We start from the raw sequence: 113,685 nt of genomic DNA, 5'->3' as shown, positions 1-113,685 counted from the left end.
CCGCAGCAAGGATAGGGAAGGAGCAAGACGATGCTCAATCAGATCAAGGGCCTGCATCACGTTACCTCGATGGCAAGCGATGCGCGCCGCAACAATGAGTTCTTTACCAAGAAGCTCGGCCTGCGCCGGGTGAAGAAGACCGTCAATTTCGACGCACCGGACGTCTATCACCTCTACTATGCCGACGAGTTCGGCACGCCGGGCTCGGTGATGACCTATTTCCCGTTCCCCGACATCGGCAAGGGCCGGCATGGGGTGGGTGAGGTCGGCACCACCGTCTTCTCAGTGCCGGAAGGCACGCTCGGCTATTGGGAAAAGCGCTTCGCCGACGAGGGCGTCAGCGGTGTTGGCCGCAGCGAAAGCTTCGGCGAGAAGCGGCTTGCCTTCACGGGCCCCGACGGCGACAGTTTTGCGCTGGTCGAAGACAAGGCCGACGGCAGAGCGCCCTGGGTGAAGGGCGGCGTCCCCGTCGATGAGGCGATTCGCGGCTTCCACTCGGTCGCGCTGAGACTGAAGGACGGCGGCGCCACCGAGGAGCTGCTGAAGTTCATGGGCTATGAAGAGGTCGACAAGTCCGGCAACGTCCGCCGGATGGCGATCAAGAACGGCAACGGCGCCGACGTCGTCGACATCGAATCGCTGCCGGGCGCCGGCTTTGCCAATCTCGGCGCCGGCTCGGTGCACCATGTCGCCTTCGCGGTCGAGAATCGCGCGCGGCAGCTCGAAGTGCGCAAGGCACTTGTCGACACGGGTTACGGCGTGACGCCGGTCATCGATCGCGACTATTTCTGGGCGATCTATTTCCGCACGCCGGGCGGCGTGCTGTTTGAGGTGTCGACCAACGAGCCGGGCTTCAACCGCGACGAGGACACCGCGCATCTCGGCGAGGCGCTGAAGCTGCCGACGCAGCATCAGCATCTGAGACCCTATCTCGAACAGCATCTGCAGAAGCTGGAAGACTGACGCCATGAGCAAGAACGCCTACATCCACAAAGTGCTGCCCGGTTCGCCGGGCAGCGCGCTGCTGTTCGTCTTCCACGGCACCGGAGCCGACGAGAACCAGCTTCTGTCCTTCGGTCGCGAGCTCGCGCCTTCGGCGACGATAGTCTCGCCGCGCGGCGATGTGTCGGAGCAAGGTGCCGCCCGTTTCTTCCGCCGCACCGGCGAAGGCGTCTACGACATGGACGACCTCGCGCGGGCGACGGCCAAGATGGCCGGCTTCGTCAAGGCGCATGTCGAGGCGGCAAAGCCCTCGGCGGTGTTCGGCCTCGGCTATTCCAACGGCGCCAACATCCTGGCCTCGGCGGTGTTCGCCGAGCCAGGACTGTTCGATGCCGCGGCGCTGATGCATCCGCTGATCCCGTTCGAGCCGCAGGTGCAGGGCAGCCTTGCCGGGCGCCGCATCCTGATCACGGCCGGCAGGCGCGACCCGATCTGCCCGCCGAACCTGACAACGCGGCTGGAGGCCTATTTGCGCGCCGACGGGGCCGATGTCACAGTGGAATGGCACGACGGCGGGCACGAGGTGCGGCCGAATGAAATCGAAGCCGCGCGGCGGCTGTTCGCCCTCACGCCCGCCAGCGAAGGAGGCGCAAAAAATGGCTGACCAGCTGCCTGAGATCGAACTGGAAGATCGCGGCTCCAAGGGTCGCTACCTGCTGCGCGGACCAGGCGGCGCCGAGGCCGAAATGACCTTCACCAAGGTCGGCGAGCACCAGCTCATCATCGATCACACCGAGGTGCCGGATGTCTTTCGCGGCCAGGGCGCCGGGCTTCGCCTGGTAGCCCGCGCCGTCGAGGACGCGCGCGCGGCGGGCAAGAAGATAATCCCGCTCTGCCCCTTCGCCAACGCCCAGTTCCGCCGCCATCCGGAATGGGCCGACGTGCTGAAATAGTAGCACTTGTCTTCCCCTTCTCCCCCGGGGAGAAGGGCCGCGAAGCGGCCGGCTGAGGGAGTTCCAGGGAAAACCGACGTCTCACTCCGCTGCAGCGCCCCGAACCGTCTCGGCGCTGCGCGCCGATCCATCGCCGCCGGGGGCGAGCGACGCGTCTCGTCCAGCCATAAATGCGAACACGCGTCTGGCATTTGCGCAGTTCGGCCATCTTGCCTAATTAGACAGATCACCTGGGATTCTCCCGCCCCGATCCGCCACCTCAAAAAAGCGAATGGCCTGATGACCGAATCCGACCTCATTCCCGTTTTCGACGGCCACAACGACACGCTGCTGAGGCTCTACCAGTCGAACGAAGCGGATGTCGAAAAGCTGTTCATCGAGGGCACGCCGGGCGGTCACATCGACATGCCGCGCGCCAAAAAGGGCGGTTTTGCCGGCGGCATGTTCGCCATCTTTCCGCCGCCGATCGAAAAGACCAAGCGCAGCGCCGTGCCGCCGGCGCCGAGCGACAACGAACCACTGCCGCCGGAACTGCCGCGCGCCGAGGCGGTCACGTCGACCATCGGCATGGCCTCGATCCTGTTCAGGCTCGAGCGCGCCGGCGCGCTCACCGTCTGCCGCAGCGCCGGTGATGTGCGCGAGGCGATGGCGAATGGCTCGATCGCCGCGGTGTTCCATATCGAAGGCGTCGAGGCGATCGATCCCGAACTTGCCATGCTCGACGTGCTCCATGCCGCCGGGCTCCGCTCGCTGGGAATCGTCTGGAGCCGGCCGAACGCCTTCGGCAACGGCGTCCCGTTCCGCTTTCCCTCGTCGCCCGATACCGGGCCGGGCCTGACCGACGCCGGCAAGGCGCTGGTCAAGGCATGCAACCAGCTCAGGATCATGATCGACCTCTCGCATCTCAACGAGAAGGGTTTTCGCGATGTCGCCGCGCTCAGCGATGCGCCGCTGGTCGCGACCCACTCCAACGTGCATGCGATCTGCGGCCATTCGCGCAACCTCACCGACTGGCAGCTCGGCGCGATCCGCGAAACGGGCGGCATGGTGGGCCTGAACTTCGCCACCGGCTTCCTGCGCGAGGACGGCCGCATGAATGCCGACACCAGCCTCGACATCATGCTGCGCCACATCGAGTCGCTGTTGCAGGCGCTGGGCGAGGACGGTGTCGGTCTCGGATCCGATTTCGACGGTGCCATGATCCCGGCGGTGATCGGCGACGTGGCAGGCCTGCCGAAGCTCCTCGATGCGCTCGCCGCTCGCGGCTTCGGGCGCGCGCTGATCGAGAAGATCGCTTATCGGAATTGGCTGCGTGTCCTTGAAAGGACGATCGGATAAAGTGACAATCTTGGACGTTCGGAATTGGGCCAGAACGCTCCCCCAATGTCGTCATCCTAGGGCGAAGCAGGAGCGCAGCTCCGTCGCGCTGCGGGCTTACGCACCCAAGCGCTTAAGCCATTCCTTGCCGACACCGCGGTCGCGGATGATCGGCAAGGGGTCTTCATGGTCGAGCCGAGCGCAGATGCGGTAGACCTCCAGCGTGTCGGCATCCATCTCGCCGCGCTTGAAGAAGAACATCGCCGCCGCATAGCGGGTGCGGCCGGACCACATCTCGCCGAGCGGCGTGTTGACCAACTGCCACTGCTCGGCCGCTTCCGCCTCCGCGTCCAGCCTGTCCGCATCCCCTTCCACGTCAAAAATCCGCCGGCGGGTTGGCGGTGCGGCGGTCGAGCTTGATGAACGGTCGCGGCACCACTTTCGCCCGCTTCATCAGCTTCTGGTACCGCAGCTCGCGCAAGGCGTAGATCTCGACCCAGAGGTCGTCGACGACCCTATCGCCGTAAGGCCGTTGCAAGGAGGCGATGGCGATGTTGCGCTTGGGCATGGGCGACCACATCGCCGCGCTGACGAGCCCGACCTCCCGGCTCTTCTTCCAGTAGACGATGGCGTGCTCGGCCGGGATGTTGCCTTCGATCTCCAGCCCGACCAGCACATGGCGCAGCTGCTTCTTCGCCCGCGCTTCGAAGATGGGGCGGCGGCCGTTGAAGTGGCCTTTGTCCGGATCGACCATGAAGCCGAGGCCGATCTCGTCCGGCATGCGCAGGCGGTCGGCACGGATGGCGTGCTCGGCAGTGGTGAAGTCGGCATTGGCGACGATCAGCCCGGCTTCTAGCCGGGCGCGATTGAGCGCCGTGTAGCCGATGGCGCGGATGCCGCGCAGCCCGCCCGCCGCCATCAGCCGGTCCCATAGGCTCAACGCCTTGTCCGCCGGCACGAACAGCTCGTAGCCGAGATCGCCGGTGAAGCCGGTGCGCGAGATGGTGATGGCAGCGCCGTCATGCGCGAAGTCGGCGAGGTCGAAAACCTTCAGCCGCTCGATGCCGGCAAAGCCGGCGTCGCGCAGGATGGCGAAGGAGGTTGGGCCTTGCAGCGCGAGCCCGGCGATCGCTTCGGTTTCTTCCTCGACGCTGACCTCGTAGCCGATGGCGCTGTCAAGCAGCCAGGGCAGATGCCGCTCCTGCGAGCACAGCCGAAAGCGCGTCGGCGACAGCCGGAACAGCGTGCCGTCATCGAGGACGAAACCTTCGTCGTCGCACCAGGCGGTGTAGTGGACGCGGCCCGGCTTCAGCCTAGTCACGTCGCGCAGCGTGACACGGTCGAGATAGGCTTCAGCGTCCGGACCCTCGATCCGGTATTTCGTCATCGGCGAGATGTCGAGGAGTGCCGCCTGGCTGCGAATGGCAAAATATTCCAGCTCCTCGTCCCAGAGCGAATGCGGCGCGCGGTAGCCGGCCCAATTGTACCAGTCGTTTGTCAGCGCCAGCGCGTCGATGCGCGGCTGGAAAGGTGTGCCAAGCCGAAGCGTGCGGAAGTGGGATTGCGCAAGGGTGCGAGCGGAATTGATTTTCACATGACGGTTCATGTCGGCATCGTAGAGCGCTGCGTTTGTGAATGGCGAAATCATCTCATGCCCTTATCGCGATGATGCGGCGTGCGGCGTTGAGGCCGGGGGCGCCGGAGATGCCGCCGCCGGGATGCGAGCCGGCGCCGGCAAGGAATAGCCCTTCGAGCGGCGTGTCGTAGCCCGACCAGCCGGAGATGGGCCGCGACATCAGCATCTGGTCGGCCTGCAACTCGCCGTGGTGCCAGTGGCCGCCAGGCATTCGGTAGCGTGCCTCGATGTCGGCCGGAGTCAGCAACTCGGCATGACGCACCGTGGCGCCGATGCCAGGCGCATAGGCTTCGAGCTGCGCCATGATCGCCTTGAGGAATTGCGGCTTGCCGGCGGTCCAGCCCTGTTTCAATGCATAAGGTGCGTATTGCACCACCGCGGAGAGCACGCAGGCGCCGGAGGGTGCCAGCGAAGGATCGACCAGGCTGGGCAGCGTGATCTCCATCACCGGCTCGGGCGAGAACTCGCCATATTTCGACGGGTTGAAGGCGCCCTCGACATGGTCCGGCGAAGGCGCGATGACGAGTCGGCCCTTGTGGCCAGCGGCGTCGACGCCGGCAAATTGCGGCGGCCGGTCGAGCGCGAGATGAAGCTTCGCCGCATCGCCCTTCATGCGGATGTTCTTCATCTTGCGCACGAAACCGGTGTCGACCTCGCGCGGCCCGGCCAGATCGAGGATCGTGGTTGCGGGATTGATTGCCGAGACGACCGCTTTTGCGCGCAGCGCTTCGCCGCCCTGCGTGACGACACCGACGGCGCGGCCCTTCTCGACGACGACCTTGGCGACCGGCGAAGCCAGACGGATCGAAACCCCCGCTTGCTCGGCCGCCGAGCGGATGGCGGCAACGACCGCGCCCATGCCACCCTTGGGCTGTATCTGCGCGCCGGCGAGCCCGCCGATCTCGCCAGCGAGCCGATAGTAGAGGCCGAGCAGCGATGTCGGCGAGCGCGGACCGAGATGGCTGCCCAGTGTCGCGTCGAAAGCGAGCAGGCCTTTCAGCCTGTCGTCGGAAAGCTGCTCGTCGAGCAAGTCGTAGACGTTCATCAAGAGCACGCGCAGGAAGTCGCGCATGTCCTCCTTGCCGAGCTTCTTCAGCGCCAGCGCCGTCTGGCCGAGCCCGGTCATTTCGGCGAGCGACATGCCGGCAAGGTCCGGCGGACGGCGCGACAGGAAGGGTTTCAGCACGCCGGCGTAGCGCAACAGCTGCGCGCGCAGGTCGCGCCAAGCCGACTGCTCCGACGGGCTGGCGCCCGTCAGCGCCTCGCCATAGGCGCCGTGCAGCACCAGCGGGCCGTCTTTCGACAATGCAATCGACGGCACCAAATCGCCGCGCTCGATCTTCAGCCCGTGGCGCTCGAGCTCCAGCGTCTTCACCACATCGGGATGCAGGCGGTTGAGCAGATGAGCGACCGAGGAGACGCGAAACCCCGGCGCGAATTCCTCGGTGCGCGCCGCGCCGCCGACCTCCTTGCCGGCCTCGAGCAGCAGCACCTTGCGTCCCGATTTCGCCAGCGTGGCGGCGGCGACCAGGCCGTTGTGCCCGCCGCCGATGACGATCGCGTCCCAATTCGTTTCAGATGACGTCATGGGCCGGGCTCATATGCAGGGTTGGTTTGGCGAGATCGCGCAGGATCTCGGCGGCGGCGTTGCGTCCGGGCGCGCCCATGACGCCGCCGCCCGGATGCGCGGAGGAACCGCACATATAGAGCCCGCCGACCGGCGAACGGTATTGCGCGTAGCCCGGCACCGGGCGATTGAACAGCAGCTGGTCGAAGGTCAGTTCGCCTTGGAAGATGTTGCCTTCGGTGAGCCCGACCTCGGCCTCGATCTCGCGCGGCGTGCGCACCTCCATATGGACGATGCGGTCGCGGAAGCCGGGCGAATATTCGGCGATCTGCGCAACCACGCTCTCGGCGAAGCCGTCGCGGTCGGCGTCCGTCCAGTCTCGGCCGCCAATTTTGGGCGGCGCGTATTGCACGAAGCAGCTCATGAAATGTTTTCCCGGCGGCGCCATGGTCGGGTCGAGTGTGGTCGGGATCACCATGTCGAGGAAGGGATCGGCCGACCAGCGCCCGGCCTTCCAGTCGTCATAGGCGCGCTCCATGCGCTCGATTGAATCGGTGAAGTGCATGTCGGCGCGATAGACCGGCGAATCCTTCGGCAGAGCCGGGAATTGGGGAAGTGAATCCAGCGCGATGTTGACCTTGCCGGACGAGCCGCGGATCTTGAAGTTCCTGACCCGCCGAAGGAAGATGTCGGGCAGCTCCTTCTCCTCGACCAGCTTCAGGAAGGTGCGCTTCACGTCGGCGTTTGAGACGACGAGCTTGCCGTGGACCTCTTCGCCGCCGGCCAGTACGACGCCCTTGGCCCTGCCGTTCCTAATCAGCACGCGCTCGACCTCGGCGCCGGTGCGGATCGTGCCGCCGGAGGCCTTGAATGAGGCGGCGAGCGCCTTGGTTACGGCACCCATACCGCCACGCGCATAGCCCCATGCGCCCACCGAGCCATCGACCTCACCCATATAGTGGTGGAGCAGGACATAGGCCGTGCCGGGCGACATGGGCCCAAGCGCCGTGCCGATGATGCCGGAAAGCGCAAAGTTCGCCTTGATGACGTCGGTCTCGAAATACTCGTCGAGGAAGTCGGAGATCGACATCGTCCAGAAGCGCAAGGTCAGCGCCATTTCCTCAGCGGTGAGACCGGCGAATTTCTTGCCGAGATAGAGCAGCTCGCCAAGATCGCGCGGCTTGAAGCTGGTGGGATCGGGCGCGGTGCGCATCAACAGCGGCTGGATGAAGCGGCACTGCCTTGTGACGTCGCGCGAATAGCGGTCGTAGGCCTCGGCGTCGCGCTTGGAGAAGCGGGCGAATTCGCGGCGATGCGCATCGTGGTCGCGGTAGTTGGCGAGATAGTCGCCGTCGCGCGTGAACACCGCGCCGCCTTCATAGGAGATCACCTGCAGGCCGAAGCGCGGCAGCTCCAGATCGCGCATGATCTCGGGCCGGAACAGCGAGCAGACATAGGAGCAGTTGGAGTAGAGAAAGCCCGGCGTCAGCTCGCGGCTGGTGGCCGCACCGCCGACCCAGTCGTTCTTCTCGACCACCAGCACGTCGAGCCCGGCGCGCTGCAGATAGCCGGCGTTGACCAGCCCGTTGTGGCCGCCGCCGATGACGATCGCGTCCCATGCCTTCATGTGCGCTCAACCTCCGGCCGCCCGTTTTTGGGTGCGATTTGTTCCCCGATCAGCCGAATTTGGCACGGGTCACGGTTTTTTGTCCAGCCATTTTGAATGAATGTTCAACAAATGGTGTTGCGTTTCTGCGTTGATGCGCTAGGCTTTGCCCCGCATTTCTGGTGTTCCGCTAGCGCGAAGGTGACTTCCGCATTTGAGGCTCAGTCCGATGATCGAAACGGCTAACGCCGAGCCGGAATATGACGACGCGGCCATTCGCTTCCTCGAGGCGCTCTGGGGCGATGGCTACCTGTCGCCGGGCGGCCCGGACGAAGTGGACCGCGTGGTCGAAGGCCTCTCGCTCAAGGGCAAGACGATCCTCGATCTCGGCTGCGGCGCCGGCGGCGTCACGCTGGATCTGGTCGCGCGCCATGGTGCGGCGCATGCGACCGGTTTCGATGTCGAGAGGCCGGTGATCGAGACGGCAAAGCGAAACGCGGCTGCGCAGGGTCTCCAAGACCGCGTGAGCTTCCTCCAGGCGCCGCCGGGACTGCTGCCTTTCACCGATGCTTCCTTCGACGTCGTCTTCTCGAAGGACGCACTGTTGCATGTCCGGGACAAGGATGCCCTGTTCGCCGAGATCTTCCGCGTGCTGAAGCCCGGCGGCGTCTTCGCCGCGTCGAACTGGATGATCTCGCACGACGGCGAGCCGTCTGCGGACATGAAGGCCTATCTCGCGGCGGAAGGCTTGTCCTTTGCCATGGCTTCGCCGGCGCGCTACGCCGAGGCGATGCGTCGTGCTGGCTTCCGCGACATCAGCGTCCGCGACCGCAACGCATGGTACCGGGAGGTGGCGCGGGAGGAACTGGCGCGCCTGAAGGGGCCACTCTATCAAGCGCTCGCCGCCGCGGTCGGCGGGGGCTATGTCGACAAGAACATCCGGACCTGGGAGGCGATGCAGAAGGTGCTTGACAGTGGTGAGCACCGCCCCACTCATCTGCGCGGTTGGAAGCCGGTCGGATAGCCGGCAATGCTGGAGACCGTCACGGTCATGAAGAATGCAGAGGTCAGGGATGCCTTGCCCGAACCGGCACGGAAAGGAGACGCCGAGAAGCGCGGCCGCAAGGCTTCGAAAGAAGTCAGGCAACTCCAGTTGATCGAGGCGACGATCGATTCACTGGCCAAGCGCGGCTATGCGGAAACGACGATGGCCGATGTGGCCGACGGCGCGGGCCTGTCCCGCGGCATCGTCAACTTCCATTTCGAAAGCAAGGAGAAGCTGCTCGTCGCCACGCTGCAATATATGTATGACGAGTATTCGGCGCATTGGCGCGCGGCCTTGCAGAAGGCAGGCGACGATCCGGCGCGGCAGCTGCAGGCGCTGGTGTGGGCCGACTTCGATCGCTCGATCTGCAACAAGCGCAAGCTCGCCGCCTGGTGCGCCTTCTGGGGCGAGGCCAAATCGCGGCCGACCTACCAGGCGCTGAGCAGCTCGCGCGACGCCTACTACCAACAGGTGTTCATCGACCTCTGCGCGACGCTCAAGCAAAGCGGCGGCTATGCCTATGAGCCGCAGGTCATGGCGCTGGCGCTATCGGCCATGCTCGAGGGCCTGTGGCTGCGGTTGATGATGGGCACCCAGGACACCACGCGCGAGACCGCGCTGCAGGCCGCCAACGCGTTCCTGGCCGCGGCCTTTCCGAAACACTACGGTTAACGACGGCCCGGGGTTAGCAACAGCCGGCCAGCAAGACCGGCAGGACCAAAAGAGGATGGAACAGCATGAAGAAACTCAGCCGACGCTTGACACTTACTTTGGCGCTCGCCGGCGCGCTGGCGTCTTCGGCGGCAGCGTTCGCCGTTGCCGCCGACAAGGACCTCATCGTGTTCGACTGGTCCGGCTATGAGGACCCCAGCTTCCACGGCAAATATGTCGAGAAGGACGGCGACTCGCCGACCTTCGCCTTCTTCGGCGATGAGGACGAGGCATTCGAGAAGATCCGCTCCGGCTTCAAGGCCGACCTCGGCCATCCGTGTTCGCAAAGCGTGGTGAAGTGGCGCGAGGCGGGGCTGTTGCAGCCGCTCGACACCTCCAAGATCGCCGGCTGGAAGGATCTCAACCCCGGCATCATGGCGATGAAGGACCTTGCCACCACCCCCGACGGCAAAGCCTGGTTCATGCCTTGGGACTGGGGTGACACGCAGCTCACCTTCAACTCCGACAAGATCGCCGAGAAGGACGTGCAGTCGCTGAAGGCCTTCGCCGATCCCAAGTATAAGGGACGCGTCTCGATCGGCGACAATGTCGACGACGCCTATGCGCTGGCCAGCCTCGCCATCGGGCTGAAGGACTGGACAAAGATGACGGACGAGCAGTTCAAGCAGGCGTCCGATTTCCTGCGCCAAGTGCACAAGAACGTGCGCTCCTACTGGACCGACACCACCGACATCGTGCAGCTGCTCTCAGGCGGCGAGGTCGATCTCGCCTGGGCCTGGAACGACGCGGCGGTGCAATCACAGGCCGCCGGCGTGCCGATCAAGTCCAAGAAGGATACCGAGGAGGGCATCTCGACCTGGGTGTGCGGCTATGTGCTGTTCAAGGACGCGCCCGGCAACATTGACAAGGCCTATGACTATCTCAATGCCGTCAACGATCCGGAAGTCGCCAAGGTGCTGGTCAAGGACTGGGGCTACGGCCAAGCCAACGCCAAGGGCATGGCCGGTGTCGCCCAGGCGGTGCTCAAGGAAAAGGGCTACGACAACGTGGAAAAATGGGTCGACAAGACGCTGTTCCAGCAGCCGCTGCCTTCCGAGCTCAAGCTGAAGATGATCGCCGAGTTCGAGAAGATCAAGGCCGGCTATTGAACAGCAAGACCGAAAGCACCGACGTTGCAATCGTCGGCGCCGGCTTCACCGGCCTGTCGGCCGCGCTCGAGTTGAAGCGCGCCGGCATCGATTTCCTTGTCCTGGAAGCGCGCGGCCGCGTCGGCGGTCGTGTGGAAGGTGTGCGAAACGGGCTCGGCGAGCTGATCGACAGCGGCGGCCAGTTCCTGTGCGAAGACATGCCGGAGCTGATGGCGCTGGCCAGGGCGCGCGGCAAGACCTTCGTCAAAACCTTTGTCGATGGCGATTTCATCACCCATCCACCGATGTCGGTCGACCAAGCCGGACAGACCTATGTGACCGCGATGGCGATCCGCGACCGCATGAACTGGACCGAGCCTGACGATCCCGCGATCGCCGGGCTGACCGTCGCCTCCTGGCTCGAACGCCAGACCGATCCGGTAGATGCCAAAGCCGCCTTCCGCTCGATGATCGAAGGACTGTGGTGCCTGGCGCTGGAAAAGGTGCCGCTCTGGTACCTGATCGACAATGATCGCCGCATCACCAACGACGTCCCGGAACTGCAATATTCTCTGCGCGAGACCATGCAGTCGCTGGCCGCGGACCTGGCGGGCGATCTCGGTGACCGGCTGCGGCTGAACGAGCCGGTCATTCGCGTCGAGCGCGGGCCGTCCGGCGTTCGTGTCGTCGTCGGCAGCGGCGCCGTCGAGGCGCGCGAGGTCCTGCTCGCCCTGCCGCCTGCGACGGCCAACAGGCTCGACTTTCGGCCTGCCTTGTCAACGGCCTTGAAGAAGGCGCTTGGCGTCTGGGAAAGCGGCGCGGTGGTCAAGATCCTCGTCCGCTATGCCAGGCCGTTCTGGCGCGAGCGCGATCTGAGCGGAATGGTTATGTGGCGCGACATGCCGGGCCTGTTTGCCTGCGATGCCAGCAGGGACGCCGAGCATGCAGCGCTCGTCGTCTTCATCGGTGGACCGCTGGCGCTGCGCTGCCGCAAGCTGGGTGCTGCGGCGTTGCGCGCCGAGGTCATTGCGAAGCTCGCGGATGCGCTCGGTCCGGACGCGGCCGATATTCTCGATTTCAGCCAGCGCGACTGGACGCATGACCGCTGGAGCGGCGGCGCCTATAGCGATCTCATCGTCGACGTGACGGCAAGAGATGCCGAGCGCACGATCCTTGCCGGCGCGCCGCCGATCCATTTTGCGTCGTCGGAAGTGTCGCCGTCCTTCCCCGCCTATGTCGAGGGCGCGATCGTGGCCGGACGCATCGCCGCCGGGAAGATTTTGGCGCGGCTTCAGTCCGCCATCGCCACCAGGGCCTCTGGGTCGTAGGCGAGACGGATCGGCGCGCCGACCGGAATGTCGTCGGCGCCGAAATCATTGGTCTCGGTCACTGAGAGCGGCTTTTCCAGCCCCGGGATTTCGACGATCAGATGCGTGATCTCGCCGAAATAGTGGCGCTCGACCACCGTGCCGGCGACCTCGAACTTGGCCGTCGCATTGTCCCAGAGCACGCGCAGCCGCTCCGGCCGGATGCCGAGCGTCGCCGCGCCGCCGTTGCGCACGAAGGCCTTCGGCTTGTCGGTCCTCACACGCCCGAAGCCAAGCGTGTCGACAACCAAGGACACGCCGTTCTCCTCGACGATCTCGGCCTTGACGAAATTCATGCCGCCGAGGAAGTCGGCGACCTGGCGGTTGACCGGGCGCTGGTAGATTTCCTTGGGCGAGGCGACCTGCGCGATACGGCCGCCGAACATGACGGCGATGCGGTCCGACATGGCCAAAGCCTCATACTGATCGTGCGTGACCAGCACGAAGGTGATGCCTACCGCCTGCTGCAGCCGGCGCAACTCGACCTGCATCTGCTCGCGCAGCTTCTTGTCGAGAGCCGATAGCGGCTCGTCGAGCAGCAGCACCTTGGGACGCATGACCAGCGCGCGGGCCAGCGCCACGCGCTGACGCTGGCCGCCGGAGAGTTCGGTGGCGCGGCGCTTGCCTAGGCCGGTCAGCGACACCTGCGCCAGCGCCTCCTCGACGCGGCGCTTTTCTTCGCCGCCCTGCAGTTTCAGCCGCTTCAGCCCGTAGGCGACGTTCTGCTCGACATTGAGATGCGGGAAGATCGCGTAGCTCTGGAAGACCATGTTGGTCGGACGCCGGTTGGCGGGAATGCCGTCCATCGGCTGGCCGTCGACCGCGATCGAGCCGCTGGTCGGCGTGTCGAAGCCGGCGATCATGCGCAAAAGCGTGGTCTTGCCGCAGCCGGACGGCCCGAGCAGCGAGAAGAACTCGCCCTCCCTGATCGCGAGCGATGCATTATCCAACGCCTTGAACGCGCCGTAGCTGCGCGTGACGTCGCGGATCTCGATCATGGTGCGATCGGACATCGTTCGCTCGGACTGGACCCGCTCAAGCATAGAGGCCTCCCTCGTTCTGGGTGCGTCTCGCCGCGCGGCGGCGCAGGATCTCGGCAACGGTCATCAGCACGAAGGACGCCGCCAACAGCAAGGTGCCGAGCGCCAGCACGCCGGGGAGCTTGGCCGCGAAGCGCAGCTGTCCCCAGATGTAGATCGGCAGCGTCGCCTCGGTGCCGGTGAGGAAGAAGGCGATGATGAACTCGTCGAGCGAGATGGTGAAGCAGACCAGCAGGCTGGAGATGATCGCCGGCGCCACCATTGGCAGCGTCACCCGCCGGAAGGTGCCGAAGGCGCTTTCGCCGAGATCGGCGGAGGCTTCCTCGAGGCTGCGGTCGAAACCTTCGAAGCCGGAGGTCAGCACCGTCATCGAATAGGGAATGCAGACCAGCACATGCCCAAGCACGACCGTGAACAGCGACAGGCTCAAGCCCAGTTGCAGCATCACCAGGAGCATCGAGATGGCAACGATGACCTCGGGCAGCACCAGCGGGGCCATGATCAGCCCGTTGACGGTGCGGCGGCCCGGATAGCGGTAGCGGGTGATCGAACGGGCGGCGAGAATGCCGAACACGGTCGACAGGATAGCCGCCGAGACGCCGACAACCAAGCTGTTCCAGGTGGCGTCGATCAGCGCCGGCGTGCGCGGCAGGTCCTGGTACCAATGCAGCGTGACGCCTGAGAGCGGGAATTTCGGCGTCGCCGCGGTGTTGATCGAGAAGATCGGCAGGAAGATCACCGGCAGATAAAGGAAGAGGATGTAGAGCGCGGCGTAGCTCGACAGCCAGCTTGGCAGGTAACGTCTGATCGCCGTCATCGCGCCAGCCTCTGCAACGCGCGGATGACCAGCACCGCGGCGCCGGCCATCAGCGAGACGATGACCATGGTGGTGACGGAGAGTGCTGCGCCGAGCGGCCAGTTCGACGCCTTGCCGAATTGCGCCTGGATCGCGTTGGCGATCATGACGCCGTCTTTGCCGCCGACTAGCTTCGGCGTGACGTAGTCGCCGACGGTCGGGATCATGACGATCAGCGCCGCTGAGATGACGCCTGGCGTCGACAGCGGCAAGGTCACGCGCAGAAAGGAGCGCAGCGGCCCGTCGCCGAGATCGGTCGCCGCTTCGACCAGGGTGCGGTCGACCTTCTCCAGCGAAACGAAGATGGGCAGGATGGCGAAGGTCGCCCAGGCGTGGGTCAGCGTGATGATGACCGCGTTGGAATTGTAGAGCAGCGCAGTCGACGGCTCGTCGATGAGACCGAGGCCCATCAGGCCGGAATTGAGCACGCCGTTGTAGCCGAGGATCACCTTCCACGACATCACGCGCAGCAGGTAGCTGGTCCAGAACGGGATGGTGATGAGGAACAGCCAGAGGCTCTTCTGGCGGCCGCCATGGAAGGAAATGAAATAGGCGATCGGATAGGCGAGCAGCACGGTGAACAGGCTGACCGTCAGCGAGATGTAGAGCGAGCGCCAGAGCAGGTCGCGGTAGATCGGCTCGGTCAGCGCGATCCGATAATTCTCCAGCGTGAATGTGTGGTCGATGGTCAGGTAGTCCTGCGTCCAGAAGGAATGGGCTATAACAACCAGGATCGGCAGGACGAGAAGGATGAGCGCGTAAAGGAAAGTCGGGCTGATCAGCGCAATGCCCTGGACGGCTTCCGACTGCAGAAGGGCACCTCGTCTGGCTCTCGCCATGCGCAGCGGGGGCGACCCTTCCGCGGCGGCCGTCATTGCAGCGCTCCGGGCGTGATTGCAGTTGCCGGCTCGGACTGTCCCGCCATACGGCTTCCCATTGATCGGCGCCGACTGCCTGTTCCCAATTTATGTGCCCGGAGCGATCACTCCAGACTTGCCGGCTTTCTTTCATCATGAGCGCATCCGCCGATTGAAATCAAGCGCTATTTCTGCAATATTGATTGAATGAACATTCAAAATGAAGTGACGAAAAGCCGAATTTCCATGGCTTTCCGCTTCGTTTCATGTCTCTGGAAATCACCGCAACGGACCATGCGAGGCTAAGATGGCGGCTGCACGAGAGATCAAGGCGAGGGAAGTTGTCGAGCCCGGGGGCGACGATGCGGTCGAGCTGGCCAAGCGCCATCTGGTCCAGCCCTGGCCCTATGCCGGTTCGGTCGGCGCCGAGGCACGGGCGCTGATCGGCGAAGGCGAGGACATCTACATCACCGACGCATCCGGCAAGCGGCTGATCGACGGTCCGGCCGGCATGTGGTGCATCAATGTCGGGCACCGCCGCGAGGAACTGGCAAGGGTGATGTACGACCAGGCGATGGCGCTGTCCTACAACACGCCTTGGTATACAATGAATGCGCCCTCAGCCGAGCTTGCGAGACGCATCGCCGATGCCGCTCCCGGCGATCTCAGTCACACCTTCTTCACCACCGGCGGCTCGTCGGCGGTGGAGACGGCGCTGCGCTTCATGCAATTCTACAACAATGTGCGCGGCAGGCCGGAGAAGAAGCTGATCATCAGCCGCGGCGGCGCCTATCACGGCTCGACCTACCTGTCGGCCTCGCTCAACGGCCGCCCGCGCGACCGGCACTGGATGGATGGTGCCGACGAGCTGGTAATCAAGCTCTCCTCGCCCGATCCGTTCCGACGGCCGAAGGAGATGAGCATCGACGCCTTCACCGATTTCCTCGTCGACCAGTTCCGCGACACGGTCGCGCGCGTCGGCGCCGGTCGCATCGGCGCCTTTGTCGGCGAACCGGTGCAAGCTTCGGGCGGCGTCGTCGTGCCGCCGGACGGATACCTGAAGCGCATCCGTGAGATCTGCCGCGAGAACGAGATACTCTATGTCTCGGACGAGGTGGTGACCGGCTTCGGACGGCTCGGCCATCTTTTTGCCTCAGGCGACGTGTTCGGCCTCGATCCGGACATGATCACCTTCGCCAAGGGGGTGACCTCGGGCTATTTCCCGCTTGGCGGCGTGATCATCTCGGAGCGGCTGCTGGAGGAACTGCGCCGCTCCAACCATCCCGATGCGCTGTTTGGCCATGGCCTCACCTACACCAGCCATCCGATCGGCTGCGCCGTCGCGCTGAAGAACCTCGATCTTTTGGAAGAGGGCGTGCTTCAGCATGCGCGCGAGATCGCGCCCTATTTCCAGGCGCGCCTGAAAACGCTCGAGGAACTGCCGCTGGTCGGCGAGGTACGCGGCGCCGGCCTGATGGCTTGCGTCGAATGCGTCGCCGACCGCGAGAGCAAGGATCCGCTGCAGCTCGACAAGGATGTGGGAAAGCGTATCGACGCGCATTGCCATGAGCTCGGTCTCTTGGTGCGGCCGCTGATCAACATGTGCGTGATGTCGCCGCCGCTCATCATCAGCCGCGAGCAGATCGACGACATGGTCGCGATCCTGCGCGAAGGCATCTCGCGCACGATGGATGATCTGAGGAAGGAAGGCGTCTGGCGGGGGTGAGAGAGCGCCCCTCTCCCCGTTCTACGGGGAGTGTAGCCGGCGGGTGAGGGGCAGCGCCAGCTTGCGAGATTTAGTTCAGACGCTCCCTGAGGTTCGGGAGCCAGAGCCAATTGTGAGGCGCTTGCACTGCCCCGCCCTTCGGGCACCTTCTCCCCGTGTAGCAGGGAGAAGGGAAGACGCTCACCCCTTCGACCGCAGCGCGTCGTTCAATCCCCACATGTCCTTTTCCTCCGGTGCGGTCTCCAAGTTCAGCACCGGCACCTGCCTGCGCAGATGGTCGTGGTGGGTGCGCACGCCATATTCGAGGTCGGAGAGGTAGAAGCCCCCGAACGCCTCGGAGAGCATGGATTCGTTCGACCAGACGGAGAGCTGGACATCCTCGTTCATGGTGTCGCGGTCGATGCGGTAGGCAAGGTAGCGCGCCGCCGCCTGCTCCCGCGTCTCGTCCTTGTAGCGATAGATCGCGCCGCGCAGCAGCGTCTCGCCGGTGGACAGCGGGAACTCCTGATAGAACTGCACCGATTCCGGCATGATCGACAGCGCGTTGTTGGGGAAGATGCCGTAATAGATCCAGGCTTTGCGCAGATGCTCCGGCAGGTGCGTCGGCTCGGGCGCTATTTTGATGTACTGGTTGACGCTCCAGCGCCGCCCGGCATGCGGGTTGTAGGTGGCGAAGGACCGCGACACGCCGTTGACGAAGGGTTCGTCGAAATAGGTCGCGCCGTAGAGGTCCTGCAGCGCCGGATGCGCCATGGCGACGTGATAGCCCTCATTGTCGACGTCGCGCACCGATTTCCAGTTGACCGGTGATTTCTGGGTCCAGATGCCCAAGCACGGCACCATGTCGGCAACATTGTAATGGGCGATCTCCGCCTCGATCGGCTTCAAGAGTTCAGCCACGGAAGGCTGCGGGCCACCGTTGCGGAAGCGGATGAAGATGAAGCCCATCCAGACTTCGAGATCGAGCGGCATCAGCCCGAACTCGGTCTTGTCGAGTTCCGGGAAGGAGCGCGGACGGGCAGCCCCCCGCAGCGTGCCGTCGAGATTGTAGACCCAGCCGTGGAACGGGCAGATCAGCGCGTTCTTGCAGGTGCCCTGGCTGTCGGCGACGACGCGGCTGCCCCGATGACGGCACATGTTGTTGAAGGCACGCACGACGCCGTCCTTGCCGCGCACGATCAGCGCCCGCTCGCCGATGACGTCCATCGTCAGATAGTCGCCCGGATTTGGCACGTCGGAGACATGGCCGGCGATCTGCCAGTGATTGCGGAAGACGTATTCCTTCTCAAGCTCGAGAAGGGCGTTGGAGTGGTAACTCCACCCCGGCAAACCCCGCCGGTCCCAATCGTTGGGGATCGCCACGTCACGCAGGTGCGGGTTCATGAAAATGCTCTCGTTTTGTTGAATGCTCGTTCAATAAAAACACATTTTCCGTTAAAATGCAATGGCTTGTGAAAGTATGGAAATTTCATGCCGACCGGCTTGCAGTCATCCGAGCCGAGAAAATCCCGGAAAATCCGAGCCTTAACCAGGAGTGCAAAACGGCGGTTCCAGCTTCGGATCCGCAGTTTGTGAGGGCACCGTTTCGACGCGCTTCGCGCATCGGACGATCGCGACAGCCATGCCAATTCTGCGCCTGTGTGAGGTCGCTTACAGTCCGCCGCATCCGACAGGAGCAAAAGGAACAGAAGCGATCCCCGTTTCAGTCCTGTTACATGGGCCATCCCGCCCTATCATCCGGCTGTTACGTGGTGCGGTTAAGTTCGTTTCAAGGAAAAAAGAAAGATAACGAAGGGAACAGCCGATGTTTGCCAAAGTCCGGATCGCCGATGCCAGCCGCCGCTCTTACGGTCCCGAGCGCAATGATCGCCGTCCGAAGCTGGCGTTGCGCCAGCGCGCCAGCGACCATCCGATGACGATGTTCATGCTGCTGAGCGTTGCCGCCTTCGCCAGCATGGTGCTTGCGCCAGCCGCGGGTCCCGCTTTCGCCTCGATCAATCCTCCGGCCAATGTCGTGGAGGGGGCGCCGACGACGCTCAAAACCGCGCGCCTGCCGCAGTCGCAAGTCGAATTCGCCTGCAAAGGGCAGAGCTGGGGCGCCGAGAACGCCGAATGCCTGCGTGCCATTGCCGAGCAGTCCGGTCAGCACCGGGCCCGAGCTGTGCGTATGATCGCCAATGCCGCGCCGCTGACCGACACCCCGAACGTGTTTTAGGCTCCCCTGAGCGCACCCTCCGCGCTCCAGTCAGGCTCCCGCCGCAAAGTCGGTCGGGAGCCTCTTTTTGCGAATCCGACGATATCCAGGTGAAGCCGCAGAGGGAGCAATTTCAGATGTCGGCGCCGTTGTCGGCCGCCGCGACATCGGCAACGGTCGCAAGGGTGCCGCGGACGTCGAGCGTCGAGAAGGGCTTCTCCAGGATCTGCGGCCGCTGCTGCGGCGGCAGTGCCTCAATCTCGGCCTTGGCGCCGATGAGGTCGCCGGTGACCAGCACGAAACGCTGCGCCAGCCCCGGCCGTTCGGCCAGCAATTCACGGTAGATCGAGATGCCGCTGGTGCCCGGCATGCGCAGGTCGGAAAACACGATGTCCGGCGGCATGTGCCCGCTCAGAACCTCGCCGGCGGACGTCCAGCTTGGCACGAGACGCGACTTGAGCCCCATGAGCTCCAATATGTCGGACAGCGAAGCGGCGACGTCGGGCTCGTCGTCGATGATCAGCGCATGGCGCAACCCGCTCGACCGCGCCGGACCCTCGCCGGCCTTTGCCGCATTGCCGGCAATCGCCGGCAACTGGACGACGAAGCGCGCGCCGTGCGGCTGCACCTCTTCGAACCAGATGTTGCCGTTGTGGCGCTCGACGATCGATTTCGAGATCGACAGGCCGATGCCGGTACCGACGCCGACCGGCTTGGTGGTGAAGTAGGATTCGAAGATGCGTGAGCGGATCGCATCGGGAATGCCGGGTCCGTTGTCTTCGACCGAGAAGCCCGGATTGCCGCGCTCGCTGCGAAAGGTCCGCACCTTGATGCGCCGCTCGCCGGTGAAGCCGGCAAGCGCATGCTGGCTGTTGATGAGGAAGTTGGCCGCGACCTGCGTGACATGGTCGGCGTCGGCCATGGCGAGCAGCGGGCCGTTGGCGAAGTCGGTGTCGATGATGATGCCGCTGGAGCGCGCACCATAGGCGGTCACTTCGAGCGCCGAGCGCATCACCTGGTTGAGGTCGGTTTCGGCCTGCTCGGTCGGATGCAGGCGCACCATCGACAGGAAGCTCTTGACGATGCGCCCGCAGCGTTCGGCGGCCGCGCGCACCTTTTCGGCGCGCACCTTGGTCTGCGGGTCGGCCGCGAATTCATGCAGCAGGGTCGATTGCGCGACCACAACCGCCAGCGGGTTGTTGAGCTCATGCGAGACGCCGGCGAGCAGCGAGCCCATTGCCGCCATCTTTTCATTCTGGTGCAGCTTCTCGCGCTGGCGGTTGATCTCTTCTTCGGCGTGCAGCTTCTCGCGCAGGTCGCGGATCGAGCCGAAGATGAGCCGGCGGTCGGCAACCCTCATCTCCGTCGCGGTCAGCTCGATCGGAAAGATCTCGCCGGCCGCGTTCTGGGTCACTGTCTCAAGCCGCTGGCCAACCATCGGCGCGCCCCGTCCGGCCATGTACTCGGCGCCCGACGAATAACCCTTGCGGTAATAATGCGGCACGATCGTGTCGATCAGATCCTTGCCGAGGATGTCGCTGCGCTTGAAGCCGAACATCTTCTCGGCGGCCGGATTGAATTCGATGATGGAGCCGGCCTCGTCGATGACGATGATGGCGTCGAGCGAAGCCTGCAGCATGGTGCGGCGGATAACCTCGCTGGCATGCGCCTCTGAGGGCGAGCGCTCGATGGCGTCGCCGATGGCGAGCGCGATGATGTGAAGCGTCGCCTCCTCTTCATCCGTCCATTCGCGTTCGGCCGCGCAGTCATTGACCGCCAGAGTGCCCCAGAGATGGCCGTGGGCGAAGACCGACACCGAAATGAAGGATTTTATGTTCTGCTTCTCGAAGTCGGCCCGCAGGAAACCATCGAGGTCGCGCGTGTGGCCGGCGAAGACCTTGCCCTGGCGCTCATCCTCCTGCAACTGCTCCAGGAGCGGATCGGAGTTGATGATCGACTGCATGATCACGGTAGGCGATGCGAGCTCGCCGCCAAAAGCAGGGTCGATCCAATAGGAGGCCACGGACTGGGCGAAGCCCTCGCCCGGCAACTCGCGCAAACGGAAGAGAATGCCGCGCTGGCAGTCCAACGAACGGCACAGTGCCTCCAGTATGCTGTCCATCTCGCGCTGCCAGTCGCCTGCTTCGCGCAAGCGGCGAACGACATGGACGGCCGCCATCGCGGCGCCCTGGCGGGAGCCGTGCATTTCTGTCCGTGCGGCCTCAGCTGTCATCGTCGAACGTCATCTCCGGGGCCATATCGGTAAACCATGAAATCCAGCACACAAGCCCGAAAATCGACAACGGTTTTCTGGGGGCATGCCGCCGGACCGGAATGCTACAGCGTCGATTGCGTATCCGGAAGGTGCGCGGCGCCGGAGTCAGTTGCCGTCGCCAGCCGGCAGCGAGAAGATGTAGCCTTCGCCGCGCACCGTGCGCAGGAATTTCGGATTGGCGGGGTCCGCCTCGATCTTCTTTCTCAGACGCATGATGCGGATGTCGACAGCGCGCGACGATTCCGGGTCTTCCACGAAGCCGATCGCCTCCGAGATCGCCGCCCGCGTCAGAAGCCGGTTGGCGCGGGTGAGGAAAACTTCCAGCACGTCGAACTCGCTCTTGGCCATCTCGATGACCGCGCCATTGGCGCCGGTCACCAGCCTGCCGTCGAAATCGGCCTGGAAGCTGCCGAAATTCATGAAGCGGCGCGTGCCGGCCTCGGTCTTCGCGGCCTGGGGGGCAACCGGCTGCGGCACGCGGCGCAGCACACTGCGGACCCTCGCCAGCACTTCGCGCAACTCATAGGGCTTGACGATGTAGTCGTCGGCGCCGAGCTCCAGGCCGACGATGCGGTCGAGCGCGGTGCCGGCGGCGGTGGCGTAGATGATGCCGATCTGCGTCTTGGAACGCAGCCAGCGGCCGAGCGACAGGCCGTCCTCGCCGGGCATGGCGATGTCGAGGATGGCGAGGTGGAAGGGTTGCGCCTCGAGCAGGCTGCGCGCCGCCGCGGCATTCTCGGCCGTGGCAACGTCATAGCCGCTGGCGCCGAGATACTCGGCAACCGCTTCCCTCAGATCCGGCTCGTCCTCGACGACAATGATGCGCGCCTTCACAATGGTCTCGCTCCCGCTTTCAGCGGAAAGTAGATTGGGTATAAACATGATGTCCAGCGCTCATCTCGAGTTGTCCGTGGCGGAGTGGAGAAAATGGCAGCACGATCCGTCGTCGCGCTTGTGTCCGTTGCCGAAGTGGTGGCCGGCGACCTGGCCGACCATCTCGAGCGTCGGGGGCACGACGTGCGTCAGGCGCGCCAGCCCTGGGAGGCGGAGTCGCTGCTTTCGGCAGGCGGCATCGACGTCGTGGTCGTCGGTGACGACGTGACCCAGGCGGAGGGGCGCGAACTGCTCAAGCGCTATAGTAGCCAAGGCGGGGGCGGCGAGGGTGGCTGCGACTTCATCCTGATCTGCCGGCCCGCCGATCTCGTCGACAAGGTGCTGGCGCTGGAGCTCGGCGCTGCCGACGTGATCGAAAGCCCGCTCAATGTGCGCGAGCTGGCGGCGCGCATCGGCCGCCTGCTGACGCGGCGCGGCCGCAACCCCCAGGAACTGATCGTGCTCGAGAATGCGACCGTCGACTTGAGGTCGGCCATGGTCATGCATCGTTCCGGCGCCGAGGATCAGCTGTCGCCGGGGCAGGTGGCGCTGTTGAGATTGTTTCTGGCGAGCCCGCGAAAGGTGCTGACGCGCGACGACATCATTGCCGCCGCGCCCGCCGAGAATGCCGACGCTTTCGACCGCTCGATCGATTCGCGCATCGTGAGGCTGCGCCGTAAGCTCGATACGGAGACCATCACCACGATCAGGGGTGCCGGTTACCGGTTCGATCCGCCGACGCCGCGCACCGACTGAGGCGAGGGCCACCAGGTCTTTTCCTCGATCTTGCATCGGATTTCCAAAACCGCTTCGCACTTTTGGATCCGACGCCGGCGCCTAGCGCACCACGAGGATCGAGGGGCCGGACGGCAATTCGGCGCTGGCGGCGATCTCGGCGTGGGCGCGCTCCTTGAGCAGCACCGTTGCAAGCGCGGCAAAGCCAAGCAGCCCCTGGGCATAAAGCAGTGCGGACAGCACCGAAGCGGCAAATTTCGTCTTCATAACTCAATCCCCAATTCGATAGTCGTCGATGCTTCAGGAAACTCCCGAAGCGCCCGCGCCGCCTACGGAGCCCCCCGCTGCGGCGCGGGCCTTCGGTCCTCTCGGCAGCAAGTAGCCGGAGGGGCCGCGCATCCCTATCAGCCGAAGACCGACCCGCCAGAGGGCCCTCAGCCGGTTGACGCGCAGGCTGGAGATGATCCAGACCGTGGCGATGAACAGTGCAGTGTGCAGTGTCGAAACCTCGCCGGAATTCATGGCGCCAAGCGCCGTCACAGGGTTGCCGGCGACAGAGCCGACAGCACCGAGGATGACTGCCGAGACGCCGATCCTGAGAAACCAGGTGCGAACTTTCGATTTCCTGCCCATTTTCGTTTGCTGATGTCTGTTCCCGTGACTCGACATTGCTGCGGGCCTGTATCCGCATCATGCCGCGCAAGTCGCGCTTTGTTGCAATTCGGTTTCGAGATTCGGAGAAAGGCTTTCATATCAAAGCGATATACGCTTTGCCCGCCGGCTTCGGCCTGCTTGATATTGCCGGCAGCCGGTCTAGGGGGGAGCGTGTTCTCTGGAATTAGGCCGTCAACTTAGAGAAACGAATTCGAAACATTAACGCATATTAAGCGAAATAGACCTGAAACAGGTGATCCCGATAAGACGATCCATCGAAATTGCAGCCGGCCCGACCGGCATAAGAGAGAGAGGGATCGTCATGCATACCGCCATTTCAGCCAAGCTCATCCACGTCACCGCCGCCGCGCTCACCGGCGCGGCTCTGCTCTTCGGCAGCAACGCCGCTCATGCCAACCAGCTCGTCGCCCGGGTTTCGCTGTCGCAGCAGATCATGGAAGTCACGGTCGACGGCCGGCCGACGTTCACCTGGAAAGTGTCGACGGGCGACAGGGGGCACATCACGCCGACAGGGTCATTCAAGCCGACCCGCATGCATGAGATGTGGTATTCGAAGAAATACGACAATGCGCCGATGCCGCATTCGGTCTTCTTCAGCGGCGGCTATGCGGTGCATGCGACCTATGCCATCAAGCATCTTGGCCGGCCAGCTTCGCATGGCTGCGTGCGCCTGCATCCCGATGCCGCGGCCGACTTCTATCAGCTCGTCGAGGCCTTCGGCCCGGGCAACACCAGCATCCTCATCGTAAAGTAACGGGTCAAGTAGCGGGCGGATTGCCGCCTTCAAGCCAGGTTCGACGCAATTCCGGACGGAAGGCCACGGCGAAGTCGCCGAGCAACCGTTCCACACTTTTCCTGGAATTGCTCTGGCGCCGAAGCCGTGGGGTGACCGCCTAAAAAAGAGGCCGGGATTTTCCGGCCTCTTTTTGTTTTTGGAGCAGTCCTGGATTGCTTCAGGTGGGCAGCGCCGGCATCAGCTTCGGATCGGGCTTCTCGGCGAGATGCGGCAGATCCTTGCTGGCGATGAAGGTGTAGAACATAGGCACGACGAACAGCGTGAACATCGTGCCGACCAGAATGCCGGTGAAGATGACGAGGCCCATCGAGTAGCGCGCCGCGGCGCCGGCGCCGCTGGAGATGATCAGCGGCACGACGCCGAGCGCCATCGCGGCCGTCGTCATCAGGATCGGCCGCAGGCGCACCTTGGCCGAGGCGATGATGGCATCGCGGCGCCGCATGCCATGGATTTCGCGCTGCTGGTTGGCGAATTCCACCAAAAGGATGCCGTGCTTGGTGATGAGGCCGATCAGGGTGATCAGTCCGACCTGCGTGTAGATGTTGAGCGTTCCGAGGCCGATATTGAGCGGCACGATGGCACCGAAGATCGAAAGCGGCACCGCCATCATGATGATCAGCGGATCGCGGAAGCTCTCGAACTGAGCGGCCAGAACCAAGTAGATCACGATCACGGCGGCCGCGAAGGCGATCAGGATGGTGTTGCCCTGCTCCTTTTCCTGCCGCGATTGGCCGGAATAGTCGATGAAGAAGGTGTCGGGCAGCGTTTCCCTGGCCAGATCCTCCAGCACTTTCAATCCGTCGCCGGTGGTCACGCCGGGCAAGGGCAGGGCGGAGATGGTGGCCGAGTTCAGCTGGTTGAACTGCTCGATCGCTGCCGGCGAGGCGTTGGTGGAGATATGCACCACCGCCGACAGCGGCACCATCTTGCCGTCGACGCTGCGCACGAAATACTCGCCGAGCTTCGCCGGATTGTCGCGGAACTCCTGCGGCACCTGCGGGATGATGTCATAGCTGTTGGAGTCGCGATCGAACTGCGCCACTTCGGCGCCGCCGACCAGCAGCGTCAGCGTGTTGCCGATATCGGCGATGGGCAGGTTCAGCGCCGCCGCGCGCTCGCGGTCGATGGTGACGGTCACCTGCGGGGCGTCATAGGACATCGAGTTCTGCACGACGATGAAGCGGCCGGAAGCCTGCGCCTTGTTCTTGATCTTCTCGGCCTGGTCGAAGACTTCCGAGGGATCGCCGGTCGAGCGAACCACCATCGAGATCGGCAGGCCGCCGCCCGAGCCGGGCAGCGTCGGCGGCGCGAAGACGAAAGCCTCGACGCCAGCGACCTTGGCCAAGCGACCGGTGATGTCGGCCTGGATCTCCTTCGAACTGCGCTGGCGTTCGGCCCAGTCCTTGAAGGCAAAGCCGACAAAGGCGCCGTTGGTGGCGCCGCCGAAGGCGACCGCCGAGAACTGCGCCCGCGTTTCCGGAATGTCCTTAACAAGACCGAGGATCTGGTTGACGTAGGTCTCGGTGTAGTCCGAAGTTGCGTAGCGCGGGGCGGTTACGATCGAGAGCAGGAAGCCTTGGTCTTCTTCCGGCGCCAGTTCGGTCGAGGTCTTGGTGAACATGAAGCCGGTGAGCGCGACCAGCGCGACGACGATGATAAAGGTAACCGGCCTGTTTCTGAGCGAAGCCGTCACCGCCCGCTCGTAGACGCGCTCGACACGGCTGAAGGTGCCGTCGACGATGCGCTGGAAGCGGCCGTGCGCGCCGGCCTTCAAGAGGCGAGCCGACATCATCGGCGTGATGGTCACCGCAATCAGGCCGGACAGCACCACGGAGCCGGCCAACGTGACCGCGAACTCGCGGAACAGCGCGCCGGTCAGGCCGCCGGTGAAGGCAAGCGGCGCAAACACGGCGGCCAGCGTGATGGTCATGGCGACGATTGCCGAGAAGATCTCGCGCATGCCGTTGAAGGCCGCCTGCATCGGCGACATGCCGTCTTCCTCCATATGGCGGTGGATGTTCTCCACCACCACAATGGCGTCGTCGACGACAAGACCGATCGCCAGCACCATGGCAAGCAGCGACAGAAGGTTGATCGAATAGCCTACCGCAAACAGAATGAAACAGACGCCGATCAGCGACAGAGGGATGGTCACGATCGGCATCATCACCGAGCGGAAGGATCCGAGGAAGAGCAGGATGACGAGAATGACGATGGCGACAGCCTCACCGATGGTCTTGAACACCTCCTCGATCGAGGCGCTGATCTGCTCGGTGGAATCGTAGACGATCTCGATCGTCATGCCCTTCGGCAACGTATCCTGGATCACCGGCACGATCTTGTGGATCGCCTCGGCAGTCGTCAGCGGATTGGCGGCAGGCGTCGGGAAGATGGCCAGGAAGGTGCCCGGCTTGCCGTTGAAGCTCACCCTCGTGTCGGTGCTGGCGGCGCCAAGCTCGACCCGAGCCACATCGCGCAGCCGCACCACCTGGCCGTCGGTCGAGCGGATGGGGAGCTGCGCGAAGGCTTCCGGCGTCTGCAGGGTCGAGTGAACCGCGATCGAGGAAACCACATACTCGTTCTGTGTGTTGCCGGGCGCGGACAGGAAATTGGAATTGTTGATCGCAGTCAGCACGTCGGCGGCCGTGGCGCCGCGGGCGGCGAGCCTGACCGGGTCGATCCAGACCCGCATCGAATATTCCTCGGCGCCGAAGATCTGGACGTCGGCGACGCCTTCCACCGTCGAGATGCGCGGCCGCACGACGCGCTCGATGTACTCGGTCAACTGCTCCTTCGTCATGTTCGGATTCTGCATCGAGATATACATCATCGCGAACTGCTGGCCGGTGCCCTTGACGATCACCGGATCCTTGGCGGCATCCGGCAAGGTGCCGCGCACGCCTTGAACCTTGGACAGCACCTCGGTCAACGCAACATCGGGGTTGGAGCCGAGCTTCATCTGCACGGTCACCGTGCTCGAAGACGGGCGGCTCGACGAGGTGACGTAGTCGATGTTTTCCGTCGAGGCGACGGCGCGCGCGATCGGCGCAGAGATGAAGCCCTGAATCAGGTCGGCGCTGGCTCCGGGATAGGCCGTGGTGATGGTGATCGCCGTCTCGTCAACCTTCGGATACTGGCGGATCGACAGGTTGAAGATGGCCTGGAAACCCAGGAGCAGGATCATGCAGGCCAGCACTGTCGAGAGGACGGGGCGGCGAATGAAGATATCGGAAAAGCTCATTGCTGAACCTGCTTGTTTGCCGATTTGCTGGGATCAACGGTGTTGTCGACCGCAACGGACATGCCGTTGAAGAGCCGGTTCTGACCGGCGGTCACGACCTGGTCGCCGGCCTTCAGGCCTTCGACGATCTCGACCATGCCGTTGTTGCGGCGGCCGAGCTTGACGAAGACCTGCGATAGAACGAGCGCCGGTTGCTGCCCGGTTTCGGCCGACTTTTGAGCGTTCTCAGCCGGCTTCGCGGCGCTGTCGGCGGCGTTTGCCGTATCGGAGGCCGGCTTCGAGGCATCGGCTTGCGGCTTGGCTGCATCGCCGGCAGGCTTCTCCGCCCCGGCCTTCTGGTCTTCCGGTTTTGCTGGCGCGGCAGCGCCGGCCTCAGCGGGCTTGGGCGGCACTACCACGAAGACATAGTCGCCGTAGAGGCTCGAGGTCACCGCCGTCTGCGGCACCGAGATGACGTTGCTTTCCTCCGGCAACTCGACGCGGATCTGCACGAACTGGCCCGGGGTCAGCTTGCCCTCCGGGTTGGCGACCTCGCCGCGGATCGACACCAGCCGGCTTGCCGGGTCGATCTTGGGATCGATGCCGCGGATCGAGCCGGCAAAGGACATGTCGGCAGCATTGCTGCCGATCCGCACCGTCTGGCCGATCTTCAGCAGCGGCAGCTGCTGTTCGGGCACGGTGAAGTCGACCCGCATCGTGTCCAGATCCTGGATCGTGACGACTGAGTTGCCGGGCGCCAGATACTGGCCAATGTCGATCTTTGGAATGCCGACCGTCCCGGTGAAGGGAGCTGCGAGTTGCTTTTGGTCGAGCACGGCTTGCAGCTTGTTCACTTGCGCGGCCGATGCGGTCGCCGCCGCGCGCGCAGCATCAAGCGTAGCGTCGGTGCCGACGCCACGCCGCTGCAATTCCAGCGCGCGGGTCAGCGCTGCCTGGTCGGATGCGGCCTGAGCCTTCTGCGCCACCAGATCGGCCTTCTCGACGGCATCGTCGAGCTGCAGAAGCACAGCGTCGGCCGCGACCTTCTGGTTGGCGTGGAAGAGGATGTCCTTGACGATGCCGGCCGTCTCGACGGTCAGGTCGACACCGCGCACGGCGTTGACGGTGCCGATCGCCTCGACGCCGGGCGTCCAGTTCGAAGGCTTCGCCACGATGGTCGACACTGTCGCCGCCGGCGGTTTCATGGTGGCGAAAAACTGCTTGATCGCATTGTCGCGAAACAGGTTGAAGCCGACGATGCCGGCGCACACCACGGCGAGCAGCAGCAGAATTCCGGTGATGATGAAGAAGCGCTTCACGGATAGTTCCCCTCGAGCCGGCAACCGGCAACGTCAATTGCCGGGACACATATCGACGATAAATCCCGATTTCAAATTGCGGGCGTCTTACTGTACCGTCTGGACGGTCTTGTCAATTCCACACGGCCTAATGTAAGGGAAGGCGTGATGAAAGCTCGCAGGGCAAACTCGCGCGACAGGATACTTGCAGCGGCAGCCGACGTGGCGCGCGAGGCGGGCCCGGGAAGCCTGTCGCTCGACGCCATCGCGAATCGGGCCGGCGTGTCGAAGGGCGGTCTGCTCTACAATTTCCCGACCAAGGCCAAGCTGATGCAGGGGCTGGTCGAGAATTACCTCAATGCTTTCGAGCAGGCGCTCGAAGAACGCACGGCCGAGGCAAGCGATGAAAGCGCGCTCGCGGCCTACATACGGCTCTCGGCCGATGATTGCGAGAAGCCGAAACCTTCGGCCTCCTGGATGTTCTCCGCGATCGCCGAGGATCCGGAATTCCTGACGCCGATCAAAGCCTTCAAGCGGCAGCTGTTCGAACGGCTGAAGGAGGAAACGGACGACCTCGGCTCGCTGCTGGTTTGTTTCCTCGCCATCGAGGGGCTGCGCAGCATGAATCTTTTCGATTCAGACGTGCTGTCGCAGCAGGAGCACAGGCTCCTGGTTTCCTCGCTGCTCAAGATAGCCGGATAGGTCGCAGGCCTCACATCAGCGGCGGCAAAGACCGCCCTAGGACCGCCCGCTTCCTATCGCTCGAACTGCATCACAACATTGTAATCGCACCGAAATACGGGCATGGCATTGTTATGTTGCGACGCACAAACTATCTGCTTCAACAGTCCCTCCCTCCACGTGCGAGATCTGCCATGGGTTCCCTGTCCTCAAAGAATGCGCTCGTCACTGGCTCGACCAGCGGCATCGGCCTTGCAACCGCCCGCGCCTTTGCCGCCGAGGGCGCCAACGTCACCATCAACGGCCTGGGCGATGCCGCGGCGATCGAAAAGGAGCGCGCCGGCATCGAGAGGGATTTCGGCGTCAAGTGCCGCTATTCCGGCGCCAACATGATGGACGGCGGGGCGGTCACCGCCATGATCCGCGAGGCCGAGGAGGCGTTCGGCAGCCTCGACATCCTGGTCAACAATGCCGGCATCCAGCATGTCGCGCCGATCGACGAATTCCCCGACGACAAGTGGGAAGCAATCATCCGCATCAACCTGCTTGCCGCCTTCTATGCCATCAAGGCGGCGCTGCCGGGCATGAAGAGCCGCAAATGGGGCCGCATCATCAACACGGCTTCGGCCCATGCGTTGGTCGCCTCGCCGTTCAAGTCGGCCTATGTCTCTGCCAAGCACGGCATCGCAGGTCTGACCAAGACGGTGGCGCTGGAAGTCGCGCAGGATGGCATCACCGTCAATGCGATCGCGCCCGGTTATGTCTGGACGCCGCTGGTCGAGAAGCAGATCCCCGACACGATGAAGGCGCGCGGCATGACCGAGGAACAGGTCAAGCACGAGGTGCTGCTTGCCGCGCAGCCGACCAAAGAGTTCGTCAGCGTTGAGGAATTGGCGGCACTGGCGCTGTTCCTGTGCTCGGATGCGGCCAAGCAGATGACCGGCACGACCCTGCCGATGGATGGCGGTTGGACGGCGCAGTAAGTGCAGCTTCCAAAGAAGGTGCGGGGCCGCGCCTCCCTCGACAAGAATTCTTGACAATCGCAGGGGAGCGTTCCAGCATCCTGGCTAAGGGGTTCCCCGCGACGACCCCGTGAGGCGTCAGCCCAACGATCGCGTCCAAACTCTCTTCGTTCAGGAGGTGGACGCCATGCCGTCAACAACTCAGATCACAGTGCCGCAGCTTGCCCGACTGGTCGGCCTGCCGGATGCACCTCGTCTCGTCGACGTACGCATCGACGACGACTTTCAAGCCGATCCGCGGCTGCTGCCGGCTTCTTGCCGGCGCGACTTCAGAACCGTCTCGACCTGGGCGGCCGACTTCTCCGGATCCAGGGTCGTGGTCATCTGCCAGCGCGGAGAGAAGCTCTCGCAGGGCGTTGCCGCGTGGCTGCGCCACGAGGGCATTCCGGCGGAATCGTTGGAAGGCGGTTTCGCGGCCTGGGCCGCCGCCAAGGCGCCGCTGGTCGCGGCCGACGCCATTCCGCCCCGCGACGGGAAGGGTCGCACCGTATGGGTCACGCGTTCCCGGCCGAAGGTCGATCGCATCGCCTGCCCCTGGCTGATCCGGCGATTTGTCGATCCTGGCGCCGTGTTCCTGTTCGTCGACCCGGCCGAGGTGCCCCTGGTCGCGGACCGCTTCGCCGCGGTGCCCTTCGACATCGAAGGCGTTTTCTGGAGCCATCGCGGCGATCATTGCACCTTCGACACGATGATCGAGGAGTTCGGCCTGCGCACCGAGGCGCTCGATCGTCTGGCGCTGATCGTGCGCGGCGCGGATACAGCGCGTCTCGACCTGGTGCCGCAGGCTGCCGGGTTCCTCGCAGCGTCGCTCGGCCTGTCGCGCATGTTCCGCGACGACCTGGAACAGCTCGAAGCCGGCATGCTGCTCTATGACGCTTTCTTCCGCTGGTGCCGCGACGCCACGGACGAGACGCATAACTGGCCGGCCGGGGGTAAGCAACAATGACCGTGCTTGCCAAGGACAGCGCCGCGCAGCCGGCCGATGTCCCGGCTGTGCCGACTTTCGATGAAGCGACGCGGCTATGGGCTAAAATCGGCCTGCTCTCTTTCGGCGGGCCGGCCGGGCAGATCGCCCTGATGCACAAGGAACTGGTCGAGGAGCGCCGCTGGATCGGCGAGGAGCGGTTCCTGCATGCTCTGAACTACTGCATGCTTCTTCCGGGTCCCGAGGCGCAGCAGCTTGCCGTCTATATCGGCTGGCTGCTGCACAGGACGGCCGGCGGCCTCGTCGCCGGAACATTGTTCGTGCTCCCAGGCGCACTGGTCATGCTCGCCCTGAGCAGTTTCTACATGCTCTACAACGACGCGCCGGTCATCGAGGCGCTGTTCTTCGGCATCAAGGCGGCGGTGCTGGCGGTCGTCGTCGAAGCGGTGATCCGCATCGGCAAGCGGGCGCTGAAGAACCGGGTCATGGTGGCCATCGCGGTGGCGGCCTTTCTTGCCATCTATGTCCTCAAGCTGCCGTTTCCACTGATCGTGCTTGCGGCGGGACTCATTGGCTGGGTCGGCAATCGCTTTGCACCCAGGCTGTTTTCGGGTTCGGCGCATGGCGAGGGCAACGCCGCCGCCGACAGAGGCGGCGTGGTCGACCTGATGTTCGAGCGCGGCGAGCTCGGCCACACCGTGCCGACCAAATGGCACGCAGCCCGGACCATCGCCATCTGGCTGCCGGTCTGGCTCGGACCGGTGGCGCTGATCGCCGTGCTGGCAGGGCCGGGGAGCGTATGGGCGCAGATCGGCGGCTTCTTCAGCCTGATGGCGGTCGTCACCTTCGGCGGCGCCTATGCGGTTCTTGCCTATGTCGCGCAAGCCGCGGTGACCTCGTTCGGCTGGCTTTCGCCCGGAGAAATGGTCGACGGGCTCGGACTTGCTGAGACGACGCCCGGACCGCTGATCCTGGTGCTGCAATTCGTCGGCTTCGCCGCCGCCTATCGCCATGCGGGCACGCTCGACCCTCTGCTTGCAGGGTCGCTTGGGGCGGCGCTGACGCTCTGGGCCACCTTTGCGCCCTGCTTCTTCTGGATATTCCTGGGAGCGCCCTACATCGAGCAGCTGCGGCAGAACAAGGCGTTGTCGGCGGCGCTCGGTGCTATCACGGCAGCGGTCGTCGGCGTGGTGATGAACCTTGCGCTGTGGTTCGCGCTGCATGTCGTCTTCGGCAAAGTCGAGAGCGTCGGCTGGGGCGTCGAGGTTCCGGTCGTTTCCTCGCTCGACTGGCGCGCGGCGCTGCTGTCGGCGGCGGCGATGGTCGCCATGCTCAGGCTGAAGGCCGGCATGCTGCCGACGCTCGCGGCATCCGCGCTGGCGGGACTGGCTCTACAGGCATTGTGAATTGTTTCCAGCCGCAGCCAAGCGTGACCGAGAGCTATGTTTACAACTAACATGTCAGTATGCTATGCCTGCTCGCAGATTGATGAATGGAGAATTGCAGGTGGGTTCGCGCTTTGGTCTGTCGGTTGCGCTCACAACGCCCTTTGATGCAGCCGGGCGGATCGCCGTTCCCCTGATGACCGAGCATGCTAAGGCCTGTCTCGATGCTGGCTGCAGCAGCGTAACGCTGTTCGGCACCACCGGCGAAGGCGCTTCCGTCGGTACGGCGGAGCGGCAGGCGGTCATCGATGCCATGCTTGCGGCGGGCATATCCGCCGACCAACTTGTTGCAGGCGTGCTGGTCGATGCGGCGGAGGACGCTGCCGAGCAGTGCCGCCAGGCGTTGCAGCGCGGCGCCCGCAACATCCTTCTGGCGCCGCCGAGCTATTTCAAGAATGTCGGTGACGACGGGTTGTTCGGCTGGTTCGGCGCCGTGTTCGCCGCGCTCGGTCCGCTGGCCCGCGGCATGCTGCTCTACAACATCCCCTCGGTCACGACGGTGCAGCTGTCGCTCGACCTGATCGGCCGGCTTCGTAAGGCGTATCCGGGCGTGGTCGCCGGGGTCAAGGATTCCGGTGGAGACTGGGGCTACAGCGAAGCGCTGCTCAAGACGCATGGCGACCTGATCATCCTCATCGGCGACGAACGGCATCTGGCGCCGGCGGTGCGGATCGGCGGCCAGGGCGCGATTTCCGGCATGGCCAATTTCGCCGCCGGCGAACTGCGCGCCATGATCGAGAGCAGACGCGACGACTCCCGCGTGGAAAGCTTCGTCCTCGAACTGCTCCGGCATCCGGTCATCCCGGCGGTGAAGGCCATGGTGGCGCGCCAGACCGGCGACGAACGCTGGCTGACGGTTCGGCCGCCGCTCGAGCCGGTAGCCTTGCAGGAACGGCAGCAGCTTGGCGCCGCTTACGACAGGCTGTTTGCGACACAGGCAGCCTGAACCGGGGAGGGCGCTGATCGGCATGGACGACACGAGCGAACCGGCAACCCTCAGGGAGAAGGCCTATGCCAGCTTCACGCGGCATCTGCTGGCCCGCGACCTCAGGCCCGGCCAGTTCGTTTCGCAGCGCGAGCTGGTCGCCTTCACCGGCCTGCCGCTCGGAGCCATCCGCGAGATCGTGCCGCGGCTCGAGGCCGAGGGACTGCTGACCACCATACCGCAACGCGGCATGCAGATCGCGCATATCGACATCAGCCTGATCCGCGAGGCTTTCCAGTTCCGCCTGTTCATGGAGCGCGAGGCGGTCGCGCTGTTTGCCGTCAACGCGTCCGACGCCGAGATTGCGGGTCTCAGGCGCGAGCACGAGGACATGCTCGCCCAGGCGCTGGCGCAGACCCCGACACCCGAAATGGAAGCGAAGGCCCAGAACATCGACTGGGCCATGCATGACACCTTCATCAGCGCGCTGGGCAACGAGATCATCGCCAAGGCCTATCTGGTCAATTCGGTGAAGATCCGGCTCATCCATCAGGAGCGGTTCCGCATCGACGGTCGCGTCGTGCCGGTCATGCGCGAGCATCTTGCGGTGATCGAGGCCCTGGAGAAACGCGATCCGGAGATGGCGGTCGAGGCGATCAGCCAGCACATCGACAATGCGCGCCGGCTGGCGCTGCAGATTTGAGGAAGCAAAACCGCGCCGCAATCGTGGTGGCGTAATCGACAACGACAACCGGGAGGAAGAAATGTCGTCCAATCCATTCAGTCCAACCAGAAGGCAGCTGCTCCAGGGAACCGCGGCTCTCGCCGCCACCGGCCTCGTCGGTCTTCGTCCGAGCTTCGCCGCGGGCGTCGACTGGAAGCGCTTTGCCGGAACGACGCTCGACGTCAACCTAGTCAAGAGCCCGCGCAGCGACACCATCCTGAAGAATCTCGCGGAGTTCGAGGAGCTGACCGGCATCAAGGTCAATGCCGAGGCGACACCCGAACAGCAGCAGCGCCAGAAGACGGTGATCGAGCTCAGCTCCGGCAAGCCGAGCTTCGACGTCGTGCATCTGAGCTACCATGTGCAGAAGCGCCAGTTCGAGAAGGGCGGCTGGCTGGCCGACATTTCCGGCTTCCTTGCCGATCCGGGCCTCACCGATCCAGGCCTGACCGAAAGCGACTTCGCCGAGGCGGGCATCCAGTTCGCCAAGGACGGCCAGGGCGTGCTGCGCTCGCTGCCGTTCTCGGTCGACTACTGGATTCTCTATTGGAACAAGGAGTTGTTCGACGCCAAGGGTATAAAATATCCCGAGAGCTTCGAGCAGCTGGTGGCCGCCGCCGAAGCGCTGACGGATCCCTCAAGCAACACCTTCGGTTTCGTCGCACGCGGTCTCAAGAACGCCAACACGCCGGTATGGACGTCGCTGATGCTCGGCTACGACATGACGCCGCTCGGCAGCGACGGCAAGCTGCGCACCACCTCGCCGGAGGCGATCGAGGCTGCCGCCCTCTATCAGCGGCTGATGACCAAGGCCGCGCCTCCCGGCGTCACCGGCTTCAACTGGGCCGAGGCGCAATCCGCCTTCCTGCAGGGCAAGATCGGCATGTGGTTCGATGGCGTGGGCTTCGCGCCGCCGATGGAAAATCCGGAGAAGTCGCGCGTCGTCGGCAAGGTCGGCTATGGCGTCATGCCGAAGGGACCCAAGGCGCATGCCGCAGGCACGTTCGGCGACGGCATCGGTGTCACGTCCGCCAGCGCGAAGAAGGAAGCGGCCTATCTGTTCTGCCAGTGGGCCGTGTCACCCGCCATGGGCGCGCGCCTGCTGCAGGCCGGCGCCGGCGTGCCGTTCCGCAAGTCGGTGCTGGAAGACCCGAAGGTGCGCGAAGGCGTCACCATGCCGGCGAGCTGGCTGGATGCCGTGGTCGGCTCAGGCAATATCAGCCGGCTGGCGCTGCCGGTCATCATCCCGGTGACCGAGTTCCGGGACATCTATGGCGTGGCGCTGACCAACATGATTGCCGGCGCCGATCCCGCCGACGAACTGAAGAAGGCCACCGATCAGTTCCAGCCGGTTCTCGACAGGAGCGAGCAAGGCTGATGTCCGCCATCGCCCCGGAACGCGCAGGGGTGACGACGCAAGCCGTCGAAGAGAGCCAGCCGATCCGGCTGGCTCCAAACTACTGGCCTTTCGTCATTCCTGCGCTCGTCGTCGTCGGCGCCGTGATCGTCTTTCCCTGGGCCTTCACGTTGTGGATGAGCGTCAACAGCTGGACGCTCGGCCAGTCGCGAAGCTTTGCCGGGATTGAAAATTATCTGCGCCTGGCGAGCGATCCGCGGTTCTGGGAATCGCTCTGGCATACCTTGATCTATACTTTCCTGTCGGTGGTCGCGCCGATGTTTTTCGGTACCGTCGCCGCGCTCATTTTCGACGCCAGGTTTGCCTTGCGCGGTCTGCTGCGCGGCGTCTTCGTGATGCCGATGATGGCCACACCCGTCGCCGTGGCATTGGTCTGGACCATGATGTTCCATCCGCAGCTCGGCGTGCTCAACTATCTCTTGTCGCTAGTCGGCATTCCGGCGCAGGAGTGGATATTCAACGCCAACACCGTAATTCCTTCGCTGGTCGCGGTGGAGACCTGGCAGTGGACGCCGCTGGTGATGCTGATCGTGCTGGGTGGGCTGGCGTCAGTGCCGCGCGAGCCGTTCGAAAGCGCCGAGATCGACGGCGCCAATGCCTGGCAGCAGTTCCGCTACCTCACCTTGCCGATGATCGCGCCGTTTCTGATGATCGCGGTCATCATCCGCACGATCGATGCGCTCAAGAGCTTCGATATCATCTACGCGATGACCCAAGGTGGGCCGGGCACGGCATCGGAAACAATCAACATCTATCTCTACAACACCGCCTTCTCCTATTACGACATGGGCTACGGCTCGGCCATGGCGGTGGTGTTCTTCATCGTCATCGTGGCCCTGTCCTTCATCCTCCTGATGCTGCGCCAGCGCTCGCAATGGGTCGACACGGAGGGCAAATAGGTGAGCTCGCGGCTGCTCAACAAGATAGGCCTGTTCTTCGCGGCGCTGGTGCTGGTCTCGCCGGCGATCCTGTTCTTCCTCTGGATGATCTCGCTGTCGCTGAAGTTCGAGATCGACAACGGCGCCTATCCGCCGATCCTGATCCCGGAGCGCTTCGCCTGGTCGAACTACGCAAAGGTGTTCGAGGAGAACAATTTCCTGCTCTATCTGTGGAACTCGGTGCTGGTGACCGGCACGGCGACGCTGCTGGCGCTGCTGATCGGCGTGCCGGCCGGCTATGGCATCGCCAGGCTCAAGGCGGAACGCTCGGCGATCGTCATCATGATCGCCCGCATGACGCCCGGGCTTTCCTATCTCATCCCGCTGTTCCTCCTGTTTCAGTGGCTGGGCATCCTCGGCACGCTCTGGCCGCAGATCATCATCCATCTGGTGGTGACGGTGCCGATCGTGGTCTGGGTGATGATCGGCTATTTCGAGACGACGCCGATGGAATTGGAGGAGGCCGCCAACATCGACGGCGCCAGTTCGTGGCAGGTGTTTCGCCTGGTCGCGCTGCCGATCGCCAAGCCCGGCATCGTCGTCGCCTTCATCCTGTCGATCATCTTCTCGTGGAACAACTTCGTCTTCGGCGTGGTGCTCGCCAGCCGCGAGACGCGGACATTGCCGGTCGCGGTCTACAACATGCTGTCCTACGAGCAGGTGAGCTGGGGGCCGCTCGCCGCCGCCGCGCTGGTGGTGACGCTGCCGGTGCTGGTGCTGACCATGTTCGCGCAACGGCAGATCGTCGCCGGGCTGACCGCCGGCGCGGTCAAGGGTGGCTGAGCGCCTGATCCGCCCTCATTCTTTCGGAGATACGCAATGGCATCGGTAAGCATCAACAACGTGCAGAAGGCTTTCGGAGCCACTCGGATCATCCACGATGTCAGCGTCGATATCGTCGATGGCGAGTTCGTCATCCTGGTCGGACCGTCGGGCTGCGGGAAGTCGACGCTGCTGCGCATGATCGCGGGGCTGGAAACGATCTCGGCCGGAAAGATCGCAATCGGCGAGCGCACCGTGAACAACCTCAGGGCACGGGACCGCAACATCGCGATGGTGTTCCAGAACTACGCGCTCTACCCGCACATGACGGTGGCGGACAATATGGGCTTCGCGCTCAAGATCAAGAAAGCCGATCCGGCCGATACCGCGAGCCGGGTGAAGCGGGCAGCCGGTATTCTCGGCCTCGAGAAGCTGCTCGACCGCTATCCGCGCCAGCTTTCCGGCGGCCAGCGCCAGCGCGTCGCCATGGGCCGCGCCATCGTGCGCGACCCGCAGGTGTTTCTGTTCGACGAGCCGCTCTCCAATCTCGACGCCAAATTGCGCGTGCAGATGCGCGGCGAGATCAAGGCGCTGCATCAGCGGCTCGGCACCACCACCATCTATGTCACGCACGACCAGATAGAGGCGATGACCATGGCCGATAAGATCGTCGTGCTGCACGACGGTCTGGTCGAGCAGATCGGCGCGCCGCTCGATCTCTACGACCGGCCGGCCAATCTGTTCGTTGCCGGCTTCATCGGCTCGCCGGCCATGAACTTCATCCACGGCCACATCGAGGAGGGTATCTTCCGCAGCGCCGGTGGTCTGACGTTGCCGTTGCCGCAAGGCATCCGGCCGAGCGAAGCCGCGGGAAGGGAACTGGTCTACGGCATTCGTCCCGAGCATATCCGGGCGACCGGCCAGGGTCTCTCCGGCACAGTCACGCTCATGGAGGCGACCGGCTCGGAAATCTTCGCCACGGTCGACTGCGGCGGAGAGGTGATCTCCTGCCTTTTCCGCGAGCGGCTAGCGCTGAAGCAAGGCGAGAGCGTGCGGATCGAGATCGACCGCGCCTCGGCGCATCTGTTCGACGCCAAAACCGGCCGGCGCATCTGATTGCCCTGCCCGCGCTCTCACCGCGGCGGCCAGGGAGTGCTTGAGATTCGAGCGAACGGAAAGCAACGGGAGCCCAGTTGCAAGAAAATGCAACATGGGAGCATTGCAAAAGTCAGCCAACCCTTTGATTTAGTTGGTGATCCCGACAGGAATCGAACCTGTGACCTACAGATTAGGAATTTGTCTGACGGTCTTTCCTGTTGTTTCCCAATTTCGGCCGGTGTACGATTTCGTTGGCTATAACATATTCAAGTTGTTGTTGTTTTCGTGCTGCGAGGCTATGTTCGCGTAGACAGACCAACAGATCGAGCCAGATCGAACACGACGCAATTGCCGTACTAATGCCGTACTAATTGTCATGACAGACCTTCGTCTCGCCCTTACAGACCGCGCCATTGCAAGCCTCCGGCCGGCGTCTTCGGGTCAATATTTTGCCCGAGACACTGATCTGCCGGGCTTCATGGTGCTTGTCGGCAAACGGCAAAAGACATTCGTTGTCCAGGGTGAGCGAAGGAAGGCAGGGAAGCGCCTTTCCGTCCGAATGAAGGTTGCCGAAGTTGGAGAACTCACCGCGCGCGCCGCGCGGGCGAAGGCAAAGGACATTCTCGGCAAGATCGCCAGTGGGGTTGACCCCCGCGCTTCGACACGCAAACAGGATGGCGATGCTGCGGCAGTTGATTTGCGATCGATTGCGAATCCAACGCTGCGCATTGCCTGGGAACGATACCGTGACGGGCATATGAAGAACAAAGGTCGAAGCGATGGAACGATCAACAACTATCGTGACCACGTCGAGCGGCTACTGGCCGATTGGCTCGACGAGCCCCTTTCCAAACTGGGCAACGATCCTTCCCTCGTGACGGCGCGGCATGAGGAACTCACCAAGAAGAACGGCGCCTATATCGCCAACGGGTGCATGCGCACGCTGCGCGCCGTCTACAACCATGCGCGCAAGGTCGCCCGCACGCTGCCAGCGGACAATCCGGTCTTCGCCATAGACTGGAATGCTGAACACCGGCGCAACACCGCGCTCGGACTGTCGGATCTCGAGGACTGGTTCGCCCAACTCGCGGCACTGAAGAACCCAGTTCGGCGGGAGTTCCATCTGTTCATGTTGCTCTCAGGTCATCGCCCTGAAGCGATCAGGAAGGCGCGGGTCGAGCATGTCGATTTCCGTGCGCGTGTCCTGCACATACCCCGGCCAAAGGGCGGCGAGGTCAAGGCCTTCGACATACCGCTTTCGAACGCCATGATCCGTTGCCTGGTTCGCGTATTGCGGATAGGCCGGGCTCTCTACGGCGAGCAATCTCGTGACTGGCTGTTCCCGGCCGAGAGCCAAAGCGGTCACATGATTGAGCACAAGGAGAAGCGCAGCGATCTGTCAAAATGGGGGAATGATCTGCGGCAGACTTTCCGCACAATCTCCCAGGCCGCGGGCGTTGCGGAGCTTGATGTTCACCTTCTGATGAACCACTCGATCCCGGGGGTAAACGCAGGCTACATCACGCGCAACAAACTGCTGAGGGATCACCTTCGCCAGCAGCAGGAGGCCATCTCACGTCGGATATTCGAAGCCGGGCGCTTAGGAAGGAAAGAAGCGACCCCCCTCGCTCGTTCTTGGCCCGTGGTTCCAAGCAGCCGCGTGCTTTCTGATCTAATGAGCGGCAAGGATTAGCGAGGCAAGATATTTGCCACACTTCGAGATAACGCGAGAGGCCGTTGACGGGCTCTCCGGGCGTTGTTGATCTGATCGACCGGACCGAAAAACTGCCAGTCGCACCTTTGCAAAACTGCATGACGCTGAACGGATCGGTCGGAAATCCAAGCCACTCAATACAATGTTGTTATTGGCACCTGAGCAAGCACTTCTAGTGAGCGCGCGAGGCGCCCGCCAAAGCCGTTCCGGTGACGTGAATGATCACCTTCCACTGCACGCAAAGTGAACGTATTTTAGCGCACTTGATTACATTTGGGAGTCGGGGTCGCGTGGTTCATCCTTTCTTCATGGACACCGGGATGGAACGGCCGCTTGATCCTTGCTGCCTCAAATCCAGGTACGACCGAATTCCGCGTCTTCTCAAGTCTGCGAACTACCACGTCAGCGACAAGGTGTGTTTGCTGCATAGCCTGGTTGAGATCTACGCACCAACTCGGCTTTATGAACTCTGCCAGACGCTATTTGGCGTTTTCGCGACCGATTGTCCATTCTGGGGAGTCTGCGACACGTTCTTGTGTGACAGCCCGAACTGCCGTCGGGAACTTCACGTCATATTGATGGACGATATCCTGATCGAAACCGCCGACCAAATGGCTCGTCAACTCTATGATCTGGTTACGATAACGAGCCCTAGCGACTTGGCCTTTAGAAAAGCGACAAACGCCGAGAAGGAACGCGCGCGACGGATGTTAACCAACCTTGCATTCCTGACTCGCTCGGAACCTTCTATCGGCAACCTTCCACGGACGGATCAATTCCCCGACTTCTGGATCACTGAGACGCTCTGCAACGCACTAGCCTTCTTGGTCGCGCATGAAACGACGCATCTGGGCAAGCAGAAGAGTATCGATACCTATCGTTTGCACATCCCAGGCGCACTAGAAATTGCGCGTCAGAATAACATCCAGTTGGGCGAGTATCAGACAATCGGTTGGGCAAAAGAGTTGGATGCGGACGTCGACGCCCTCATGATCATGTCCACCGATCGGCTATGTGCGCATCTCGATGAAGCTATGCGCGAGGGAACTTATCGCTGCGTCACAGCTGGCGCGGCTTTGGCCCTCAAAGCGTGGGATCTCCTGATGCTTGAACGATGCTACGGCAAACCCCAGTACCAGAAGATGACTGCCGACGGACATCCGCCTGCCCGGGCGCGGATTGCACACGTGCTTCGTTCCGCTAGAACGCTCAGCGACCTTCACGCGGTCGCTGGCGATGATCTCTGGGCGATCCGCATCATTGATGCACTTGAAGATCTACATCTGTAGGACGGCTTGGTGGAGGAATAATATGAGTGAATTCGAATGGCCTGGCGCTCCCGTTGCTATGTTGTCGAACGAGGAACTTGACAAGCTCCAGGAAGTACTCAGGGAGCCGAGCGAGGGTCACCATGGCGGAGAGGTGGCGCGGGTTCTGTCGTTCCTCGGCTTTTGGCATTCTCAGACGAGCGCCAATCTTCGCGTGCTTCGCCGCGAGGGTGCGAACTTTGTCGATCCCGCAACGCCGACGCCAACGCCGATCAATCCAGGCGATCGAATTGCTCTGGTGCAAAGACAACTCTACATGCCCGACCTGCCCCATGATCGATGTGTGGTGCAATTGTCTTATCGCGCTGATCACTGGTTCGCGGCGGAGAAAAAGAAAGATTCTGTCGCTCAAGTGACGTCGTGCCACGCCGGCGAGGCCGGAACCGCTGCCGCTTTAAACCTACCGATCTTCGATGGCTTCCAGCCCAAGGACGGGCTGCACCTTGACCTTGGCCTCTACGCTATGGCCGATCGCGGGAGCCAGCCAATTCTTGATCTCCTCGGCAGCCCCCAGATCGCTGGTGGTCTCAAACTGATCGGCAAGTACAATCCTGCTTTCGCCATGACGGTCCCTTACATTCAGGCGGCGCTGGCCGGACTTACAAAGCTTTCGCGCCGAAACTTCAAGCTGGCGAATTGGCAGGTCGGATTCGGGTACCCTGGCACGTCAATCCCTCTCGCCTACGGCGAATACCTTCTCTGCGACGGGATCATTCGGGTAGGCCGCAGTTCGACCAATCTGGAGATCGGTGACCTGAAATGGAATGCTGCCCAACAGTCACCGTCCTACAAAGCAGGCGCGTTTCGCAACCCCTACGTCATGCTCGAAATAATCAAGAGCAGCTAAAGGATCGCCGCTATCGAGGTCCAGCGACACTCGAGTAAGCCGCCAATGCCATTCCAACCCGTGCGCGGGAGCGCACGGGCCAACCAAGTGCGAACAGGATAAGGAGATTTACAGAGGCATCTGAAAATCGATGCTGTCGGCGAGTTTGGGCAAATGCCGGTGGTACGTAAGACAAAATCATCTTGACCACCTTAGCCATCCTGCAAACGCAACGCTGATTTCTCCGGTGCTCTTCGTCCCTGGTTCTCTGGGGTGCGCGCCCGCAATGCCGTCAGCGGAAACTGTCTAGATGAACTTTGAACGATGCCTCTCCTCCGGGGCTATCCAGCTTTCAATAAAATCCAGCGGATCCGTGTTTCCCATCATTGCCTTCGCGAGCGCCAGACGCTCCTCCAGGCGCTGACGCCGCCCGTCGTCGGTACACTTCAGGCGCTCTTCAGCATCCGCGAAAAAGCGCTCTACCGTCATAGCCTTTCCCCACCTCTCGATAATTTCCGCAAGCTGCTGCTGGCTATCGGCTAGAGCCTGAGCTGTCTTGCGGGCATCCTCTTGCCTTAGGTAGCGCTCCCACTCCTCCTCTCGCTCTTTTTTCCTCTTCACCGCCGCCGCATCCTCGGCGTCCATAAGGCGTTGCAGAGTGCCCTTGGCCGCTTTCAGTGTCTCGACGATTTTGGGGATCAGCGTACCAAGTGCCTCCTGCTCGGTCTCCTGCCAACTGACGGACCAGTCGACGCCCTTTTTTGGGGAATAGGCAATCACCCGAAAACGTCCGCAGGGCATGTCCTGTTCTGTTGTCCAGGAATGCGTCAGTTGCCAAGGCTTGGCTGAGCGTATGAGTCTACTGTCCTCACGATGGTAGTCACCATTGAGGTATCGCATCGTCACTCTTTCGGTCATCTCGGTGAGAGCGAGTGCGACTGGCACCGTGTCGATATAGAAGACAGTCGGTCGGTCCGGAGCCCAGATGCTCCCGGAGTGATAGCGTCCATATTTGCGATCCTTTCGCTCTACCTCCTGTTCCTTGACGTTGATGCGATAAAGATCATCGGCAGCCTGAGCGATGTGAACGCGGTGCCCTTGTTCGTCCAGCGCAAGGTAGAGGTCATTGGCGATCGCCAGCGCGCGATGCAGTGCTGTTTCTGATGAAATCAGATCTGGCAGAATCCTCTTGTATGGCCTTAGGAACTCGCCGTCTTTCACATCCCGCGTTTTTCGCAAATGTTCTTCGACACCAAGCAGCAGCGGATGACGTGCCGGACGACAGGGTTTCGCTACGCGCCTGGTCTTCCGCGCGGAGCCTTCTTCCGGCGCTCTCTTTGGCCTTGGTTTCGGGCTCGACGGCGTGATCTCAATGGTCTCATCAGATGCCTCTGGCAGCGCTGGCAGCTCCGACGGAAGCCCGAGAGACATGCGGGTCCAGTACCCCGATCCGGGGTAGGGTACCTGATATCGTTTGCAGATTGCGGCCAGCGCCGTGCCAGAAATTCCGAGCTCTGGGGCGACTTTACTGAGCGGTCTGTCGCACACGCGTTGATAGAGCTCAGTACGTGTCAGTTGCATTAGCGAAAGGTCTCAATTCGATTGCGGCCGATATCGCACTGCCCGAATAGGCAAGGCAATGTGTCTCTCCGGTTGTGCGTCATTGAAGCATCCATTTCCATTGCCTATAGCCGATCCCGTTGCATATCGAGATGCGTCATCCCGATTCTTGGGAACCATGAGCCGCTGTGCCCCAGCTTAGATACAGGGATAATGGCCGCATCTTGCGGATGCGTTGACTTTCCCCGGTCAGAGTGATGCCGTCACCGTAGATTCTATGCCGGTGGATCCTACTGAATAGGTGGAAGGGGCTGCTTGCCGCCCTCGTGAGGGGCGATGGAGGATGCCCTCGTCAACCAGACGAGCCAGTGTAGCCGGATTGATCCCTCGGCGGGAAAGTTTGCCGTACTAATTGCCGTACTAATTGCCAAAAAAGTACGGCAGAAATTTCCTAAGTTATTGAAAAGATTGGTGATCCCGACAGGAATCGAACCTGTGACCTACAGATTAGGAATCTGCCGCTCTATCCTACTGAGCTACGGGACCACGCGGCCCGACACATAAACGCTTCGGGCCGGTTCGCCAAGAGGCGTTACCGACAGATCGGCGCCGCGCCTTGCTCCATGGCGCCAATCGGCCGGGAAGGTCCCCTCCGTGCAAAGCGGTCAGGCGGCCAGCGCCGTCTCCGCCAGCCTCACCCAATAGCTCATGCCGTGCGGTATGACCTCGTCGTTGAAGTCATAGGCCGGATGGTGAAGGCCGGCGGTGTCGCCGTTGCCGATGAAGATGAAGGCGCCGGGGCGCGCTTCCAGCATGTAGGAAAAATCCTCACCGCCCATCACCGGCTGGATGGCGCGGTGGACATTCGCGTCGCCGGCGACGCCGGCGGCAATATCGCTGGCGAAGGCCGTCTCTTCCGGATGGTTGAAAGTGACGGGATAGTTGGGGTCGTAGTCGACCTCGATCGTCGCGCCGAAGGCTGATGCCAGGCCAGCGCAAATGGCGCGGATTTTCTCTTCCGCTTTCCTGGCCACTTCCTTTTTCAGCGTGCGGACCGTGCCGGCGATCTCGGCTTTTTCCGGTATGACGTTGTAGGCATCGCCGGCATGGAATTTGGTCACCGACACGACGACGGCCTCGACCGGATCGGTGCTGCGTGAAGCAATGGTTTGCAAAGCGCTCACCAAGTGGCTGGTAATTACGATCGGGTCGATCGTGGCATGCGGCATCGCCGCATGGCCGCCATGCCCCTTGACGGTGATGTTGAATTCGGCGGTCGCCGCCATGATCGGGCCGGGCTTGATGGCGAACTCGCCGACGGGCAGGCCGGGCATGTTATGCATGCCGAACACCTTCGAGATGCCGAAGCGTTCCATCATGCCGTCCTTGACCATTTCGTTGCCGCCGCCGCCGCCTTCCTCGGCGGGCTGGAAGATCACCGCCACGGAGCCGACGAAATTGCGCGTTTCGGCGAGGTATTTGGCTGCGCCGAGCAGCATGGCGGTGTGGCCGTCATGGCCGCAGGCATGCATTTTGCCAGGAACGCTCGACGCGTAAGGCTTGCCGGTGATCTCGTTGATCGGCAAAGCGTCCATGTCGGCGCGCAGGCCGATGGCCGGACCCTCGCCCTTGCGGCCGCGGATGATGCCGACGACGCCGGTCTTGCCGAGGCCAGTCACAACCTCGTCGCAACCGAAAGCCTGCAGCTTGTCGGTGACGAAGGCGGCGGTCTGGAAAACGTCGAAGTTCAGTTCCGGCGTCTGGTGCAGATGTCGCCGCCAGCCCGCGACTTCTTCCTGCATTTCCGCGGCACGGTTGAGAATTGGCATAATCGTTCCATTTCTTTGTTGGGGCAGGCAATTCAGGGCCGCTGCCCGGCAAGTGTGATCGTCTGGCGCTTTGCCATTTTGACGTCACATAGGGTAAATAGCACCGCATAATGCGGCCCGGAGTCGAGGGTCGGTCCGCAGTATGCTGGCCATCGCGCAGCGAAATCTTACGGAGCCAGCGGCAACTACGGCAAGAGGCGATTTCGGAATTGATCATGCGGCAAAGGCATTTCCTCAACCTATTGCTTGCGGGGGCGCTGGCGCTGCCGATGCTTTCCGGCACTGCGCGCGCCAATCCGGTGGTGCTGTTCGACCTGAATAGCGGCAAGGTGCTGGAGCATCAGGACGCCTTCAAGCGCTGGTATCCGGCCTCGCTGAGCAAGCTGATGACGGCCTATGTGGCGTTCCGAGCGATCGCCGCCGGCGAGGTGGCGCTCGATTCACCGATCAAGGTGACGAAACATTCGGCCGGCGAGCCGCCGAGCAAGATGGGCTTCAAGCCCGGATCGGTCACGCGGCTCGACAATGCGCTGAAGATGATGCTGGTCAAGTCGGCCAACGACATCGCCATGGCCGTCGGCGAGAACATCGGCGGATCGCAGGCCGCCTTCGCCGACCGCATGAATGCCGAGGCCGCCAGGCTCGGCATGGTCGGAACGCATTTCGTCAACCCGAATGGGCTGTTCTCGCCGGACCAGTACACGACCGCGCGCGACCTTGCCGTCCTGGTGACGGCGCTTCGCAACGACTTCCCGCAATATGCGCCGTGGTTCTCCATCGAGGGCCTTGCCGTGGGTAAGAAGGCGATCCCGAACTACAATCTCCTGATCGGGCGCTATCCCGGCGCCGACGGTATGAAAACCGGCTTCGTCTGCTCCTCGGGCTTCAACATGATCGGCTCGGCGACGCGCGATGGCCGCACACTGGTTGCCGTGGTGCTCGGCGAAAAATCCGCCATCCGCCGCGCCGAAGCGGCGGCGAAGCTGCTCGACCAGGGTTTTGACGCGCCGACGGCCGGGTCGACGACGCTCGCGGCGCTCAAGCCCTATGGCGACACGCTGTCGCCCAACGACCTGCAGGACGAGATCTGCAAGAAGAAGCCGAAGGAACAGCAGTCCGAGGCGGCACCTGCCGTCGCCGCGAAGGACAAGGCCAAATCGCCCTATCAGGTGAAACTCGATCACCCGACGCTGATCGCGGTCGGCCTTGGCGGCGCCACCGGACCGGCGCCCAAGGCGTTCGTCGACCAGACCGATCAGAACTATGCCGATGTGCCGCTGCCCAGTTGGCGGCCCGACAAGCCTCTGCCGGCCGGCGCCACACCCGCCGCAACCGCTGCCGCTGCAGCGCAGGGGGATCAGCCGGCCAAGGCGGCAAACTCGCCATGACCGGGCGCAGCGGCTTTCCCATACCCGTCTCGGTGCTCACCGGCTTTCTCGGGGCCGGCAAGACGACGCTGCTCAACCGGTTGCTCAAGGATCCGGCGCTTGCCGACACAGCCGTCATCATCAACGAGTTCGGCGAGGTGGCGATCGACCATCTGCTCGTCGAGCAAGCCTCAGACGGCATCATCCAGCTTTCCGACGGCTGCCTTTGCTGCACGGTGCGCGGCGAACTCGTCGATACGCTGGCCGACCTCGTCGACCGGCTGCAGACCGGACGCATCGCCAGGCTGGCGCGCGTCGTGGTCGAAACCACCGGCCTTGCCGATCCTGCACCGGTGCTGCAGTCGATCATGGCGCATCCGGCGCTGGTGCAGGCTTTCCGGCTCGACGGCGTCATCACGCTGGTCGACGGCGTCAACGGGGCGGCCACGCTCGATAACCATGTCGAAGCGGTGAAGCAGGCGGCCGTCGCCGACCGCATCGTGCTGACCAAGACCGATCTCGCCGAGGCAAGCGACGTCGAGGCCCTGCGGGCGCGACTTCATCAGATAAATCCGAGCGCGGTCCTGCTCGACCTCAATGGCCCCGCTGCCGGGGCAGCGTCGCTTTTCGATTGCGGCCTCTACAATCCCGAAACCAAGAGCGCCGACGTGCGGCGCTGGCTCGGAGAGGAGGCGGCGCATGATCATCATCACCACGACGATGGTCATGATCACGCCTCCCATCATCACGACCACCGCCACGACGGCCGCGTGCGCTCCCACTCGCTCGTCCATGACGGGCCGGTGCCGTTCTCGGCGATCGAGATGTTCCTCGATTTGTTGCGCTCGACGCATGGAGAGAAACTGCTGCGCATGAAGGGCGTCATCGAACTTCAGGAGGATCCGTCACGGCCGCTGGTGATCCACGGCGTGCAGAAGATCCTGCATCCGCCGGCCAGGCTGCCGTCATGGCCGGACGGACGGCGCGGCACGCGGCTGGTGCTGATCACGCTCGACATGCCGGAAGATTATGTCCAGCGGCTGTTTTCCGCCTTCACCAACAAGCCGTCGATCGACACGCCCGACCGGGCGGCGCTCGAGGCCAATCCGCTGGCGATCGCCGGGCTGTAGCTGCAGAGGTCCGATTAGCCTATGCCGCGCCGCCGCGCTCGACCAGGAAGCGATGGCCGCCGTCGACCGCTGCCGTCTCGATCAGCTGATGGCCGGCATCGGCGCAGAAGGCCGGAATGTCGATCACGGCCAGCGGGTCGGTGGTTTCCAGCCACAGACGGCTGCCAGGCCGCATCGCGGCCAGACGCTTGCGCGCCTTCAGCACCGGCAGCGGGCAGTTCAGCCCCTTCAGATCGTAGGTAGCGGCGGACCAGGCCAAGATCGAGAAATCTCAGCCGCCGAACATGCCGAGCAGTTTCTTCTTGAGCTTCGAGACCGTGCCTTCGTCGGCACTTGCCGCCTGCTGCGTTTCCGGCGCCGGTTGCGCGGAAGCCGCCTCGACGCCCGCGGTGACCACCGGCTGCTGAGCCGCCTGCTTGGCGGCTTCCTTTTCGGCCAGAGCCTGCGCCTTGGCGGCCGCCTTTTCAGCCTGCGCTTGCGCCTTCGCGGCCTTGGCCGCCTCGATCGCCGCAAGCCGCTGCTCCTCGGCCTTGCGCTTGGCCTCCTTCTCCGCGTCGAGCGCGGCCATCTTGCGGCCGAGCGGGGAATCGATGCGGCCCATGCGCGTCGTCTCGGTTACCGAGCCGTCCGCATTCATCGACGGCGGGTCGATCGGCACGCGCTCGCCGCGGGCGCGGCGCTTGGACCAGTCGGAAACGATGCTGGCTTCCTTGATGCCGGCGATGGCCGGCTTAGGCGGTAGTATGCTTCCCTTGACCGCGGCGTTGAACGCGGCGTCGTAGCGCTTTTCGTAGTCGGCGTAGGCCGTTTTCAACGAATCAGGCTGCGTCATTGCCGGGCAGGGGCCTGTCGGGTCGAAAGTGGCGCCTTCGGGCGCTGCCTGATTGAAGACGTAGCGCTTATCGCAGACGTCGACTTTCGGCGGCACCTTGGTGATCTCGAAATTGTCGTAGCCGACCTTCAGCATCTTCCAGAACTCGTAGTTCGGGTCGTTGCGGTAGCGCGCCATGTTGGCGGCGGTCATGCGGAACGGGAAGGCTTGGATCTGGAACTCGGTCTGGCCACCCTGGAAGGCATCGCGGCCGAAAGCATAGATCTGCTCGATCTGGGCATCGGTCATCGAATAGCAGCCGGACGAGGAGCAGGCGCCGTGCACCATCAGATTGGAGCCGGTGCGGCCGTTGGCCCTGTCATAGGCGTTGGGATAGCCGATGTTGAAGGACAGATGGTAGTTCGAGCGCGGGTTCATCTGCGACGGACGCACCGTGTAGAAGCCTTCCGGCGCCTGGCGGTCGCCCTCGGTGTATTTGGGGCCGAGCTTGCCCGACCATTTGCAGATGTCGTAGCTGGCGACGAGATCGTAGCGGCCGTTGGTCTTGGCCTTCCAGATCTCCAGCTTGCCTTCTTCCTTGAAGATGCGCGCCATCACCGAGGAGGTGCGCACCATGCCCTTGGCCTTCATGTCGGCGAGGATCTTATCCGGCAGGGGCTTGTTGGCCTCCGGCGCAAAATCCTTCATCGACGAATCATTGCAGCCGGCGATGCCTATCGCGGCGACAAGGACTCCGGTGCGGGCAAGCTTGGCAAACATCGATACGGCTTTGTCTTTTCTCTCAGGCCAACGGCCTCGGCATGGCCGGCCCGCAGGCTCAACACCAATGGACCGTAAGCCCGTTAACCTTGAAAATTCCTTACCGCAAGCAATAGCCAACCCCTCGCGGATATTTTCATTGAGCCGAATGCGGCGGCATTTTTGTGGCGAAATTGTTAATCGCCGCCATAGTTGCGGCGAACGGCCGAATTAAACGGGTGGCGCTGGGGCAGACTCACGTGCTTTGTTTTCATGCATGTCGTTTTCGCAAAACCACTGCACAATTTTGCGCGACATGCATTAAAGGCTGCGGCCCATCGCTAAATATTTCTCGCGGCGCTGCTCGCGGAAATCGGTGTTGGCGCCGGCAAAGTCCTTCATCGTCTTGGCGATCAGGTCGCCGGTGGCGGCAATCACCGTTTCCGGCGCACGCTGGGCGCCGCCCATCGGCTCGGGAACGATGGCATCGATGATCTTCATTTCGAGAAGATCCTGGGCGGTGATCTTCATGTTGGTCGCCGCGTCCTTGGAACGGGTGGTGTCGCGCCAAAGAATAGAGGCCGCGCCCTCGGGCGAGATCACCGAATAGATGGCATGCTCAAGCATGTAGACGCGGTTGGCGGTGGCGATCGCGATGGCGCCGCCGGAGCCGCCTTCGCCGATGACCACCGAGATCGACGGCACTTTGAGCGCTAGGCAGGCTGAGGTCGAGCGCGCAATGGCCTCGGCCTGACCGCGTTCCTCGGCGCCGACGCCGGGATAGGCGCCGGCGGTGTCGACCAGCGTCAAAAGCGGGATCTTGAAGCGGTCGGCAAGCTCCATCAGCCGAACCGCCTTGCGGTACCCCTCGGGCCGTACCGAACCGAAATTGTGCTTGATGCGGCTTGCCGTGTCGGAGCCCTTCTCCTGGCCGATCACCGCCACCGGCTCGCCGCGGAAACGGGCAAAACCGCCGACGATCGCCTGGTCGTCGCCGAAATTGCGGTCACCGGCCAACGGCGTGAAATCGCTGAACAAGCCCTTGATGTAGTCTAGGCAGTGCGGCCGGTCCGGATGGCGGGCCACCTGGACCTTCTGCCAAGGGGTGAGCGCCTTGTAGAGATCGCGCAGCGCATCGCGCGAACGCTTCTCCAGCCTGCCGATCTCGTCGGCGACATCGACCGCCTCGCCGTTCTCCGCGAGCTTCTTCAGCTCAAGGATCTTGAGCTCCAGATCCTGCACCGGCTTTTCGAAATCGAGGTAATTATACATGCTGGGGCGGACCGATCCGTCGGAAGGCAATGGCTGGCGGAACCCTGGAAATGCTGGCTCCGGGCGGTGGAACGTCGCCCTCACATAGCGATATGAAGCCTAGTCGGCAAGCGGATGATGATCGTTGACCAGCCGCACCAGCCGCTCCTCCAGCACATGAGTGTAGATCTGCGTGGTGGATATATCGGCGTGGCCAAGCAGTTGCTGCACGGCCCTGAGATCCGCACCGTTCTGCAGGAGGTGGCTGGCGAAGGCGTGGCGCAGGACATGCGGCGAGATCTTGGTCGAGGCGATGCCGGCCCGCGCCGCCAAGCCTTTGAGATCGCGTGCGAAAACCTGCCGGGAGAGATGACCGCTGTCGGAAGAGGCTGGGAACAGGAACGGGCTGTCGGCGTAGGCCGGCACCCCCGCCCTGGCGGCAAGCCACGCCCGCATCGCGGCGCGCGCCTTGGCCGACAGCGGCACCATGCGCTCCTTGTCGCCCTTGCCGCGCACCATGAAGAAACGGTCGTCGCGCAGCGCCACCGTCACCGGCAGACCGACAAGCTCGGAAACGCGCAGGCCCGTGGCATAGAGCACCTCGACCAGCGCGTGCAGGCGCAGCGCCGCCAACCGGTCGCCGTCGGGCGCGGCCCCGCCCGCCTCCTCGGCCGCGCGGTCGACCAGGCGGCCCGTCTCAGCCTCGGTCATGGTCTTCGGCAGCGGCCGGCCCTTCTTCGGGCTGTCCAGCGTGCCGGTCGGGTCGTCGCCGCGCAGGCCCTCGGCATAGAGGAATTTGAAGAATTGGCGGATCGCCGACAATTTGCGCGCCTGCGAGGTCGGCGCGAAGCCACGCGCCGCGATGTCGTCCAGATAGGCGCGGATGTCGGCGGCTGCCGCTCCGGCCAGGCCGCCACCGATAGCTTCGGAGGCGTCTTCGAGGTCGCGTCGGTAGGAGGAAAGCGTGTTCTCGGCCGCACCCCGCTCGGCGCTCATCATCTCCAGAAAGGCTTCGATGCGGGCCGCGCTGTTCATTTGGCCGGGTCAGTTCTTCTTCGGATTGAGCTTTTCCGCGGGAATGCGCACGCTCATTTCGGCCTTTTTCGGCTCCACGAACATCGCCAGCGCGAACATCGCGCCATAAGCGACGCCTGCAAGAACCGCCAGCGTCACGACAAAGCGAAACAATGTCGGCATTCAGTCTTCGCCCGTCTTCTTGTTCTGCGATTCCAAACCCTGTGCCCTTATGGGACGCCATTCCGGCCAATTCAAGGACGAAGGGCTCGGGCAGAGGATTTGTCGAGGAAGCTTCTCGACGGAAGAGGGGCGATCTGGCCCGCCTGCGGCGGCCTGCTTGACGCAAACGGGCTTTTGATGTCGATACGGCGCAAAGAGGGTTCCGCATGAACGCGCTGCCAGCAAATCCGCCGGACGAAGGCCGTGTCGCGCTGCTCGAGCGGCTCGGCAGCCGCTCGATCGTCTTCGTCGGCCTGATGGGCGCCGGCAAGACCGCAATCGGCCGCAAGGTGGCGACAATGCTTTCCCTGCCCTTCATCGACAGCGACCAGGAGATCGAGAGCGTATCGCGCATGACCGTGCCGGAGCTGTTCGAGCGTTACGGCGAACCTGAGTTCCGGGCGCTGGAGCAGCGGGTCATCTTGCGTCTGCTCGAAAACGGCCCGCAGGTGCTTTCGACCGGCGGCGGCGCCTTCATGAACGCGCAGACGCGCGAGGCGATCGATGCGCATGGCGTCTCGGTCTGGCTGAAGGCCGATCTCGATCTCCTGATGGAGCGGGTTTCGAAGAAGCAGAACCGGCCGCTGTTGAAGAATCCGGATCCGCGCGGCGTGCTGGAGAAGCTGATGGGCGAGCGCTACCCGGTCTATGCCACCGCCGACCTCACGGTTTCGACCCGCGACGACCGCAAGGAAGTCATCGCCAGCGAGGTGGTATGCGCGCTTTGCGCTTACCTTGGGATCGCGCCAATCGCCACCAGTGACGACGAGGTGGAGCCTTGAGCCATAGCGAACCGGTGAAGGTCGAGGTCGGACTCGGCGACCGTGCCTATGACATACTTATCGGGCCCGGCCTGCTTTCCGGCTCAGGAACCGAAATCGCAGGCCGCCTTCCCGGCACGCGTGCGGCCATCGTCACCGACGAGAACGTCGCCGCAGCGCATCTCGAAACGCTGCAGGCCGGCCTGGAAAAAGGCGGCATCGAGGCCGCCGTCATCACCCTGCCGGCCGGTGAAAAGACCAAGAGCTTCACCCACCTCGAAGAGGTCGTCGACGGCGTGCTCGCCGCCAAGCTCGAACGGCGCGATGTCGTCGTGGCACTTGGCGGCGGCGTCATCGGCGATCTTGCCGGCTTCGCCGCCGGCATCGTGCGGCGCGGGATGAACTTCGTGCAGGTGCCGACATCGCTGCTGGCGCAGGTCGATTCTTCCGTCGGCGGCAAGACGGGCATCAACAGCGCGCGCGGCAAGAACCTGGTCGGGGTCTTCAACCAGCCAAAACTGGTGCTTGCCGACACCGGTGTGCTCGACACTTTGCCGATCCGCGAATTCCGCGCCGGCTATGCCGAACTCGCCAAATACGGGCTAATCGACCGTCCCGGCTTCTTCGCCTGGCTGGAGGAGAACTGGCAAAAGGTGTTCGCCGGCGGCCCGGAGCGGACCGAAGCCATCGCCGAGGCTTGCCGCGCCAAGGCCGATGTGGTCGCCCGCGACGAGTTCGAGACCGGCGACCGCGCGCTGCTCAATCTCGGCCACACATTCGGCCATGCGCTCGAAGCCGCCACGAATTATGACGGTGCCCGTCTCGTCCATGGGGAGGGGGTCGCGATCGGCATGGCGCTGGCGCACCGCTTCTCGGCGCGCCTCAATCTGGCGAGCCCGGACGACGCGGAGCGTGTCGAGGCGCATCTTCGCGCCGTCGGCCTGCCCTGGCGGATGGCCGACATAGCGGGCCAACTGCCGGATGCCGAGACGCTGCTTGGCTTCATCACCCAGGACAAGAAGGTGTCGCGCGGCGCGCTTACCTTCATCCTAACGCGCGGCGTCGGCCAGGCCTTTATCGCCAAGGACGTGCCGCCCTCCGAAGTGCTGTCCTTCCTCAAGGCGAGCCATCCCGGATGATCGACTTCGGCTGGATCGCCGCAGCCGTCCTTGCCGCCGTGATCGTGCTGGCGTTTCTCTTGCGCACGCGGCTCTTCGCGGCGCTCGGCTACAGTCTGCGGCCGATCGAACCGACGGAGCCCGAGCAGGATGAGCCGGACGAGAACGGCGACGAGACCCGCCGCAGCGGGCAGGCGCGCGAGGATCGCAACCGGCTGGGCGCGCTTTTCGAACTCGAGGAGCTCGAGGTTTCGGACGTGATGGTCCACCGCACCAACATGCGCTCGGTCAACGCCGACGATCCGCCGGAAATGGTGGTGCGCGAGATTCTGCAGAGCCCGCATACCCGCATGCCGCTCTGGAAAGGCTCGCTCGACAACATCGTCGGCGTGCTGCATGCCAAGGATCTGCTGCGGGCGCTCAACGAGGTGGGCAACGACTTTTCCAAGATCGACGTGACAAAGATCGCCTCGAAGCCATGGTTCGTGCCCGACACCACCACCTTGCAGGATCAGCTCAACGCCTTCCTGCGGCGCAAGGCGCATTTCGCCATCGTCGTCGACGAGTATGGCGAGATGGAAGGGCTGGTGACGCTGGAAGACATCATCGAGGAGATCGTCGGCGAGATCGCGGACGAGCACGATGTCGACGTGCAAGGCGTCAAGCAGGAGGCCGACGGCTCGGTCGTCGTCGACGGCACGGTGGCGATTCGCGACCTCAATCGGGCGCTCGACTGGGATCTGCCGGACGAGGAGGCGACGACGATCGCCGGCCTGGTCATCCACGAGACGCAGACGATCCCAGATGAGAAGCAGGCCTTCACCTTCCACGGCAAGCGTTTCGTGGTGATGAAGCGCGACAAGAACCGCATAGCAAGGTTGAGGATCCGGCCCGCCGGCGAAGGTTAGGGTGTGCCGATCTTCAGGTGAGACCGGCCTGCAAAGGGCGGCTTCCTGCGTCTCCGGTGCTCAAAGTTCCTTGGTCGAGCGCTCGCTGAGCACGGCGCCGGTTTCGGCATCCATTGCCGCCAGGCTGACGTCATAACCCCAAAGGCTCCGGATGTGGCGCAAGGTCGCGTCGCGGCTTTCGTCCTCTAGCTGGATGCCGTCCTTGACCTTGTGCTGCAGCCGCAAATGCCGGTCTCCCAGAAGATCCACGTCGACCACCTGGATGTCGGGCCGGCTCGCCCCCACATCGTAGCTTCGGGCCAGCGCGGACCGTATCTTGCTGTAGCCGCGCTCATTATGGATCGAGGCGACCTCGTAATGCGGCTCGTCGGCGCCGTCGGCCAGCACGAAGAGCCGCCATTTCCGGATCAAAGCGGGGCTCAGATACTGGCGGATGAAGGATTCGTCACGGTGGTTGGCCCAGGCATCGAGCAAGGTGTCGCGCCAGTCGCCACGGCCGGCGATGTCCGGAAACCAATCGCGGTCCTCTGCGGTCGGCTCGGTCGAGATGCGCTGGATGTCCTGCATCATGCCGAGGCCCAGCGCATAGGGATTGATGCCGGAATAACGCGGGTCGTCATAGGCCGGCTGAAAAACCACGTTCGAATGGTTTCGCAAGATCTCGAGCATGGCGCCTTCGCTGATGCGGCCGCGATCGAAAAGCATGTTCATCAGCGTGTAGTGCACAAAGGTGGCGCAGCCTTCGTTCATCACCTGGGTTTGCCGCTGCGGGTAAAAATATTGCGCAATCACCCGTACGATCCTGATGATCTCGCGCTGCCAGGGCTCAAGCACCAGGCTGTTCTTCTCGAGGAAGTAGAGCAGGTTCTCCTCGGGCAGATTGAGCGATTTCTTCCGCTCGGCCAAGCTTTCATCTCCTGCCTCCGGCTTGTTCTTGTCCTGCGCGGTCGGCAGTGTGCGCCACAGATCATTGTAGGAACGCTCCTCATATTCGAGGCGCTCGCGAAGGCCTTCGCGCTGCTGTTCCGACGACAGCTTCGGCGGCCGATGGTAGCGGAACACGCCTTGCTCCATCAGCGCGTGGGCGGCATCGAGCACCGCCTCGACGGCCTGCAGTCCGTGCCGTTCCTCGCATCGGGCGATGTAGCCCTTGGCGAAGTCCAGATAGCTCAGGATGCCTCCGGCGTCCGTCCATTGCCGGAAGAGATGATTGTTTTTGAAGAAATGGTTGTGGCCAAGCGCGGCATGGGCGGTCACCAGGGCCTGCAAGGCCATGGTGTTTTCTTCCATGAGGTAGACGATGCAAGGGTTGGAGTTGATGACCAGTTCATAGGCCAGACCGCGCGCGCCCTTGCGGTAGAGAAGCTCGTTGTAGAGGAAATGCTTGCCGAACGACCAATGCCGATACATCAGCGGCATGCCGACCGAGGAATAGGCGTCGAGCATCTGCTCGGAGGAAATCACCTCCATCTGCACCGGATAGATGTCGAGGTGAAGCTCTTCGATCCCGATCGCCTCGATCTCGTCGTAGACCCGAGACAGTTTCGCAAAATCCCAGTCCGACCCGGAAAATAACAGTTCGGATTTGCGCGCCTGATTGACCATCGGCCTATGTCCCATCCGCCCGCGTTCTCACGCGCTCTTGCGCAGACTAGGCTGCCTTGCGAAGAGCTCGCGAAAAACCGGATAGATATCGGCGGGAGCCGCGATGCGCCTCATCTGGAAATTCGGCCACTTTCCGTCGACCGCGTTGTAGGCGCGCCAGAGCGACGTTCCGTTCTCGGTGGAGCCGAAAATGTGGCTTTCGCGTTCGTCGATGATTTCCACATAGGCGAAATACTGGCACAGACGCATGAGCTTGCGGTCGAGGAGTTCTATGCAGCGCTCGGAATCGGTGGCGAAGTTGTCGCCGTCGGAAGCCTGAGCGGCATAGATATTCCATTCCGCGACCGGATAGCGCTGCTCTATGATGCGGTGCATTTCCTCGAGCGCCGTCGAGACGACGGTACCGCCGCTCTCGGTGTGGTAGAAGAAGGTGTGCTCATCCACCTCCTTGGCCTCATGGGTGTGGCGGATGAAAACGATGTCCGTCCTTTCGTAGCGCCGCGTCAGGAACAGATGCAGCAGCACGAAAAACCGTTTGGCCAGATCCTTCTCGCGCTCTCCCATCGATCCCGACACGTCCATCAGGCAAAACATGACGGCGCTGGCATTCGGCACCGGTTGGGGGTCGAAGCGGTTGAACCGAATGTCGACCGGATCGACATAGGCGATCCGCCTGCGCCGGCGTTCAAGCCGATCAACTTCCTCGCGCAGAGCAGCGATGCGTTCGCGCGTTGCCTCGGTTGGCGGCTTCGCTTCCAACTCGGCGATCTGCGTTGAGATGGCGTCCAGCTCCGCCTGCTTGGGACGCCTGAGCGCGATGCGGCGGCCGTGGCTGTTTCGCATGGTGCGTCCGACATTGACGTTGGTCGGCGCCCCGCTTGCCGTGAAGCCCGCCCGTCTTGGCTTGAAGCTCAGTATCTGCTTGAGATTGAGCTTGACCAGATCGGGCAGTTCGAGATCTTCGAAGAAGAGGTCGAGCACTTCCTCGCGCGACAGCACGAAGCGAAAGTCGTCCTCGGATTGCTTGGTTCCCGGCGCCGAAGAGCCAGTGCCGCCGCCGCCAGGCTTGGGTATCAGATCACCGGGACTGAACGATTTGTTGCCGGGCAGTATGTGCTGGCGCTGCCCACTATCCCTGGCGTCGCTGAAGGTCGGTTCGCTGGTGCCTTTGCGGGGCATCGGCACGGCATGCTCGCGGTCGACGTCGGCGATGCGGCCTGTCCGGACATGGTCGCGGATGCTGCGCTTGAGCTCTTCCCGGGCGCGCTTGAGGAAGCGCTGGCGATTGCTCAGGCTCTTGTCCTTCGGATTCAGGCGGCGGTCGATGAAGATCGGCATGCGAACCCTTCGGGCTTTGCTCAGCCAGCCTTGTTCACGCGCATGTACCAGTCGACCAGCCGGCGCACCTGCCGCTGAGTGTAGCCGCGCTCCACCATCCGCTGCACGAATTCGTTGTGCCGCTTCTCGGTGACGCTGTCCTGCTTGGAGCCGAAGCTGATCACCGGCAACAAATCCTCGACCTGACCGAACATGCGCTTCTCGATCACTTCGCGAAGCTTTTCATAGCTCGTCCAGGACGGATTGCGGCCATGGTTGCGCGCCCGGGCGCGCAAGGTGAACTTGACCACCTCGTTGCGGAAATCCTTGGGATTGGCGATGCCGGCCGGCTTTTCAACCTGCGACAATTCCTTGTCCAGGACCTCGCGATTGAGGATCTGGCCGGTATCGGGATCCTTGTAGTCCTGATCCTCGATCCAGGCATCGGCATAGGCGATGTAGCGGTCGAAAAGGTTCTGGCCGTACTCGCTGTACGATTCCAGGTAAGCCTTCTGGATCTCGTGGCCGATGAACTCGGCGTAGCGCGCTGCAAGTTCCGATTTGATGAACTCGAGGTACGCGGCTTCGGTTTCCTTCGGGAATTGCTCGCGTTTGATCGCCTCCTCGAGGATGTACATCAAGTGCACGGGATCGGCTGCGACCTCCTTGGTGTCGTAGTTGAAAGTCTGCGACAGAATCTTGAAGGCGAAGCGCGTGCTGACCCCGGTCATGCCTTCGTCGACGCCGGCGGCATCGCGATATTCCTGGACCGACTTCGCCTTCGGGTCGATCTCCTTGAGGTTCTCGCCGTCATAGGCGCGCATCTTGGTGTAGAGCGGCGAGTTCTCGTGCTCGGCAAGCCGGGTCGAGACGGTGAAACGGCTGAGGATGTCCAGCACTTCTGGCGCGCAGGGACTGTTCGCCAGATCGCTCTCGCGCAGAAGTTTCTCGTAAATCTGCCTCTCTTCGGTGATGCGAAGGCAGTACGGAACCTTGACCACGAGGATGCGGTCGAGGAAGGCCTCATTGTTCTTGTTGTTCTTGAATTGCTGCCATTCCGATTCGTTGGAATGGGCAACGACGATGCCCTGATAGGGGAAGGAGCCGAAATTCTCGGTGCCGTTGTAGCTGCCTTCCTGGGTTGCCGTCAGCAACGGGTGCAGGACCTTGATTGGCGCCTTGAACATCTCGACGAACTCGAGCAGGCCCTGCGTCGTCCGGTTCAAGCCGCCGCTGTAGGAGTAGGCATCCGGATCGGATTGGCTGAAATGTTCCAACTGCCTGATGTCGACCTTGCCGACCAGAGCCGAGACATCCTGGTTGTTCTCGTCGCCGGGCTCAGTCTTGGCGATGGCGATCTGACGCAGACGCGATGGCGACAGCTTGACCACGCTGAATTTGGAAATGTCGCCGGACAGTTCGTCGAGCCGTTTGGCCGCCCAAGGCGAGATGAGCCCATTCAGGCGGCGGCGGGCTATCCCGTATTTGTCTTCCAGCAGATCGCCCATCCGATCGGGATGGAAAAGGCCAAGCGGCGATTCGAATATAGGGCTGATCTGGTTGCCGACCTTCAGCGTGTAGATCGGGCGCTGTTCCATAAGCTTCTTCAGCCGTTCGGCAAGCGAGGACTTGCCGCCGCCGACCGGCCCGAGCAGGTAAAGGATCTGCTTGCGCTCCTCGAGACCCTGCGAGGCATAACGGAAATATCCGGCGATGCGCTCGATCGTATCCTCCATTCCGTAGAAATCGGAGAAGGAGGGGTACACCTTGATGGTCCGGTTCGAGAAGATGCGCCCGAGCCGCTCATCCTTGCTGGTGTCGACCAGATTGGGCTCGCCGATGGCCTCGACCATTCGTTCGGGCGCCGAGGCATACATGGATTTGTCTTCGCGGCAGCCAAGCAGATACTGCTGGAGGCTCATCTCTTCCTGGGCCGCGTTGGAATATATCTCCGAAAACAGATCGAAGACGTCGGATTGGTTCTCTCGCATGATATTCTGCCCTCAGAGCCGCTCTGGTTGCCAGTCGGCCAGTCGGCTCGTCTCGTATTCAACTGCCGGAAAGCATTGTGGTTCCCTCATATGAGAGAGAGCGCCTGCAATCGGGCATTGACGACTCACAGCACCCGATGCGGACGGAATGCTCACCCATGATGATTAGGTGGTGATGGCCGGGAGAGCTTCAAGGAAAATCTTAGGTTTTCCACTCACATGTCGTGGTCGGGAACGTAGAGGCAGAAGGAATGCTGAGAATTCGCGTCGCCTCCGGGCTTACACTCGTGAAAGAACTCGTCACGCGAACGCCTGATCCGACGATCGGAGTAGGGAATGAGCTCTCCGGTGGAGAGCTGGTACCCATATTTCGTTTCCTTCACGTCGGCCGCGGGTGCTTGGTAGCAGTCCATTCCCGAGCAGCATGAGCTGTCATACTGCCAGCCCGTGGGCGCCTGATGGGCAGCCGCCGGAGCCGAAAGGAATAGCGCCAGCGCAATTGCCGGAAACAGGCGCAGAGGTTCCGAACGGCTTGTGCGCCGATTGGGCGGCGCGGATGCAGGTCGATACGTCTTCCTCATTGGTGGTCACCGTTCGGAAGCGTCGGCCGAGGGCATCGGTCCTTCGGTCCGACTAGCAATCCGCCCAGCAAGGACGAGGCCAGGGCCGGGCCTGCATCAAACCGCCAGATCAGGCAAATGTTCCATGGTGCTTCCCCGGGCGGCGGAGCGCGCCGGCCCATGCAACCGCGGCCCACGATCGCGCGGCCCGGCTACGGGCAGGGGAACCAAAGTCGCCCTATTCGACGGCGGCGCCTATTGGCATATGGCGATTCAACCACCGCTTCGGGGAGAACGGCGATGCGCTGACTGCCGCCGTCATGGCTTTCCTGAAGGCGAGGGTCGCCTGAACGCGCCGGCACTCCTGAAACTGGATCACGTCAAAGTCGTTGACCGGACATTGCGGCATGAACACTTGTCGGCTCAATTGTCCGGGGACAATCGGACGAGAGGGAACGCGATGAATGGCGCCGATGTGCTTTGCGATGTGCTGCTGGCGAATGGCGTGAATGTCTGCTTTGCCAATCCCGGTACCTCGGAAATGCACTTCGTCGCCGCGCTCGACCGCAAGCCGGAGATGCGCTGCGTGCTCGGTCTTGCCGAGGGTGTGGTGACGGGTGCCGCCGACGGCTACGCCAGGATGACCGACCGCCCGGCCGCGACGCTGCTCCACACCGGCCCCGGATTGGCCAATGGCCTGGCCAACATCCACAATGCCCGGCGCGCCCGCGTGCCGATGATCAACATCGTCGGCGACCATGCCTCCTATCACCTGCCGCTCGACGCGCCGCTCACCAGCGACATTGAAGGTCTCGCCGCGCCGATGTCGAACTGGGTCCGCCGCATCGCCGGTCCGGCCGACGTCGCGCCGGCCGCGCAGGCGGCTTTTCGCGCTTCGCTGACGCCTCCCGGCATCGCTACGCTGATCCTGCCGGCGGATGCGGCGTGGGGAGAGGCCAGTCCGCTCCTGTCGGCCAAGGTAGAGCTTGCGGCGCCGCCTTCGGTCGATGCAGCTATCGTGCGCAAGATTGCCGGAGCCATTCGCGTCGCGCCCGGTCGCGTCGGCATGATCCTGCGTGGGCCGGCCGCGCGTGAGGATGCCTTGGAAATCGCCGGACAGATATCGGCGGTTTCGGATGTCCGGCTGTTCAGCGACGTTCTGATCGCCCGGATGCAGCGCGGCCGGGGCCGCGTTGCGCCTACCCGCGTTCCATATCCGATCGACGCCGCGCGCACCCTCCTTGCCGACATCGATCTCCTGATCCTCGTCGGAGCCAGGGAACCGGTGGCGTTCTTTGCCTATCCGGGAAAGCCGGGCCGGCTTGTGAGCGAAGACTGTGAAGTGATGTCGTTGGCCGAGCATGGCGAGAATTTGAAGGCGGCACTCGCTGCGCTTCGCGACGAACTGGGCATCAAACCGTCGCAGCCGGTGCCCGTCGCCACGGCCTTTCCCAATGAGCCGGCCCCGCGCGGCAAGCTGACGGACGACGCGGTTGCACTTTCGGTAGCCCGGAAGCTGCCGGAGAATGCGATCGTCTGCGACGAGGCCGTCACCTCGGCGCGGCGCTATTTTGCGCTCTCGGCCTTTGCCGCCCCGCACGATTACATGATGGGCACAGGCGGATCGATCGGCGGCGGCATTCCAATGGCGACTGGCGCGGCCATCGCCTGTCCTGGCCGCAAGGTGCTGAATCTGGAGGCGGACGGCAGCGGCATGTACACGGTGCAGGGATTATGGACCCAGTCGCGGGAAAAGCTCGACGTGGTGACGATCGTCTTTTCCAACCGGACCTACGCCATCCTGCACGGCGAGATGCGCAATGTCGGGGTGAACGCGATCGGCGAGAATGCTAGGCGAATGCTCGACCTTGATCAGCCGGCTCTGGACTGGGTTTCGCTGGCAGCCGGCATGGGGGTGGAAGCAGCCCGCGCCGACACATGCGAGCGCTTCGACGCGCTGCTCGACAGCGCGCTGTCGCGTCCGGGGCCGTTCCTCATCGAAGCGGTGATCTGAGCGGCCCCCGGCCCGCCGAGCTTACCAGCGTGTCTTCTCACCAGGTGCTGCAGGCTCAATCGCCAGCGCGTGCACGCCGGCCTTCAATTCGTCGGCAAGGAGGCGATTGATGGCGCGGTGGCGCTCGATGCGGTTCATCCCGGCAAAATTCTGCGAGACGATACGGACGCGGAAATGGGTCTCGCCGGTGCCGTCGAAGACGGCCTCGTGGCCGTGCTCGACGTGGTGATGGCCGGCGTGAAGATGGCTTTCGTTGATGACAGTGAGCCTTTCCGGCGAAAATGCCGCCTTCAGCTTGTTTTCCATCGTCGACTGTATGGACATCGGGGCTTCCCTTCACCACATCTGCGGTACCGCCGCAAAATCTGTGCTTTCGACCGCTTTAGGCCGCGATTCAGCGGTTAGGGCGATCATCGGCGAAATGTCAATTCTTGTTTCGCGGTAGCGAACAGCCCATAAATGGGTAAGGATGAAACCGTATCCCAAATATTTCGAGAAAATTCGCATCCGGCCGGAAAAGGACGCGGAGCTGAAGTCGCGCGCGCCGATCTGCCAGTGGGACGGTTGCAGCGAGGCCGGTACGCATCGCGCGCCGGTCGGGCGCCTGAAGGAGGGCGAGTATTTCCGCTTCTGCTTTGAGCATGTGCGCGAATACAACAAGAGCTTCAACTACTTCTCGGGCGTGTCGGACAGCGAGATCGCCCGCTTCCAGAAAGAGGCGCTGACCGGACACCGGCCAACCTGGCGCATGGGCGCCAATGGCGGCGGCATGCGTTCGGCGCCAGACTTCGCGCAGCAGCGCTCCGGGCGTGCAGGCTACTACAACCGCATGCGCGATCCCTTCAATCTGTTCGGCGGCGGAACGCGCGAAGTGCGCGAGCGCAAGGCAAAGCCGCTTGAGGCCAAGGCGCTGGAAACGCTTGGCCTTGATACAAAGGCGACTGGCAAGGATATCAAGGCACGCTATAAGGAACTCGTAAAGCGCCACCATCCGGATGCGAATGGCGGCGACAGAGGTTCGGAAGACCGGTTCCGCGATGTGCTGCAGGCCTATCGCGTGCTCAAGCAAGCAGGATTGTGCTGAGCGACCCTACGGTCCATGTCGTTTTCCAACTTTCATAAGGTTGGAAAAGGCTCTAAGACCGCCCCCGAACAAAACGATTGCCGGCGAAACGCGGCGTTTCGCCCGTGGAGACGTTGATAGAGATGAACAAAGTCGATCGCGACATCGCCAACCTGCCCGATACGACGGTGCCGGTGAAGGAGAAATTCGGCTTCGACTCCAAGATGGTGGTTCCGGCCTATTCGGCGGCGACCGAGCACGTGCCCGACATCGACCCAGACTATCTGTTCGACAAGGCAACGACCTTGGCGATCCTCGCCGGCTTCGCCTACAACCGCCGCGTCATGGTGTCTGGCTATCACGGCACCGGCAAGTCCACCCATATCGAGCAGGTCGCCGCGCGCCTGAACTGGCCCTGCGTGCGTGTCAATCTCGACAGCCATGTCAGCCGCATCGATCTCGTCGGCAAGGACGCCATCGTCGTCAAGGAAGGCCTGCAGGTCACGGAATTTCGCGACGGCATCCTGCCCTGGGCCTATCAGCACAACGTCGCGCTCTGCTTCGACGAGTACGATGCCGGACGCCCGGACGTGATGTTCGTCATCCAGCGCGTGCTGGAATCGTCGGGCCGGCTGACGCTGCTCGACCAGAGCCGCGTCATACGCCCGCATCCGGCCTTCCGGCTGTTCGCCACCGCCAACACGGTGGGTCTCGGCGACACCACCGGCCTCTATCACGGCACGCAGCAGATCAACCAGGCGCAGATGGACCGCTGGTCGATCGTCACAACGCTCAACTACCTGCCGCACGACAACGAGGTGTCGATCGTGCTGGCCAAGGCCAAGCACTATCGCGACAGCAAGGGCAAAGAGATTGTCAACAAGATGGTGCGCGTAGCCGACATGACGCGCTCGGCCTTCATCAATGGCGACCTGTCGACGGTGATGAGCCCGCGCACGGTCATCACCTGGGCCGAGAACGCCGAGATCTTCGGCGACATCGGCATGGCGTTCCGGCTCACCTTCCTCAACAAATGCGACGAGCTGGAGCGTTCGGTGGTCGCCGAATTCTACCAGCGCGCCTTCGGCGAGGATCTGCCGGAGAGCGCCGCCAACGTGGTGTTGGGGTAAGGCGCGTGCCGGAAGGCTTGGCCTTTCGGACCACAACGCGCAGGGAATGATCGATGGCGGGTCCGGGCGACAACACGCGCAACAAGCCGAAGAACGGGTCTGAAGCGGACAGCTTCAAGCGCGCCGTCACCGTCTGCATGCGCGCCGTCGCCGGCGACAAGGATCTCGAGGTCGGCTTCGCCAAGGACCGGCCGGCGCTGGCCGGCAACCGCGCCAGGCTGCCCGAGCTGCCGAAGAAGGCCTCCCGCACCGACATCGCGATCACCCGCGGCATCGGCGATTCCATGGCGCTGAAGCGCGCCTGCCACGATCAGCGTATCCACAGCAAGCTGGCGCCGGAAGGCAAGCTCGCGCGGGCTATTTTCGATGCCGTCGAGCAGGCCCGCGTCGAGGCGATCGGCAGCCGCGCCATGCAGGGCGTGGCCGACAATATCGGCTCGATGCTCGAGGACAAATACGCCAGGGCAAACCTCGTCGACGTCAAGGACAAGGCCGACGCCCCGCTCGAGGAGGCGGTGGCGCTGATGGTGCGCGAAAAGCTTACCGGCCGCACCGTGCCGAAGAGCGGCGAGCGACTGGTCGATCTGTGGCGGCCCTGGGTCGAGGAAAAGGCCAGCAGCGACCTCGACGGCCTGTCGTCCAGGCTCGATGACCAGCAAGCCTTCGCCCGCATCGTGCGCGACATGCTCGTCTCCATGGAGATGGCCGAGGAACTCGGCGACGACCAGGAGACGGAAGACTCGGAGGACAACGAGGAAAACGAGCAGCAGGGCGAGGAGCAGAGCGAGGAAGGCGGCGAGGACGATTCCGGCTCCGAACAGTCGCAGTCCGAGGACGCGGAGGCTTCCGCCGACGAGGAAGAGTCGGCCGAAACGGAGGCGACCGACGCCACATCGGACGACCTTTCGGACGAGGATGATTCCGACGCCGAGACGCCAGGCGAGGCGCGCCGCAACGACAATCCCTTCCTCAACCTGCCTAAGGAAATCGACTACAAGGTCTTCACCACCGCCTTCGACGAGACGGTCGGGGCCGAGGACCTTTGCGAGGAAGAGGAGCTCGACCGGCTGCGCGCCTTCCTCGACAAGCAGCTCGCCAATCTCTCCGGCGTCGTCGGCCGCCTGGCAAACCGGCTGCAGCGGCGGCTGATGGCGCAGCAGAACCGCTCCTGGGATTTCGATCTGGAGGAGGGTTATCTCGATCCATCCAGGCTGGTGCGCGTCGTTATCGATCCGATGCAGCCGCTGTCCTTCAAGCAGGAGCGCGACACCAAGTTCCGCGACACGGTGGTGTCGCTGGTGCTCGACAATTCGGGCTCGATGCGCGGGCGGCCGATCACGGTTGCCGCGACTTGCGCCGACATCCTGGCGCGCACCCTGGAGCGCTGCGGGGTTTCGGTGGAAATCCTCGGCTTCACCACACGCGCGTGGAAAGGTGGGCAGGCACGCGAGAAGTGGCTGAAGGACGGCAAGCCGCCGAATCCGGGCCGGCTCAACGATCTGCGCCACATCATCTACAAGTCCGCCGACCATCCGTGGCGGCGCGCGCGCCGCAATCTCGGCCTGATGATGCGCGAGGGCCTGCTCAAGGAAAACATCGACGGCGAGGCGCTGCTTTGGGCGCACAACCGGCTGATCGGCCGGCCGGAACAGCGCAAGATCCTGATGATGATCTCGGACGGCGCGCCGGTCGACGATTCCACGCTCTCGGTCAACCCCGGCAACTATCTGGAGCGCCATTTGCGCGCGGTGATCGATCTCATCGAGACGCGCTCGCCGGTGGAGCTTCTAGCCATCGGCATCGGCCACGATGTCACGCGCTACTATCGCCGCGCCGTCACCATCGTCGATGCCGAAGAGCTGGCCGGCGCCATGACGGAGCAATTGGCATCGCTGTTCGGCGAGGAGAGCGCGCGCGACACGCGGCGCGGTGGCTTGAGGCGCGCCGGATGATCCTTTCGCGGGGCGGATTCCGGCGGACGGCTTTTGTTTGCGCGCTGGTCTGTTCGGCCGCCTCTCCGGTCTTCGCCGAGGGAGGCGCTGCGGTCGAGACGATCGAAGTTTCAGCGCGGCCGATCACCGAGTTCCATATCGGCCGCGACCGGAAACAGTTCGGGTCGCTCGAGTTCGTCGGCGGGCTGGAGATGACCTCGCCGTCACGCGATTTCGGCGCACTTTCGGCTTTCCGCTTCCTCAAATCAGGCAGCGATTTCATCGGCGTCACCGATACCGGCTTGTGGTTCTTCGGCACCATCACCCACGATGCCGACAAGCGCCCCTCGGGCGTGTCGAATTTCCGCATGCAGCAGATGGTCGACGCCTCGGGCCAGCCGATCGAGAAGAAGTGGGAGGTCGACGCCGAAGGCCTCGCGGTCAAGGACGGTATCGCCACCGTCGGTTTCGAGCGCGACCAGCGCGTCGTCCAGTTCAAGGTCGAGCCGGACAATATGAAGGCGCCGTTCAAGACGCTCGACTATCTGGTCCCGGCGCGGGAGCTGCGCCAGAACCGCGGCTTCGAGACGGTCACACACGCCAACCCTTACGGCCAGCACGAGGGCGGCCTGGTCGTGGTGTCGGAAAAGAGCCTCGACAAGGCCGGCAACATCTATGCCGCCATCATCGAGGGACCGAGGAAGGGCGTCTTCACCGTCAAGCGCAACGGCAATTTCGACATCACTGACGGCGCCTTCCTGCCCGATGGCGACCTGCTTCTGCTCGAACGCAGCTTCTCGATGGCGCGCGGGGTGAAGATGCGGCTGAGGCGTATCTATGGCGAGAGCATCGAGAAGGGCGCGGTCGCCGACGGCCCGGTGCTGATCGACGCCGATATGGGTTACCAGATCGACAATATGGAAGGGCTCGACGTCTGGACCCGCGACGACGGCGCGCTGATGGTGTCGCTGGTGTCGGACGACAATCAATCGATCCTGCAGCGGAACCTCTACCTGGAATTCATCCTGCACCAGGATTGAGCGGTGCTTGGTTTCGTTCAATTCGGGACGGAAAACCGCTGCGCATTTGTCCCGAAGTTGCCCGCCCTCAGCGGACTTTATAGATCTCGACCGGCTTGCTCGCCGTCGCCCTGTCCAGTTCCAGCCAATCGGGAACGTCCCGCTTCAGCAGCCTCGCGGCCAGGCCCTTGGGAGCTTGGGCGGCGAGCGAAAGCTCTTCCGAATTGCCGCGGCATATGGCGACCAGCCCGACATGCTCGCGCTCAATGATGGCGCGGGCGGCATCCGGCGTTCCCATGAAGGCGTCGAGCATGGCGAGATTGCCGCCGACATTGCGATGATAGGGGCCGGCCAACGCCCTATGGCCGGTAAACATCAAGATGGGGGAGCCGAGATTGGAGGACGCAAGCACCGTCGTTGCCGGCATGCCGGCCAGGTCGCTGAAGTCCGAGGCCTTGCCGCAGGTCAGCGCATGATCGGCATCGGAATTGATCTTTGCGGGTGCCTTTTGGACCACGGACTGCGCGGCGACGGCGACGCCGGCCCAGGTCGCATTGAGCGACACCAGCCATGCCGCCGCGATGCGGGTGGAGACGCGCCACGGCTGCGCGGCGCTTGCCTGCAGGCGAACCCCGGCGATCCAGGTCGAGAGCGGCAGCACCGCGAAGGCAACCGAGAAGGTCGAGCCGCGCACCTGCCATAGGCTGACGGCGAAAGCGACGATCAGCAGCACGGCGGTAAGGGCTTCCTCGCGGCGCAGGCGGCGGCTGCGCAGCTGAAGGCCAATCAACAGGATTGCGATGAAGGGCGTCACATAACGCGCCGCCATCAGCTTCGGCTCGTTGACGGCTACGCTGAGGAAGGGCTGCGCCTCAACGACGTCGTTCAGCCAATAGGTGCGAATGCGCTCATCCATGCCGGCATAGGGCGATGCCAGGCATTGCGGGAAGAACAGGAGCGCAACGGCCGCAATTGCAACGGCCAACGCGGACATTGAGAGGAACCGCCTCTTAGCCGTCGACTGTCCGGGTAGACCCGCAATCGCCGCGAGTCCAAAGCCCGACAGCGCCGCGATGACGAATTGGAAAGCCGAGAAGGCGTCGCACTCGGCCACGCCCCAGGCCGACGGCGGTATGGTGGCAACGAGAACCACCAAAGCTATCGCGGCAAATCCGATGCCGAAGCCGCGCACGGTCTGGCGCTCGCTTTCATCGAAGATGAAGAGCACGGCGGCGCAGGCGCCAAGTGTGGCCACATAAGGCGCCGTCTCCATGCCGACGGCAAGGGTGAGGCCTGCACACAGGCCGGACAGAAGAGCGGCTGACCGCCGGAAGGGAGCCTCCGTCATAAGCCAGAGACTGGCTGCCGTGAGCAGGAGCTGGACGTTGTGGTGGTCAAGGGTGCCAGGGTGGAAAATGCCGATAAAGAACAGCGCCGCAGTGGACAGCACCAGCGCAGGCATCGCCACGTCCGTACCGGCGAAACGCCGGGAAGCGCGCAGGATGACGAATATGGTGAGCCCATATAGGGAAAGCGGCCAGATGATCTGCGCTGCCTTTTCAGCGGCAGCCGTGCTGGCGCCTAGGGCCTGGAAGGTGAAGATGATCAGCGCGATCGGGGTGTCGACCAGCCGCGACCAATGCATGACGAAGCCGCCGGTCAGGCCCATCCTGTATTGATGAAGATCGAACCAGCCCTGTCCAGCCAAGAGGTCGCGAACTTCGACCAGCCTCAGCATGCTGTCATTGTCGGCGCCAAGGTCCGCGATCGTTGGGAAGCCGGAGATCGCATTGATCCCCAGCACGAGCAGCGTCGCGCAGAGCGCAAGCAGAAGGTCATGTTTCCAACCGGTGCCCTGGATGGTCATGTTGATGGCAATGTCCTGGATCGTTTTGGCGATCCTGCACCAATGGCCGTAACAAAGCGTAAAGCCGCGAAGGGCCGCTTCAAGGGTCAGGCGATGGCCGGCTGGCTCCAGCGGGCGGCAAGCAGCCGGTAGGGGATCAGCGCCACCACCGCGATGATCAGCTTGACCGAGAGATCGCCCAGCGCCCAGGACACCCAGCGCATGGTTTCGACAGGCAGCACGCCCATCAGCGGTGCCGTCTCCAGCGCGAGGCCGTCGTTCGGCCCGACAAAGGCGAAGGCGGCGGAGAAGCCGACGCCGAAGAACACCACCGTGTCGAAGACAGAGCCGACCAGCGTGGACGATCGGCGCGCGCCACCAGCTTTGCCGGCGCAGACGATTGAACACGGTCACGTCGAGCAGTTGTGCGGCGACGAAGGCGGCGCCGGACGCGGCCGCGATTCGCACCAGCCGGTCAGCGGCGGTCTCGAACGCGATCAGACCGTGGCGGAACAGGAAGGGCGGAACGAGGATCGAGCAGACGACCGCCGTCATGAAGCCGACGAAGACCACTTTGCGCGCCACAGCGGGGCCGTAGCGACGATTGGCAAGATCGGTGACCAGGAAGGAGAAAGGATAGGTGAAGGCGCCCCAGGTGAGCAGGTCGGCCAGCGACAGGCCGCCGATCTGGCCCTGCATCGGGAACTGGACAAGGATGTTGGACGCCACGACGACAAGCGCCATGGCGGCCACGAAAGGCAGGTATCGTGAAAGGAAGTTCATTTTTTTATCCTGGGTAATGGAACCAGCCGAGCGTCATGACGGCGCTCACTGTCCGAGCACCAGTTTGGAGCCGGTGCTCGAGGCGGTCGTCCCCCGCCTGAAAAGAGAGCTTTAGGCGGCCGACTGCTCGGCGAGCTTTTTCGCGATCTGCTTCTTCAGCAGGCGAGCGCGCTGCGACAGCTCCTTGGCGTCGGCCTTGGCCAGGAACGCGTCGAGGCCGCCGCGATGCTCGACCGAACGCAGCGCGTTGGCCGAAATGCGCAGGCGAACGTTCTGGTTCAGCGCTTCGGAAATCAGCGTCACATTGACCAGGTTGGGCAGGAAGCGACGCTTGGTCTTGTTGTTGGCATGGCTCACATTGTGGCCGGTCTGGACTGCCTTGGCAGTGAGCTCGCAGGTGCGGGACATCTTGTCTAACCTTCAGTTCTAAACCTGCCAAACCATTCTGCCCGCGCCAGGCGGCGCGCGGTCTCGGTCAGGCGGCCTTTGGAAAAGTTGGCGTTCCATAGTTGCATTTCGCCACTACGTCAAGCTCCGGCACCTACGCGGCGGCCAAGCTCGCTCCATATAAAGGCCGGAATTCGTCGTATAAGCCCTGCGCGAAGGGATTGCCAGGCTGGAACCGTTGCGTTTCCGCCAGTATCAAGGACCTGCCGCCGCCATGCTTCGCCCATCCCAAGCCCTTGCCGCGCTGCTCGCCGTCGCTGTGCCTACAACCGCCTTCGCTGCTGCCTCGCCGCAGTCCTTCAAGGGCGAATACACCGTGTCGTTCCTGGGCCTTTCGGTCGCCAGGGCGACGTTTTCCAGCCGTTACGACGGCGACACCTATGCCATCAATGGCACCGTCTCGGCCGCCGGCATCGCCAAGCTGTTCGACGATACGAAAGGCACGATCTCGTCGAAGGGTACGATTTCGGGCCAGCAGATGCGGCCGCGGGCCTTCCGGGCCGACTATACTTCCGGCAAGAAGGCATCGGTGGTCGACATACGCTTCGCCGATGGCGACGTCTCCTCGACGAAGGTCGTTCCGGAGCCCGGCAAGCGCGATCCCAAGAATTGGGTGCCGGTCGGCTCCGGCGACCTGAAATCGGTGGTCGATCCGATGGCCGCGACCGTCGTCCATGCCGACAGCCTGGACAAGGTCTGCGGGCGGACCATCAAATTCTACGATGGCGAGATGCGCGCCAACCTGTCGCTGACCTATGCCTCGAAAGGCTCGATCTCGGTGCCGGGCTACAAGGGCGACACCGTGACCTGCAAGATGGGCTTCGAGCCGGTGGCGGGCTATCGCAAGGGCCGCAAGGCGCTGGACTTCCTGAAGAACAAAAGCCGCATGATGGTGACATTTGCACCCGTCGGCCAATCCGGCGTATATGCGCCGATCCGCGCCACGGTCGGGACCCAGATCGGCCCGCTGACCATCAGCGCAAGACGGTTCGAAGCAGCCGAATAGTTAGGCGCCACGGCGCGCCGCCGGGGATGGGGCATGGGGCGCGCAACACTGATCGGTTTCTCGGCGGACGCCCTGTGGGCGCTGTTTGCACTGCTCACCAAAGCCTCGGGGCTGCGCAAGCCGGCGACCGGCGGAGCGCGCGCATGATGCCGTTTCCGGGCGGCATCGACGCCAATCCCAATGCGACGCTTTTGTTCTCGATCGCCGCCGCCGCGATTTACGTCCTTGCGCTCGAGCTGCCGCCACGCCTCGCCCGTTCCGCCGCCAAGACGCTGGCCGTGGCCTTGTTGGCGGCGCTCGCCGTCATGCAGGGCAGTCCGCCGCTGCTCGTCGCAGCGCTGGCGCTCAGCGCCGCCGGCGACGCGTTCCTCTCCCAAGACGGTGAAAAAGCCTTTCTTGCAGGGCTGGCGAGCTTTCTTGCCGCACATGTCGCCTATGTCGCCTTGTTCCTGAACGCCGGTGGCGGAATCGGCCTGCTCACCGCCGAGTCCTGGCGCGGCGCCATTGCGCTGGCGCTGGCGGTTTTCGTTATCACGATGCTCGCCGCGCTTTGGCGGCGCGTCGGAGCCGCCCTGCGCGTTCCGGTCGCCGTCTATGCCGGGGCGATCCTCGCCATGGGTGTTTCGGCGCTCACGACCTTTCATCCCTGGGTCATCGCCGGAGCCGTGCTGTTCATCATATCGGACGGGCTGCTGGCGGCAGAGCGCTTCCTGCTGGCCGCGAGCTCGCCGCATCGCGTCTGGATGCGCTACGCGGTCTGGGTGCTCTATTATGCGGCCCAGTTGGCGATCACGCTTGGTTTCCTGCTGGCCTAGGCTGTTTTCGGCTGCCAGTCCGGCTCGGCCAGCTCGAAGGCTGCGAAATCGAAGCCCGGTGCCACCGTGCAGCCGACCAGCGTCCATCCGCCGAGGCTGCGCGCCGACTGCCAACAGCCGGCCGGGACCACGATCTGCGGCCGCTCGCCGGCGGAAAGTGCCGCGCCCAATAGATGTTCGACGACGGTGCCGGAGCCTTCTTCGTGCGTGGAGAGAGCCAGCGGCGCGCCGGCATAGAAATGCCAGACCTCGGCCGCGTCCTTGACCCGGTGCCAGGCCGAACGCTGGCCTTGCTCCAAAAGGAAATAGATCGCGGTCGAATGGCCGCGCGTGCCACCCTCCGCGTCGCGAAACGTCTCGGCATACCAGCCGCCCTCGGGGTGCGGCTCGAGGCCGAGCGCGGCGATGATTTCGGCGGCGCTGGTCATAAAGGAGCGCTCAGAAGTTATCCTTGCGCTTGCGGATCTCGGCGAACACGTCCGTATCGCTCGCCCTCTCCATGCCGAGATGTCTGCGGATCGCCGGGTCGTGCCAGCGCAGGAACGGATTGGTCGACAGTTCCTCGCCGATCGTCGTCGGCAGGGTCGGCTTATTGTCGGCGCGCAGCTTCTCGATCCTGGCGGCGCGCTCTTTCAATGCTGAATTGCTGGGGTCGACGGTCAGGGCGAAGCGCGCGTTGGCCAATGTGTATTCGTGGCCGCAATAGATGACGGTCTCGGCCGGAAGGGCGGCAAGTTTCTTCAGCGAATCGTGCATAACCGGCGGCTTGCACTCGAAGAGCCGACCGCAGCCCAGCGCAAACAGCGTGTCGGCGGTGAAGGCCACTTTCGAGGCCGGCAAATGGTAAGAGACATGGCCGGCGGTATGGCCGGGCGTCTCGATGACCTCGATCTTTTCCTCGCCGAGGCGGATGACGGAACCCTGGCTGACCGTCTCGTCGATGCCGGGGATCTTCGCCTGTTCCGCTTCCGGTCCGACGATGGTGAGCTTGAAGCGCTCCTTCAGGGCCAGATTGGCCTCGACATGGTCGCCATGATGATGCGTGGTCAGGATCATCGTCGGGGTCCAGCCGGTGCGCTTGATCGCAGCCAGGATCGGCGCTTCTTCCGGGGCATCGATGATCGCCGTCTGCCCGCTCCTGGGGTCATGCACCAGAACGCCGAAATTGTCGGTGCGGCACATGAACTGTTCGATTTCGACCGGCATCACGTCGCTCTCCCTTATGGCCGCAGACATAGGGCGCCCGGCCGCCGATGTCATCCGCCTTTGTTGAACTCGCCGGATATCGCGGCTACCGTCCGGCGCATGCATTCCGATATCGTCGATCTCCGGTCCTTCTATTCGACCACGCTCGGGCGCCTCGCCGAGCGCGCGATCACCATGTCGCTGTCGTCGATATGGGCGCCCGTTCCGAACGAGCGCCTGGTCGGTCTCGGCTACACGCTGCCGTGGCTGGAGCGGTTCGGCGCCGATGCCGAGCGCGTCTTTGCCTTCATGCCGGCGACGCAAGGGGCGGTGGTCTGGCCGGCGACGGGGCCGACGGCGACGGCGCTGGTCTTCGACGAGGAGCTGCCGCTGGTCGATTCCTGCATCGACCGCATGCTGCTCGTCCACTCGCTCGAACATGTCGAAAATCCGCGCGAGACGCTGAACGAGATCTGGCGCGTGCTGTCGCCGGCGGGCAGGGTCGTCATCGTCGTGCCCAACCGGCGCGGCGTCTGGGCGCGTTTCGAGCACACGCCCTTCGGCAACGGCCGGCCGTTCTCGCGCGGCCAGCTCACCGAATTGCTGCGCGAGGCCAATTTCACGCCGGCCGCATGGTCGGATGCGCTGTTCTTCCCGCCATCGCCGCGGCGCTCCATGATGCAGTTCCACAACGTGCTGGAGCGCGCCGGCCGGCGGCTCTGGCCGATCTTTTCCGGGGTCATCGTCGTCGAGGCACAGAAGCGGCTCTACCAGGGCGTGCCTGTCGCGCAGCGCGCGTCGCGCCGCGTCTTCGTGCCGGTGTTCTCGCCGCAGGGCGCAACGACGCTCGGACGTCGGGCCGACGACCCGGTGCCGCGGGCGGGCGGATGACGCGTTCGTGATCGGGGCCAAGCCTTGCGTCATACGGCAATCGTCACCCTATCTCAGAGGCGGGTTCGGGGTGCGGCATCGCCGCCAATGACCGTTCCTGGCAGCAGGGATCTCGCATATGGACCACACGCCCAGTATCGAACAGGCCGCGTTCTCAGTCGAGACGAGCCGCCTCTCAGACCAGCTGGCGGCGATCAGGCTGGCGCTGAAGGCATCGCCGGTGCGCAGGCGGCTCCTGTGGGCCTCGATCGGCATTGTCGGCGTCATCGTCGCGACCTCGATCGGGCAAGTGCTGCTCAATCGCTGGAACCAGCCTTTCTATGATGCCCTGGCGCGGCGCGACCTGCCGGGCTTCCTGCATCAGCTGATGGTATTTGCCGCAATTGCCGGCAGCCTCCTGGTGCTCAATGTCGGCCAGACCTGGCTCAACCAGACGATCCGGCTGAAGTTGCGCGAGGCGCTGACGCTCGACCTGATCGATGAATGGATGCGGCCGGCGCGTGCGTTCCGGCTCACCCATGCGGGTGCGATCGGCGTCAATCCCGATCAGCGCATGCAGCAGGACGCGGGGCATCTCTCCGACCTGTCGACCGATCTCGGCGTCGGCCTGCTGCAATCCTTCATCCTGCTTGTATCCTTCATCGGCGTGCTGTGGGAGCTCTCTTCCGGCTTCGTCTTCCATGTCGGCGGCCATTCGCTGGAAATACCGGGCTACATGGTCTGGGCGGCGATCCTTTATGCCGGCATCGCCTCCTGGCTGAGCTGGCTGGTAGGCCGGCCGCTGATCCGCTTCAACAGCGATCGCTACACGCGCGAGGCCGTGCTGCGCTCCTCCGTGGTCCGCGTCAACGAGAATGTCGACGCCATCGCGCTCGCCCATGGCGAGGCGGACGCCAGGCGGCAGCTCGAGCTCGACCTCGGCGGCGTGCTCGACGCCATGCGGCGCATCTACAGCGCCCAGATCAACCTGTCCTGGGTTACCGACGCCTATGGCTGGATCACCGTGGTGGCGCCGATTCTGGTCGCCGCACCGGTCTATTTCGCGGGCGACATCAGCTTCGGCGGTTTGATGATGGCCGTCGGCGCCTTCAACCAGGTGAATTCCTCGCTACGCTGGTTCATCAACAACATCGGCGCCATCGCCGATTGGCGGGCAACGCTGATGCGCGTTGCCGACTTTCGCATCGCGCTCGGCGAAACGGACATCCTGCATGCCAAGGAAAAGCGCATCGCGTTCGGCGAAAACGCAAATGGCACACTGACATTCGACAAGCTCGAAGTCGCCTCGCCCGACGGCTGCACCAGGCTTGCGGAGACGGAGGTCGAGATAAAGGCCGGCGAGCGCGTCATGATCACCGGCGATCCGCGCGCCGGCAAGACGCTGTTCTTCCGCGCGATCGCCGGCCTCTGGCCATGGGGCGGCGGCCGCATTGGCATGCCGGCCGGAGAGACACCGTTCTTCGTGCCGCGCACCCCCTATTTCCCGCTCGGCACGCTGCGCGACGTGCTCAACCATGCCGAAGGCACCAAGATCGACGACGACGAGATTTCCGCCGTGCTCGGTGAAGTCGGCCTCGAGCGCCTCTCGTTCCAGCTCGACCGCTCGGCGCGCTGGGAGCATGAGCTGGCCGACGATGAGCAGCGGCTACTCGCCTTCGCCCGGCTGGCGCTGAGGAAGCCGAAATGGGTGATCATCGACGAAGCGCTGGATACGTTCGACGGCGCCACGCTTCGGCGCGTGCTGGCGATGCTGCAGGCCAGACTGCCGCACGCCGCTATCCTCAATATCGGGCGCGGTCTGCACAACAACCAGTTCCTCCCGCGCGCGCTCACCATCGTCAAGGACAGCAGCGGATCGGCGCTGAAGCCGGCCCGTCTCCGCGCCGGGGCGATCGAACCCCCGCCTGTTGCCGCGCGCGCCAAGAAATAGCTTTATTTCGCCGCGATCGCCGGGAAGAATCCCGGCGTGGTGGAGCCTGCCATGCTCAAGCTGTTCAGCCTGCTTGCATGCCTTGCCTGCGCCGAGGCAGCGCCAATGCCTGCGATCGGAGGCACTGCCGTCGATGTGGAACTCGTGCTGGCCGTCGACATCTCGCAATCGATGGACGAAGAAGAGTTCGCCCTGCAGCGCGCCGGCTATGTCGAGGCGCTGCGCCATCCCGACTTCATCAGCGCCGCGCGCTCGGGCCCGAGGGGCCGCATCGCGCTCGCCTATTTCGAATGGGCGGGCGTCGTGCGCGACGACGGCGTGATCGGCTGGCAAGTGATCGACGGCGCGGACAGCGCCAACGCCTTCGCCGACACCATCGCGGGTCGTCCGTTCCGGAGCTTTCGCGGCACGTCGATTTCAGGCGCTCTCGGATTCGGCGCCGGACTTCTGGAGAAAAACAGCTACTCGGCGCCGCGCCGGGTCATCGACATATCGGGGGACGGGCCCAACAATGCCGGGCTGCCCGTCGCGATGATCCGTGATGCGGCTTTGGCCAAAGGCATCGTGGTCAACGGCCTGCCGATCCTGATCAGTCCGTCGCCGAGCGTCATTCGTCTCGACCGTTACTATGCCGATTGCGTCACCGGCGGCCCCGGTTCGTTCGTGTTGCCGATCTATGCGGCGTCGGAATTCTCGACGGCTATCCGCCGCAAGCTGATCCAGGAGGTGAGCGGGATCGGCGACGCCGGAAGCATCCGCGTCGACGCGGAGGCGCCGACCGACTGCCTGCTTGGCGAACGGCTGCGGCAGCGGTTTTCCGATCCGTATTTTCCGGAGCTGGATCGGTGAGGTCCCAATTTGCACTGTTTCGGCCAGAGCGCCGCGCTGTGCCTCAGGCCGCTCTGGCGCCGTATTTGGCGCGGAACTCGTCATAGCAATCGCGGCGCCAGCGCCGGCCGACGACATAGCCGCGCAGCAGTTCGGTCGGCGAGTAGCCGAGCGCCTTTGACGACCGATTGGCGAGATAGCCCGAAAAGGCCTGTGGCAGCCTCCCCTTCAATATGTCGGCGATGATCTGCCGCGCGATCATATAGGGCGGCACGTCGGGATAGCGGTCGGCAATATAAGGATGTTTGCCGATCAGGTTGGCGTAGGCCTCGACATAGCCGTCGCGCCGGCCGGAGATCGAATTTTCCGAATTGTATTTCTTCCAGTCGATATCATCCGACAGCAAGGCGCCGCTGCGGTTGGCAAAACGCAGCAGCAATTCGCGGTCCTGCATGCGCGTGATATCGCTGTCAAAGCCGCCGATCGCAAGCAGCGATTCGTGCCGGGCGGTGATCGCCGAGCCAGCGATGAAGATCGTCTGCGAGACCAGGGCGCGCTGCAGCCTGCTCTTGTCGAGCAAGGCCTGACGATTGATGCATTTGGTGCTGCGGCCGCCCTTGACCGAGATGAAGGAACTGATCAGCACTTCGAGCGAGGGGTTCCTGTCGAAGTGCGACAGCGTCCGGTCGAGGCGGTCCGGCAGATAGACATCGTCCGAATCAAGAAAGGTCACGATCGGCGCCCGCGCGCGCTCGATGCCCGCGTTGCGCGCGGCATTGGCGCCGCGCCATTTCGCGCCGACATAGATCAGTCTGGGATCGCGAATCTCGGCCAGCGCCAAGGCCGTTCCGTCGGTCGAACCGTCGTCGACAACAATGTGCTCGAAGCGGGTAAGTGTCTGGGCAAGAACACTTTCCACCGCGCGCACGACCTGGCTTCGCCGGTTGTGCGTCGGCGTGATCACGGTGATCAGCGGAGCTGGGTCGGAGGCAGTCGGCATCTAACTTTCGTTATGGGCAGATAAACGATGACCGTAAGATACTGGCACAACCTGCCTCCATGTCCGCCCCCGGATGGATTCGGCAAACGCTACAGAAAAGAGCCGCCTATGTCACCTGAGGTGTCGCATCGGGGTCAAGTTCAGAGCATGTTTCCTCAAAGTTATGCGGTTTGAAAGCAACACTTCGCGGCGGTTTATCCTTCAACTATGCCCGACATAGTCAGGCACGGTTTCGATTTCGTCGCTTACGAGACCGGCAGCGAGGCTGAAATGACCAAGAAATGCCAGGGTATAAAAAGCCAGGCCCACCACCAGTGAAAACGGGATCTGCCAAAGAGGCATACCCGTTTGCGGCGCGTGGCTGAGCACGCGTCGCGTCGTGCGCCACGACATGGTCCACCAGCGACTGAACGACTTGACGATCCGCTGGCTGCGACTGGGGGCATGAAGCGCGACGAACTTGCGGTCGGCGTCCCTGCCGGTCACCAACGCGCGCCAATAGAAGAACCGCCAGCCACGCGGAGAGTAGTGGTAAACGCGCGCATCGACGTTGACGATCTTGTGGCCCTCGCGCCGAAGCTGGTGCATCAGCAGCGTGCAGGACACCTTGAAGCCGTTATGTGCCGGGAAAGGGTGGTTGACGATCCAATGGCGCCGGAAGGCGACATTGTTGGCATTGATCGCCCGCTTCGAGGCGAATCTTTCATCTCCGCGGGCCATCGGGAAGAACCAGATCAAGGCGAAGGTTCTCGAGAAGAAGTCGTCATAGGACAGATAGGTATGGCCGTTCACGCAGACGGTTTGCGGCTGTTGAAACGGCTGCAGCAGATTTGAAAGCCAACCTGGCTGAGGGACCGTGTCCGAATCCAGGAAAACGACGATGTCTCCTTCGGTCAAAAGCACGCCGTTGTTCTTGAGTTCGTAATACCGACCGTCGGGGCAAGCTGTGATTGTCAGGTCGGCAACCTGCATCAATTCAGGCGCTTCAGCTTCAATGCTCGCTTGCAGCAAGCTGCCGTCCGAATCGGGCCCGCCATGCGACACGACAACTTTTGGCTTTGTAAAACCGCTAGCGGAAACAGCCGCGATTTCGCGCGCCAGTGACTTCAGCCCCAGGCCGATCTCGTTCCAGTCGATGGATTTGGCGTTCTCCATCTCCATGACGATCGAATAGATCGGGTGTTCAGCCATAGATAATCACCACCAGTTTTGCCGGTACAGTCGCTATAGCCCTGCGGGGTATGCCGTCAAACGATTCTCGGTGCCATTCTATTTGCAAGTTTGCGCTTCAATCGCATGATTCTTTCTAGATCTTCAGGAACCCGCGCTTTTTTCTGTGCGGGAAGCTCGACGGGTCGGCATATTCAGACAGGAAACGTTTTCTCCATTCGTCATTGGTCGCGTCGCGCTGGATTTCGAGACCTGATCCGAGATTCGTTCCCCAGACAGGCTCGACCCCGGCCAACTGGGCAATTTTCTCGAGGCTTCCTCTCGGGTTTTGCTGGACCTGCTCGTAAGTTAGCGCAAGAAAGGACAGCCCGTTTTTCGCGAACCACCCGTCCCAGGCCAGATTTTCCATCAGAATCTTTTCGAGCGATTCGGCGATAGCCTCGCCGTCATAGCGTGGGGATGCGCGATTGACCTCGCTAGAGCGGAATCTGCGGGTTTGGCGCGCACGCGCCCATGAGATCGCCTGACCCAGCAAATCGCTGCGCGTCAGGCGCACATAGTGAAGGTTGGGAAGACTGGCGGGGAGGTTCACCTTCTTGGCAACTTGAGCGAATTGACTCGCAAAAAGCTTGATCGCGTAGATTCCGGAAGAGGACCGTCCTTCCGTCAGCGCCCTCAGAAGCTGCCCTCTGGCATCGCGCGGATAGCCTGGCTGTTCGAGCAGCCGGCGCCCGCCAAACCACTCCAGTGGATTGCCCAGCCCGGCGGAAGCCATCAGTCCTGCAAGATGATTGCTGCCGGTACGCGGCGAAGTGCACACAAGAATCCCTGTGCTTATCTCCGACAGAATTTCCGACGGGATTTGAACCACGGCCGGCCGGCGTCGAAAGAGATCGAGCGAGATCATCGTTTCAGCAAGAACACCGCCTGCTGGCCGAAGAAGTTCCAGAACCACCAGGGCATCGACAGGCCGATCTTCTGGCCGTTGGCGTCGAGCGCGGTCGCCTTCTCGACCGTCGCGCCGAGCTCTTCGCACAGATTGACGAAGTCGCGAATGGTGCAGAAGTGGATGTTCGGCGTGTCGTACCAGGAATAGGGCAGGTCCTTGGTGACCGGCATCCTGCCCTTGATCAGCAGCGAGAAGCGCACGCGCCAATGGCCGAAATTGGGGAAGGAGACGATCGCGCGGTTGCCGATCCGAAGCAGCTCGTCGAGCACAAGTTTCGGGTTGCGGGTCGCCTGCAGCGTTTGCGACAGGACGACGAAATCAAAACCTTTGTCGGGGTAGAATTCGAGGTCCTTGTCGGCATCGCCCTGGACGACGGAAAGGCCGCGCGCCACGCATTCGTTGACGCCGCGCTGTGACAGCTCCAGGCCGCGGCCATCAACCTGCTTGGTCGCCTGCAGAACCTCCAGAAGCACGCCATCGCCGGAGCCGACATCGAGCACGCGCGAATGCGGCGGGATGAGATCGGTGACGACTTCGAGGTCGACGCGCTGAGCGCGATTAACGCTCATGGGCACACCTCCGGCCTTTGAGCATTTGCAGCCAATGGGAATCTCGGCGTCTCAGAAGTGCGGCCAGGACACAGAGATCGCGCGCCACTCATAGGCTGAGCCCCCTTGCGCGCGCGGCCGAGGCTATGAAGCCGTTGATGGCCGCGAACAATTCCGGTTCGTCGAGCAGGAAAGCGTCATGGCCGCGATCGGTCTCGATCTCGACGAAGGAGACGGACGCGCCGGCGGCGTTCAGCGCATGCACGATCGAGCGGCTTTCCTCGGTCGGGAACAGCCAGTCGCTTGTGAACGACACGAGGCAGAAGCGTGTCTTGGTGCCGGCGAAGGCATCCGCCAGCCGTCCGCCGTGGTCGGCGGCGAGGTCGAAATAGTCCATAGCGCGGGTCAGATAGAGGTAGGAGTTGGCGTCGAAGCGGTCGACGAAGGTCATGCCTTGATGGCGCAGATAGCTTTCGATCTGGAAATCGGCGTCGAAGCCGAAGGTCAGCGCCTCGCGATCCTGCAGGTTGCGGCCGAACTTGCGGTGCAGCGCTGCTTCCGAGAGGTAAGTGATGTGCGCGGCCATGCGCGCCACGGCGAGCCCCTTTTCCGGCCGCCTGCCGAAATCGAGATATTTGCCGCCGTGCCAGTCCGGATCGGCCATGACAGCCTGCCGCCCGACCTCGTGGAAGGCGATGTTCTGCGAGGAATGGCGGGCGCCGGTGGCGATCGGCAACGCGGAGAAGACGCGTTCCGGGTAGCTTGCGGCCCATTGCAGCACCTGCATGCCGCCCATCGAGCCGCCGAGCACGCAGAACAGCTTCTCGATGCCGAAATGATCGACCAGCATCAGCTGCGCCCGCACCATGTCGCGGATGGTGATGATCGGCAGGTCGAGCCCATAGGGCCTGCCTGTCGCCGGATCGGTCGAGGCCGGGCCGGTGGAGCCGAGGCAGCCGCCGATGACGTTGGCGCAAATGACAAAAAAGCGGCTGGTGTCGATGATCCTGCCGGGGCCGATCAGCACCTCCCACCAGCCCGGCTTGCCGGTCACCGGGTTGGTGCTGGCGACATGCTGGTCGCCGGTCAGCGCGTGGCAGACGAGGATGGCGTTGGAGCGGGCGTCGTTGAGGGCGCCGTAGGTCTGGTAAGCGACCTGGAACGGCGACAGCACGGTGCCCGCATCGAGTTTTAGCGGCTTGTCGGGACCGAACTGCAACACCGGGCTCGACGGTTGGTCGGCCTCGTGGTTGGTCCTTGGAGCGCGCTGAGCGGCCATTGCATTCCCCATCCAGTCGCATCGATCTCGCGATACGGCGTCCGGCCGGCAACGGACAACAAAAAACCGGCCTGCCTTCGCAAAGCCGGTTACAGGTTGCAAACGGCCCTTTAGCGAATTGTTTAACGTGGCTGCAAGCCGACCGGCCAAATCACCACGGGAGATCCGGCTGTTCTTCTAGGGCCAGCGCCGCGCTTCGTCAACGGTCTGCCTACGCGCGAGCGCGCCGGCCCCTCGACATTCGGGGCCACCGCCTGTATTTCCGCTGCGGCCTCGAACCAGGGCCTCTCGACGGATTTGTGACATGAAGCAGGATCAGCCACGTCCGACGCCCCGCGCGGGCATCATGGACATCGAGGCCTATGTGCCGGGAAAAAGTACCGCGCCGGCCGGCGTGACGAAGGTCTACAAGCTGTCGTCCAATGAGAATCCGCTCGGGCCCTCGCCGAAGGCGATCGAGGCCGCCCGGGAGGTGGCTGCCAAATTGGACGTTTATCCCGACGGCTCCGCCCGCCGGCTGCGCGAGGCGATCGCCGATGTGTACGGCCTCAATCCGGCAAACATCGTCTGCTCCAATGGCTCCGACGAGATCCTGGGGCTGCTGGCGCAGACCTATCTCGCGCCGGGAGACGAGGCCGTGTTCACCGAACACGCCTTCATGGTTTACAAGATCTATATCCAAGCCGCCGGCGCCAAGCCGGTGGCGGTCAAGGAGACGGACGAGCGCGCCGACATCGACGCAATCCTCGCCGCGGTGACGCCGGCGACGCGGATCGTGTTCCTCGCCAACCCCAACAATCCGACCGGCACTTACGTGCCGTTCCAGGAGGTGCGCCGGCTGCATGCCGGACTGCCCAAGAGCGTGCTCCTGGTGCTCGACGCGGCCTATGCCGAATATGTGCGGCGCAACGACTATGAAGCCGGCATCGAGCTGGCCGGGAGCTCGGAGAACGTGGTCATGACCCGTACCTTCTCCAAGCTCGGCCTCGGCGGCGCACGCATCGGCTGGATGTACGGACCGGCGCATATCGTCGATGCCATCAACCGGGTGCGCGGGCCCTTCAACGTCAATGCAACCGCGATCGAGGCTGGCATCGCGGCCATCCGCGACCGCGCCCATGTCGAGCGCAGCGTGGCGCATAACGAGAAGTGGCTTGCCTGGGTCAGCGAGGAGTTGACCGGGCTCGGGCTGCGCGTGACGCCCAGCGTCGGCAATTTCGTGCTGATCCACTTCCCCGACAACAAAAAGCATTCGGCAGCGGCCGCGGACGACTATCTCAGCGCGCGCGGCTACATCCTGCGGCGCGTCACCGGCTACGGCTTTCCCAACGCGCTGCGCATGAGCATCGGCATCGAGGAGGCCAATCGCGGCGTCGTCGAGGCGCTCAAGACATTTCTGAAAAGCTGAAGCACCATGACAGCACCGATGTTCGGAAGAATAGCGCTGGTCGGCATCGGCCTGATCGGTTCGTCGCTGGCCCGCGTCATCCGCCGGGAAGGCCTGGCGCGGCACATCGCTGTCGCTACGCGCAGCCAATCGACGCTCAAGCGCGCCGAGGAACTGGGTCTCGGCGATTCCTACACGACCGAGGCCGAAGACGCGGTGCGCGACGCGGATCTCGTCATCGTCTCGGTTCCGGTCGGCTCGTCCGGCGAGGTCGCGGCCGAGATCGCGCCGGCGCTGAAGAAAGGCGCGATCCTCACCGATGTCGGCTCAACCAAAGCTTCGGTGATCGCGCAAATGCAGCCGCATGTGCCCGTCGGTGTGCATTTCATCCCCGGGCACCCGCTGGCGGGCACGGAAAAGTCCGGGCCGGATGCCGGCTTCGCCGATCTCTTCGACAACCGCTGGTGCATCTTCACGCCGCTGCCGGGCACGGATCCGGAGGCGCTGGAAAAGCTCTCCGAATTCTGGCGGCGCTGCGGCTCCAACATCGACACGATGGACCCGCAGCATCACGACATGACCTTGGCCATCGTCTCGCATCTGCCGCATATCATCGCCTACAACATCGTCGGCACCGCCGACGACCTGGAATCGGTGACCAAGACGGAAGTCATCAAATACTCCGCTTCCGGTTTTCGCGACTTTACCCGACTGGCCGCTTCCGACCCGACCATGTGGCGGGACGTGTGCCTGCACAACAAGGACGCGATCCTGGAAATGCTGGCGCGCTTCTCGGAGGATCTGGCCTCGTTGCAGCGAGCGATCCGCTGGGGCGACGGCGAAAAGCTGTTCGACCTGTTCACCCGCACGCGCGCCATCCGCCGCTCGATCATCGAGGCCGGCCAGGATATCGATGTGCCGGATTTCGGCCGTCAGGCCGTGGAGCACCCGGGGGCCAAGCCCTAGGCCTTCTGCTCGATCTGTCCCGATGGGGGCCAGTGCGCCGCCATCATGGCCATTGTCTCGGCTCTGTCCGGAGCGCCGAGCCGGCCGCCGAAGCGCAGGCATTTAAGCGCGGCGGCGGCGCTGGCAAAGCGCAGCGCCTGCTCGGACGGCATGGCTTCGGCAAGGCCGACGGCGAAGGCGCCGTGGAAGACGTCGCCGGCGGCGAGCGTGTCGACCGCCTTGACCTTCGGCGCCTCGACATGCCGGACGCGACCGGTTCCCCGATCATGCCACCAGGTTCCGGCAGCGCCGCCCGTCACCGCGACGAAGGCGTCGGTGCGCGAGGCGAGATCGGCGCATGCGCTTTCCGGATCGAGCGCATGGCCGCAGACGATCCGCGCCGCCGGCTCCGAGGCGACGATGTGCGAGGCCAACGGCAAAAGCCGCTCGAGCACGTCGATCGGCGCGGTGTCGGCGTCGAGGATCGCCGGACGGCCGGCGTCCCGCGCGGCCGTCCACCAGCACGGCGTCGAGGGCGGAAAGTTCGGCAAGCGGCAGCGTGTCGGGATCGGCTTGCGCCCTGCTGTCATAGAAGGGCACGATGATGCGCTCGCCATGGGCATCCACCAGGATCGCGGCCAGCGCGGAGCGCGCGCCGGCGACGCGGCGGACCAGGCTGCAATCGACGCCTTCCGCCTCGATCTCGGCAATCAGCCGGTCGCCGACCGCATCGTCTCCCGCGCTCGCCCAAAGCGACACATCGGCGCCGAGGCGATGCGCGGCGCAGGCCGCACTCGTCGCCATGCCGGAGGCGATCTGGACACCGTCGCTGGCGATGAACTTGCCCTGATGCGCGGGCAGCGTCTCGACACGCAGGATCGTGTCGAGGGTGAACGCGCCGACGCTGAGCAGTTTGATCGGTCCGGCCATCGCAGTCTCAATCGACCGGCTTGATCTTGCCGAGCGGGATGAAGCCAAGCGAAGCTTTACCCTTCACGATCTTGAGCGGCATGGACGGTTGGTTGCCGAGCATGGCAATGCCGGCAAAACCCTGCTCGATCTCGCTCTTGTGCTCGGGAATGGCGCCGGCGAGGATCGCCGCTACGGCCTTTGGGTCCTTCAGCTTGATCGACAGATTTGCATCGATCAGGCCGTCGGCGTCGATCGAGATCGGCCCGGACACAGTTACGCGCGCCGTGCCCGATGACACGTCGAGGCTGGCAATCTCGACCGACTGGCCGCGCAGGCTTTTCGGCGGCGCCTTAATCAGCGCGACGCCGTTCTTCACTGTCGCTTCGCCGGCGCCGTCGAGTTCCGGCAGCACGCGTCCGCCGACAGCTTCCGCGTCGATCTTCAGGTCGCCAAAGCTGCCGGTATAGACGAGGTCCTGGCCGTTCGGCTGCAGCTGGCCGGCCGCCTGGCCGGCGCTGAACAGCTGCACGGGATCGGTGTCGTCGGCCGGATCGGTCTGTCCAGACAAGCCTTCCGCCTGAAGCGAAATGCGGCGCGGAAGCGGCCATGACAGCTTGACCGTGGCGTGCAGCTTGTCCCAGTCGAGCCAAAGCGGCGGCATGCCCGGCGCCACAGTCCGCAACGGCCCGCGCAGGTTCGCCACGGGCGACAGAGGCTGGGTGATGCGAGCGACGACGTTCATATCGCCGGTCGAGGCCGCTACATTCCTGGCATCGTCCTGATAGGCCAGGCTGTCGCAGGCGACCGTGAAGTCCAGTGGATAACCACTGACCGTGAGATTGGCGCAGTCGGCCTTGATGCCCTTGCCTCCAAGCTCGGCCACGGCCCGCTCGGCCTCGGTCTTGACCTTGCCGGCGAGATAGAACCATCCGCCGCTGTAGAGCGCGAACAGCACCAAGATGAACGCCGCAAGCCAGAACAGCCGGCGGCGAGGTTTGCGCGATCGCTCGTCACTTGACGTCATGCTGCGGCTCTCGTTAACCCGCTCATGCGGCGAGCGGGTGGTTGTTCTTACGCACGACAAGCGGGGACAGAAGAAGCACCTTACCGGTGTGGTGTCGTCACTCGAATGCAATCAGGCTTGGCGATATGGGCGATTTTTGGGTTTTTGGCTACGGGTCGCTGATCTGGCGGCCCGGTTTCGCACATGTCGAGACGCGGCGCGCCCGTCTTTACGGCTTCCGCCGGTCGCTCTGCGTCTATTCCTTCGTCCATCGCGGTACGCGTGAGCGGCCGGGCCTGGTGCTCGGCCTCGACCGCGGCGGCTCCTGCGTCGGGCTCGCCTTCCGCGTGCCCGGCGATTTGCGTGACGAAGTGCTTTCCTATCTGCGCGAGCGCGAGCTGGTGACCAGCGTCTATCTCGAACGCACTCTCGATGTCCGGCTGGATGGGGCGGGACAAGGCGGAACGGTCGAAGCGGTCGCCTACATCGTCGACCGCGCGCATGAGCAATATGCCGGCGGGCTCGACGCCGGCCATGCGGCAAAAGTCGTGCGCGGCGCCGTGGGCCAATCGGGCAGGAACGAAGACTATGTCCTGAGCACAGTGGAGCATCTGAGGGCGCTCGGCATCCGCGACCACTGGCTGGAAGAGGTGGGGCGGCAGGTCGCGTCTTCGTGAAGATCTGGCCCGATCAAAAAGCAAAACCATGCCTTTGACCTCGGCAAGGCACGACCTAGCTTAGCCGCAATCCATCCTCTGGGCACCCAGGCCCTTCCCAGCATCACGGAGATCAGTCTTGCAGAAACGCCGTCTCGGTCGCACCGACCTTTCCATCGCGCCGCTGGTCCTTGGAGGCAACGTCTTCGGCTGGACCGCCGACGAGAAGACCTCGTTCGACCTGCTCGACCGCTTTGCCGAGGCCGGCTTCAACGCAGTCGACACGGCGGACGCCTATTCGCGCTGGGCGCCGGGCAACAAAGGCGGCGAATCCGAAACCATCATCGGCAACTGGATGAAGAGCCGCGGCAACCGGGACAGCATCGTCGTCATCACCAAGGTCGGCTCCGACATGGGACAGGGCAGGCGGGACCTCTCCGCAGCCTATATCGAAAAGGCGGTCGACCAATCGCTCAAGCGGCTGCAGACCGACGTCATCGACCTCTATCTGTCGCACTGGCCGGACCCGGCCACGCCTTACGAGGAAACGCTCGGCGCCTATCAGCGCCTGCTCGAGAAGGGCAAGATCCGCTATCCGGGCTGCTCCAATCTCGATGCGGGGCAATTGCGCGCGGCCCTGGATGTCGCCGGCCTGCGGGGCCTGCCGCGTTACGAGGTTCTGCAGCCCGAATACAATCTGTACGATCGCTCTTCGCTGGACGGCCCGCTGCTCGACCTGTGCAAGGCGGAAGGCCTCGGCGTCATCACCTATTTCGGCCTGGCCAAGGGGTTCCTCAGCGGCAAATACCGCAGCAAGGCCGACCTTGGCCGGAGCGAGCGTGGCGAAGACGTGGCCAAGTATCTCAACGAACGCGGCATGCGCATTCTCTCCGCGCTCGATGCCGCGGCCGGGCGCCATTCGGCCAAGCAGGCCGAAGTGGCGCTCGCCTGGATCATGGCGCGGCCGGGCATCACCGCGCCGATTGCCAGCGCCACGACGCACGCACAGATGGAAAGCCTGATCCGCGCCGCATCGCTCAAGCTTTCCGCCGACGACATCGCAGCGCTCGATCGCGCCAGCGCTTAAGGCGTGTCGATATTCAGGCGGATGCCGGCCTGACCTGGATCCAACATGCGTTGGTGCAGCAGGTCCCCCGCACGATCGTCCAAGACCTTGCAGATAGCCTCGCGATAATTCCTACCCGATCGCGGCAGGAATTGAGGTTCGGCATCGTCGGAGACGTTTTGTCCGAAGCGCAGCCCTGGCAGCAGGTGCTGGCGCTGGTCATGGCGGCGACCGTTGTCATGGGTAGCCCAGGTCCGGCGACGATCAGCGTCACCGCCGTCGGCGCCGCTTTCGGGCTGCGGCCTTCGCTGGCTTATACGTCCGGCATCGTGCTTGGAACGACGGCCGTGCTCCTGGTTGTGGCCGCCGGGATATTCGGCATGCTCGCCTCGGTGCCGGGGCTGGCACCGTTGCTGACTGTCGCTTCGGCCCTCTATATCCTCTACCTTGCCTTCAGGATCGCGACAGCGCCGCCGCTTGCCCAACGCGGCAATGCGGCGGCGCGTCCCACCTTCTTCGGCGGCTTCATGCTCGCCGTCGCCAACCCGAAAGCCTATGTGGCGATCGGCGCGGTCTTCGCGGGAGCTTCATCCACGGTCGACGGGCTCGGGATTTCGGCCAAACTTTTGGTGCTGGCAGCGATGATCGTCGCCATTCATGTGCTCTGGCTTCTCGCTGGGACGATTTTCGCGAGGCTGCTGCGCGATCCATTGGCGTCGCGGATCATCAATCTCGTCTTCGCGGCGACGCTGGTGCTGACGACTGCACTGGCGGGGCTGCCGTAAGGGGAGCTCAGGCCTTCGCCGCAGCGCCGAGCTCCGCCAGCCGCTTCACCGCCGTCGGCGGCATCGGCGGCGGGTTCGGCGCGCGCGAGGCCTCGACCAGCAGCTCGTCGCAGGCGGTCTCGGTCTCTCCGATCAGCCGCTGCATGAACTCCTCCTTGTCGAGCCCCGGAGGAATCGGCGGCAGGAAACGGGCCTTTATGGTGCCCGGATAACGCATGAACTTGCGGCGCGGCCAGTAGAGGCCGGCGACATGGGCGACCGGCACCACGGGAACGCCAAGCTGGGTATAGAGCTCGACGATGCCGTATTTGTAGGACGGCTCGGCGCCCGGTGGGCGACGAGTGCCTTCCGGGTAGATGATAAGCTGACGCGGATTGCGCGCCATCTCCTGCCTTGTCGCGGCAACGACAGCTTTCAGCGCCTTGGAGCGGCTGCCGCGGTCGACCGGGATCATGCGCATCTTCATGATGTACCAGCCGAAGAAGGGGATCCAGGTCAGCTCCCGCTTCAGGATATACAAGGCGTCGTCGAGATAAGGAAAAAAGGCGATCGCATCCCAGAAGGACTGATGCTTGGGCGCCAGGATGAAGGACCCCTCAGGCAGGTTCTCGGCACCCGTGATTTCGCTCCTGGTGCCGGCGATCTTGTCGTAAAGCCACATCGAGGTGCGCGACCAGAATTTCGGCACGAACCAGGCGCGGTGGCGGGGCGACAGGAAATAGAAGGGCGTCCAGAAGATCATCTGAACGACCAGGCTGAGATAGAAGGCAAGGTTGAACGCCAGCGAGCGGATAATGAGCATGCGGGAAAGGGCCCGGTGTGGAAGTGAGCGTTGGTTACACCAAGCGCGGGCAAAAAGGAAACGGCGCGACGGTCGGGCGCATCACAGCGAGCGCGCCAGCCGCTCCTTCAGGCGGGGCGCCGCGAAATCGAGGAAGGCGCGCAGCTTCACCGGCAGCAGGCCCTGACCGGCATGCAGGAGATTGACCGGCCATGGCGGCGGCTCGAACGGCTCGAGCACGACATGAAGCGCGCCGGCGCGCACCGCGGCGTCCGCCTGATAGGAGAGCACCCTAGTCAGGCCGAGGCCGGCGATCGCCGCATCGATTGCTGCCTCGGCGGTGTTGAGCTGCAGCCGCGAGCGGACCGGAACCACGGTTTCGCTCTTGTCGGTGCCGAAGCTCCACGTCGCGGGAGAGGCAAGCCCTTCGAAGGTGATGCATTTGTGGCCTGAAAGGTCGCGCGGTTCGAACGGCGTGCCATGCTTCGCAAGATATGCCGGGCTGGCGCAGATGATGCGGCGGATCTGGCCACGCGCGCTGCGACCATGGCCGAATCCGGCAGCTCGCCGATGCGCACGGCAAGATCGATATGCTCCTCGATCAGTTGCGTGATCCGATCGGACAGCGTCAGGCGGATGTCGACGTCGGGATAGGCGGCCAGAAAATCTGTAACAATCGGCAGCACATGCAGGCGGCCGAAGACGACCGGCGCAGTGATCACCAGCTCGCCGGTCGGGCTCAAGTATTCGCCAGCGGCGGCGCGCTCGGCTTCGCCCACCTCATCGAGGATACGGCGGCAGGCGGCGAGATAGGAACGACCAGCGTCCGTCAAGGTGAGGCGCCGCGTCGAGCGGTTGAGCAGACGCGTCTTGAGGTGCCTCTCCAGTTCGGAGAGCTTGCGGCTGACGGTGGCGAGCGGCACGCCGGCATGTCGCGCGACGGCGGAAAGGCTGCCGGCCTCCACGGTGGCTACGAACAAGAACATGGCGTCGAGGCGGTCCATTTATTCTTCCGAAATGTGGAAGGATGGATTGCAAATATGCCTTCTACCTCCGGATTTCGGAAGGGGCTACATGTCGTTCCACTTTGGCAGAGGACAGCCGCCATGGACGCCTTCACCAGCGACGTCGCCTTTACCCCTACGGTCAAGGCCATCCAGTCCCGCAAGGGCTCGCGCGCATCTTATGCGCGGGTCGAGGAGCGCGGCGGCTGGCGGGCGACGATCACGCCCGACCTCGCCGCCTTCGTCGAGGCGCAGACCAGTGTGTTCCTGGCGACAGCCAATGGCGGAGGTCAACCCTATGTTCAGCATCGCGGCGGGCCAGCCGGCTTCCTGAAGGTGCTGGACGAGCAAACGATCGGCTTTGCCGATTTCTCGGGGAACCGGCAGTTCATCACCCAGGGCAATCTTGCGGACAATGCCCAGGCCTTCCTGTTCCTGATCGACTACATGCTTCGGCAGCGCATCAAGATCTGGGGCACAGCGCGCGTCGTCGAGGACGATGCGGAGCTGACGGCGAGGCTGATGCCGGCCAACTACAAGGCGCGGCCGGAGCAGGCGATCCTGTTCAGCGTCACGGCCTGGGATGCAAATTGCCCGCAGCATATTCCGCAGCGCTTCGAAGCGGCGGATGTGGCCGCCGCGCTTGCCGAGCGGGATAGACGCATTGCCGGTCTGGAGCAGGAGATCGCACGCCTGCGCAACAGCGCGTCTGGCGAAGCTTAGTTCTTGCTCACCGTAGAGGCTTCGGCGAGCGTGACGCCCTCGGTGGTCGGCCGAAGCGGGACGATGCCGCGCGCCAGCGCCAACACATATTTGCTGTATTCGGTGAGCAGCACGCGCAGCGCTTCCGGCTTGGTCAGCCAGCTGCCATTGCCGAGCTTGTTGTTGACCACCGGATAGGGCTCAAGCCGCGCGCCATGCAGCAGCCGGCCCATCTCGAGCAGGCTGCGCGGCATGTGGTAGTTGTTGGTGACGACGATGATGCTGCCATAGGCGTGGCTTTCCACCCATTTGGCGCTCTCCTCGGCATTGCCGATCGTGTCGAGCGCGGCGCGGTCGATGTCGACGCAGCATGAGAACAGCTGCTTGTCGCCGCCCATTGCCGCTTGCAATTGGCGGCGGCTCGCCGTGGGGTGAACACCGCTGATCAAGAGCCGCTCGCCCTTGCCTGATGCCAGCAGATCCATGGCGGCGTCGAGCCTCGACTGACCACCGGTGAGCACGATGATTGCGTCGGCCCTGGCCGGATTGACCGGCGTCGTCATGTTGCTGACCTTGTCGGCAAACCAGCCGAAGCCGCCGGCGAAAAGCGCCAGCAGGGCGAGCACGAAGAAACCGCAGAGACGAAGCGCAAATCTGAGACGACCGGTTCTTGCAGACGCAGCACCGCGCGTAAGCGCCGCTGGCATCCGTCCAGCCGTTCCGATCGAGTCCCGCGCGTCCATCATCCCCAGGTTAATCCTGAAAACATCCAATGGTTAACTCTGAACCGTCGCCTTTCATAGATAGCACGGCGCACATTGCGTTACGGCAGTTTCCCTTGCGTGATCATGCACTTGTGGAGTCCGGATCGCATTGGAAACCCAACTTGCCACCTCTTGCATTCGCGCCACCCTTGGCTACGCGTCATGATCAGACCGCATCCGGCTGCCGGATGTCGATCTCGCTGAGATAGGCGACGACCGTGGCATGCGAGGTCGCAGCGGTCAGCGCGCCGATCACCAGCACCATCAGGGCGACGCCGAGATAGCCGGTGGAGCCGATCGCGAAATTGCCGAACAGCGCGGTCGCCTGGTCGGCCTCAGGCGTCGCCATGTTGCGCGACGACCACCAGGAAAAGACGATGAAGACCATGATAGCGGCGGCACCTCCGGCGGCGGCGCCCTTCATGCCGGTGACCAGGAAATGCCAACGGAATTCGCGCGCGATGAAGCGGGCCTCGGCGCCGACAAAATGCAGGACCTCGATGATGTGGCCGTTGCCGGCCATGGCGCCGCGCGTGGCGAACACCACGGTCAGCACCGTCGCCGACAATATCAGCGCCAAAACGGCAAAGCCGATCGTCACCGTCGTATGCGCCATGGCGACCAGCCGGTCGACCCAGGTGCGATGGTCGTCGAGCGCGGCGCTCGGCAGCTTGGGCGTGATCGCGGCGCGCATGGCCGCGAAGTCGGGCGGATTGGCCTCGTCGATGGTGACGACGATGAGGCGCGGCACCGGCAGTTCATCGATGTTGAGGCCGGTGCCCAGCCACGGCTCCAAAAGGCGCGCCGTCGCATCGCGGTCGACGATCCTCGTACCCTTCACACCCCGGAACTCGCTGGCGATTTCAGAGGCCTGCGCGAGGGCTGCTTCCATGTCGAGGCCCTCGACGGGCTTGATCTGGATCGTCGCCTCGCGCGAGATCTGGTTCTCCCACACCGAGGCGGTGTCGCGCACCAGCGTCACGGCGCCGAAGGTCAGGCAGGACAGGAAGGTCATGATGGCGATGACCAGCACCAGCGCCCGGCCGGCGATGTTCTGCGCCGGCACGATCGGCGCCATCTTGCGCTGAACCCGGCGAACGGCAGCCGTCGTCTCGACGGCTTCCTCGTGCAGGTGATCGGCCGGAAGCTCAGTCATAGACGTCCAGCCTTCCGCCGGCGAGAATCATGCGCCGGGCATCGACCTGCTCCATCAGGCCGAGGTCGTGGGTTGCGATCACCACGGCGGTGCCGAGCCGGTTGAGCTCGATGAAGAGCCTCAGCAGCCGGCGCGCCAGCGGCGGATCGACGTTGCCGGTCGGCTCGTCGGCAAGCAGGATCTCCGGCTGCTCGATCAGCGCGCGCGCGATCGCAGCACGCTGCTTCTCGCCGCCCGACAGCACCGGCGGCAGCACATGCATGCGCTCCCCGAGGCCAACCCATTTCAGGAGTTCGGTGACGTCGGTGCGATAGCTCGCCTCCTCGCGCCCGCGCACGCGCAACGGCAGCGCCACGTTCTCGTAAGTGGTCATGTGGTCAAGCAGGCGGAAATCCTGGAACACCACGCCGATGCGGCGCCTGAGCAGCGGCAACTCGCCGCGCGAGATGCGCGAACGATCCTTGCCGAAAATGGTGATCAGGCCGCGCGTCGGCTTCAGCGACATGAAAAGCAGGCGCAGCAAGGTGGTCTTGCCGGCGCCCGAGGGGCCGCTCAGGAACTGAAAGGAGCGCTCCGGAATGTGCAGGGAAATGTCGCGGAGGATCTCCGGACCCATGCCATAGCGGAGGCCGACATTTTCGAAGCGGATCACGTTCGGCGACCTGAAACCTTAGGCGGCATCCCGCCAGCCTGTTCTCTGCCAAGACCATCGGCCGGCATGGTTAATCGTTGGTTAATTTCTGCGCGCTTTCGACGTTTCACAGCAGTTCCGGTGGGGAAGCGTTAACCATTTGCGTTTACCCAAAAGCAACGAAGATTGCACTGGGGCCGTAATGGCTGAGGATAGAACCGCGCGCTCTGTTTCCGGCGAAATCATGACCGGCACGGCGACAAAGGCCGCGCCGGAGCGCGTCATCCTCGACACCGATGTCGTCGATGCCGACTATGTGGTGCTGCCGCGATTCGCCGCCCGTTCGGAACCGATTGCGGCGCCGTTGCCGCCGCAAGCGCCCTCGACGCCATCCATCGCTGGCATGGGCATGCTGCGCAAACCGGAGGCTGCGCCGGCGCGGCCGGCCTCGCGTGGCGGTCCGATCTTCTGGGCCGCCGGAGTGGGCGCCGCACTCGTGGCTTTCTGGGTGTCGGGCGGACATGCCCTGGTGCGTCAGAGCCCCTTCTGGGCGGCTGCGCAGCCGGCAAGCGCGCTCAGCATTTCCGGTGTGACGTCGCGAATCGATGCCTCGGGGCTGAAGCCCATCCTGTTCATCGACGGCGAGGCCGCCAATGACGGCGTACGGGCGGAGTCGCTGCCGCCGCTCGAGATCCGCGTCACCGACAATGCCAGCAATGTCATCCGCTACAGGTTGGGGACATCCAACCGCTCGCTGGCGCCCGGCGAAAGATTCGGCTTTTCCAGCCGGTTCGATGTCCCTAGAAACGGCGTGAAGGCCGTATCGGTCACCTTCGCCGGGTAGGTGCATCGATATTCAGGTGATGCCGGCCTGCAATTAGTGGTTTCCTGCGCTTAGGTGCTCACGTGCTTGAGTACGCTCTGCACCGGTTCTCGGAACCCGCTATTTTGGGTTCGGCCTGACCTGAATATTGATGAACCTAGCCCTTCCGGCGTTGCAGGCGATTCTGAAGGAAAAAGCTATGCCAGTTGTACGCGGCAAGGACATCGAGGTCCTGTTTTCGGCGTCGGCGATCGCCCGGCGCAATCTCGAGCTCGCCAAGGAAATCGCCGGGCGCGACTATCACGACCTGCTTGTGATATCGATCCTGAAAGGCTCGTTCGTCTTTGCCGCCGATCTTATCCGCGCCATGCACGACGTCGGCCTGTCGCCCGAGGTCGAATTCATCTTCATCTCCAGCTACGGCGCCGGCACCACAAGCGGCGAGGTCAAGGTGCTGCGCGACATCGACAACGAGGTCGCCGGCCGCGACGTTCTTTTGATCGACGACATCCTCGAATCCGGCAAGACGCTTTCCTTCACCCGCGACCTGATGCTGTCGCGCGGCGCCAGGAGCTGCGCCATCGCGGTGCTGCTCGACAAGCGCATGCGCCGCCAGACCACGCTCAACGCCGATTATGTCGGCTTCGACTGCCCCGATTATTTCGTCGTCGGCTACGGCATGGACGTCGCGCATGCTTTCCGGGAATTGCCGTTTGTCGGGGTCGTGAAAGGCGACAAGTAAGGTCGCGCCGAAAGAGGCCGCATAGACGTTTCAAATTTTCAGAAAACGTCAACGTTTCGGCGGCATCTATCTCGGCATGGCAAAGCTTTTGATCGTCGAGGACGATGAATCCGTCCGCACCCTCGCTGCCCGCGCGCTGGAGCGTGATGGGCACAGTGTCACCATCGCCGCCGATGGCGCGCAGGGGCTCACCCTGATCCGCCAGCAGCGCGGCAGCTACGATCTCGTGGTATCCGATATCCGCATGCCGGAGATGGACGGCATCGAGATGGCGACCGCGGCGGCAAAACAGTTTCCGGCCATGAAGATCATGCTGATGACCGGCTATGCCGACCAGCGCGAGCGCGCCGAGGAATTGAACGGCATCATCCTCGACGTCGTGCAGAAGCCGTTCACGCTTGCCGAAATACGCGCCCGCGTCGGACGGGCATTAAGCTGCTTCGCTTGATCGTTTAGACGGCATCGCCGGTCGCTGCGATTGCAGGTGCTGCGCCGCGTCGGCGCTCACCGTTCAGTGCAACCAGACCGGCGCCGATGATCAGCGCCGCGCCCAGCACCGTCGTTGACCGCGGGACCTCGGCGAAGAACAGGAAGCCCCACAGCGGCGACCAGAGGATGCCCGTGTATTCGAAGGTTGCGACCCGGTTGGCGGGCGCCATCCGGTAGGCCTGCGACAGCAAGATCATGCCGGCGGAGGCAACGAAGCCGCAGGCCGCCATCTTCAGGAAGTCCGGCGGCGCCGGCCAGACCCAGGGCCGCACCAGGAAGTCGAGGCTCGGGTGGCCCGCATGGGTGATGCCGGCAAGATGAAACACCGCGGCGACCGCCACAGCGCCGGTGAGATAGGCGCCGTTCTGGTAGAAGGCCATCACCGTCGAGGATTCGGTCTCGCCGATCCGGCGCGCCATCAGCTGCGAGAACCCGTAGAGGAATGCCGAGCCGAGCGACAGCAGTGCCGCCCAGTCGAACAATCCGGCGCCCGGACGCAACATCACGACCACGCCCACCAGGCCGATCAGCACCGTCGTCAGCGTCCGCCCGGAGACGTGCTCGCCGAGATAAGGCCCGGCAAGCAACATGATGAAGAGCGGCGCCATGAAATAGAGCGCTATCGCGTCGGCCAGCGAGAGGGCGGCAATCGCCAGATAGTAGACGGTGTAGGAGCTGAATTGGATGAAGCCGCGCAGCGTCAGCATGCCCGCTCGTTTCGACAGCAAGGCTGTTAGGCCGACATCGGCCTGGACGATAACGACCAGGATCGGCAGCGCCACGAGGGCGCGGATCGCCATCACTTCCGTCACCGGATAGCTGCCCGAAACCGCCTTCACCAGCGGGTCCTGCAACGAAAAGACAAGAACGCCGAGGCAGAGGCTCAAAATGCCAAGCACCATCCGGTTCTGCATGTTCGTTCCAGTGAAAAAGAGCCCGCCACCGTTTCGGGCAGCGGGCACGAGTGAGGACTCTTCGAATTGGTCCGCTGCCGAATCTCACGGCCGCATATCCAACGGGTAGAGCAACTATCCTGCGACGTTTGACATGTTGCAAACGAATTGGAATGATACCAGCAATCAAAATTTCTTATGGCGGCATCGATGAAGCCCACCCTCGACAGCGACCTCCTGCGCACCTTCGTGGCGGTGGCCGAGACCGGCAATTTCACCAAGGCGGCGGAAAAGGCCGGACGCACCCAGTCGGCGGTGTCCATGCAGATGAAAAAGCTGGAAGACATGGTGGGCGACAGCCTGTTCGAGCGCGGCTCTCGCGGGGTGGCGCTGACACGCCGCGGCGGCGAGCTCATCACCAACGCCCGCCGCATCGTCTCGCTGCTCGACGAGACGGCGGCATCGCTGGTCGCGCCGCCGCTCGGCGGGCTGGTGCGCATCGGCATTCCTGCCGAATACGGGCGGTCAATCTTGTCGCGGGCACTTGGCGAATTCGCCAAACGCCACCCGCGCGTGGAGGTCACGGTGCGTTACGCGCACTCCGACTCGCAGGTGAGGGCGCTTGCGGCCGGCGAACTCGACCTTGCGGTGGTGTTCGAGTGGGAAGGTTTTTCCGGCGGCGATGTGCTGATGCACGATCCCACGGTATGGGTGACGTCAACGCTGCATCACATGCATGAGGAACGGCCGGTGCCGATCGCGCTTTACAGCCGCAATGGCTGGTGTCGGGACTTCGCGATCAAGTCGCTGCAGCAGCGCGGCCTCGACTACCGCGTCGCCTACACCAGCGACACCAATGGCGGCCTGACGCTGGCGGTCACTTCTGGCCTGGCGATCGCACCGATCTCGCGCAGCAACATCCCGCCCGATTGCCGCGAACTGACCGCCGCCGACGGCTTCGGCGACATCGATTCCTCGAATGTGGTGCTTCACCGCAATCCGCTGGCGACGGGCGAAGCGATCGACGGGATGGAAAACGCGATCCGCGAGGCTTTCATGCTGACCAGGCAGGCACAGGCAACAGCCAGTCTTTGACGTACGAAACGGTCCGCTCAATCCGGCGGTCCGCTCTCCATCTGCTTGAGCCATCGCATGGCATCCTCAAGGCGATCGTCGCCCCAGAACAATTCGCCGTCGACGACGAAGCTCGGCGAGCCGAAGATGCCGAGCGCCTTGGCCTGCTCCGTCGCGGCCGCGAGCTCGGCCTTGGCGTCATCGCTGTCGGCCCGCCGAAGAACCGGCTCTGCTTTCTGTCCGGCTTTCTCGATGCTAGCCGAAATGTTTGGCTCGCTACCAGCCGGCTCACCCATTTCAAACCAGCGCCGGTACGTTTCCCGGGCATAGGCTTCGCACCAGCCCTCGCGCGCCGCGATGAGAGCCACGCGATTGGCGCGTTCGAGCTCGGCCAGCGGGTAGGGGGCCGGCAGTTTCGGCACCATCCTGTACATCGCCGCTCGGCGCTCGATGTCGCGCCACATATAAGCGGCCTTCGCCGGCTTCTTGGCAAAGGGAATGTTGTCCATCTCGATCATGATGGCGCGCACATTGAAGGGTCGCCAGCGGAACTCGATGCCGGTCTCAGCCGCAACCTCGGCGAGACGCATCACCGAAAGATAGGTGTAGGTGCTGCCGATGGAGAACCAGAAGTCGATCATCGCCAGTCTCCCTTGACGATGACGATACCGGCAGGCAGCGCGGCCTGCAATGCGTGTGGCGAGAGCGACCTGCGGCTGCCCGCTACCTCAGTCTCTTTCGAAAAAGGTCAGGCGATTGCCGAACGGATCGATCACCGTGACCTCCTTCGTCTGCCAAGGCGTCGTCTCGAGGCCCGGCCTGTTGAAGCGGTAGTTCTTGGCCTTGAACTCGCGATGCAGCTCAATGATGCCGGTCGCTTCGATGCGTATATTGGCACCGGGCGAGCCGTCGCCATGATGCTCGCTCAAATGCAGCTCGCAGCCGTCGCGGGCGACGCCCATATAGAGCGGCGCGTTGTCGTCGAAGCGATGCTCGAAGCGGACCTCGAAACCGAGGAAGTTGAGATAGAACTCTCGCGCCTTGACGGTATCGAACATGCGCAGGATCGGCGTGACGGTTCCAAGCTTCGGCATGTCGGCGGTGACCGGTGTGGGCGCTATTTCAGTTCGAGCAGGCGTTCGAGGTAGCTGCGCTCGATGTCCGGGCTGAGCGCGTTGCCGAGGCGCTTGCGGATCGCTTCGAGGATCTGGCGGGCGCGCTGCACGTCGATCTCGTCGGGCACCTTGACGGAGTTGCCGTCGTCGGGGCCCTTCGTGGCGCGCGGCCGGCCAAGCGGGTCGCGGTCGGCGTCCTGCTGACGTCCGCCCTGTTCGCTGCCGCCCTGGTCGCCCTGCATGGCCTGCATCTGCTTCATCATCTCCTTGGCGCCGCGGCGCAGCGCCTCCAGCGCGCGGCCCTGGTGGCCGACCGCCTGGTCGCCTTCGCCTTCGCCCAGCGCCTGCTCGGCATCGCCCATGGATTTGCCGGCCTCGCCAAAGCCCTCATTGGGCTGCATGCCCATGCCTTCGAGGCCCTTCTTCAGCTTGTCGAGCTCGCTCTGCAGTTGGCCCTGACCCTCCTGCAGCTGCTTCAGCGCATCCGCGAATTCCTGCGGCGTCATCTGCTTCGGCCGGCCGAGCGGGTCGCGGTCATCGCCGGGCTTCTGCCCGTCCTGCGACTGCTCGCCATCCTCGCCCAGCTGCTCGTCGCGATTTGCACCGCGCTGGCGATCGCCGCGCTGCATCTGATCGAGGCGGAAGGTATCGTTCATCATCTCCTGCTGGCGCCGCATGATCTCGCCCAGCTTGTCCATCTGCTGGCGCATCTCGCTGTCCTGCTCGCCGGCCTGCTGCTGGCGGCCGGCCTGCAGGTTGTTCATCATGTCCTGCAGTTCCGACAACAACTGCTGGGCCCGGTCTCGGTCGCCGGATTTGGCGAGATTCTCGATCTCGTCCATCATCCGGTTGATGTCGCTCTGGCGCAGTTCCCGACCGTTCTGCTGCATCTGCGGCGCGTTCGGGTTCTGCTGGGCGCGCTGGGCGAATTCCTGCAGGAACTGGTTCATCGCCTCGCGAAGTTCCTTCATCGCCTTTTCGAGCTCTTCGTCGCTGGCGCCGTTTTTGATGGCGTCCTGTAGCGCCTGCTGCGCCTGGCGCAGCCGACGCTCGGCGGCCGACAGATTGCCTTCCTCGATGCCGAGCGCGATCTCCCACAGATAAGCCACCTCGTTGCGCAGCTGGTCGTCGTTCTCGGCAAGCTTCAGCCGGCTCCTGGCGCTCATGATCGCGAGGTAATGCGACATGTTGTCGAAAGTATCCTCCGGGCGCAGGGTGATCGCGTCCATCAGGTCGAGCACGCGCGGCTTGGCGTTGGCGTCGAGCGCCAACAGGCGGCGCTGCTCGATCACCGCGCGGGCCAGGGGATTGGAGAAGGGCCGCTCCGGCATCACCAGCGTCTTGGTCTCACTGGTGGCGGTATGGCCGGCATCGTCGGTGGCGGTGAGCGTCAGCTTGATGGTGCTGCCGGCCCAGACATGCTCGGTCAGATCCTTGGTCGTCTTAGCGGCGTTCGCCTTGCCGCCGCGGCGCGGCAGCGTCAGCGGCATGTCGGGCGGGCCATAGAGCGGATGCGCATTGGCGGGCGGCGGCTCAGACAGCTCCAAGACGGCCTTGGCGGAGGCCGCTCCATAGTCGTCGTCGATCTGGTAGTTGAGCTCGACGGCGCCATTGACGGCACGCTTGGGCTCGCCGACGAAACGGATCGTCGGCGGTTTGTCCGGGATGATGGCGAAGGCCCAGTGGCCGAGATCGTCCTCGCCGGACTTGAGCCGCAGCGTGCCGTTGGTGTTCAGCTTGCCGGAGAACTGGCGCACTTTGAGCCCGGCTGGGGACCCCGGCTGTGCCGCGGCTGGCGTGGCGCCCTTCGGCGCAACCGGTTCGATGGCGCGATCATTGCCGTTCGCGTCGGCATAGCTCAGCGTTTCTTCGCCGGTTCCGCCAGTGACGCGCAGCGAGACGTCGCTGCCCTCAGGGACGCTGAAGACCTGCGCGGCCTGGTTGACGTCGGCGGTCAAGAACAGCGGCGGCTTGCCGGTATAGGAAGGCGGCGTCACCCAGGCATCGATGCGGGGCGGCACGCTATCGCGCGCGGCGCTGGCGACGAAGCCGTCGCTGATCCTGCCGCCGAAAGGTCCGAACGAGAAGGCAAAAGCGGTGACGAACAGCAGCCCCACCACAGCCCGCAGGCCCCAGCGGTCGTAATCCGGCACGCTTGTGCGCGGCCTATCGCCGCCCAGGTCGGAGAGCCGCTCGGCCATGCGCTTCTGGTGCTCGCGCCACAGCGCCTGCGAGAAGAGGCTCTCCGCGCCGCTCGGCCGGTCGGTCTGCACCTGCACGGGGCTGTGCAGCAGCTCGTTCGCTGCCTCGATGCGTCGGTCGACCTCGGCGGCGGAAGGAATGCGGAAGAAGCGCAGCGCAAAGAGCGCGGCGAGCGCCGAGATGGAGAAGAGGATCAGGAGGCCGATCCGCGCCAGATCCGGCAGGCGCTGGAACAAGCCCAGCCACGAGACACTGAGGAACAGGCCGGCGACCACCGCCAGCGGCAACAGCAACGGCCAGCCGCGCTCGAAGATCATCGAGGCCCGCGTCGCCAGCCGGGTCAAGGCAAGGCGCCCGGCCAGACCGCGTTCGTCGCTGGAAATGGGTCGTTCCGTCATCGGCCCTTCCTGCCCGGGCAGGATCGCCCGGACCTTATGAGCAGAGGATAACACCAAACACGGCGAAGGCGAGGCGGGTTCCAAAATCTGTGACGGGTTCGCCGCCTTTACGATCAGAAATTCGCGGGATTCGTATTGGAACCACAGACCAGGACGGCCACGCGCTCGCCGGGAGCCGGCGCGTAGCGGCCGGAAAGCATCGCGGCAAAGGCAGCGGCCCCGCCCGGCTCGGCGATGATTCGCGCCCGGTCCCAGAGCGCTTTCTGCGCCGCCACGATGTCGTCGTCGCTGACCAGGATCGAGCGCTCGACGAAAGCTTTCGCGATCGGGAACATCATTTCGCCGACGCGCTTCGGCGCCAGCGAATCGGCGGCGATGCCCTCGGCCGGTGCATCGACCGGCTTGCCGGCTTCGAAGGCGCGGTGAAGCGTCGGCGCGCCCTCGGGCTCGATGGCGATGATGCGGATGCGGCCAGCGAACCAGGCGGCGATGCCGCCGATCAGGCCGCCGCCGCCGACCGCGACAAGCAGTGTGTCGATCTGCGGCAGATCGGCTTCGATCTCGAGCCCGAGAGTGCCTTGGCCGATTAGCGTCTCTTCCTGGTTGAAGGCGTGGATCCGCAGGGCGCCGGTTCGTTCGGCAAAATCCTCGCTGGCAGCCAGCGCCTCGGCATAGCGCGCACCGCCGACCACCAGCTCGGCGCCATAGCTGCGGATGCGCTCGAGCTTTGCCGGCGGGCTGACCTCGGGCACGAAGATGGTGGCCCTGTGCCCGAGCTTCATGGCGGCATAGGCGACGGCGGCGCCATGATTGCCGCCGGAGGCGGCGACCACACCCGCTGCGGGCACCTGCCGCTCGAGCAGGTTGGTGAATGCGCCGCGCGCCTTGAACGAGCCGGAATGCTGCAGACATTCGAGCTTCAGATCGACCGGAAAGGCCGGCCGGCCGAAGTCAGCCATGTCGACGCGCATTACCGGCGTGTGGCGGACGAACGGGCGGATGCGCGGTTCCACCGCGGCGATGCGATCGCGCGTGATAGCTCCAGTCTCCAGCATGGCTTGCTCCTTTGAGCGCGGGACCCTCGTGCTATTTCAGCCACTCCGGCAATGAATCCAGCCCGATCAGCTCCTCATGGGTCTGGCGCGGCCGCACGACGTGAAAACGGTCGCCGTCGACCAGCACTTCCGGCACCAGGAGCCGGGTGTTGTAGGTGCCGGCCTGCACGGCGCCGTAAGCTCCAGCGGTGGCGACGGCGATGAGGTCGCCAGGATTCAGCCTGGGGAGGTCGCGGTCGAGGCCGAGGAAATCGCCTGTCTCGCAGACCGGCCCGACGATATCGACCGTCATGCGCGGCGTGGCGGCCGGCGGCTGCACCACCGGCTTGATGTCGTGGAAGGCATCGTAGAGCGTCGGCCGGATCAGGTCGTTCATGGCGGCGTCGACGACGAGGAAGTTCTTGGCGTCGCCTTCCTTCACATAGATCACTTCCGAGACCAGGATGCCGGCATTGCCGACGATCAGCCGGCCAGGCTCGAACATCACCTTCAGGCCGAGCCGGGTGACATGCTTCCTGACGATCTCGGCATAGGCGTCGGGCAAGGGCGGCGGGCTGTTGTCGACGCGGTACGGAATGCCGAGGCCGCCGCCGAGATCGACATGCTCGATTGAATGCCCGTCGGCGCGCAGCACGCCGACCAGTTCCACCAGCAGCGCGAAAGCGTCGTCGAAAGGCTGCAGCTCGGTGATCTGGCTGCCGATATGGGTGTCGATGCCGGTGACCTTGATGCCCGGCAGCTCCGCCGCGCGGGCATAGACCTGGCGCGCCCGCTGCCACGGGATGCCGAACTTGTTCTCGGCCTTGCCGGTGGAGATCTTCTTGTGGGTCCTGGCGTCGACGTCCGGGTTGATGCGCAGCGAGACGGGTGCCACCTTGCCGAGCGCTGTGGCGCGCGCCGACAGCAGTTCGAGTTCGGGTTCGGACTCGACGTTGAAGCAGAGGATGCCGGCATTGAGGGCGAAGTCCATTTCCCGCGCGGTCTTGCCGACGCCGGAAAACAGGATCTTGCTCGCGGGGATGCCGGCGGCCAAGGCGCGCCGCAGTTCACCTTCCGACACCACGTCGGCGCCGGCGCCTTGTCTTGCCAAGGTCTTCAGCACGGCCTGGTTGGAATTCGCCTTCATGGCGTAGCAGACCAGCGCGTCGAGACCGGCAAAAGCTTCCTTGAAGACGCGGAAATGCCTGGTCAGGGTCGCGGTCGAATAGCAGTAAAACGGCGTGCCGACGCTGGAGGCGATATCGGGGATTGCCACATCCTCGGCGTAGAGAACGCCGTCGCGGTAGTCGAAATGGTTCACGGGGAGAGGTCCGAAAATTGGAGCGCGATGAGATCGGATGATCTCCTCGGCTCTAGAGCAAGGGGTCGAGAATGAACTTCTTGTCCTTGACCGGTTTCTCAGGCTCGGGCGGCAGCGGCTGTTTGGCTCGCTCCGCATCCTTGCGCGCCTGCACGGCAGCCTCGTAAGGCGTATCGAGGCCGCCTCTCCTGCCGCAGGCCGTGACGGTGACAACCGCCGCCAGCAGCGCGAGCGTCATCAAAATCCTGCCTCGGGTCATCGATCCATCCGTTCGAAACTGTTTTGTCCAGCCGCGCTTTTAGCCGAGTTTTCGGCGCATTGCATCCCGGCATCACGCCTTGGCGAGCCGCTTTTTCCAGTAGCGGATCTGCTTCTTCACCTCCGACGGCGCGGTGCCGCCGAAGCTGGTCCGGCTCTTCACCGAATTCTGCACGGCAAGCACGGAGAAGATGCCGTCGGTGATACCGGAATGGATCGAGCGCAGGTCCTCCAGCGAGAGCTTTTCCAGGCCGACGTTCTTCTCCTCGGCGAGCGCGACGGCGCGGCCGGTGACGTGATGGGCCTCTCGGAAAGGAAGGCCCAGATTACGCACCAGCCAGTCGGCGAGGTCGGTGGCAGTGGCATGGCCGGCACCGGCGGCCTTTTTCATGGAGATGGCGTTGACGGTCATGTCGCGGACCATCCCGGCGGTCGCCGCCAGCATCAGGTCGAGCGTTTCGGCTACGTCGAAAACCGATTCCTTGTCCTCCTGCATGTCCTTGCCATAGGTCAGCGGCATGCCCTTCATCACCGTCAGCAAGCCGACCAAATGGCCGTTGATGCGGCCGGTCTTGCCGCGCACCAATTCGGCGGCGTCGGGGTTCTTCTTCTGCGGCATGATCGAGGAGCCGGTGGAGAATGAATCCGATAGCCGAATGAAGCCGAATTGCGGCGTCGACCAGATGATGATCTCTTCGGCCAGCCGCGACAGATGCGTGCCGCAGATCGCGGCGATCGAGAGGAATTCGAGCGCGAAGTCGCGGTCCGACACGCTGTCGAGGGAATTGCGCATCGGCTCGCGGAAGCCGAGCGCCTTCGCCGACATATGGCGGTCGATGGAAAAGCTCGTGCCGGCCAGCGCGGCGGCGCCCAGCGGGCTTTCGTCCATGCGCTCGATGGCGTCGCGGACACGTGACAGATCGCGGCCGAACATCTCGACATAAGCCATGCAATGATGACCGAAGGTCACAGGCTGCGCGGCCTGCATATGGGTGAAGCCGGGCATTACCGTCGCGGCGTGCTCCTCGGCGCGCTCGAGAAAGGCGCCGATGAGGTCCTTCAGCGCCTGGGCGACGCGCTGGCATTCCTCCTTGACCCAGAGTTTCAGATCGACCGCCACCTGATCGTTGCGCGAGCGGGCGGTATGCAGGCGGCCGGCAGCCGACCCGATCAGATCGGCCAGACGCGCCTCGACATTCATATGGATGTCTTCGAGCTTGGTCGAGAATTCGAATTTCCCGGCCTCGATCTCTTTCAGGATCGTGTTCAGGCCGTGAGCGATTTTTTCTTGATCGGCGGCCGAAATAATGCCCGTTTCAGCCAACATCTCGCTGTGGGCGATCGAGCCGCGGATGTCCTGTGCGTAGAGTTTGCGGTCGAAGGCGATCGATGCGTTGATCGCTTCCATGATCGCGGCCGGACCCGAGGCAAAACGTCCGCCCCACATCTGGTTGCTGGCCTTCTTGTCGCTCATCGCTATAACCCGTGCTCCGGAGCAGTTTTTAAGAAAATGGCAGACGGCAATAAATTCTTCCCGGCCCCGCGCCTCATCCTCGCCGCGCTTGTAGCGGGCGTGCTGGCCGGCGCGGTCGCGGTATATGTCAGCGAGAGCGGTTCTGGCAACAACGCGCCGGATCAGGTTGCCGCGGCCAGCACCGGCAAGGACGACGTCGCTTGCAAGGCGAAGGCCGAACGGGCCAAGCAGGTTGCGGCAAAGGCCGTCGGTCAGGTCGCGGCACTGCAGCCGGCGGATCCGCCGCAATCGCTGAAGGGACTCGCCTTCAACGGACCCGACGGCAAGCCGACGACGATCGCCGGCCATGCCGGCAAGACGGTGCTGCTCAATCTGTGGGCGACATGGTGCGCGCCCTGCCGCGCCGAAATGCCGGCGCTCGATGCGTTGCAGAAGGAAAAAGGCGGCAACACTTTCGAGGTCGTCGCGGTCAATGTCGACACCGGCGATGACGCCAAGCCGAAAAAGTTCCTGAAGGAGATCGGCATCGAGACGCTCGGCTACTACCGGGATGCGACAATGGGCCTGTTCAACGAGGCCAAGACGCGCGGGCTGGCGCTTGGCCTGCCGGTGACGATGCTGATCGACGGCGAAGGCTGCCTGATCGCACATATGAACGGACCGGCGGAATGGTCGAGTCCCGACGCCAAGCGACTGGTGGAAGCCGCGCTCGGTCCGTCAAGCTGAGCGCGCGGCGGCGGGCTCGAGCATGAGGATGCGGCCGCCGCGGGCCTCGACAGCATCCATCGCCGCCGGCACGCCGGTCAGCTCGCTGAAGGTTTCGATCGGGCCTGGCCTGCCGAGATAGTATCCTTGGCCGATCTCGCAGTCCTCGGCATCGAGGAAGCGCAATTCGTCCAGCGTTTCGACGCCTTCGGCCAGAACAGGCAGGCCCAGGCCGCGCCCCAGCCCCAGCACGGCGCGCACGATGGCCGCGACCTGACCATTCCTGTCGACCGACTTGATGAAGGAGCCGTCGATCTTGATCTTGTCGAAAGGGAAAGCGCGGAGATTGGAAAGCGATGAATAGCCGGTTCCAAAATCGTCCATCGCGACGCGAATACCAAGCGCCTTGACCTGCCGCAGGGTCGCCAGCGCCCGGGGCATATCCTTGATAAGGGCCGTCTCGGTCACTTCAAGCTCCAGCCGTCCGGCCGGAAGTCCCGAACGCAGCAGGATCTCGTGCACTTTGCGGCTGAAATTCGGGTTGTGGAGTTGCACCGCGGAGACATTGACGGCGATGGTCAGCGGAGTTTTCCAGCGCACGGCTTCCTCGCAGGCCGTCGCCAGCACCCATTCGCCGATCTGGGCGATGGCGCCGCTGTCTTCGGCGACCGGGATGAAGACCGACGGCGGGATGTTGCCGCGCTCCGGATGATGCCAGCGGATCAAGGCTTCGAAGCCGATCATCTTGCCGCTGCTGATCTCCTTTTGCGGCTGATAGACCAGCCGGAACTCGCCGCGCGCAACCGCCTGGCGCAGATCGTGCTCCATGGCGCGCCTGTCGCGCGTCTCGGCACCCATCGAAGCCTCGAAATAGCGATAAGTGTCCTTGCCCTCGGCCTTGGCGCGGTAGAGCGCAGTGTCGGCATGGCTGACGAGCGCCGCCTGGTCGTCGGCATCCAGCGGGTAAAGAGCAATGCCGATGCTTGCCGACACCAGCTCGCCGCCGGGCGACAGTTGGCTTTCCTGGCGTAGCTTGGAAAGCACCGCCTCGGCGATACGGCCGGCGGCCTGCGGGTCGGGAAGGTTCGGCGCGATGATGGCGAATTCGTCGCCGCCGAGGCGGGCGAGCATCTGCCCATGGCGGAGCACGCCCGAAGCGCATTGCGCCACCCTCTGCAGCACTGCATCGCCGGCCGCATGACCGAAGAGGTCGTTGACCTCCTTGAAGCGGTCGAGATCGAGAAGCATCAGCGCGAGCTGCCCGTCCTTGCCGCTCGCCGTGGCGATCTCGGCCTCGAGCCGGCTGGTGAAGCTGCGGCGATTGGCAAGCCCGGTCAGCGGATCGAAATGCGCCAGGCGAAGGATCTCCTGCTCGGCCTTCTTGCGCTCGCGCATGTCGCGGACGGCGACGACGTCGTGAGGCTTGCCGCAATAGTCGATGCTGCGGGCGATCAGCTCGACCGGAATGCGGGTGCCGTCCTGGCTGCGCAGCTCGGCTTCCTGCGCCTGACCGCTGCCGCCGGCGATGGCTGAGGCAACGCGTTCGCCGAAGAGGTCGCTGAGCGTCATCACGTTCAGCGTGCCGGGCGCGATGCCGCTCAGCGCCGCGATGCTGTCGTTGGCGCTGACGATGCGGCTGCCGTCGCAAACGATCAGCCCCTCGACCGCCGCGTTGGCCAGGCCGTGCATGCGCTGCGCTTCCGCCTGATGCCGGCGGAACCGCAGGTCGATGCGGAGCGCCGCGGCCGAGAGCACCAGAATGACCAGGCTTGCCGCCGCAGCGGCAAAGGCTTGCGACATCGGCGCGATGGTGAATTTTGAGATCTCTATCGAGGAGTCCGGATAGATCGAGACCGCCGCCATGGCGATAAAATGCAGTGTGCAGATGGCCAGTGTGAGCAAGACGGCGGCAGCGATCGTCGTAAGCGTCGACGGGCGGCAAAGCACGACGAGCAGCGAAAGCGCGGCAAGCGTGACGCCCGCCGCCAGCGAAAGAGCGACGAGCAGCTCGTTCCAGACGATCCTGCCCTGGACCTCGAACGCCGCCATGCCGGTATAGTGCATCACGGCGATGCCGACGCCGAGCACGGCGCCGCCGACAAGATAGTGATCAATGCCGCCGCGGATGGTGGCGATCCACATTCCGGCCGCTGTCAGAACTACGGAGGCGGCCAGCGAAAGCGCGGAAAGCTCCGCGTTATAGGCGTTGGGTATTCCCGGCGTGAAGGCGATCATGGCGACGAAATGCGTCGCCCAGATACCGAATCCGGTCGCCGTGGCTGCAATCAACAGCCATGCGTAGCGATTTCGACTGGTCGATTGCTCGACATGGCGAAGAAGATTGACCGCCGAGAAAGAGGAAATTCCGCAGATGAGCGCCGCAAGTGCGACCAACCTCAGATCGTGCTCGTGCACGATGCAATTATAGACGGTCAACATTTGGCCCCACCTGATCTTCCCGCATCAATCAAGTTAAGATTGCTTAAGGCCCGACGGCTGAAGAATCGATTAGTGGACCTGCAACCGACGCGTGTGCCTCAGGTTGTAAAGGACGGATAAGGTTGGGCCGGCTGTCGCAATACGATGGTTGGAGTCGCTCAAATCCTAAGCCGGCAAGCAATCTGCCCGGCCGTGACCGATGCACGTTAATTTAGGATCAGATGATGTTCATCGACGCATAACAAAACCGTTGTCCGATTGTCATGCGCAACACATACTGGTTCTGCGGAAGCCCCCCTTTCGCCAATCACAACGGGAGATGAAAACATGAAGCTCTTCGGCTTCGCGGCAGGTGTTGCCGCTACCTTGACCCTGCTTTCCACCACGTCCGCTTTCGCTGTCACGCAGATCAGCTGGTGGCATGCGATGACGGGCGCCAATGCGGAAGTCGTCGACAAGATCTCGAAGGACTTCAACGCCAGCCAAAGCGACTACCAGATCGTTCCGGTCTTCAAGGGCACCTATCCCGAGACGCTGAATGCAGGCATCGCCGCGTTCCGCGCCGGCCAGGCGCCGGACATCATCCAGGTGTTCGATGTCGGCACCGGCGTCATGATGGCGGCCGAGAGCGCGATCAAACCCGTGGCCGAAGTTTTGACGGGCGCGGGGATGACGTTCGATAAGAGCCAGTATCTGCCCGGCATTGTCGGCTACTATTCGAAGCCGGACGGCACCATGTTGTCTTTCCCTTACAATTCCTCCTCGCCGATCCTCTACTACAACAAGGACATCTTTCAGAAGGCCGGCCTCGACGTGAACAACCCGCCTAAGACCTGGAACGAGGTCTGGGAAGCGGCGAAGAAGATCAAGGCGAGCGGCGCGGCCCCTTGCGGCTACACCTCGACCTGGCTGACCTGGATCCATCTGGAAAATTTTGCCGCCTGGAATAATGTTTCCTGGGCGACCCAGCAGAACGGACTGGCCGGCGGCGACGTCGAGCTCAAGATCAATGCGCCGATTTTCGTCAACCACTTTCAGGCGCTGGCTGACCTCGCCAAGGATGGCACTTTCAAATATGGCGGGCGAACCTCCGAAGCCAAGCAGATCTTCCTCGCCGGAGAATGCGGCATCTTTACCGAGTCGTCGGGCGGGCTCGGCGATATCGTCAAGTCGGGTATGAACTACGGCATCGGCCAACTGCCGTATGACAGCGATGCCAAGGGTGCGCCGCAGAACACGACCCCCGGCGGCGCAAGCCTCTGGGTTTTCAGCGGCAAATCCGATGCGGAGTACAAGGGCGTCGCGGCCTTCTTCGCCTATCTCTCCAAGACCGAGGTGCAGGAATATCTGCACCAGAAGTCGGGCTACTTGCCGGTGACGCTGGCAGCCTATGAGGCGACCAAGAAGTCCGGCTTCTACGACAAGAACCCGGGCCGCGAGACACCGATCCTGCAGATGACCGGCAAGGCGCCGACCGAAAATTCGAAGGGTGTGCGCCTGCCCAACCTGCCTCAGGTGCGCGATATCCAGAACGAGGAGTTCGAGAAGATGCTGGCCGGCCAGGAAACGGCCCAGCAGGCGCTCGACAATGCCGTCTCGCGCGGCAACGCGGCGATCAAGGACGCGTTGGGCAACTAAACCTGGCCGAGGATGAAACGTCGCCCGCGCGGATCGGCGCGGGCGATCCTTGCTTGACGAGGAAACCAAGCTGACCCCGCGCGTCGTTTTCCCCAACAAAGTCCTGCCTTACCTGCTTGTGGCGCCGCAACTCGCCATAACACTGGTTTTCTTCTATTGGCCGGCCGGGCAGGCGCTCTACCAGTCCATGCTCAGGCAGGATCCATTCGGGCTAAAGAGCAAGTTCGTCTGGTTTGCCAATTTCCGCAAAGTGCTTGCCGATCCGGCCTATCTCAACTCGATCAAGGTAACGGTGGTATTTTCGCTTGCGACCGCAATCGTGGCGATGGCAGTGGCGTTGCTGCTTGCCGTAATGGCGGAAAAAGTGGTGCGCGGGAAAGCGCTCTACCGCACACTGATGATCTGGCCCTATGCGGTGGCGCCGGCGATCGCCGGCATGTTGTGGCTGTTCCTGTTCAACCCTTCGATCGGCTCGCTATCCTACGTGCTGAGAAGTCTCGGCATAGCCTGGGATCCGTTGCTCAACGGCAGTCACGCCATGATCCTTTTGGTTTCCGCCGCAGCATGGAAGCAGATCAGCTACAATTTCCTGTTCTTCGTCGCCGGGCTGCAGGCGGTGCCGAAGACGCTGATCGAGGCGGCGGCGATGGACGGCGCTCGCGAGACCAAGCGTTTCTGGACCATCATCTTCCCGCTGCTCGCGCCGACGACCTTCTTCCTGCTGGTCGTCAACACTGTCTATGCCCTGTTCGACACGTTCGGCATCGTCCATGCCGTCACCGGCGGCGGACCGGGCAAGACCACCGAGACGTTGGTCTACAAGGTCTACAATGACGGCTTCGTCAACCTGATCCTCGGCGACTCGGCGGCGCAGTCGGTGATCCTGATGGTCATCGTCATCGCGCTCACCGCCATCCAGTTCCGCTATGTGGAACGCAAGGTCCACTACGGCTGAGGCAAGCGATGATCGGCCAGTCCCCGTTGCGTGTCCTGATCGCCCATGCCGCTCTCATTCTCGGCATTTTGATCGTTGCATTTCCCATCTACTACACATTCGTGGCCTCGACACAGACGCTGCAGACGATCCTCAAGCCGCCCCTGCCGCTGCTGCCCGGTGACCAACTCTGGAACAATTACAGCGAGGCCCTGTTCGGCGGTGTCGGGCGCATCGGCGGCGTCAGCGTCGGCAGGCTTCTTCTCAACACGACGGTCATGGCGCTCGGCGTCGCGGTCGGGAAGATCTTCATCTCGATCCTATCGGCCTATGCCATCGTGTTCTTTCGTTTCCCGCTGCGCATGACCTTCTTCTGGCTGATCTTCATCACTCTGATGCTGCCCGTCGAGGTCCGCATCCTGCCGACCTACAAGGTGATGGTCGACCTCGGCATGATCGACACCTATGCCGGTCTGATCATCCCGCTGATCGCCTCGGCCACGGCCACGCTGTTGTTCAGACAGTTCTTCATGACCATCCCGGGCGAGCTCATCGAGGCGGCGCGCGTCGATGGCGCCGGGCCGTGGCGCTTCTTCTTCGATATACTCCTGCCGCTGTCGCGCACCAACATCGCGGCGCTGTTCGTCATCCTTTTCATCTATGGCTGGACGCAATATCTGTGGCCGCTGCTGGTCACCAACAGCAACGACATGAACACCATCGTCATCGCGCTGAAGAAGATGGTTTCCTTCGCCGATGCCGATACCCAGTGGCACCTTGTGATGGTCACCGCGATGCTGGCCATCGTGCCGCCGATCCTTGTCGTGGTGCTGATGCAGCGCTGGTTCGTGCGCGGCCTGGTCGAATCCGAGAAGTGAGGAGCGATGGCGACGGTTGATCTCAATGATGTGAGGAAGGTCTATGCCGGCGGCGTCGAGGCCGTGAAAGGCGTTTCGATCGCCATTCCGGACAAGCAGCTTTGCGTGCTGGTCGGTCCCTCCGGCTGCGGCAAATCGACGTTGCTCAGGATGATCGCCGGACTCGAGACCATCTCGTCCGGAACGGTTGCGATCGACGGCAAGATCGTCAATGCGATCGGGCCGACCGAACGCGACATTGCGATGGTCTTCCAGAATTACGCGCTCTACCCGCATATGAAGGTCTACGACAACATGGCCTATGGCCTGCGTAATCGCGGCACGCCGAAAGCCGAGATCGACAGCAGAGTGCGTTCAACTGCCAAGGTGCTGGAATTGTCGGGACTGCTCGACCGGCGCCCTCGCGAGCTTTCCGGCGGCCAGCGACAGCGCGTCGCCATGGGCCGGGCGATCGTGCGCAATCCGAAAGTCTTCCTGTTCGACGAACCGCTCTCCAACCTCGACGCCAAGCTGCGCGGCCAGATGCGGGTCGAGATCAAGAGCCTGCAGCGCAGGCTCGGCGTCACTTCGGTCTATGTCACCCACGACCAGCTCGAGGCGATGACGCTAGCCGACATGCTTGTCGTCATGAATGCGGGGCTGGTCGAGCAGATCGGCGCTCCTCTCGACATTTACGAGAAGCCGGCCTCGACATTCGTCGCGTCCTTCATTGGCGCGCCGCCGATGAACCTGCTCTCACTGAGCACAGAAAGTTCTGCAACTGAGCTGGAAGGAAAGTTGCTTGTTCTTGCCCCGCCCGGCGGGCAGGCGGCAATGCTAGGCTTCAGGCCCGAGGACGCCGAACTCGTCGCCGATGC

Annotated in this window: 103 protein-coding genes, 1 tRNA gene, 4 pseudogenes and 1 riboswitch (1 of these 109 cut by a window edge); of the genes and pseudogenes, 55 read left to right on the top strand and 53 right to left on the bottom strand. The window is 63.6% G+C overall.

The window, feature by feature from the left end; all coding sequences use genetic code 11:
- Window positions 1-30: 30 nt before the first annotated feature.
- From P9254_RS09710 to P9254_RS09695, 4 genes are all read left to right on the top strand, one after another.
- Window positions 31-963 carry a VOC family protein gene (locus P9254_RS09710; protein WP_278053361.1) on the top strand — a complete coding sequence of 311 codons (933 nt, stop codon included), beginning with the start codon at window positions 31-33 and terminating at the stop codon, window positions 961-963.
- 4 nt (window positions 964-967) lie between these two features.
- Window positions 968-1,606, top strand: coding sequence for an alpha/beta hydrolase (locus P9254_RS09705; protein WP_278053360.1), 639 nt, complete (start codon window positions 968-970; stop codon window positions 1,604-1,606).
- Entirely contained in the window at window positions 1,599-1,895 is a 297-nt protein-coding gene (locus P9254_RS09700; protein WP_095778179.1) for a GNAT family N-acetyltransferase, read from the top strand. The genes P9254_RS09705 and P9254_RS09700 overlap by 8 nt, the downstream gene beginning before the upstream one ends.
- A 279-nt stretch (window positions 1,896-2,174) precedes the next feature.
- Complete coding sequence (locus P9254_RS09695) at window positions 2,175-3,233, top strand: dipeptidase (RefSeq protein WP_067319258.1); 1,059 nt, start codon at window positions 2,175-2,177, stop codon at window positions 3,231-3,233.
- Between the two features lie 96 nt (window positions 3,234-3,329).
- Here the strand turns inward: P9254_RS09695 and P9254_RS09690 are convergent, their stop codons facing one another.
- The 4 genes from P9254_RS09690 to P9254_RS09675 are packed head-to-tail and all read right to left on the bottom strand — an operon-like array spanning window position 3,330 to window position 8,042.
- Window positions 3,330-3,587 (bottom strand): hypothetical protein, encoded by a 258-nt coding sequence (locus P9254_RS09690; protein ID WP_082953643.1) that lies wholly within the window; start codon window positions 3,585-3,587, stop codon window positions 3,330-3,332.
- Between the two features lies 1 nt (window position 3,588).
- A complete protein-coding gene (locus P9254_RS09685) occupies window positions 3,589-4,818 on the bottom strand; it encodes an aminomethyltransferase family protein (protein ID WP_278053574.1) in 1,230 nt (409 codons plus the stop codon).
- A gap of 43 nt (window positions 4,819-4,861) precedes the next feature.
- Window positions 4,862-6,436, bottom strand: coding sequence for a phytoene desaturase family protein (locus P9254_RS09680; protein WP_278053357.1), 1,575 nt, complete (start codon window positions 6,434-6,436; stop codon window positions 4,862-4,864).
- Window positions 6,423-8,042, bottom strand: a complete 1,620-nt coding sequence (locus P9254_RS09675; protein ID WP_278053356.1) for a phytoene desaturase family protein — start codon at window positions 8,040-8,042, stop codon at window positions 6,423-6,425. The genes P9254_RS09680 and P9254_RS09675 overlap by 14 nt, the downstream gene beginning before the upstream one ends.
- A gap of 208 nt (window positions 8,043-8,250) precedes the next feature.
- Between P9254_RS09675 and P9254_RS09670 the strand changes: the two genes are divergently transcribed.
- The 4 genes from P9254_RS09670 to P9254_RS09655 all read left to right on the top strand — a co-directional run bounded on the left by P9254_RS09670 (window position 8,251) and on the right by P9254_RS09655 (window position 12,193).
- Window positions 8,251-9,045, top strand: coding sequence for a class I SAM-dependent methyltransferase (locus tag P9254_RS09670; RefSeq protein ID WP_278053355.1), 795 nt, complete (start codon window positions 8,251-8,253; stop codon window positions 9,043-9,045).
- A gap of 6 nt (window positions 9,046-9,051) precedes the next feature.
- Window positions 9,052-9,738, top strand: a complete 687-nt coding sequence (gene betI, locus P9254_RS09665; protein ID WP_278053353.1) for a transcriptional regulator BetI — start codon at window positions 9,052-9,054, stop codon at window positions 9,736-9,738.
- Between the two features lie 65 nt (window positions 9,739-9,803).
- Window positions 9,804-10,886, top strand: a complete 1,083-nt coding sequence (locus P9254_RS09660) for an ABC transporter substrate-binding protein (protein ID WP_278053352.1) — start codon at window positions 9,804-9,806, stop codon at window positions 10,884-10,886.
- Window positions 10,883-12,193: a flavin monoamine oxidase family protein gene (locus tag P9254_RS09655; RefSeq protein ID WP_067319245.1), complete on the top strand. Its 1,311-nt coding sequence runs from the start codon at window positions 10,883-10,885 to the stop codon at window positions 12,191-12,193. Before P9254_RS09660 ends, P9254_RS09655 begins: the two co-directional genes overlap by 4 nt.
- On the opposite strand, the gene P9254_RS09650 is transcribed toward P9254_RS09655, so the two are convergent.
- From P9254_RS09650 to P9254_RS09640, 3 genes are read right to left on the bottom strand one after another with little or no spacing between them, the layout of a single operon-like run.
- On the bottom strand, window positions 12,157-13,230 hold the full coding sequence (locus P9254_RS09650) for an ABC transporter ATP-binding protein (protein WP_278053573.1): 1,074 nt from the start codon (window positions 13,228-13,230) through the stop codon (window positions 12,157-12,159). The genes P9254_RS09655 and P9254_RS09650 overlap by 37 nt on opposite strands.
- Window positions 13,231-13,267: 37 nt before the next feature.
- Complete coding sequence (locus P9254_RS09645) at window positions 13,268-14,089, bottom strand: ABC transporter permease (protein WP_127247149.1); 822 nt, start codon at window positions 14,087-14,089, stop codon at window positions 13,268-13,270.
- Entirely contained in the window at window positions 14,086-15,003 is a 918-nt protein-coding gene (locus P9254_RS09640; RefSeq protein ID WP_278053350.1) for an ABC transporter permease, read from the bottom strand. Before P9254_RS09640 ends, P9254_RS09645 begins: the two co-directional genes overlap by 4 nt.
- 289 nt (window positions 15,004-15,292) lie before the next feature.
- Here P9254_RS09640 and P9254_RS09635 point away from each other — a divergent pair, with 289 nt between their 5' ends.
- The gene (locus tag P9254_RS09635) at window positions 15,293-16,711 is read left to right on the top strand and encodes an aminotransferase (protein ID WP_278053349.1); all 1,419 of its coding nucleotides are present in this window, start codon (window positions 15,293-15,295) and stop codon (window positions 16,709-16,711) included.
- 180 nt (window positions 16,712-16,891) lie between these two features.
- On the opposite strand, the gene P9254_RS09630 is transcribed toward P9254_RS09635, so the two are convergent.
- On the bottom strand, window positions 16,892-18,094 hold the full coding sequence (locus tag P9254_RS09630; RefSeq protein WP_066990508.1) for an aromatic ring-hydroxylating oxygenase subunit alpha: 1,203 nt from the start codon (window positions 18,092-18,094) through the stop codon (window positions 16,892-16,894).
- A 421-nt stretch (window positions 18,095-18,515) separates the two neighbouring features.
- On the opposite strand from P9254_RS09630, the gene P9254_RS09625 reads away from it, so the two are divergent.
- Entirely contained in the window at window positions 18,516-18,926 is a 411-nt protein-coding gene (locus tag P9254_RS09625; RefSeq protein ID WP_127216702.1) for a hypothetical protein, read from the top strand.
- A 112-nt stretch (window positions 18,927-19,038) separates the two neighbouring features.
- Here the strand turns inward: P9254_RS09625 and P9254_RS09620 are convergent, their stop codons facing one another.
- A complete protein-coding gene (locus P9254_RS09620) occupies window positions 19,039-21,138 on the bottom strand; it encodes a hybrid sensor histidine kinase/response regulator (RefSeq protein WP_278053347.1) in 2,100 nt (699 codons plus the stop codon).
- A 147-nt stretch (window positions 21,139-21,285) separates the two neighbouring features.
- The gene (locus P9254_RS09615; RefSeq protein WP_067319230.1) at window positions 21,286-22,014 is read right to left on the bottom strand and encodes a response regulator; all 729 of its coding nucleotides are present in this window, start codon (window positions 22,012-22,014) and stop codon (window positions 21,286-21,288) included.
- A 93-nt stretch (window positions 22,015-22,107) separates the two neighbouring features.
- Between P9254_RS09615 and P9254_RS09610 the strand changes: the two genes are divergently transcribed.
- On the top strand, window positions 22,108-22,809 hold the full coding sequence (locus tag P9254_RS09610) for a response regulator transcription factor (protein ID WP_066990432.1): 702 nt from the start codon (window positions 22,108-22,110) through the stop codon (window positions 22,807-22,809).
- An 81-nt stretch (window positions 22,810-22,890) separates the two neighbouring features.
- On the opposite strand, the gene P9254_RS09605 is transcribed toward P9254_RS09610, so the two are convergent.
- Window positions 22,891-23,055 carry a hypothetical protein gene (locus P9254_RS09605; protein WP_082953640.1) on the bottom strand — a complete coding sequence of 55 codons (165 nt, stop codon included), beginning with the start codon at window positions 23,053-23,055 and terminating at the stop codon, window positions 22,891-22,893.
- Window positions 23,056-23,088: 33 nt separating this feature from the next.
- On the bottom strand, window positions 23,089-23,421 hold the full coding sequence (locus P9254_RS09600) for a hypothetical protein (RefSeq protein WP_278053345.1): 333 nt from the start codon (window positions 23,419-23,421) through the stop codon (window positions 23,089-23,091).
- A 343-nt stretch (window positions 23,422-23,764) separates the two neighbouring features.
- Between P9254_RS09600 and P9254_RS09595 the strand changes: the two genes are divergently transcribed.
- Entirely contained in the window at window positions 23,765-24,217 is a 453-nt protein-coding gene (locus P9254_RS09595; protein ID WP_066990426.1) for a L,D-transpeptidase, read from the top strand.
- A gap of 199 nt (window positions 24,218-24,416) precedes the next feature.
- Here the strand turns inward: P9254_RS09595 and P9254_RS09590 are convergent, their stop codons facing one another.
- Both P9254_RS09590 and P9254_RS09585 read right to left on the bottom strand, forming a co-directional pair.
- Window positions 24,417-27,500 carry an efflux RND transporter permease subunit gene (locus P9254_RS09590; protein WP_066990424.1) on the bottom strand — a complete coding sequence of 1,028 codons (3,084 nt, stop codon included), beginning with the start codon at window positions 27,498-27,500 and terminating at the stop codon, window positions 24,417-24,419.
- Window positions 27,497-28,798 (bottom strand): efflux RND transporter periplasmic adaptor subunit, encoded by a 1,302-nt coding sequence (locus P9254_RS09585; protein ID WP_278053344.1) that lies wholly within the window; start codon window positions 28,796-28,798, stop codon window positions 27,497-27,499. Before P9254_RS09585 ends, P9254_RS09590 begins: the two co-directional genes overlap by 4 nt.
- A 147-nt stretch (window positions 28,799-28,945) precedes the next feature.
- Here P9254_RS09585 and P9254_RS09580 point away from each other — a divergent pair, with 147 nt between their 5' ends.
- The 13 genes from P9254_RS09580 (at window position 28,946) to P9254_RS09520 (ending at window position 42,603) form a co-directional block, all read left to right on the top strand.
- Window positions 28,946-29,479: a TetR/AcrR family transcriptional regulator gene (locus P9254_RS09580; protein ID WP_067319219.1), complete on the top strand. Its 534-nt coding sequence runs from the start codon at window positions 28,946-28,948 to the stop codon at window positions 29,477-29,479.
- 173 nt (window positions 29,480-29,652) lie between these two features.
- A complete protein-coding gene (locus P9254_RS09575; RefSeq protein WP_278053343.1) occupies window positions 29,653-30,441 on the top strand; it encodes a 3-hydroxybutyrate dehydrogenase in 789 nt (262 codons plus the stop codon).
- A gap of 166 nt (window positions 30,442-30,607) precedes the next feature.
- Window positions 30,608-31,426: a sulfurtransferase/chromate resistance protein gene (locus P9254_RS09570; protein ID WP_278053342.1), complete on the top strand. Its 819-nt coding sequence runs from the start codon at window positions 30,608-30,610 to the stop codon at window positions 31,424-31,426.
- Window positions 31,423-32,811 carry a chromate efflux transporter gene (chrA, locus tag P9254_RS09565; RefSeq protein WP_278053340.1) on the top strand — a complete coding sequence of 463 codons (1,389 nt, stop codon included), beginning with the start codon at window positions 31,423-31,425 and terminating at the stop codon, window positions 32,809-32,811. The genes P9254_RS09570 and chrA overlap by 4 nt, the downstream gene beginning before the upstream one ends.
- A 100-nt stretch (window positions 32,812-32,911) precedes the next feature.
- The gene (locus P9254_RS09560) at window positions 32,912-33,796 is read left to right on the top strand and encodes a dihydrodipicolinate synthase family protein (RefSeq protein ID WP_278053339.1); all 885 of its coding nucleotides are present in this window, start codon (window positions 32,912-32,914) and stop codon (window positions 33,794-33,796) included.
- Window positions 33,797-33,818: 22 nt separating this feature from the next.
- Window positions 33,819-34,478, top strand: a complete 660-nt coding sequence (locus P9254_RS09555; protein ID WP_127247142.1) for a GntR family transcriptional regulator — start codon at window positions 33,819-33,821, stop codon at window positions 34,476-34,478.
- 61 nt (window positions 34,479-34,539) lie between these two features.
- Window positions 34,540-35,877, top strand: coding sequence for an ABC transporter substrate-binding protein (locus tag P9254_RS09550; RefSeq protein ID WP_278053336.1), 1,338 nt, complete (start codon window positions 34,540-34,542; stop codon window positions 35,875-35,877).
- Complete coding sequence (locus tag P9254_RS09545; RefSeq protein WP_278053335.1) at window positions 35,877-36,815, top strand: carbohydrate ABC transporter permease; 939 nt, start codon at window positions 35,877-35,879, stop codon at window positions 36,813-36,815. The genes P9254_RS09550 and P9254_RS09545 overlap by 1 nt, the downstream gene beginning before the upstream one ends.
- Window positions 36,816-37,637, top strand: coding sequence for a carbohydrate ABC transporter permease (locus P9254_RS09540; protein WP_082953638.1), 822 nt, complete (start codon window positions 36,816-36,818; stop codon window positions 37,635-37,637).
- A 36-nt stretch (window positions 37,638-37,673) separates the two neighbouring features.
- Window positions 37,674-38,732 (top strand): ABC transporter ATP-binding protein, encoded by a 1,059-nt coding sequence (locus tag P9254_RS09535; RefSeq protein ID WP_278053333.1) that lies wholly within the window; start codon window positions 37,674-37,676, stop codon window positions 38,730-38,732.
- 358 nt (window positions 38,733-39,090) lie between these two features.
- Complete coding sequence (locus P9254_RS09530; RefSeq protein ID WP_278053331.1) at window positions 39,091-40,407, top strand: integrase arm-type DNA-binding domain-containing protein; 1,317 nt, start codon at window positions 39,091-39,093, stop codon at window positions 40,405-40,407.
- 239 nt (window positions 40,408-40,646) lie between these two features.
- A complete protein-coding gene (locus P9254_RS09525) occupies window positions 40,647-41,717 on the top strand; it encodes a hypothetical protein (protein WP_278053330.1) in 1,071 nt (356 codons plus the stop codon).
- A 22-nt stretch (window positions 41,718-41,739) separates the two neighbouring features.
- Window positions 41,740-42,603: a hypothetical protein gene (locus P9254_RS09520; protein ID WP_278053329.1), complete on the top strand. Its 864-nt coding sequence runs from the start codon at window positions 41,740-41,742 to the stop codon at window positions 42,601-42,603.
- Between the two features lie 37 nt (window positions 42,604-42,640).
- Here the strand turns inward: P9254_RS09520 and P9254_RS09515 are convergent.
- The 4 genes and pseudogenes from P9254_RS09515 to P9254_RS09500 form a co-directional block, all read right to left on the bottom strand.
- Window positions 42,641-42,724 (bottom strand): annotated as a pseudogene (locus tag P9254_RS09515) (cation transporter); the annotation flags it as partial.
- A 164-nt stretch (window positions 42,725-42,888) separates the two neighbouring features.
- On the bottom strand, window positions 42,889-44,163 hold the full coding sequence (locus P9254_RS09510; protein WP_278053328.1) for a hypothetical protein: 1,275 nt from the start codon (window positions 44,161-44,163) through the stop codon (window positions 42,889-42,891).
- A 448-nt stretch (window positions 44,164-44,611) separates the two neighbouring features.
- Window positions 44,612-44,688, bottom strand: a tRNA-Arg gene (locus P9254_RS09505).
- A gap of 119 nt (window positions 44,689-44,807) precedes the next feature.
- Complete coding sequence (locus tag P9254_RS09500; RefSeq protein WP_278053327.1) at window positions 44,808-45,971, bottom strand: M20 aminoacylase family protein; 1,164 nt, start codon at window positions 45,969-45,971, stop codon at window positions 44,808-44,810.
- 215 nt (window positions 45,972-46,186) lie between these two features.
- Here P9254_RS09500 and P9254_RS09495 point away from each other — a divergent pair, with 215 nt between their 5' ends.
- Together P9254_RS09495 and P9254_RS09490 are read left to right on the top strand one after the other, a co-directional pair.
- Entirely contained in the window at window positions 46,187-47,359 is a 1,173-nt protein-coding gene (locus tag P9254_RS09495; RefSeq protein WP_278053326.1) for a D-alanyl-D-alanine carboxypeptidase family protein, read from the top strand.
- Window positions 47,356-48,468 (top strand): CobW family GTP-binding protein, encoded by a 1,113-nt coding sequence (locus tag P9254_RS09490; RefSeq protein ID WP_278053325.1) that lies wholly within the window; start codon window positions 47,356-47,358, stop codon window positions 48,466-48,468. The genes P9254_RS09495 and P9254_RS09490 overlap by 4 nt, the downstream gene beginning before the upstream one ends.
- 19 nt (window positions 48,469-48,487) lie before the next feature.
- Here the strand turns inward: P9254_RS09490 and P9254_RS09485 are convergent, their stop codons facing one another.
- The 5 genes from P9254_RS09485 to P9254_RS09465 all read right to left on the bottom strand — a co-directional run bounded on the left by P9254_RS09485 (window position 48,488) and on the right by P9254_RS09465 (window position 52,486).
- Entirely contained in the window at window positions 48,488-48,727 is a 240-nt protein-coding gene (locus P9254_RS09485; RefSeq protein WP_067319197.1) for a sulfurtransferase TusA family protein, read from the bottom strand.
- A gap of 12 nt (window positions 48,728-48,739) precedes the next feature.
- On the bottom strand, window positions 48,740-50,059 hold the full coding sequence (locus P9254_RS09480) for a L,D-transpeptidase family protein (protein ID WP_278053323.1): 1,320 nt from the start codon (window positions 50,057-50,059) through the stop codon (window positions 48,740-48,742).
- Between the two features lie 300 nt (window positions 50,060-50,359).
- The gene (locus P9254_RS09475) at window positions 50,360-51,310 is read right to left on the bottom strand and encodes an acetyl-CoA carboxylase carboxyltransferase subunit alpha (protein WP_067319192.1); all 951 of its coding nucleotides are present in this window, start codon (window positions 51,308-51,310) and stop codon (window positions 50,360-50,362) included.
- A gap of 99 nt (window positions 51,311-51,409) precedes the next feature.
- Complete coding sequence (locus P9254_RS09470; protein ID WP_127403979.1) at window positions 51,410-52,324, bottom strand: site-specific tyrosine recombinase XerD; 915 nt, start codon at window positions 52,322-52,324, stop codon at window positions 51,410-51,412.
- A 9-nt stretch (window positions 52,325-52,333) separates the two neighbouring features.
- The gene (locus P9254_RS09465) at window positions 52,334-52,486 is read right to left on the bottom strand and encodes a histidine kinase (RefSeq protein WP_066990358.1); all 153 of its coding nucleotides are present in this window, start codon (window positions 52,484-52,486) and stop codon (window positions 52,334-52,336) included.
- Window positions 52,487-52,692: 206 nt separating this feature from the next.
- Between P9254_RS09465 and P9254_RS09460 the strand changes: the two genes are divergently transcribed.
- The 3 genes from P9254_RS09460 to P9254_RS09450 are packed head-to-tail and all read left to right on the top strand — an operon-like array spanning window position 52,693 to window position 55,312.
- Window positions 52,693-53,307, top strand: coding sequence for a shikimate kinase (locus tag P9254_RS09460; RefSeq protein ID WP_127217381.1), 615 nt, complete (start codon window positions 52,693-52,695; stop codon window positions 53,305-53,307).
- Entirely contained in the window at window positions 53,304-54,425 is a 1,122-nt protein-coding gene (gene aroB, locus P9254_RS09455) for a 3-dehydroquinate synthase (RefSeq protein WP_067319186.1), read from the top strand. Before P9254_RS09460 ends, aroB begins: the two co-directional genes overlap by 4 nt.
- On the top strand, window positions 54,422-55,312 hold the full coding sequence (locus P9254_RS09450) for an HlyC/CorC family transporter (RefSeq protein ID WP_278053317.1): 891 nt from the start codon (window positions 54,422-54,424) through the stop codon (window positions 55,310-55,312). Before aroB ends, P9254_RS09450 begins: the two co-directional genes overlap by 4 nt.
- Window positions 55,313-55,372: 60 nt before the next feature.
- Here the strand turns inward: P9254_RS09450 and P9254_RS09445 are convergent, their stop codons facing one another.
- The 3 genes from P9254_RS09445 to P9254_RS09435 are packed head-to-tail and all read right to left on the bottom strand — an operon-like array spanning window position 55,373 to window position 60,225.
- Complete coding sequence (locus tag P9254_RS09445; protein WP_095824001.1) at window positions 55,373-56,917, bottom strand: SpoVR family protein; 1,545 nt, start codon at window positions 56,915-56,917, stop codon at window positions 55,373-55,375.
- Window positions 56,918-56,944: 27 nt separating this feature from the next.
- Window positions 56,945-58,255 carry a YeaH/YhbH family protein gene (locus P9254_RS09440; protein ID WP_278053315.1) on the bottom strand — a complete coding sequence of 437 codons (1,311 nt, stop codon included), beginning with the start codon at window positions 58,253-58,255 and terminating at the stop codon, window positions 56,945-56,947.
- 20 nt (window positions 58,256-58,275) lie between these two features.
- On the bottom strand, window positions 58,276-60,225 hold the full coding sequence (locus P9254_RS09435) for a PrkA family serine protein kinase (RefSeq protein ID WP_066990342.1): 1,950 nt from the start codon (window positions 60,223-60,225) through the stop codon (window positions 58,276-58,278).
- Window positions 60,226-61,245: 1,020 nt separating this feature from the next.
- Between P9254_RS09435 and P9254_RS09430 the strand changes: the two genes are divergently transcribed.
- Window positions 61,246-62,799, top strand: a complete 1,554-nt coding sequence (locus tag P9254_RS09430) for an acetolactate synthase large subunit (RefSeq protein ID WP_278053313.1) — start codon at window positions 61,246-61,248, stop codon at window positions 62,797-62,799.
- Window positions 62,800-62,820: 21 nt separating this feature from the next.
- Here the strand turns inward: P9254_RS09430 and P9254_RS09425 are convergent, their stop codons facing one another.
- Complete coding sequence (locus P9254_RS09425; protein ID WP_278053312.1) at window positions 62,821-63,123, bottom strand: BolA family protein; 303 nt, start codon at window positions 63,121-63,123, stop codon at window positions 62,821-62,823.
- Between the two features lie 145 nt (window positions 63,124-63,268).
- Between P9254_RS09425 and P9254_RS09420 the strand changes: the two genes are divergently transcribed.
- The 4 genes from P9254_RS09420 to P9254_RS09405 all read left to right on the top strand — a co-directional run bounded on the left by P9254_RS09420 (window position 63,269) and on the right by P9254_RS09405 (window position 67,963).
- Window positions 63,269-63,883, top strand: a complete 615-nt coding sequence (locus P9254_RS09420) for a J domain-containing protein (RefSeq protein WP_066990335.1) — start codon at window positions 63,269-63,271, stop codon at window positions 63,881-63,883.
- A 122-nt stretch (window positions 63,884-64,005) separates the two neighbouring features.
- Window positions 64,006-64,992: a cobaltochelatase subunit CobS gene (gene cobS, locus P9254_RS09415; protein WP_066990333.1), complete on the top strand. Its 987-nt coding sequence runs from the start codon at window positions 64,006-64,008 to the stop codon at window positions 64,990-64,992.
- A 53-nt stretch (window positions 64,993-65,045) separates the two neighbouring features.
- Window positions 65,046-66,944: a cobaltochelatase subunit CobT gene (gene cobT, locus P9254_RS09410; RefSeq protein WP_278053310.1), complete on the top strand. Its 1,899-nt coding sequence runs from the start codon at window positions 65,046-65,048 to the stop codon at window positions 66,942-66,944.
- Window positions 66,941-67,963, top strand: coding sequence for an esterase-like activity of phytase family protein (locus P9254_RS09405; protein ID WP_278053309.1), 1,023 nt, complete (start codon window positions 66,941-66,943; stop codon window positions 67,961-67,963). The genes cobT and P9254_RS09405 overlap by 4 nt, the downstream gene beginning before the upstream one ends.
- 67 nt (window positions 67,964-68,030) lie before the next feature.
- Here the strand turns inward: P9254_RS09405 and P9254_RS09400 are convergent, their stop codons facing one another.
- From P9254_RS09400 to rpmB, 3 genes and pseudogenes are all read right to left on the bottom strand, one after another.
- The gene (locus P9254_RS09400; protein ID WP_278053307.1) at window positions 68,031-69,809 is read right to left on the bottom strand and encodes a GtrA family protein; all 1,779 of its coding nucleotides are present in this window, start codon (window positions 69,807-69,809) and stop codon (window positions 68,031-68,033) included.
- 86 nt (window positions 69,810-69,895) lie between these two features.
- A pseudogene (locus P9254_RS09395) lies at window positions 69,896-70,571 on the bottom strand (queuosine precursor transporter).
- A 111-nt stretch (window positions 70,572-70,682) separates the two neighbouring features.
- Window positions 70,683-70,979, bottom strand: coding sequence for a 50S ribosomal protein L28 (rpmB, locus tag P9254_RS09390; RefSeq protein WP_278053305.1), 297 nt, complete (start codon window positions 70,977-70,979; stop codon window positions 70,683-70,685).
- Between the two features lie 253 nt (window positions 70,980-71,232).
- On the opposite strand from rpmB, the gene P9254_RS09385 reads away from it, so the two are divergent.
- The gene (locus P9254_RS09385) at window positions 71,233-72,024 is read left to right on the top strand and encodes a DUF3108 domain-containing protein (protein WP_127247131.1); all 792 of its coding nucleotides are present in this window, start codon (window positions 71,233-71,235) and stop codon (window positions 72,022-72,024) included.
- A 143-nt stretch (window positions 72,025-72,167) separates the two neighbouring features.
- Window positions 72,168-72,839 carry a lysoplasmalogenase gene (locus P9254_RS09380; protein ID WP_095799884.1) on the top strand — a complete coding sequence of 224 codons (672 nt, stop codon included), beginning with the start codon at window positions 72,168-72,170 and terminating at the stop codon, window positions 72,837-72,839.
- On the opposite strand, the gene P9254_RS09375 is transcribed toward P9254_RS09380, so the two are convergent.
- Window positions 72,836-73,267, bottom strand: a complete 432-nt coding sequence (locus tag P9254_RS09375; RefSeq protein WP_095823994.1) for a cupin domain-containing protein — start codon at window positions 73,265-73,267, stop codon at window positions 72,836-72,838. The two genes, P9254_RS09380 and P9254_RS09375, sit on opposite strands and share 4 nt — an antisense overlap.
- Window positions 73,268-73,277: 10 nt before the next feature.
- Entirely contained in the window at window positions 73,278-74,045 is a 768-nt protein-coding gene (gloB, locus tag P9254_RS09370; protein ID WP_095824182.1) for a hydroxyacylglutathione hydrolase, read from the bottom strand.
- Window positions 74,046-74,144: 99 nt separating this feature from the next.
- Between gloB and P9254_RS09365 the strand changes: the two genes are divergently transcribed.
- The 3 genes from P9254_RS09365 (at window position 74,145) to P9254_RS09355 (ending at window position 77,694) form a co-directional block, all read left to right on the top strand.
- A complete protein-coding gene (locus P9254_RS09365) occupies window positions 74,145-74,915 on the top strand; it encodes a class I SAM-dependent methyltransferase (protein ID WP_095824183.1) in 771 nt (256 codons plus the stop codon).
- Window positions 74,916-75,033: 118 nt separating this feature from the next.
- Complete coding sequence (locus P9254_RS09360) at window positions 75,034-76,845, top strand: ABC transporter ATP-binding protein/permease (protein WP_278053299.1); 1,812 nt, start codon at window positions 75,034-75,036, stop codon at window positions 76,843-76,845.
- Window positions 76,846-76,896: 51 nt separating this feature from the next.
- A complete protein-coding gene (locus P9254_RS09355) occupies window positions 76,897-77,694 on the top strand; it encodes a DUF1194 domain-containing protein (protein ID WP_127247127.1) in 798 nt (265 codons plus the stop codon).
- A 43-nt stretch (window positions 77,695-77,737) separates the two neighbouring features.
- On the opposite strand, the gene P9254_RS09350 is transcribed toward P9254_RS09355, so the two are convergent.
- From P9254_RS09350 to metX, 5 genes are all read right to left on the bottom strand, one after another.
- On the bottom strand, window positions 77,738-78,673 hold the full coding sequence (locus P9254_RS09350; RefSeq protein WP_095782444.1) for a glycosyltransferase family 2 protein: 936 nt from the start codon (window positions 78,671-78,673) through the stop codon (window positions 77,738-77,740).
- 201 nt (window positions 78,674-78,874) lie between these two features.
- Window positions 78,875-79,864, bottom strand: coding sequence for a glycosyltransferase (locus P9254_RS09345; RefSeq protein WP_278053298.1), 990 nt, complete (start codon window positions 79,862-79,864; stop codon window positions 78,875-78,877).
- A 115-nt stretch (window positions 79,865-79,979) separates the two neighbouring features.
- Window positions 79,980-80,798 (bottom strand): Stf0 family sulfotransferase, encoded by an 819-nt coding sequence (locus tag P9254_RS09340; protein WP_127247125.1) that lies wholly within the window; start codon window positions 80,796-80,798, stop codon window positions 79,980-79,982.
- A complete protein-coding gene (metW, locus tag P9254_RS09335; RefSeq protein ID WP_066990286.1) occupies window positions 80,747-81,361 on the bottom strand; it encodes a methionine biosynthesis protein MetW in 615 nt (204 codons plus the stop codon). The genes P9254_RS09340 and metW overlap by 52 nt, the downstream gene beginning before the upstream one ends.
- A gap of 88 nt (window positions 81,362-81,449) precedes the next feature.
- A complete protein-coding gene (gene metX / locus P9254_RS09330) occupies window positions 81,450-82,619 on the bottom strand; it encodes a homoserine O-acetyltransferase MetX (protein ID WP_095782441.1) in 1,170 nt (389 codons plus the stop codon).
- A gap of 90 nt (window positions 82,620-82,709) precedes the next feature.
- Window positions 82,710-82,787, bottom strand: a riboswitch (SAM riboswitch).
- Between the two features lie 136 nt (window positions 82,788-82,923).
- On the opposite strand from metX, the gene hisC reads away from it, so the two are divergent.
- Window positions 82,924-84,027: a histidinol-phosphate transaminase gene (gene hisC, locus P9254_RS09325; RefSeq protein WP_278053293.1), complete on the top strand. Its 1,104-nt coding sequence runs from the start codon at window positions 82,924-82,926 to the stop codon at window positions 84,025-84,027.
- Between the two features lie 18 nt (window positions 84,028-84,045).
- Window positions 84,046-84,972, top strand: coding sequence for a prephenate/arogenate dehydrogenase family protein (locus P9254_RS09320; RefSeq protein ID WP_095799891.1), 927 nt, complete (start codon window positions 84,046-84,048; stop codon window positions 84,970-84,972).
- On the opposite strand, the pseudogene P9254_RS09315 reads toward P9254_RS09320, so the two are convergent.
- A pseudogene (locus P9254_RS09315) lies at window positions 84,969-85,881 on the bottom strand (sugar kinase). The gene P9254_RS09320 and the pseudogene P9254_RS09315 sit on opposite strands and share 4 nt — an antisense overlap.
- A gap of 7 nt (window positions 85,882-85,888) precedes the next feature.
- A complete protein-coding gene (locus P9254_RS09310; RefSeq protein ID WP_066990272.1) occupies window positions 85,889-86,887 on the bottom strand; it encodes a DUF2125 domain-containing protein in 999 nt (332 codons plus the stop codon).
- Window positions 86,888-87,012: 125 nt separating this feature from the next.
- Here P9254_RS09310 and P9254_RS09305 point away from each other — a divergent pair, with 125 nt between their 5' ends.
- From P9254_RS09305 to P9254_RS09295, 3 genes are all read left to right on the top strand, one after another.
- The gene (locus tag P9254_RS09305) at window positions 87,013-87,543 is read left to right on the top strand and encodes a gamma-glutamylcyclotransferase (protein WP_067319144.1); all 531 of its coding nucleotides are present in this window, start codon (window positions 87,013-87,015) and stop codon (window positions 87,541-87,543) included.
- 118 nt (window positions 87,544-87,661) lie between these two features.
- A complete protein-coding gene (locus P9254_RS09300; protein ID WP_278053289.1) occupies window positions 87,662-88,609 on the top strand; it encodes an aldo/keto reductase in 948 nt (315 codons plus the stop codon).
- A 143-nt stretch (window positions 88,610-88,752) separates the two neighbouring features.
- Window positions 88,753-89,373, top strand: coding sequence for a LysE family translocator (locus P9254_RS09295; RefSeq protein ID WP_278053572.1), 621 nt, complete (start codon window positions 88,753-88,755; stop codon window positions 89,371-89,373).
- A 7-nt stretch (window positions 89,374-89,380) separates the two neighbouring features.
- Here P9254_RS09295 and P9254_RS09290 read toward each other — a convergent pair whose 3' ends face one another.
- Entirely contained in the window at window positions 89,381-90,175 is a 795-nt protein-coding gene (locus P9254_RS09290; protein ID WP_095779346.1) for a lysophospholipid acyltransferase family protein, read from the bottom strand.
- 81 nt (window positions 90,176-90,256) lie between these two features.
- Window positions 90,257-91,158: pseudogene (locus tag P9254_RS09285) on the bottom strand (LysR family transcriptional regulator).
- A gap of 102 nt (window positions 91,159-91,260) precedes the next feature.
- Here P9254_RS09285 and P9254_RS09280 point away from each other — a divergent pair.
- On the top strand, window positions 91,261-91,881 hold the full coding sequence (locus tag P9254_RS09280; RefSeq protein WP_095823981.1) for a pyridoxamine 5'-phosphate oxidase family protein: 621 nt from the start codon (window positions 91,261-91,263) through the stop codon (window positions 91,879-91,881).
- Here P9254_RS09280 and P9254_RS09275 read toward each other — a convergent pair.
- The 3 genes from P9254_RS09275 to ftsE form a co-directional block, all read right to left on the bottom strand.
- Window positions 91,878-92,606 (bottom strand): YdcF family protein, encoded by a 729-nt coding sequence (locus tag P9254_RS09275; RefSeq protein WP_066990251.1) that lies wholly within the window; start codon window positions 92,604-92,606, stop codon window positions 91,878-91,880. The genes P9254_RS09280 and P9254_RS09275 overlap by 4 nt on opposite strands.
- A gap of 184 nt (window positions 92,607-92,790) precedes the next feature.
- Entirely contained in the window at window positions 92,791-93,780 is a 990-nt protein-coding gene (locus P9254_RS09270; protein ID WP_278053288.1) for a cell division protein FtsX, read from the bottom strand.
- Window positions 93,773-94,432: a cell division ATP-binding protein FtsE gene (gene ftsE, locus P9254_RS09265; protein ID WP_066990245.1), complete on the bottom strand. Its 660-nt coding sequence runs from the start codon at window positions 94,430-94,432 to the stop codon at window positions 93,773-93,775. Before ftsE ends, P9254_RS09270 begins: the two co-directional genes overlap by 8 nt.
- A gap of 181 nt (window positions 94,433-94,613) precedes the next feature.
- Between ftsE and P9254_RS09260 the strand changes: the two genes are divergently transcribed.
- The 3 genes from P9254_RS09260 to P9254_RS09250 all read left to right on the top strand — a co-directional run bounded on the left by P9254_RS09260 (window position 94,614) and on the right by P9254_RS09250 (window position 96,424).
- A complete protein-coding gene (locus tag P9254_RS09260) occupies window positions 94,614-95,255 on the top strand; it encodes a hypothetical protein (protein ID WP_067319128.1) in 642 nt (213 codons plus the stop codon).
- Between the two features lie 178 nt (window positions 95,256-95,433).
- Window positions 95,434-95,976 (top strand): hypoxanthine phosphoribosyltransferase, encoded by a 543-nt coding sequence (gene hpt, locus P9254_RS09255; RefSeq protein WP_067319657.1) that lies wholly within the window; start codon window positions 95,434-95,436, stop codon window positions 95,974-95,976.
- Between the two features lie 76 nt (window positions 95,977-96,052).
- Window positions 96,053-96,424: a response regulator gene (locus P9254_RS09250; RefSeq protein ID WP_067319126.1), complete on the top strand. Its 372-nt coding sequence runs from the start codon at window positions 96,053-96,055 to the stop codon at window positions 96,422-96,424.
- Between the two features lie 4 nt (window positions 96,425-96,428).
- On the opposite strand, the gene P9254_RS09245 is transcribed toward P9254_RS09250, so the two are convergent.
- Window positions 96,429-97,379: a DMT family transporter gene (locus P9254_RS09245; RefSeq protein ID WP_278053286.1), complete on the bottom strand. Its 951-nt coding sequence runs from the start codon at window positions 97,377-97,379 to the stop codon at window positions 96,429-96,431.
- 189 nt (window positions 97,380-97,568) lie between these two features.
- Here P9254_RS09245 and P9254_RS09240 point away from each other — a divergent pair, with 189 nt between their 5' ends.
- Window positions 97,569-98,453, top strand: a complete 885-nt coding sequence (locus tag P9254_RS09240) for a LysR family transcriptional regulator (protein WP_127215624.1) — start codon at window positions 97,569-97,571, stop codon at window positions 98,451-98,453.
- 17 nt (window positions 98,454-98,470) lie between these two features.
- Here P9254_RS09240 and P9254_RS09235 read toward each other — a convergent pair whose 3' ends face one another.
- From P9254_RS09235 to argH, 7 genes are all read right to left on the bottom strand, one after another.
- On the bottom strand, window positions 98,471-99,073 hold the full coding sequence (locus tag P9254_RS09235) for a 2-hydroxychromene-2-carboxylate isomerase (RefSeq protein ID WP_127240090.1): 603 nt from the start codon (window positions 99,071-99,073) through the stop codon (window positions 98,471-98,473).
- 87 nt (window positions 99,074-99,160) lie between these two features.
- A complete protein-coding gene (locus P9254_RS09230) occupies window positions 99,161-99,526 on the bottom strand; it encodes a glyoxalase superfamily protein (RefSeq protein WP_278053285.1) in 366 nt (121 codons plus the stop codon).
- A 23-nt stretch (window positions 99,527-99,549) separates the two neighbouring features.
- Window positions 99,550-102,147 (bottom strand): TIGR02302 family protein, encoded by a 2,598-nt coding sequence (locus P9254_RS09225; protein WP_278053284.1) that lies wholly within the window; start codon window positions 102,145-102,147, stop codon window positions 99,550-99,552.
- Window positions 102,148-102,260: 113 nt separating this feature from the next.
- Window positions 102,261-103,202 carry a threonine/serine dehydratase gene (locus P9254_RS09220; protein ID WP_127247113.1) on the bottom strand — a complete coding sequence of 314 codons (942 nt, stop codon included), beginning with the start codon at window positions 103,200-103,202 and terminating at the stop codon, window positions 102,261-102,263.
- Between the two features lie 31 nt (window positions 103,203-103,233).
- Window positions 103,234-104,502, bottom strand: a complete 1,269-nt coding sequence (gene lysA, locus P9254_RS09215) for a diaminopimelate decarboxylase (protein WP_278053283.1) — start codon at window positions 104,500-104,502, stop codon at window positions 103,234-103,236.
- A gap of 52 nt (window positions 104,503-104,554) precedes the next feature.
- A complete protein-coding gene (gene lptM / locus P9254_RS09210) occupies window positions 104,555-104,761 on the bottom strand; it encodes an LPS translocon maturation chaperone LptM (RefSeq protein ID WP_067319112.1) in 207 nt (68 codons plus the stop codon).
- Window positions 104,762-104,833: 72 nt separating this feature from the next.
- Entirely contained in the window at window positions 104,834-106,234 is a 1,401-nt protein-coding gene (gene argH, locus P9254_RS09205; RefSeq protein ID WP_278053281.1) for an argininosuccinate lyase, read from the bottom strand.
- A 36-nt stretch (window positions 106,235-106,270) separates the two neighbouring features.
- Here argH and tlpA point away from each other — a divergent pair, with 36 nt between their 5' ends.
- Complete coding sequence (tlpA, locus tag P9254_RS09200; RefSeq protein WP_067319108.1) at window positions 106,271-106,960, top strand: thiol:disulfide interchange protein TlpA; 690 nt, start codon at window positions 106,271-106,273, stop codon at window positions 106,958-106,960.
- Here the strand turns inward: tlpA and P9254_RS09195 are convergent.
- A complete protein-coding gene (locus P9254_RS09195) occupies window positions 106,952-109,378 on the bottom strand; it encodes a sensor domain-containing diguanylate cyclase (RefSeq protein ID WP_067319106.1) in 2,427 nt (808 codons plus the stop codon). The two genes, tlpA and P9254_RS09195, sit on opposite strands and share 9 nt — an antisense overlap.
- Window positions 109,379-109,705: 327 nt before the next feature.
- Between P9254_RS09195 and ugpB the strand changes: the two genes are divergently transcribed.
- From ugpB to P9254_RS09175, 4 genes are all read left to right on the top strand, one after another.
- Window positions 109,706-111,016 carry a sn-glycerol-3-phosphate ABC transporter substrate-binding protein UgpB gene (gene ugpB, locus P9254_RS09190; RefSeq protein ID WP_066990210.1) on the top strand — a complete coding sequence of 437 codons (1,311 nt, stop codon included), beginning with the start codon at window positions 109,706-109,708 and terminating at the stop codon, window positions 111,014-111,016.
- A 70-nt stretch (window positions 111,017-111,086) separates the two neighbouring features.
- Entirely contained in the window at window positions 111,087-111,971 is an 885-nt protein-coding gene (ugpA, locus tag P9254_RS09185; RefSeq protein WP_067319653.1) for a sn-glycerol-3-phosphate ABC transporter permease UgpA, read from the top strand.
- An 8-nt stretch (window positions 111,972-111,979) separates the two neighbouring features.
- Window positions 111,980-112,828 (top strand): sn-glycerol-3-phosphate ABC transporter permease UgpE, encoded by an 849-nt coding sequence (gene ugpE / locus P9254_RS09180; RefSeq protein ID WP_067319104.1) that lies wholly within the window; start codon window positions 111,980-111,982, stop codon window positions 112,826-112,828.
- Between the two features lie 6 nt (window positions 112,829-112,834).
- Window positions 112,835-113,685 carry the 5' portion of a sn-glycerol-3-phosphate import ATP-binding protein UgpC gene (locus P9254_RS09175; RefSeq protein WP_278053279.1) on the top strand. 232 nt of this gene lie beyond the right edge of the window, so 851 of the gene's 1,083 nt are visible here — the first part of the coding sequence; it begins with the start codon at window positions 112,835-112,837; its stop codon lies off the right edge, out of view.

Origin of the sequence: Mesorhizobium sp. WSM4983, from assembly GCF_029625765.1 — a bacterium.
Taxonomy (GTDB): Bacteria; Pseudomonadota; Alphaproteobacteria; order Rhizobiales; family Rhizobiaceae; genus Mesorhizobium.
The sequence above is the reverse complement of the archived record's forward strand: the minus strand, read 5'-3'. Positions and strand labels throughout refer to the sequence as shown.

Coding starts and splice junctions, on each gene's coding strand:
- P9254_RS09535 (WP_278053333.1), top strand. CDS start 37,674: ATGGCATCGGTAAGCATCAACAACGTGCAGAAGGCTTTCGGAGCCACT.
- P9254_RS09520 (WP_278053329.1), top strand. CDS start 41,740: ATGAGTGAATTCGAATGGCCTGGCGCTCCCGTTGCTATGTTGTCGAAC.
- P9254_RS09660 (WP_278053352.1), top strand. CDS start 9,804: ATGAAGAAACTCAGCCGACGCTTGACACTTACTTTGGCGCTCGCCGGC.
- tlpA (WP_067319108.1), top strand. CDS start 106,271: ATGGCAGACGGCAATAAATTCTTCCCGGCCCCGCGCCTCATCCTCGCC.
- P9254_RS09360 (WP_278053299.1), top strand. CDS start 75,034: ATGGACCACACGCCCAGTATCGAACAGGCCGCGTTCTCAGTCGAGACG.
- P9254_RS09275 (WP_066990251.1), bottom strand. CDS start 92,606: ATGATGGACGCGCGGGACTCGATCGGAACGGCTGGACGGATGCCAGCG.
- P9254_RS09625 (WP_127216702.1), top strand. CDS start 18,516: ATGTTTGCCAAAGTCCGGATCGCCGATGCCAGCCGCCGCTCTTACGGT.
- P9254_RS09400 (WP_278053307.1), bottom strand. CDS start 69,809: ATGACCATCCAGGGCACCGGTTGGAAACATGACCTTCTGCTTGCGCTC.
- P9254_RS09375 (WP_095823994.1), bottom strand. CDS start 73,267: ATGACCAGCGCCGCCGAAATCATCGCCGCGCTCGGCCTCGAGCCGCAC.
- P9254_RS09365 (WP_095824183.1), top strand. CDS start 74,145: ATGCATTCCGATATCGTCGATCTCCGGTCCTTCTATTCGACCACGCTC.
- P9254_RS09460 (WP_127217381.1), top strand. CDS start 52,693: ATGAACGCGCTGCCAGCAAATCCGCCGGACGAAGGCCGTGTCGCGCTG.
- ugpE (WP_067319104.1), top strand. CDS start 111,980: ATGATCGGCCAGTCCCCGTTGCGTGTCCTGATCGCCCATGCCGCTCTC.
- P9254_RS09555 (WP_127247142.1), top strand. CDS start 33,819: ATGGACGACACGAGCGAACCGGCAACCCTCAGGGAGAAGGCCTATGCC.
- P9254_RS09530 (WP_278053331.1), top strand. CDS start 39,091: ATGACAGACCTTCGTCTCGCCCTTACAGACCGCGCCATTGCAAGCCTC.
- P9254_RS09260 (WP_067319128.1), top strand. CDS start 94,614: ATGGCTGAGGATAGAACCGCGCGCTCTGTTTCCGGCGAAATCATGACC.
- P9254_RS09700 (WP_095778179.1), top strand. CDS start 1,599: ATGGCTGACCAGCTGCCTGAGATCGAACTGGAAGATCGCGGCTCCAAG.
- P9254_RS09320 (WP_095799891.1), top strand. CDS start 84,046: ATGTTCGGAAGAATAGCGCTGGTCGGCATCGGCCTGATCGGTTCGTCG.
- P9254_RS09590 (WP_066990424.1), bottom strand. CDS start 27,500: ATGAGCTTTTCCGATATCTTCATTCGCCGCCCCGTCCTCTCGACAGTG.
- P9254_RS09220 (WP_127247113.1), bottom strand. CDS start 103,202: ATGCTGGAGACTGGAGCTATCACGCGCGATCGCATCGCCGCGGTGGAA.
- P9254_RS09435 (WP_066990342.1), bottom strand. CDS start 60,225: ATGCGAGAGAACCAATCCGACGTCTTCGATCTGTTTTCGGAGATATAT.
- lptM (WP_067319112.1), bottom strand. CDS start 104,761: ATGACCCGAGGCAGGATTTTGATGACGCTCGCGCTGCTGGCGGCGGTT.
- P9254_RS09510 (WP_278053328.1), bottom strand. CDS start 44,163: ATGCAACTGACACGTACTGAGCTCTATCAACGCGTGTGCGACAGACCG.
- P9254_RS09305 (WP_067319144.1), top strand. CDS start 87,013: ATGGGCGATTTTTGGGTTTTTGGCTACGGGTCGCTGATCTGGCGGCCC.
- P9254_RS09350 (WP_095782444.1), bottom strand. CDS start 78,673: ATGCCGACTGCCTCCGACCCAGCTCCGCTGATCACCGTGATCACGCCG.
- P9254_RS09245 (WP_278053286.1), bottom strand. CDS start 97,379: ATGCAGAACCGGATGGTGCTTGGCATTTTGAGCCTCTGCCTCGGCGTT.
- P9254_RS09620 (WP_278053347.1), bottom strand. CDS start 21,138: ATGACAGCTGAGGCCGCACGGACAGAAATGCACGGCTCCCGCCAGGGC.
- P9254_RS09500 (WP_278053327.1), bottom strand. CDS start 45,971: ATGCCAATTCTCAACCGTGCCGCGGAAATGCAGGAAGAAGTCGCGGGC.
- hpt (WP_067319657.1), top strand. CDS start 95,434: ATGCCAGTTGTACGCGGCAAGGACATCGAGGTCCTGTTTTCGGCGTCG.
- P9254_RS09280 (WP_095823981.1), top strand. CDS start 91,261: ATGGACGCCTTCACCAGCGACGTCGCCTTTACCCCTACGGTCAAGGCC.
- P9254_RS09525 (WP_278053330.1), top strand. CDS start 40,647: ATGATCACCTTCCACTGCACGCAAAGTGAACGTATTTTAGCGCACTTG.
- P9254_RS09580 (WP_067319219.1), top strand. CDS start 28,946: ATGAAAGCTCGCAGGGCAAACTCGCGCGACAGGATACTTGCAGCGGCA.
- ugpB (WP_066990210.1), top strand. CDS start 109,706: ATGAAGCTCTTCGGCTTCGCGGCAGGTGTTGCCGCTACCTTGACCCTG.
- P9254_RS09430 (WP_278053313.1), top strand. CDS start 61,246: ATGAATGGCGCCGATGTGCTTTGCGATGTGCTGCTGGCGAATGGCGTG.
- chrA (WP_278053340.1), top strand. CDS start 31,423: ATGACCGTGCTTGCCAAGGACAGCGCCGCGCAGCCGGCCGATGTCCCG.
- P9254_RS09195 (WP_067319106.1), bottom strand. CDS start 109,378: ATGTTGACCGTCTATAATTGCATCGTGCACGAGCACGATCTGAGGTTG.
- P9254_RS09420 (WP_066990335.1), top strand. CDS start 63,269: ATGAAACCGTATCCCAAATATTTCGAGAAAATTCGCATCCGGCCGGAA.
- P9254_RS09570 (WP_278053342.1), top strand. CDS start 30,608: ATGCCGTCAACAACTCAGATCACAGTGCCGCAGCTTGCCCGACTGGTC.
- P9254_RS09680 (WP_278053357.1), bottom strand. CDS start 6,436: ATGACGTCATCTGAAACGAATTGGGACGCGATCGTCATCGGCGGCGGG.
- metX (WP_095782441.1), bottom strand. CDS start 82,619: ATGGCCGCTCAGCGCGCTCCAAGGACCAACCACGAGGCCGACCAACCG.
- P9254_RS09490 (WP_278053325.1), top strand. CDS start 47,356: ATGACCGGGCGCAGCGGCTTTCCCATACCCGTCTCGGTGCTCACCGGC.
- P9254_RS09495 (WP_278053326.1), top strand. CDS start 46,187: ATGCGGCAAAGGCATTTCCTCAACCTATTGCTTGCGGGGGCGCTGGCG.
- P9254_RS09575 (WP_278053343.1), top strand. CDS start 29,653: ATGGGTTCCCTGTCCTCAAAGAATGCGCTCGTCACTGGCTCGACCAGC.
- P9254_RS09225 (WP_278053284.1), bottom strand. CDS start 102,147: ATGACGGAACGACCCATTTCCAGCGACGAACGCGGTCTGGCCGGGCGC.
- P9254_RS09475 (WP_067319192.1), bottom strand. CDS start 51,310: ATGTATAATTACCTCGATTTCGAAAAGCCGGTGCAGGATCTGGAGCTC.
- P9254_RS09310 (WP_066990272.1), bottom strand. CDS start 86,887: ATGACGTCAAGTGACGAGCGATCGCGCAAACCTCGCCGCCGGCTGTTC.
- P9254_RS09610 (WP_066990432.1), top strand. CDS start 22,108: ATGGCAGCACGATCCGTCGTCGCGCTTGTGTCCGTTGCCGAAGTGGTG.
- P9254_RS09440 (WP_278053315.1), bottom strand. CDS start 58,255: ATGCCGATCTTCATCGACCGCCGCCTGAATCCGAAGGACAAGAGCCTG.
- P9254_RS09650 (WP_278053573.1), bottom strand. CDS start 13,230: ATGATCGAGATCCGCGACGTCACGCGCAGCTACGGCGCGTTCAAGGCG.
- P9254_RS09290 (WP_095779346.1), bottom strand. CDS start 90,175: ATGCTCATTATCCGCTCGCTGGCGTTCAACCTTGCCTTCTATCTCAGC.
- P9254_RS09710 (WP_278053361.1), top strand. CDS start 31: ATGCTCAATCAGATCAAGGGCCTGCATCACGTTACCTCGATGGCAAGC.
- P9254_RS09480 (WP_278053323.1), bottom strand. CDS start 50,059: ATGTTTGCCAAGCTTGCCCGCACCGGAGTCCTTGTCGCCGCGATAGGC.
- P9254_RS09250 (WP_067319126.1), top strand. CDS start 96,053: ATGGCAAAGCTTTTGATCGTCGAGGACGATGAATCCGTCCGCACCCTC.
- P9254_RS09595 (WP_066990426.1), top strand. CDS start 23,765: ATGCATACCGCCATTTCAGCCAAGCTCATCCACGTCACCGCCGCCGCG.
- P9254_RS09450 (WP_278053317.1), top strand. CDS start 54,422: ATGATCGACTTCGGCTGGATCGCCGCAGCCGTCCTTGCCGCCGTGATC.
- P9254_RS09600 (WP_278053345.1), bottom strand. CDS start 23,421: ATGGGCAGGAAATCGAAAGTTCGCACCTGGTTTCTCAGGATCGGCGTC.
- P9254_RS09380 (WP_095799884.1), top strand. CDS start 72,168: ATGATGCCGTTTCCGGGCGGCATCGACGCCAATCCCAATGCGACGCTT.
- P9254_RS09550 (WP_278053336.1), top strand. CDS start 34,540: ATGTCGTCCAATCCATTCAGTCCAACCAGAAGGCAGCTGCTCCAGGGA.
- P9254_RS09425 (WP_278053312.1), bottom strand. CDS start 63,123: ATGTCCATACAGTCGACGATGGAAAACAAGCTGAAGGCGGCATTTTCG.
- P9254_RS09705 (WP_278053360.1), top strand. CDS start 968: ATGAGCAAGAACGCCTACATCCACAAAGTGCTGCCCGGTTCGCCGGGC.
- P9254_RS09445 (WP_095824001.1), bottom strand. CDS start 56,917: ATGGTCAATCAGGCGCGCAAATCCGAACTGTTATTTTCCGGGTCGGAC.
- P9254_RS09240 (WP_127215624.1), top strand. CDS start 97,569: ATGAAGCCCACCCTCGACAGCGACCTCCTGCGCACCTTCGTGGCGGTG.
- P9254_RS09470 (WP_127403979.1), bottom strand. CDS start 52,324: ATGAACAGCGCGGCCCGCATCGAAGCCTTTCTGGAGATGATGAGCGCC.
- hisC (WP_278053293.1), top strand. CDS start 82,924: ATGAAGCAGGATCAGCCACGTCCGACGCCCCGCGCGGGCATCATGGAC.
- P9254_RS09685 (WP_278053574.1), bottom strand. CDS start 4,818: ATGAACCGTCATGTGAAAATCAATTCCGCTCGCACCCTTGCGCAATCC.
- argH (WP_278053281.1), bottom strand. CDS start 106,234: ATGAGCGACAAGAAGGCCAGCAACCAGATGTGGGGCGGACGTTTTGCC.
- P9254_RS09270 (WP_278053288.1), bottom strand. CDS start 93,780: ATGACTGAGCTTCCGGCCGATCACCTGCACGAGGAAGCCGTCGAGACG.
- P9254_RS09675 (WP_278053356.1), bottom strand. CDS start 8,042: ATGAAGGCATGGGACGCGATCGTCATCGGCGGCGGCCACAACGGGCTG.
- P9254_RS09355 (WP_127247127.1), top strand. CDS start 76,897: ATGCTCAAGCTGTTCAGCCTGCTTGCATGCCTTGCCTGCGCCGAGGCA.
- P9254_RS09605 (WP_082953640.1), bottom strand. CDS start 23,055: ATGAAGACGAAATTTGCCGCTTCGGTGCTGTCCGCACTGCTTTATGCC.
- P9254_RS09630 (WP_066990508.1), bottom strand. CDS start 18,094: ATGAACCCGCACCTGCGTGACGTGGCGATCCCCAACGATTGGGACCGG.
- P9254_RS09230 (WP_278053285.1), bottom strand. CDS start 99,526: ATGCCGAAGCTTGGAACCGTCACGCCGATCCTGCGCATGTTCGATACC.
- P9254_RS09385 (WP_127247131.1), top strand. CDS start 71,233: ATGCTTCGCCCATCCCAAGCCCTTGCCGCGCTGCTCGCCGTCGCTGTG.
- P9254_RS09670 (WP_278053355.1), top strand. CDS start 8,251: ATGATCGAAACGGCTAACGCCGAGCCGGAATATGACGACGCGGCCATT.
- cobS (WP_066990333.1), top strand. CDS start 64,006: ATGAACAAAGTCGATCGCGACATCGCCAACCTGCCCGATACGACGGTG.
- P9254_RS09235 (WP_127240090.1), bottom strand. CDS start 99,073: ATGATCGACTTCTGGTTCTCCATCGGCAGCACCTACACCTATCTTTCG.
- P9254_RS09465 (WP_066990358.1), bottom strand. CDS start 52,486: ATGCCGACATTGTTTCGCTTTGTCGTGACGCTGGCGGTTCTTGCAGGC.
- metW (WP_066990286.1), bottom strand. CDS start 81,361: ATGAGCGTTAATCGCGCTCAGCGCGTCGACCTCGAAGTCGTCACCGAT.
- P9254_RS09640 (WP_278053350.1), bottom strand. CDS start 15,003: ATGACGGCCGCCGCGGAAGGGTCGCCCCCGCTGCGCATGGCGAGAGCC.
- P9254_RS09345 (WP_278053298.1), bottom strand. CDS start 79,864: ATGGCTGAACACCCGATCTATTCGATCGTCATGGAGATGGAGAACGCC.
- P9254_RS09405 (WP_278053309.1), top strand. CDS start 66,941: ATGATCCTTTCGCGGGGCGGATTCCGGCGGACGGCTTTTGTTTGCGCG.
- P9254_RS09645 (WP_127247149.1), bottom strand. CDS start 14,089: ATGACGGCGATCAGACGTTACCTGCCAAGCTGGCTGTCGAGCTACGCC.
- P9254_RS09545 (WP_278053335.1), top strand. CDS start 35,877: ATGTCCGCCATCGCCCCGGAACGCGCAGGGGTGACGACGCAAGCCGTC.
- betI (WP_278053353.1), top strand. CDS start 9,052: ATGCTGGAGACCGTCACGGTCATGAAGAATGCAGAGGTCAGGGATGCC.
- gloB (WP_095824182.1), bottom strand. CDS start 74,045: ATGCCGGTCGAAATCGAACAGTTCATGTGCCGCACCGACAATTTCGGC.
- P9254_RS09635 (WP_278053349.1), top strand. CDS start 15,293: ATGGCGGCTGCACGAGAGATCAAGGCGAGGGAAGTTGTCGAGCCCGGG.
- cobT (WP_278053310.1), top strand. CDS start 65,046: ATGGCGGGTCCGGGCGACAACACGCGCAACAAGCCGAAGAACGGGTCT.
- P9254_RS09695 (WP_067319258.1), top strand. CDS start 2,175: ATGACCGAATCCGACCTCATTCCCGTTTTCGACGGCCACAACGACACG.
- rpmB (WP_278053305.1), bottom strand. CDS start 70,979: ATGTCCCGCACCTGCGAGCTCACTGCCAAGGCAGTCCAGACCGGCCAC.